The following is a 111,018-nucleotide window of genomic DNA, read 5'->3' on the forward strand; positions in this document are numbered from 1 at the left end:
GCATGACAAGGGCCGCATCACCCAGCGTGCGCTGGACCTGGGCAGCGGCGACCACTTCTCCACCGTAATCCGCCAGGGCGTGCCCGGCACCGAGCAGGACCCGCAGCAATGACCCGATTCCTCCCACGCCGCTGGCAGCGCCTGCTGCCGGTGTTGTTCGCTGCCTTCCTGCTGCTGGGTAGCAGCGGTTGCGCGATGGTTACCGTCAAGCAGGTCAAGTCCAGCGATTCGCTGGTCAACAAGCGTGCCGACGTGCTCAACACGGGCAAGCTCAGCCCGGCCGCGCGCGAGACGCTCAGCGCGGCAGGCCTGGACGAGTCGCAGTGCGAAAAGGACTTCCTGGTCTGCCGCAGCACGCTGCTGATGACCGACGACCTCAATGTCGAGCAGCGGTTGTCGGCGCTGTCCGAACTGTGGGTGAAGGCCGCGCTGGCGATGACGCCGAAGAAGACGGCTGCCGGCGATCCGCCGATGAGCGATGCGGCGTTGGATGCCTGGCTGGAAGCGGCGCGCTATGCCTATGCCTACCTGTTCTACAGCGGCCGCTCACCGTCCGACCGTGCCTTCGAGGACCGCCAGACGCAGGTGCGCGACTATTACAACTACGCGGCCGAGAAGGCGGCAGTGGTGCTGTTCGTGCGCGCACGCGCCGCTGCGCTGGCCGGCGAGGACTACACGAAGCCGCTCACGGTCGGCAGCTGGTCGCTGGCCTCCAACTACCAGCAGCTGAACCTGAAGAGCATTCCCGCGCAGCTGGTGCCGGCCGGCACGGTCAGCTTCGTCGGCCTGCGCAGTACCTATCGCCGCGATGGCTTCGGTGCCGAGCTGGTGATGGTGATGGACCCGCCGAAGCTGGTTGCACCGGTGATCGCACCCGAGGGCCCCAAGGCCGAGACACCGCAGGAGGATGAGGACGACGCACGCCGTGGCCGCCGTCATCGCCATGACGATTCGGTGCCCGAGTTCAGCGAGATGTCTTCGATCAACGTCACCGCACTGCTGCGCTTCGAGGGCAGCAACCTGGACGATGTGATGCGCACGCGCCGGGTCGAGCTGGACGCTTATTCGCCCGAAGCCACCGAGCGCATCACCCTGCATGGCGAGCAGGTGCCGCTGGCCGGCAACTTCACCGCCGCCTATGGCCTGTGGCTGGCGCAGAGCGGTTTCGCCCGGCAATCGCTGCGCACCCTGTTCGGCATGAGCGAGGGCATCGGCGAACCGCACATCTACCTGATGCAGCCGTGGGACCCGAATCGTCGCATCATCTTCATGCTGCACGGCCTGGCCAGCAGCCCGGAAGCCTGGGTGAACCTGGCCAACGAGATCATGGGCGACCCCGAGCTGCGCCAGCAGTTCCAGGTGTGGCAGGTCTACTACCCGACCAATGCGCCGATCGCGTTGAACCGCTACGAGATCGCCAATGCATTCAACGACACGCTGAAGCACTTCGATCCCAACGGCAGCACGCGTGCATCGAAGGACATGGTCTACATCGGCCACAGCATGGGCGGCGTGTTGGCGCGCCTGCTGGTCAGTGACTCGGGCGACGTACTGTGGAATGACCTGCTGGCCAACTACGACCTGAAGGGCGAGCGCCTGAAGCGGGTGCAGAACAAGCTGGGGCCGTTGCTGCATTTCAAGGCGCAGCCGAACGTGGAACGCGCGATCTTCATCGCCGCGCCGCACCAGGGCACCGACATTGCCGGCAACAAGGTCGGGCGCCTGATCGGTCGCCTGGTACGCCTGCCGCTGACCATCCTCGGCAAATTCGAGGATGTGTTCCTGGCACTGGCGCAGGCCGAACAGCAGGTCGATGGCACGGCCAAGCCGAAGATTCCGAACAGCATCGACAACCTCAAGGCCAGCGATCCGTTCGTGAAGGCCGCCGCACAGCTGCCGATCGAAGCGGGCCTGAAGTACCACTCGATCATCGCCCAGCGCAAACCGGAACTGCCGGTGGACAAATCCGATGACGGGCTGGTGCCGTACTGGAGTGCGCACCTGCCGGGTGCATTGTCCGAGAAGGTGATCATCTCCGGCCACAGCGTGCAGGAGACCCCGCAGGCGGTGCTGGAAGTGCGGCGCATCCTGCATCGGGACATCGATGATGTGGGGGCCGGTACGCGGTAATGCCGGCCCCTGGCCGTCATCATCTGGACATTCCAGCGTTCGTGAGGTTGCCGGCCAGCGGCCGGCACTACCGCGATGCGCGGCGGCGCTACACCCGTCGCGCGATCACCGTGGCCAACAGCGCAAGGCCGAAGGTGATGGCCAGGCACAGCAGGTAGCCGGTGTGCGGGGTGCTTTCCACGAACAACGCGAACAATGCGCCGGAGACCGCCAGCGCGGTGGTCACCGACAGGGCCTCGCTCAGCTGCAGTGCCGAGGTGTTGGCACCTTGCTCCCGCGGCGCCGACAACGACAGCCTCAACACCGACAGGCTGGCGTAGATCATGCCCATACCGAAGCCGGTCACGGCCCAGCCGAGCAGCGACACCGGCAGTGGCACTACGTTGAACAGCACGGCCAGCGTGGCGGCGATGCCGACCGTCATCATCATCGTGCCGGCGCGCAGCAGCTGCTGGCGTGACCAGCCACGCTGCTGGTGGCCCTGCAGCCACGAGCCGGCGAACCAGCCCAGCGCACCGAGGCTGAGCACTGCGCCGGCCCAGCTGGGCGAGAGCCCGCGTTCGCGCTGTAGCAGCAGGGGCAGATAGGCCTCGCAGGCGAAGAACGCCGCCGCAGCGATGCCGCGCAGTGCGATCACGCTGGGCAGGCCACGGCGCAGGATCAGGGTTCCGGCCGGCAGCAGCCGATGCACACAGAGCAACAGCGCCAGCATCGCCACACCGATGCAGAGCAGGGCAGGCAGGCCCTGTTGCTGACCGCCGAAGTACAGCAGCAACGCGGCCAGCGAGGCACCACTGGCCCAGCGCACCACGTTGCCACGCCCATCGTCGGCGGTGCTGGCGGGACTGGGCTGCATGCGTGCCAGCGCGGGGCGCAGCAGCAGTGCCGCCGGTATCGCCAGCAGTGGTACCGCCAGGAACACCCAGCGCCAGCCGAGATGCTGCACGATCAGCCCGCTCAACGCCGGGCCGACCATCGAAGGCACCACCCAACCGGCCGAGAACGCGGCGAACACCTTCGGTCGCAGGTGTTCGGGGTAGCTGCGGCCAACCATCACGTACAGCGAGACCGAAATCGCGCCCGCGCCCAGGCCCTGCATCAGGCGCCCGGCCACCAGCATGCCCATGCGCGTCGCAAAGCCGGCCAGCAGCAGGCCCAGCACGAAGCAGCCGAGGCCGTGCCAGAGTGGCCGCGCAGGGCCGTGGCGATCGGCCCAGCGACCGGCCAGGGTCATGCCGATCACACTGGTGGCCAGGGTGCCGCCAAAAGCCAGCGCGTACAGGCGCAGGCCATCGAGTGCTTCGGCCACGGTGGGCATCGCGGCCGCGACGGCCAGTGCTTCGAAGGCGTGCAGCGCGACCAGCGCGACCATGCCGATGGTCGTGGCGCGGTAACGCGCGGACAGGATCGACGTTTCAGCCGGCAGGCCGGTGTCAGTGGGAGAGAGGGTCGGGGTCATACAGGTCAGATACGGGCCGCGCTTGTCAACTGGCGGCGAAGATAGCAGCATGCCACCTCAACTGTAGTTGAGGTCAAGCAATGGCATCCCAGGAACTCAGCGTTGGCGAGGTCTCCCAGCGCAGTGGCGTGGCCGTTTCCGCGCTGCATTTCTACGAGCGCAAGGGGCTGATCAGCAGTCTGCGCACCTCGGGCAACCAACGCCGTTACAGCCGCGACGTGCTGCGCCGGCTGGCGGTGATCCGCGTGGCGCAGCGGGTGGGCATGCCACTGGAAGCGGTCGGCCGCGCCTTCGAGAGCCTGCCTGAAGGCCGCGCGCCGACCAAGGCCGACTGGGCCAAGCTGTCCGCGCGCTGGCGCACCGAGCTGGAAGAGCGCATCCACATGCTGCAGCTGCTGCGCGATGAACTGACCGGCTGCATCGGCTGTGGCTGCCTGTCGCTGCAGCATTGCCGCCTGGCCAACCCCGGCGATGTGCTTGGCGAACGCGGCGACGGCCCGATGCGCTGGGAATGACCCGCGAAAAGGGGACGGAGGGGATTATGTCGTTTGTGCATTGACGACTTGATCCCCTCCGTCCCTTTTTTCTTACCAGACCGTGATCGTCTCGCCGCTCTGGATGCCTTCCACTGCACGCTTGAAGGCCAGCGCCGCGCGCTGCGCGCTCACCGCTTCAAAGCCCGGGAAGTAGGGTCCGTAGGCCGCCATCGATTCGATCAGCACGTTCGGGCTGACCACGTTGATGCGCAGGCCACGCGGCAGCAGTTCCAACGCGGCGGCACGCACGAAGCCTTCCAGCGCGGCATTCACCGAGGTGGCGTTGACGCCATCCCGGATCGGCTGTGCACTGACGATGCCGCTGGTCAGGGTGATCGAGCCGCCGGCGTTGAGATGGTGCTGCGCCGCCAGTGCCAGCCGCACCTGGCCCAGCAGCTTGTCCTGCAGGCCGAGGTTGAACTGCGCCGGCGTCATGTCCTGCAGCGGACCGAAGTGCAGCTTGCCGGCGGTGGAAATCACCGCATCAACCGGGCCGGTACGCGAGAACAGTTCGGCGACGCTGGCGTCGTCGGTCAGGTCCACGCGCAGTTCGCCACTGTTGCGGCCGGCGGCGAGAATCTGATGCTGTTGGCCGAGCTGGCGGGCGACTGCCTGGCCGAGGGTGCCGCTGGCACCAACGAGGAGGATCTTCATGGCCGTTCCTTGCGTGAGGGAGTGAACGCAGTCTGCGCCGTCACAGCGGGGTTAGGTAAGCGGCGTATGCTTTGCAGATTCCTAACTCCGGATTAGCAATGGATACCCTTCGCTGCATGCAGGCTTTCGTCGCGGTAGCCGAGTGCGGCAGCTTTGCAGGGGCCGCTGAACAGCTGCAGGTCTCGGCGGTGATGGTCGGCAAGTACATCCAGCAGCTGGAGGCGCACCTGGGCACCGGGTTGCTGCAACGGAACACCCGCCGCCAGCGCCTGACCGAAGCCGGCAGCGCCTACCTGGCCGGGTGCCGGCAGGTGCTGGAGCAGGTGCAGCAGGCCGAGGCCGACGTGGCTGGACTGCAGGTGCAACCGCGCGGGCTGCTGCGGGTCAGCGCACCCACCACCTGGGGCAGCTGCGTGCTGGCGCCACAACTGGCCGGCCTGCTGCGCGCGCAGCCGCAGCTGAACGTTGAACTGGATCTGAGCAACCGCCGTGTGGATCTGATCGAGGACGGCTTCGACGTGGCGATCCGGGTCGGGCCACTGCCGTCGCAGGAGGTGGTGGCGCGGCCGCTGCCACCGTATGCGATGAGCCTGTGCGCGGCGCCGTCCTATCTGCGCCGGCGTGGCACGCCGCGTACGCCCGCCGATCTGGAAGGGCATGACTGCCTGAGCCATCTGGCCTGGCGCGGTGGCCACGGCTGGCAGCTGGCCAACGGTGAACAGGTGGACTGGGAAGCGCGCCTGACCTGCAATGATGGTGTTGCACTGCGCGAAGCCGCCGTGGCCGGAGCAGGGCTGGTGCTGCAGCCGACCGCACTGCTGGCCGGGGAGATTGCAGCCGGGCGGTTGAAGCCGCTGCTGCGCGACTACCTGCCCGAACCGCGGCCGATGCACCTGATCTACCTGCCCGACCGCAGGCCGCGCCCGCGGTTGCAGTGCTTCGTCGATTTCGTCATGACCACGTTGGCGCAATGAGCATCCACGCCATGCGTGGATGATGGTGGGTGCCGACCATTGGTCGGCACACATCGGGATCAATCATTCGCCGCAGACAGCAGCGCACCGTGTATTCCAGCGGCGACAGGTATCAGTAGATCCACGCCATGCGTGGATGATGGTAGGTGCCGACCGTTGGTCGGCACACATCGGGATCAATCATTCGCCGCAGACAGTTCCTGCCCACGCACCTGCGCAGCGCGCAGTGCCGTATCCACCAGAGCCTCGAAGCCACCGGCCTGGAAGCTCTCGATCGCGGCCTGGGTGGTGCCGTTGGGCGAGGTCACGCGGCGGCGAAGCTCGGCCGGGCTCTCACCGGCTTCATCCAGCATGCGCGAGGCGCCCAGCAGGGTCTGCACCACCAGCGTGCGCGCGGCGTCGGCCGGCAGGCCCTGGGCAATACCCGCCGCTTCCATCGCTTCGGCCAGCAGGAACACATAGGCCGGGCCGCTGCCGGAAACGGCAGTCACTGAATCCATCAGCCCCTCGCTGTCGATCCACACCGTGCGCCCGGCACTGGCCAGCACCTGCTCGGCCCGCGCGTGCTGCTGCGTGTCCACCGACGGTGTGGCGAACAGGCCGGTCACACCTGCGCCGAGCAGGGCAGGGGTGTTCGGCATCGCGCGCACCACTGCCAGGTCGCCCCCCAGCCAACGCTGCAGCTGCGCACTGGTGATGCCGGCGGCAATCGACACCACCAGCGGTCGGCTCGCCTGTGCCAGCGCCTGCAGAGACTGGCAGACCTCGCGCAGCACCTGCGGCTTCACCGCCAGCAGCCAGGTGCCACCCTGCGCGGCGGCATCGCTCGCGTTGTCATGCACCTGCACGCCGAAGTCGGCGGCCAGCGCCTGGCGCAGTTCGGCCACCGGTTCGGCGACGTGGATGTGCGCGGCCGGCACGCCCTGGCGGATCAGGCCGGCGATCAGGCTGCGCGCCATGTTGCCGCCGCCGATGAAGGTGATGGAATCAGCTGCCATGGAAATCTCCTTGAAAAATCAGGCCGGGCGCGGGCGCGCGCCGAACAGGGCGGTGCCGATGCGCACCAGGGTGGCGCCCTCGGCGATGGCTTCGGCGTAGTCGCTGCTCATGCCCATCGACAGCGTGTCGATCTGCGCGTGCTGGGCAGCCAGCGACTGGAAAAGTGTGCGCATGCGCACGAATGCATCCCGACGCCGCTCGGCTTCGGGCCATGGCGCGGGAATCGCCATCAGTCCGCGCAGGCGCAGGGTGGGTTCGGCGGCAATCGCTGCGGCCAGTGCATCCACTTCCTCCGGTGCACAGCCATGCTTGCTGGATTCGTCGTCGATGTTGACCTGGATCAGCACGTTCAGCGGGCCTCGCGCGGCCGGGCGATGGCGTGCCAGCGCGGTCACCAGCTTGGGGCGGTCCACGCTCTGCACCCAGTCGAAATGGCTGGCCACGGCCTCGGCCTTGTTCGACTGCAGGTGGCCGATCAGGTGCCATTCCAGCGCCAGGTGCTGCAGCGCCTGCATCTTGGCCAGTGCTTCCTGCACGTAGTTCTCGCCGAAGGCGTGCTGGCCCTGCGCGGCCAGCGCGGCCACGGCCTCGGCCGGCTGGGTCTTGGACACCGCCAGCAGGCGTGGGTCGGGCCTGCCAGCGGCCTCGGCGGCGGCATGCAGGTTGCTCAGGATCTGGGGCAGGGGAGTGGCCACGTAACGCGTTCCGTTGAATCAGGAGGCTATACTGCCGCCCGGGGAAAGATCCTTCCAGTCGAAGCCGTTATTGGGGAGTAGCCGCTCATGGATATCGCCGAACTGCTGGCGTTTTCCGTTAAGAACAAAGCGTCCGACCTGCACCTGTCCGCAGGCCTGCCGCCGATGATCCGCGTCGACGGCGACGTTCGCCGGATCAACATCCCAGCCCTGGACCACAAGCAGGTCCATGCGCTGGTGTACGACATCATGTCCGACAAGCAGCGCCGCGATTACGAGGAATTCCTCGAAGTGGACTTCTCCTTCGAGATTCCATCGCTGGCGCGCTTTCGAGTGAACGCTTTCAACCAGAACCGCGGTGCCGGTGCGGTGTTCCGTACCATTCCGTCCGAGGTGCTCACCCTAGAGGACCTGGCCTGCCCGCCGCTGTTCCGCGAAGTGATCCAGCAGCCGCAGGGCCTGATCCTGGTGACCGGTCCGACCGGCTCGGGCAAGTCGACCACGCTGGCGGCGATGATCGACTACATCAACAAGAACGAATACGGCCACATCCTCACCGTCGAGGATCCGATCGAATTCGTGCATACCTCGCAGAAGTGCCTGATCAACCAGCGCGAAGTGCACCGCGACACGCATGGCTTCAATGAAGCACTGCGCTCGGCGCTGCGTGAGGACCCGGACATCATCCTGGTGGGCGAACTTCGTGACCTGGAAACCATCCGCCTGGCACTGACCGCAGCGGAAACCGGCCACCTGGTGTTCGGCACCCTGCATACCAGTTCGGCGGCCAAGACCATCGACCGCATCATCGACGTGTTCCCGGCCGGCGAAAAGCCGATGGTGCGCTCGATGCTGTCCGAGTCGCTGCGTGCGGTCATTTCGCAGGCGCTGCTGAAGAAGGTTGGCGGCGGTCGTACCGCAGCGTGGGAAATCATGGTCGGCACCCCGGCCATCCGCAACCTGATCCGCGAGGACAAGGTGGCGCAGATGTATTCGGCCATCCAGACTGGCCAGCAGTACGGCATGATGACCCTGGACCAGCACCTGCAGGACCTGGTCAAGCGCAGCCTGATCACCCGAAACCAGGCCCGTGAGTACGCCAAGGACAAGCGCCTGTTCGAGTAAGGCGGGGCAGTAACGGGGCAGCGTGCACCAGTGCGCCGCTGTTCCCGTGTTGTTTCCTCCACCGACCGTTACCTGGTAAACCGCTTTCCGGGAGCCTGCCGTGAACACCACCGCGACCACCATCGATTTCACTTCGTTCCTCAAGCTGATGGCGCACCAGCGCGCCTCGGACCTGTTCATCACTGCGGGCATGCCGCCGGCGATGAAGGTCAACGGCAAGATCTCGCCGATCACGCAGACCCCGCTCACGCCGCAGCAGAGCCGCGACCTGGTCCTCAACGTGATGACCCCGGCGCAGCGCGAGGAATTCGAGAAGACCCACGAATGCAACTTCGCCATAGGCCTGTCCGGTGTCGGCCGCTTCCGCGTCAGCTGCTTCTACCAGCGCAACCAGGTCGGCATGGTGCTGCGTCGCATCGAGACGCGCATTCCGACGGTGGAAGAACTGAGCCTGCCGCCGATCATCAAGACGCTGGCGATGACCAAGCGCGGCATCATCCTGTTCGTCGGCGCCACCGGCACCGGTAAATCGACGTCGCTGGCAGCGATGATCGGTTACCGCAACCAGAACTCGACCGGCCACATCATCACCATCGAAGATCCGATCGAGTTCGTGCACAAGCACGAGGGCTGCATCATCACCCAGCGCGAAGTCGGCATCGATACCGACAGCTGGGAAGCCGCGCTGAAGAACACCCTGCGCCAGGCGCCGGACGTGATCATGATCGGTGAGGTGCGTACCCGCGAAGGCATGGACCACGCCATCGCGTTCGCCGAAACCGGCCACCTGGTGCTGTGCACCCTGCATGCCAACAACGCCAACCAGGCGATGGACCGCATCGTCAATTTCTTCCCGGAAGACCGCCGCAACCAGCTGCTGATGGACCTGTCGCTGAATCTCAAGGGCGTGGTCGCGCAGCAGCTGGTGCCGTCGCCCGATGGCCGCTCGCGCAAGGTGGCGATGGAGATCCTGCTGGGCACGCCGCTGGTGCAGGACTACATCCGCGACGGCGAGATCCACAAGCTGAAGGAAGTGATGAAGGACTCGGTCCAGCTGGGCATGAAGACCTTCGACCAGAGCCTGTTCGAGCTGTACCAGGCCGGCGAGATCAGCTACGAGGACGCGCTGCGTTACGCCGATTCGCAGAACGAAGTGCGCCTGCGCATCAAGCTCAGCCAGGGCGGCGACGCACGCACGCTGTCACAGGGCCTGGATGGCGTGGAGATCTCCGAGATCCGGTGACCTGCAGATCTGTAGAGTCGACTGTCAGTCGACTCTCGCGCGCAGCGCGGGATTTTCCCGGCCGGTGAAAGAGCAGTCGACTAACAGTCGACTCTACCGGGCGCGTTGGCGATTGATGAATTCCAGTCATGACCAACTGCAACGCTGCCCATTCAATCGGCAGCCCCTGCAGGCGTATCGTCAGCGTTCCCCCTCTGGAGCACGACGATGCAGACACGTGAACTCGGCCGCAGCGGCCTGAAGGTTTCCGCCCTGGGCCTGGGTTGCATGGGCCTGACCCATGCCTATGGCCAGCCGGTCGAGCGCAGCCAGGGCATCGCCCTGCTGCACGCTGCCGTCGAGCGCGGCGTGACCTTCTTCGACACCGCCGAAGTGTACGGCCCGTACACCAATGAAGACCTGCTCGGCGAGGCCCTGGCGCCTTACCGCGACAAGCTGGTGATCGCCACCAAGTTCGGCTTCAAGGATGCGCGCACCGATACCGGCCTGGACAGCCGCCCCGAGAACATCCGCGCCGTGGCCGAAGCCAGTCTCAAGCGCCTGCGCACCGACCATATCGACCTGTTCTACCAGCACCGTGTCGACCCGAACGTGCCGATCGAGGACGTGGCCGGCACAGTGCGCGACCTGATCGCCGAGGGTAAGGTCGGCCACTTCGGCCTGTCCGAGGCCAGCGCCGCCACCGTGCGCCGTGCGCACGCGGTGCAGCCGGTGGCTGCCGTGCAGAGCGAGTATTCGCTGTGGTGGCGTGAACCGGAGCGCGAACTGCTGCCGGCCCTGCAGGAACTGGGCATCGGCTTCGTGCCGTTCAGTCCGCTCGGCCGTGGCTTCCTGACCGGCGCGATCAACGCCGACACCACCTTCGACGCCAACGATTTCCGCAACAGCGTGCCGCGCTTTGAAGTGGACGCCCGCCGCGCCAACCAGGCGCTGGTGGATCGCATCAGTACGATTGCTGCAGCACGCGGCGCGACCCCGGCGCAGGTGGCGCTGGCCTGGCTGCTGGCGCAGGCACCGTGGATCGTGCCGATTCCGGGCACCACCAAGATCCACCGCCTGGAAGAGAACCTGGGCGCGGCTGACCTGCAGCTGGCGCCGGAGGAGCTGCAGCGCATCGCGCAGGCGCTTGATGAAGTGTCGATCGTCGGTGAGCGCTACAACGCACAGCGTGCGGCGCAAGCCAAGGGCTGATCACCGGGTGCGGACCGAGGTGGGTGCGGACCGTTGGTCCGCACACCTCATCCAGCCATCGGCCCGCGCAGCGCATCCAGCACCGTGCGCATCGCCACCGTGACGTGGCGGCGCGACGGGTAGTACGCGTAGTAGCCATCGAAGTGCGGGCACCAGTCGTCCAGCACCGACTGCAGGCGGCCATCGTCCAGCATCGGCTGCACCTGGTCTTCCGGCAGCCAGGCCAGCCCGCTGCCGGCCAGCGCAGCGGCGCGGGTCATGCCCATGGTGTTGAAGGTCCACTGGCCGCTCACGCGCACGCTCAGTTCGTTGCCGTCCTGGCCGAAATCCCACGGCATCAGCCCGCCATGCGTGGGCAGGCGCAGGGTCACGCAGTTGTGGTCTGACAGCTCGTCCGGATGGCGTGGGACCACGTGCTGGCGGAAGTAGCTGGGTGCACCGACCACGCGCATGCGCAGCGGCGGGCTGATCGGCACGGCGACCATGTCGCGGGCCAGGCGTTCGCCGAGGCGGATGCCGATGTCGTAGCGCTCAGCCACGATGTCGGCCAGCCCGTAGTCGGCGGCCAGTTCCACCTTGAGGTCTGGATACTGCTGCAGCAGCGGCGCCAGCCGTGGCCACGCGATGTATTCGGCGGCATGGCCGGTGGCATTGATGCGGATGGTGCCGGCCGGGCGTTCACGGTATTCGGCCAGCGCGGCCAGTCCGTCCTCGATCTCGGCCAGGCGCGGGCCCAGGGTGTCGAGCAGGCGGGCACCGGCTTCGGTGGTGGACACGCTGCGGGTGGTGCGGGTCAGCAGGCGCACGCCCAGGCGCTGTTCCAGGCCGCGCATGGCATGGCTGAGCGCGGACTGGGACACGCCCAGCTGGGCGGCGGCCTTGGTGAAGCTGCCCTCGCGGGCAACGTGGACGAAGGCCTGCAGGTCGTTGAGGTTTTCGCGGGGCATGCTGGGATGATACGGCCGGGCTGCGCCCGGCACCTGCTTCAAGCCAAGGCAACGTCAACGTCAGATGCGTGCATTCCGTGGGATGGCGGGGTGGGTCCGGTTGAGGGGGACGCCGTAAATACCTCCATGTAGGCTCGGTCGCCGCATCCATGCGGCTCACGCCCCCTCAACCGGACCCACCCCACCTTCGACAGTTTCCCGTGAGCTGTTGGAACGGCATTCTGCTTTGGTGGGTGCCGACCGTTGGTCGGCACTGGGTCGGACGTGTGGGTATGTCGATTTCTGCGTCTGTGGTTCGTCGAATGAATGACTTCAACGGGAGCTGCACATGAGCACTGACACCAAGCCGAAAGGCCCGGCCTCGTATTTCCCCTCCATCGAGAAGACCTACGGGCAGCCGGTGGCGCACTGGTTCGGGCTGCTGGCCGCGAAGAAGGGCCTGAAACACATGGAACTGGTCAGCTTCCTGAAAAGTGAGCATGGGCTGGGCCATGGCCATGCCAACGCGCTGGTGGCGCACCATCTGGCCGGCAAGGGTTGAGCAGCGGCGGGCCGGAGATCGGGCGGGGCGCATTCAGCTGAACGATTTCATCTGCAACTGTCATGCAGATCGTGTCTAATACCGCTCCCCACCTGCTGTTCCCCACCCGTATGTCCCTTCCCTCCCATGGCCCCGCGCCGTGCGACGACGCTGACGGCCACCTGGTCACCGCCGGTCCGCTGACCCCGCCGCCCGACAGCGCCGGCACCACCGCCGACGAAAAAGCGCTGCGCCACTCGATCGCCGAGGACGTGCAAGGCATGGTGCTGGCCACGATGGTGGCCTCGCTGGGCTTGGCCATCTTCGCCAAGGGCGGGCTGATGATCGGCGGCATGGCCGGCATGGCGTTCCTGCTGCACTACGCGATGGGCTGGAACTTCGGCCTGGTGTTCGTGCTGGTCAACCTGCCGTTCTACTGGGTGGCGCTGCGGCGCATGGGTTGGGAATTCACCCTGAAGACCTTCGCTGCGGTCACCGCCTGTGGCGTGTTGACCGACCTGCTGCCGCGCTGGATCGACTTCTCGCACATCAACCCGCTGTATTCGGCGATCGTCGGCGGTGCGTTGTCCGGCCTGGGCATCCTGTTCTTCATCCGCCATCGTGCCAGTCTCGGCGGCATCGGCATCCTGGCGGTGTACCTGCAGCGCACCCGCGGCTGGAGCGCGGGCAAGGTGCAGATGTCCTACGACGCCTGCCTGATGGTGGCCGCGTTCTTCGTGTTGTCGCCGTCGAAGGTGCTGTACTCGGCCATCGGCGCGGTGGTGCTCAGCCTGGTGCTGATGTTCAACCACCGCCCCGGCCGCTACATGGGCGTTTGACCGTTCAACGGGGTTGCCGGCAAGCGGCCGGCACTACCGGAACCCACGCGTGGCAAGGCCGGGCCATGCCCGGCGGATATCCATCAGCGGGCGGCGGCCTTCAGCCACGGCGGCGACAGCGTCAGCAGTCGCGCATGCACCGGGCAGTCCTCGGCATGCGCACCGGGCAGGTAGCCCAGGCTCATCAGGAACTCGCCGGTGATCTCGCCGCCGGTGAAGCGGAAGGTCTTCTTGAACAGCTTCACCCAGTCGGCCTTGCTGCGCGGGTGGTGCGCGTCCAGCCACGCCGCGAAGCTGCCATGGCTGGCCCGCAGCTGCTGGATCACCTGCGCGTTGTGGATGGCCGCCAGCACCTTCAGCCGGTTGCGGATGATGCCCGCGTCCGACAGCAGGCGCTCGATGTCCTGCTCGGCGTACGCCGCCACGCGGTCCACATCGAAGCCGTCATAGGCCGTGCGGAAGCCCTCGCGCTTCTTCAGGATCGTTTCCCAGCTCAGGCCGGCCTGGTTGATTTCCAGCACCAGCCGCTCGAACAGTTCGCGCTCGTCACGCTGCGGGAAGCCGTACTCGTTGGCGTGGTAGTAGTCATGCACCGGATGGCCCGGGGCGATGAGGCAGTAGCCGCTCATGGGGAAGACTCGGTGGATTCGGGTTCGGGATCGATGGCCACTGCGGGGCGCCCATCGATGGACAGCATCGGCCAGCGTGGCGGTTCGAGCGTGAGTTTGCCATCACGCAGCGCCTGGTTGATCGCCTCGGCCTGGCCGCTGGCGGTGCCGAACAGCGAACCGGCCCGGCGCCAGTGGGCATCCCTGCCACGTGCGTACAGCACGCAGTCCGGCCCACGGTGGGTGTACAGCTCGCACAGCAGCACTTCGCCAGTGCCATCGCCGTCCAGGTCGCGATGCACGATCAGGCAGTCGCGCTCGCTCTGGGCGCAGGATTCGCCATCGATCGCGCGCGTGGCCAGTGCCTGCCACCAATCGTCCGGTGGCGAGCTGGATCCCTTGGCCAGCTTCAACGCGCGCTGCAGGGCGACGACGTCCTGCGGCCCCTTGTCGAGGCGCTGTCCGTCGTCCCAGCGTGAGGTACGTGCCAGCGCAGCCGCAATCACCTGCGGCGCGTTGGCATCGGCGGTGATGGCCGGATCATGCTGCAGGTCGCGCAGCGCCTGCACGCCACGGCGCCCGAGATCGAAGCGCAGCACGTTGACGTCACTGCTGGTGATTGCAGGCGGGTCCGCACGCAGGCGCGCCAGCTGGCTGGACAGGGCAAGCCGCACCGGGTCCAGCAGCGGCGAGTTGCCCAGCAATGCCAGTGCCAGCACCGCCCAGCACATCCAGCGGTTGACCGGCTCCAGCATCTGCAACCAGCGGCGCTGCCGGCGCAGCACCGCCAGCGCGTAGCCCACGGCATAGCCGGCCACGGCCACTGCGACGAGTACCGCCCAGAACCGGTCCACGGTCCAGCCGTACTGCACCACGCGCAGGCCCAGTGCATACAGGGCCAACGCCGCGTAGACCGGCAGTGCCAGCAGGCTGGCTTCAACCAGCCGGCGCAGCAGCAGCGGGTAGGGGGCGCTGTCTTCCCCCTGCTGGTAGACCGCATTGGTGAACGTCACCAGCAGCAGCGACAGCACCAGCAGCAGGCCGGCGGCCGAGCGGGTCTTCCACAACGGTTCCAGCCCGGTAAGCGGCAGGCTCAGCACGAACAATACGGCGATGAACGAGAGCAGCGGCAACAGCCCACGGCAGATCGCGAACAGCACCTGGCGGGTGATCTGGATGGCGCGGTGCTGGGTGCGCCCGATCAGTACGCCGAACCCGGCCAGGCTGCCGGTGGCCAGTGCGATGAACGCGTCCTGCCGGAACAGGTTGCGGAAGACGGTCACGTCGAGCAGCTGGAACAGCGCCGACCACAGCCACAACAGCAGCCAGGTCAGCCCGGTGAACAGTGCCGCCAGGGCCAGGGTCAAACCATTCTGCCAGGCGCGCTCGAACAGCTCGGGATAACTGGCACGCCAGTGCCCGTGCTGCAGCTGGAACTGCCACCAGGGCAGGACCACGAACACCGCAACGGCAATGCCCAGGGTCAACGGAAGCTGCAACGCGCCCGATTCCAGTGCGGTCTCGCCATTGAGGTTCCAGCCGATCCAGGCGGCCAGCGCCAGCACCACCGTCGAGCCGAGCACGGCCTGCAGCCACAGGCGGCGCTGGCCCAGCTCCACCAGGCTCAGCGCCACCGCGCTGGGAATGGCCAGCACCCAGGCGTACCAGCAGTAGCGCCAGCCGATATCGCGGAACGGCCACGCGTCGGACAGTTCCTGCGCGGCATACAGCATCAGGCCCTGCAGCAGGGCAAGCAGGACGATGGCGCTGCGTGCCGGCAGGGTCAGGGGCGTTGAAGACTGCATCGATGACCTTCCATGGCAAAGCACCATCCTAGCCCATCGCTGTTCGATGCCATCGCGCGACCATCCCGCCCCCAGCAGGTAGAATAGGACCATGCCTGTAACGCCGACCTCCCTTGCCGATCACCTGCTCGTCGCGCTGCCGTCGCTGCTCGACGCGACCTTCGCCCGCAGCGTCGCGCTGATCTGCCAGCACGACGAGAACGGGGCGATGGGCGTGCTGGTCAACCAGCCTTCCGAGTACACGCTGGGTGAAGTGCTTGCACAGATGGACATCACCACCGGTGATGGCGACCTGCAGGCGCGCATGGTGCTCAACGGCGGCCCGGTGCATCCGGAGCGCGGCTTCGTCATCCATGACGACGCGCGGGCGTGGGATTCCAGCCTGACCGTGGGTGACGGCCTGTACCTGACCACCTCGCGCGACATCCTCGAAGCGATGGCGCGCGGCGAAGGCCCGGCCAATGCCGTGGTCACCCTCGGCTGTGCCGGTTGGGGCGCAGGGCAGCTGGAAAGCGAGCTGTCCGAGAACAGCTGGCTGACCGTGCCCGCCGATGCCGAGCTGGTGTTCCAGCTGCCGCTGGAGCAGCGCTGGCAGGGTGCGGCCTCGCGCATCGGCGTGGACCTGTTCCGGCTGACCGACTACAGCGGCCATGTCTGAGCCCATCACGCCCGCGCCGGATTCTGCTGCCCCGGCGATCCGCCGTGATGGCACCGTTCTGGGTTTCGATGTCGGCTCGCGACGGATCGGCGTGGCCATCGGCAGTGCCTTCGCCGCGCATGCGCGCGCGGTGGCCGTGGTCGATGTGCACGGCAACGGCCCGGACTGGACCGCGATCGAACGCCTGCTCAAGGAATGGAAGCCCGACGGCCTGGTGGTCGGCGACCCGCTGACCCTGGACGGCCAGGACCAGCCCAACCGCAAGCGCGCGCAGGGCTTTGCCCGCCAGCTGCGGGAACGCTTCAAGCTGCCAGTGGTGATGATCGACGAGCGTTCCAGCTCGGTCGAGGCTGCCCGCCGCTTCGCTGTCGAGCGCGCCGAAGGGCGCAAGCGCCGCCGTGATGCGGCCGCCCTCGACGCCGTGGCCGCGGCGGTGATCATCGACCGCTGGCTGTCGTCGCCGGACGACGCCACCCCCATTCCCTGACTGCCCGACTCCCGCCATGACTGCCCAGCAAATCGATGCCTCCGGACGCCTGCGCCACCTGCTGACCCTGGAGGGCCTGCCGCGCGAGACGCTGCTGCAGCTGCTCGACCGCGCAGGGCAGATCCGCGATGCCGCAGTCGGCCGCGTCGGCAACAAGCGCCACGTGCTGGCCGGTTCGGCGGTGTGCACGCTGTTCTTCGAACCGTCCACGCGCACCCGCAGTTCGTTCCAGCTGGCCGCGCAGCGGCTGGGGGCGGACGTGCTGAATTTCGACGCCTCGACCTCCTCTACCCGCAAGGGTGAGACCGCCTGCGACACGCTTCGCAACCTGGAAGCGATGGGCGTGCGCGGCTTCGTGGTGCGCCACCCCGATGACGGCGCCGTGGCCGCACTGGCCGATGCGGCAGGCGAGGGCACCGCGCTGATCAATGCCGGTGACGGCCGCAGTTCGCACCCGACCCAGGGCCTGCTGGACATGCTGACCCTGCGCCAGGCCAAGGGCCCGGATTTCTCGAAGCTGAAAGTCGTGATCGTCGGCGACGTAAAGCACTCGCGCGTGGCCCGCACCGACCTGCATGCGCTGCGCACGCTGGGCGTGGGCGAGATCCGCGTGTGTGGCCCGCAGTCGCTGCTGCCGGACGACGAGACCCTGAAGGGCTGCGTGGTCGGCGATGATTTCGACGCGATGCTGGAAGGCGTCGACGCGCTGATGATGCTGCGCCTGCAGCGCGAGCGCATGGAAGAAGGCCTGGTGCCGTCGCTGGAGCAGTACCACGCGCAGTACGGCCTGACCAACGAACGCCTGGCGCGCGCGGGCAAGGATGCCGCGGTGCTGCACCCGGGCCCGATCAACCGCGGCGTGGAAGTGACCGACGAGGTGGCCGACGGCCCGCAGTCGTGGGTGCTGCGCCAGGTCGCCAACGGCGTCGCCGTGCGCATGGCCGTGCTGGAAACCCTGCTGGGCTGACCTGCCCGGGTGGGTGCCGACCGTTGGTCGGCACGGTTGATCTGTCCTTATCCGATCCGGTGGGTGCCGACCGTTGGTCGGCACGGTTGATCTGTCCTTATCCGATCCGGTGGGTGCCGACCGTTGGTCAGCACGGTTGATCTGTCCTTATCCGATCCGGTGGGTGCCGACCGTTGGTCGGCACTGAACCGTCAGTGCGGTGAAGTGCGGGCCTAGCCATTGAATGGTTCCGGGCCTACCTGTACTGACGTGATTGCCCGATAGAACCGGAGTAGCGGCAGGCGCACGCTTGGGCCCATGAGCCGCGCACGCCTACGCCTTGGCCGCCATTCCCTTATCGGACAATCCTACATCCTGACCACCGTCATCCAGGAGCGTCGACGCTACTTCGATGATGCCACTGCGGCACAGGAGGTGATGGATGTGTTCCGTCGCATTGATGCTGAGGGTCTGACGCACTCACTTGCCTATGTGGTCATGCCGGACCACATCCATTGGCTTGTGGAGATCCGTGCGTTCTCGCTGGACTACATCATGCAACGCTTCAAATCGAGCAGTGCATTGCGGATCAACCGCATGCTGGGTAGGACAGGACCATTCTGGCAATCGAGTTATCACGATCACGCCATTCGTTCTGAAGAATCACTGTTTCGCCATGCGATGTACATCGTCGCCAACCCGGTCAGGGCGAACTTGGCGAGCTGCGTGGGAGAGTATCCGTATGCCTGGTGCCGATGGGAGATCGATGAGAGGTACCAGGCAATGGATTACCCCGAAGCGGAGAGGTAGTGCCGACCAACGGTCGGCACCCACCCATACCCAAGCCGGCCAACGGTCGGCACCCACCAATGCCCAAGCCGACCAACGGTAGGCATCCACCAACAGGTGTTTCCCAGCAGAAGCTGCGCTTCAGCGCTTCTGCGCGAACAGCCATTCCCACATTGCCGGGTCGGCGTAGGTGGCGTCCCAGGCATTGTGGTTGCCTTCCGGGTATTCGGTGTAGCGCACGTCGCGTGCGGCGGCGCGCTGGAATGCGGCATGCAGTCTGCGGTCGTCGTCCGGCGGCACCACGTCATCCAGTGCGCCGTGGAAGATCCAGATCGGCGTGTGCTGCAGGCGCTGGGCAATCACCGCGTACGGGTCCGCTTCGTGCGCGACCTGCTCGACGAACAGGGTCGGGCGTACCGCACGCGGGGCGAGCACCGCGCCGCACACGGGGACGATCGCGGCAAAGCGGCGTGGGTCATCCAATGCGATGTTCCAGCTGCCATAGCCGCCCATCGACATGCCGGTCAGGTATTGCCGCGCCGGGTCGGCGCCGAATTCGGCGATCGTCGCGTCCAGCGCGGCCACTGCCGTACGGTTGTTGCGGCCGCTCCATTCCTCGTGGCCCGGCACCTGTGGGAACACCACCAGGGCGGGGAAATCGGGATGTGCACGCAGGTAAGGCCCCAGTCCGGCGTGGGTCTGCTTGACGCCATCGGCGCCGCGCTCGCCCGAGCCGTGCAGGAACAGGACGACCGGAAGGTGGGTGGGAGCGGCGGCCTGCACGCCGGCCGGAATGAACACCTGGTAGTAAGCCGTTTGCCCGTCTACCTTCACCGCACGTGCTTCGAAGCGGCCACGCGCGTTGTCCGGCAGCGAAGTGCAACCGCTCATCATCAGAAGGGCCAGCAGTGGCAGCCAGCGCGACAGCAAACGGACCATGGGATTTTCCGAAGCGGCGAGATCGCCTGCATCGTAGTCCGCCGACGTCGGCCCGGCATCGTGCGCCGCGTCACTGCGGGCGCGGGAAGCTGGCGATGATCTCCAACTGCTCCTGTGCCTCGGCATTGCCCTCGGCGGCGGCGGCCTGCACCTGCGCAATGTCCGGGTGCAGGACCACCAGCAGTGGGTTCTCGCAGACCGGGCAGTCGTACTCGGTGGCGTCCTCGTCCAGCTCCATCTCCATGGCACGCGAGCTGCCCTTCCATTCGCAGGCCGGGCAGGTGTGCTGGTGGTCGCGCCAGCCGGGCTGGAAGTAGTTTTCGATTGTCGTTGCCATGGGGGGATCCAGTTGGGATCGGGTCAGAGCGCCGCGCAGCGGGGATCCGACCCTCGAGACGGTCAGTGCAGCAGCACCAGGGTGGCCAGGCCGAGGAAGGTGAAGAAGCCCATCGAATCGGTCACGGCGGTCAGGAAGATGCCGCTGGCCAGCGCCGGGTCGAAGCCGAAGCGTTTCAGCGTCAACGGCACCAGCACGCCGGCCAACGCAGCAAACAACAGGTTGCAGGTCAACGCGATGGCGATCACTGCCGACAACCCGGGCGAGTGGAACCAGGCGAGCACGATCAGGCCCAGCACCGAACCCAGCATCACGCCGTTCAACAGCGCGACCCGTACTTCCTTCCACAGCAGGGTGCGGGCGTTGGAGGCGCCCACCTGGCCCAGCGCCAGGCCGCGCACCATCAGTGCCAGCACCTGGGTACCGGCGTTGCCGCCGAGGCCGGCGACGATCGGCATCAGCACCGCCAGCGCCACCAGTTTGTCGATGGTGCCTTCGAAGTGGCCGACCACGCTGGAGGCCAGAAAGGCCGTGCACAGGTTCACCGACAGCCACATCAGGCGGCGGCGCATCGCGCGCCAGACCGGGCTGAACAGATCTTCGTCCTCGTCCAGACCGGCGGCGCCCAGCGCCTGGTGCTCGGCCTGGCCGCGGATGATGTCGACCACGTCATCGATGGTGATGCGACCAATCAGGATGTTGTTGTCATCCACCACTGGCGCGGAGATCCAGTCATGGTCGGAGAACTGGCGGGCGACTTCCTGGTCGCTCTCGCCGACGTCGATGGCTGGCTGCTCGTCGTCGATCAGGCGATTGATCGGGGTGGTGTCCTCGTGGGTCACCAGTGCCGCCAGCGACACGCGGCCGAGGTACTGATGGCGGCGGCTGACCACGAACAGGTGGTCGGTGTGGTCGGGCAGTTCACCGCGCAGGCGCAGGTAGCGCAGCACGACGTCGACATTGACGTCGGCGCGCACGGTCACCACGTCCGGATTCATCAGGCGACCGGCGCTGTCCTCGGGATAGGACAGGACCTGTTCCAGGCGCTCGCGGTTCTCGCGGTCCATCGACTTGAGGACTTCGTCGATGACCGTGTCCGGCAGGTCTTCGACCAGGTCGGCCAGATCGTCGATGTCCAGGTCTTCGACCGCGGCGATGATCTCGTCCGGGTCCATGTCCGCGAGCAGGCTTTCGCGCACGTCGTCGCCGACGTGGACCAGCACCTCGCCGTCGTCTTCCGGATCAACCAGTCCCCACACCACCTCGCGCTTGCCCGGCGGCAACGATTCGAGCAGGTTGCCGATCTCGGCCGGGGCCAGGGTGTTGACCAGGCGACGCACCGGGCCCAGCCGGCCGCTGTCCAGTGCATCGGACAGCATCCGCAGTTGGCGCGCAGTCTTGTCGTGGCGTACAGCTTCAGCCATCGCAGCTCCCGCGGGGATAAGAAAAGCCGCGATCCCGGCAAGGATGCGGCAACAGGGGTGTTCAGCGCGTCATTATCGCAAGGCGATGTTTCAACGCATAGCCGCCGGGTGGCGGTAGTGCCGGCCGCTGGCCGGCAACCTCTTGGCCTTCAACGAGACGGGGTCAGATCCCTTTTCCCGCGAAAAAGGGATCTGACCCCAGGCGTGCATGCCCGGCGAGCCGGGGTATCAGGCCGTTTCGGCCACCAGTGCCAGCCAGCGTTCGATCGCGCGGCGGTCGCGCGCGGCCAGCAGCTTCGGTGCGCGCGCGCGCAGCATGGCCAGGTCGGCCTCGCGGACCGCGCGGCGTACTTCCAGCAGCGTGCCCGGGTGCAGGCTGAACTCGGTCAGGCCCAGTGCCAGCAGCAGTGGGGTCATCCGCGCATCGCCGGCCATCTCGCCACAGACCGCCACCGGGATGCGGTGGCGCGCGCCGGTCTCGATCACCATCTGCAGCAGCCGCAGCACCGCCGGGTGCAACGGCGAATACAGCTCGCCCAGTGCTTCATTGTTGCGGTCGGCCGCCAGCAGGTACTGCACCAGGTCGTTGGTGCCGATCGACAGGAAATCGACCAGGTCGATGAAGCTTTCCAGCGCCAGCGCCGCAGCAGGGACTTCGATCATCGCGCCCAGTGGCACGTGGTCGGACACCATGTGGCCTTCGCCGCGCAGCTGTTCGGTCAGCTTGAGCATGCGGCGGCGCACTGCCAGCAGTTCCTCCCGGGTGCTGACCATCGGCACCAGCACCCGCAGCTTGCCGTAGGCCGAGGCGCGCAGGATCGCGCGCAGCTGGGTGTCGGCTACCTTCGGCCGTGCCAGCGACAGGCGTACGCCGCGAAGGCCGAGCGCCGGATTTTCTTCGTTGCTCAGGGTCAGGCCGGTGCGGTCGGCCTTGTCCGCGCCCAGATCGAGGGTGCGGATGGTCACCGGTCGCCCGCTCATGCCCAGTGCCGCATCGCGGTAGGTGTGGAACTGTTCTTCTTCATCCGGCAGCTCGTTGCGCTGCAGGAACAGGAATTCGGTGCGGTACAGGCCCAGGCCGTGGGCGCCCAGCGCATGCGCCTGGGTCACGTCCTCCAGCGACTCGGCATTGGCCAGCAGGGCAATGTCGACCTGGTCGCGGGTGCGGCTGGGCTTGCTGCGCAGGCGGCCGAGCTCGCGCTGTTCGCGCGCGTGTTCCTTCAGTCGTGCGCGGTAGTCGCGCAGATTGTCGGCCTGTGGATTGGCGGTGATGCTGCCGTCGGCGCCGTCGATGATCAGCACGTCGCCATCGGCGATGCGGCTGAGCAGCTGCGGCACGTTGACGATCAAGGGCAGGTGCAGGCTGCGCGCAAGGATCGCGCTGTGCGAGAGCGCGCTGCCGGCGGCGGTGACGATGCCGACCACGCCTTGCGCCTGCAGCTGTGCCAGTTCGGAGGGCGCGATGTTGTCGCAGACCAGGATCTCGCCGGCCAGGCCTTTCACCGCTGGCGGGCGTTCGGGCTGCAGGAAGGCATGGATGCGGCCGATCACATGGTCGAGGTCGTCCATGCGGCTCTTCAGGTAAGCATCGTCCATGCCGTCGAAGACCTTGGCCAGGCGGTCGCGCTGCAGGCGCAACGCATAGCCGGCGCTGTACGGTCCGCTGCGGATCAGTTCGTCCAGCCCATACAGCAGCTCGGGATCGTCCAGCAGCAGCGCATGCAGGTCGAGGAACTCACCCACTTCCTGGTTCAGCGCTCCATGCAGGCGCTGGCGCAGCTCGTGCATCTCCGAGCGCGCGGCGTCCACCGCGCGATGCAGGCACGCCAGCTCGGCCTCGACCTGGTGGGCGGCAACGCGCTGCTCGGCCACTTCCAGTGCATGCGGCAGGCGCACGCGGGCGCGGCCCATTGCCGTGCCGCGGGCGGCACCATGCCCGGCCAGCAGCAGTACCGGCCGCTGGCCGGAAGGGGGTTGGCCGGCGCGTGCGCGTGGCACGCTCAGCTGTCCTCGTCGAAACGGCGTTCGAACAGGCCGACCACCGCCTCCATCGCGGCGGCTTCGTCCTCGCCGTTGATCCGCACGGTGACCGGGGTGCCCTGGCCGGCGGCCAGCAGCATCACGCCCATGATGCTCTTGGCGTTGATCTCACGGCCTTTGGCGGCCATGGTCACGTTGCAGCGGAACGGCGCCAGGGTCTGCACCAGCTTGGCGGTGGCCCGGGCATGCAGGCCCAGGCGGTTGCTCACGGTGAGTTCTCGTTCAAGCATCGTCGACTATCGCTCCATTACGGGTACCCGCCGCGGCTGTGGCGGGCAGTTGATCCAGTCCCTGTTCCGGATAATTCATCACCCGCAGCAACATCGGCAGGCTCAGCGCCGACACCCGGCGAACCGGGGTCCCCAGCCGGGCCAGCTGCCCGGCAAGGTTGGCGGGGCTGGCGCCGTACAGGTCGGTCAGGATCAGCACACCATCACCCCCGTCAACCCGCCGCAGGGCGGCCGAGGCGAGCGGGAGCAGGGCGTCCAGGTCTGCGTCGAACGGTACTTCGAAAGCTTCGGTTTTCAGCGGCAACTGCCGCAGGAGCCGGGTCGCCACGTCAAGCAGGGCGGTCCCGACCCCGGGATGTGTTACGAGGAGAATGCCACAGGTCATTACTGCACGTTAACAGGTCAAGGTGAATTGGCGATAGCAGCAGGAGAGGGGCACTGTGTCCCGTATTCAGCGTTGCTCCCAGGGGAGGCCTTTTCCGTTGAGAGAGAGATCCGACCCCATCCGTTTTTTCGATGCCTGACAGCGATTCATCCACGCAGGCGTGGATCCATCGTGTCGACCAGGGTCGACTCCCACCCGCAGCAGAAATCTGTCAGAGGTGGGGCGGTGTGGGTCTGCAGGACCGTTGGCGCCATGGATGGCGCCATCGAGCCCCCAGGGGTGAGGGCGCTTTGCTTGCGAAGCACTGCTTCGCAAGCGCCCGAACGCCCAGCCGCCAGCGGCTGGGCCGGACCGCGGAGCGGGGTTCACGGCGTGTCCTGCAGACCCACACCGCCCCGCCATCCCACGGAATGCCGCTTCTGCTGTTGCTGTTGCTGTTGCCGGCCAGCGGCCGGCACTACCGGCGGGTGCCGGGCGCAGCCCGGCCGACCCCCCTCAATCCTGTTCGCGGTGGTACGTCGCCACGTCTTCCCAGCCCATCTCGCGGGCATGCCGGGCCAGACGCTCGGCCAGGAACACCGACCGGTGCTTGCCGCCGGTGCAGCCGAACGCCACGGTCACATAGCTGCGGGTGCCATCGCTCAGCTTCGGCAGCCAGGTATCGAGGAAGTCCATCAGCTGGGCCAGGTAGCGCTGCACGTCCGGCTGCGCTTCCAGGTAGTCGCGTACACCCGGTTCGCGACCGCTGAGCGCGCGCAGGTCCGGGTCCCAGTGCGGATTGGGCAGCACCCGCGCATCGAACACGAAGTCCGCCTCGGCCGGCACGCCGCGCTTGTAGGCGAACGATTCGAACAGCAGCGACAGGCCGGTGGCATGGTCCATCGTGAACTCGGTGATGATCCGCCGCCGCAGCTGATGCACGTTGAGGCTGCTGGTGTCGATCACCGCATCGGCCTCGCGGCGCAGCGGTGCGGTCAACTCGCGTTCGCGGGCGATGGCTTCAGGCAGCGACAGGCCCAGCTGGCTCAGCGGATGGCGGCGGCGGGTGTCGGCGTAGCGCTTGAGCAGCGTCTCGTCGCTGGCTTCGAAGAACAGCACCTTCACGTCCACGCCGGCGTCGGCCGCCAGCTGCCGCCAGTCGCCCAGCTGGCTCAGGTCGGCCTGGCCGCGAACGTCGATGCCTACGGCCAGACGCCGTGGTGCGCTGCCGTCGTGGTTGGCCAGCAGGCTGCGCACGAAGTCGGGCAGCAGATTGATCGGCAGGTTGTCCGAGCAGTAGTAATCCTGGTCCTCGAAGGTCTTCAGGGCGACGGATTTACCCGAGCCGGACAGGCCACTGACGATGATCAGGGTCGGGGCGGAGGGGGTGACGGTGCTCATGGACAGGCTCTTCGAAGGGCAGGGAAATCAGGGTGTTCGCCGTTCCAGCAGGTTGCTGTGACGGGCAATGAACATGGCTGCCGGGTCGATGCCCTTGGTGCGCAGGATGTGCAGGCGGGTGGCCGCCTCGGTCAGCACGGCCAGGTTGCGGCCGGGCATCACCGGCAGGGTGATCAGCGGTACGTCCAGGTCCAGCACATGGCGGGTGCCCGAATCGCCGGTCAGGCGCTCGTAGCCATGCGGGGTGGGTTCGGTCATCGGCTTGGTCAAGTGGACGATCAGCCGAAGGTACTTGTTCTTCTTTACAGCCGTGTCGCCGAACATCTCGCGCACGTTCAACACGCCCAGGCCGCGCACCTCCAGCAGGTCCTGCAGCAGCTCCGGGCAGGTGCCATCGAGTACATCGGGCGCGATCTGGGTGAATTCGGGGGCATCGTCGGCCACCAGGCGATGGCCACGGCTGAGCAGTTCCAGCGCCAGTTCGCTCTTGCCGGATCCCGCTTCGCCGGTGATCAGCACGCCGATGGAATAGATCTCCATGAACACGCCATGCAGGATCACCCGCGGCGCCAGCGTCCGCGCGAGGTGGTAGGACAGGTGGTTGAGCAGTTCGTGGCCGCGCTTGGGCGACAGCCACAATGGCGTGCCGGATTCGTCCGCGGCAGCGCGCAGGTCTTCCGGGCAGGCCTGGTTGCGGGTCAGCACCAGCGCCAGCGGGTGCGACTGCATGATCTTTTCGATGGTCTCCCAACGCTGGCGCGGTTCCAGCGCATCCAGCCAGGACAGTTCCTCGGTGCCCAGGATCTGCACCTTGTTGGGATAGATGGCATTGAGGTAGCCGGCCAGCGAGGGGCGCCGCGAGACCGTGTTGCCGGCCTCCAGCTCGCGCTGCTCGCCGGACTTGCCGGCAGCCCAGCGCAGTCCCAGCCGCTCGCGCTGCTGTTCGAACAGTTCACGGGCGGTGATGCTGGTATTCATGCGGCACTCGCAGGTGGGGTCATGTCCAGCGCCTCGCGCAGCGCCCGGGCATCGCCCGCTTCGCGCAGGGCCTGGCGGATGTCCGGCGCCGAGAACAGCTCGGCCAGCTCGGACAGCAGCATCAGGTGCTGGTGGGTGTAGTGGGCGGGGACGGCCATCGCGAACACCAGGTCCACCGGCTCCTCGCCACCGAAATCGACCGGGGTGGCCAACCGCAGCAGGGCGCCGCGGGGGCGGTCCAGGGTTGGCGCGCGGCCGTGGGGAATGGCGATGCCGTGGCCGATGGCCGTGCTGCCCAGCGCTTCGCGCTGGCACAGGTTCAGATAGATCTGTTCGGCGTTGGCCTGGCGGCAGGCCAGCAACCCGGCGGCGGCCTGCAGGACGCTGTCACGGTCGGTGGCCGTGCAGAGCTGGGTCTGCACGGCCGCCAGGAGGTCAGTCAGGGGCATGTCTGCGGGGAACGGTGGCGATCAGCCACCATTGTCGCCCACCGGCAGCGGTGCGTGCTGCTGTTTTTTCTCCTTGTGCTTGATCACCAGACGGTCAAGCTTGTCCGCAAGCAGGTCGATCGCGGCATACATCGTCTGGGCATTGGCCTCAGCGTGCAGGGTCTGGCCGGGAATGTTGAGGCTGGCGTCGACGTGGTGTTCGGTCTTCTGCAGCTTGAGGGTCACCCGCGCTTCGCAGTGCTGGTCGAAGTGCTTTCCGATCCGGGCCAGCTTCTCCTCAACATAGGACTGCAGGGCCGGGGTGACTTCGACATCTTTGCCAAACGTTTCGATGCGCATCGGGTTTCTCCTGTGTTCGGATGTGCCAATGAACCTCTCCGCCGGGCGCGGCGGCGCGTCAAGCGATTCTGACCCTTTCGTGCGAGGCGGAAATGTTCATGGCTTCACGATACTTCGCCACGGTGCGTCGCGCTACTGGAATTCCCGACGATTTGAGCAGGTCAGCCAGCTTGGCGTCAGAAAGCGGCTTGCGCGGGTTCTCGTCGTCGATCAGGCGCCGGATCATCGCCTGGATGGCGGTGCTGGACGCCTCGCCACCGCTCTCGGTATCGATGCCCGAAGCGAAGAAGGCGCGCAGCGGCAGGGTGCCTCGCGGGGTACGCACGTGCTTGCGGGCGATCGCGCGCGAGACCGTGGATTCGTGCAGGCCGAGTTCGGCGGCGATCTCGCGCAGGGTCAGTGGACGCAGCGCCTGCTCGCCGAATTCGAGGAAGCCGGCCTGCTGCAGGATCAGGCTGCGCACGACGCGCAGCAGGGTGTCACCACGCTGCTGCAGCCCTTTCAGCAGCCAGCGCGCTTCCTGCAGCTGGGCACGCAGGTAGCCGGCATCGGCGTCGCCACAACGTCGGATCAGCTGTTCGTAGCCACGGTGGATCACCACCTTCGGCCCGGCATGCGCGGCCAGCGCTGCGCGCCATACGCCGTTCTGCCGCCACACCACCACGTCCGGCACCACGTAGGTGTCCTGCGACAGCGGCGCGATCTGCGTGCCCGGGCGCGGGTCCAGCGAGCGCAGCAGCGCCACGGCAGTCTCGACCTCGTCCAGCGGCAGCTTCAACTCATGGGCGAGCCCGGCGACGCCGCTGCGCGGCAAACGTTCCAAGGGTCCTGCGGCAATCTGTCGCGCCAGGAGCAGGCCGGGCGTGTCGCCGGCCAGCACATCCAGCTGCAGCAGCAGGCATTCGCCCAGCGTGCGTGCAGCCACACCCACCGGATCGAAGCGCTGGATGCTATGCAGCACGGCGAGGATCTCGTCCTCGTCGGCGTGGATCGCCGGCAACAGGGTTTCAGCGATGGTGGCCAGCGGCTCGCGCAGGTAACCATCGTCGTCCAGTGCATCGATCAGCGCGGCACCGATGCTGCGATCACGCGAGGACAGATGCGACAGATGCAACTGCCACAGCAGATGGTCGGCCAGTGTTTCGGTTTCGGCTACGCGCTCGGCAGCGCTGCCGTTGTCGTCGTCATCATCGAAGCTGCCACCGCTGCCGGTCGTCGTCCAGTCCAGTTCGGTCGGCGCCCAGTCGTCGCCCTCATCGCTGCGCTCTGCAGGCGCTTCGTTGTCGTTGCCATCGCTGCCTTCGTTGGCGGCGCTGCTGTCGTTGCTGTCGGCCCAGTCCAGCAGTGGGTTGCTTTCCACTGCCTGCGCGATCTCCAGCTCCAGTTCGGTGGCCGACATCTGCAGCAGCTTGATCGCCTGCTGCAACTGGGGCGTGAGCACCAGTTGCTGTCCCAACGATGTCTGCAGCCGAGTCTTCATGCCTGTGCCGAAAGGAAGGAAAGGGACCCGGCGACTGCTTCACAGCTTGAAGGAATCCCCGAGGTAGACGCGACGTACATCGGCGTTGTCCAGGATCGCCTCCGGCGAACCCTGGGCCAGCACGCTGCCCTCGGCGAGGATATACGCGCGGTCGCAGATACCCAAGGTCTCGCGCACGTTGTGGTCGGTGATCAGCACGCCGATGCCACGCTGCTTGAGGTGGGTGACGATGCGCTGGATCTCGCCGACCGAAATCGGGTCGACACCGGCGAACGGTTCGTCGAGCAGGATCAGGCGCGGTTGTGCGGCCAGTGCGCGGGCGATCTCGCAGCGGCGGCGTTCGCCACCGGACAGGCTGGCGCCGAGCTGGTCGGCGACATGGCCCAGCTGCAGTTCGTCTAGCAGGCCGTTCAATTCGCGCTCGCGGCCGGCCGAGTCCAGGTCCTCGCGCAGTTCCAGCACCAGGCGGATGTTGTCGGCCACGGTAAGCTTGCGGAACACCGACGGTTCCTGCGGCAGGTAGCCCACCCCCTGCTTGGCGCGGGTGTACATCGGGTCGCCGGTGATGTCCTTGCCGTCGAGCACGATGCTGCCGGCATCGGCGGCCACCAGACCGACGATCATGTAGAAACAGGTGGTCTTGCCGGCACCGTTGGGGCCGAGCAGGCCGACCACTTCACCCGCATCGAGGGTCAGGCCGAAGTCCTTGACCACTTCGCGCTGCTTGTACTTTTTGCGCAGGCCCTTGGCGACGAGCATTACTTCCTGCTCCCGGCCGGCTGTGCCGGCGTGGTGGCCTTGGGCTGTGCCGCAGGCGCGGCCGGGGTCTTGTTCTTCGGCGGGATGACGGTACGCACGCGGCTGCCGTCACCACCGGAGTTCATCTCGCCGGTGCGGGTGTTGTAGACCATGCGCTGGCCGGCATTGGTGCCGCGCGCGCTGGTGACCTTGTAGTTGCCGGTCAGGGTGATGATCTCGGTCTTGATGTCGTAGTCGATGCGATCAGCCAGCGCATCCATCCAGGTGCCGTCATCAAGCTGCTGCTTCATCTTGGCCTGCTTGCCGGTGAACACCACGCGCACGGCCTCGCCGTCCTTGAGGTAGATCTCGGCCTCGGACGAACGCAGGTCCAGCGTGCCCTGGGTGATGATCACGCCCTGCGACAGCACGGTCTTGCCGTCGCCGGTGAGCATGCCGGACTGGGCGCCGGAATCGATGTGCATGTCTTCGTTGCGGTCGGTGGACTTGGCGAAGGCGGCGCTGGGGACAAGAAGACCGAGCGCGAGTACGGCGGCAAAGGGAATCTTCATCGGGGTCCGTTCTACCGGTGGGGGCCTGCCGGGCGGGCCGGGGGCGGAGGGTGGGGCTGTCGGCCCTGCGCCTGTCCGGAGACGTCGCGGGCTGGCGGCGGAATCAGCGTCTGGGCGTGTAACGGCCCTTGGACTGGCTGAGGAAATGATACGTGTTGTTCTTCGAATCCACTTCGAAGCCGACGCCGGACTGTTCCATGCCCGGGCGGGTCATGGTCACCAGGGCGTCGGTACGGGCGCGGTTCTCCTTCGGGAACACGTCCAGGTGGTCGGTGCGGAAGGTGGTCGGCACCACGCCCGGGCCCGCCGGGCTGTCGCCGGCAACCTTGCCGCGCAGCTTCATCTCGTCGCCCTTGGCGCTGAGCCAGCCGGTCTCGGCACGCAGCGTCCAGTGCTTGCCATCCTTGTCCGGCATCTCGAACAGCGGGGTGGCGATGTTGATGGTCTGGTCGCCGCGCTGGCGCTCCAGCCGCGGTGCGCGCAGGGTGGTCGATTCCTTGCCGTGCTCATCCAGGGCAACGATCTGGAAGTCATGGAGGATGTAATCCACGCCGATTTCCTGGCCCCCCGTGGCTGGACCCTTGTCGCGGTTGCGCAGCGCCGCCCAGCTGCTCAGCAGGGCGGCCAGCAGCAGGCTGATGCCGAGCACGGTGCGCCAGTTCAAGGTGGGCAGGTTCATGCGCCAAACCTCGCCAGCACCGCATCCGCGCGGCCCTGGGCGGCCAGCAGGATGTCGCACAGCTCGCGCGCGGCGCCACGGCCACCCTTGGCGCGGGTCTGCCAATGCACGCGTTCGGCGATCCACGGATGGGCATTGGCCGGGGCCACCGCAAGGCCGACCGCACCCAGCGGCGCCAGATCGGGCAGGTCATCGCCCATGAACGCCACCTGTTCCAGGCCGATCCCGTGCTGCGCACACAGCGCCTGCACGCTGGCCAGCTTGTCGCCCACGGCGATCTGGGTGTCGATGCCGAGGTCGGCGCCGCGCTTGAGCGCGGACTGGCTGTTGCGCGCGGTGATCAGCACGGGGTGGATACCGTGCTGCTGCAGCAGTTTCAGGCCCAGGCCATCCTGCACGAAGTACGCCTTGCTCTCGTTGCCGTCCTTGTCGTAGTACAGCCGACCGTCGGTGAGGGTGCCGTCCACGTCGAAGCAGGCTAGGCGGATCTGGGCCGCAGCGGCATGCAGGTGGGCGGGGAAGGCGGGCAGGGGGGACCAGGGCATCAGGGCGGCAGGCTCGTTATGGGCGGGTGCAGCGTTACAGACTGAATGGGGTCTACGGACTGTCGGTTAAACCACCCGGGCCCGCAACAGGTCATGAATGTTCAGCGCGCCAACCGCGCGGCCCTGGCCATCAACCACGATCAGGCCGGTGATCTTGTGGGTCTCCATCAGGCGGGCGGCCTCGACCGCCAGCTGGTCGGCGCCGATGGTGCGCGGGTTGCGGGTCATCACGTCGGCGATCTTCGCCGTGCGCACATCCAGCGCGCTGTCCAGCGCACGGCGCAGGTCGCCGTCGGTGAACAGCCCGATCAGCACGCCGTCGGCGTCGACCACGGCGGTCATGCCCAGCCGCTTGCGGCTCATTTCCACCAGCGCCTCACTGAGGCTGGCGTCGGCGCCCACGCTGGGCAGGTCGTCGCCGGTGTGCATGACGTCGGTGATGTGCAGCAGCAGGCGACGGCCGAGGCTGCCGGCCGGGTGCGAGCGGGCGAAGTCATCGGCGGTGAAGCCACGTGCATCGAGCAGGGCCACGGCCAGTGCATCGCCCATCGCCAGCGAGGCGGTGGTGCTGGAAGTGGGTGCCAGCGCCAGCGGGCAGGCCTCGGCCGGCACGCTCACATCCAGATGGATGTCGGCGGCGGCGGCCAGGCTGGACTGCGGGCGGCCGGTCATGGAGATCAGCAGGTTGCCTTGGCGCTTGAGCACCGGCAGCAGCATCAGCACCTCGTCCGATTCGCCCGAGTAGGACAGGGCCAGCACGACGTCATCCTCGGTGATCATGCCCAGGTCGCCGTGGCCGGCTTCACCGGGGTGCACGTAGAACGCCGGCGTACCGGTAGAGGCCAGGGTGGCGGCGATCTTGCGCGCGATATGCCCGGACTTGCCCATGCCGGTGGCAACCACCCGCCCGCGGCTGGCCAGGATCGCCTGGCAGGCCTGCTGGAAGGCCTCGCCGAGGCGGTCGGCCACGGCATCCAGGGCCTGCCGCTCGATCTCGAACACGCGGCGGCCACTGGCAACCAGGCCGGCAGGGTCGACGGAACGGGGGGGCAACAGGGATTCGGCCATGCGGACGCCACGCAGCGGAAGTAGAATGGACCCACATTTTATTAGGAAAGCCCGTTGGACGCCGACACCATCCGCAATCTGATCGAAACCGGCCTGCCCGGCGCCCGCGCCGACGTGCAGGGCGACGATGGCGTGCATTTCGAAGCGACCGTGGTCTGCGAGGCCTTCGCCGGCAAGATGCCGCTGGCCCGCCACCGCATGGTGTATGCCACCCTGGGCGACCTGATGGGCGGCGCGATCCACGCGCTGGCGCTGAAAACCGTGACCCCGGCCGAAGCCGGCTGAACCGCAGAAGATCCCGAATACATGGCCAAGATCGTTGTGACCGGCGGCGCTGCGCTGCACGGTGAAGTGAGTATCTCCGGCGCCAAGAACGCCGTCCTCCCCATTCTCTGCGCGACCCTGCTGGCCGATGCGCCGGTGGAGATCACCAACGTGCCGCACCTGCACGACGTGGTCACCACGGTGAAGCTGCTGGGCGAGCTGGGCGCCAAGGTCACCATCGACCAGGGCACGCTGTCGCGCGGCAGCGCGATCGTGGTCGACCCGCGTCCGGTCAACCAGCACGTCGCACCGTATGAGCTGGTCAAGACCATGCGCGCCTCGATCCTGGTGCTGGGCCCGCTGCTGGCCCGCTTCGGCGCCGCCGAGGTGTCGCTGCCGGGCGGCTGCGCGATCGGCTCGCGACCGGTCGACCAGCACATCAAGGGCCTGCAGGCGCTGGGCGCCGAGATCGTGGTCGAGAACGGCTTCATCAAGGCCAGCGCCAAGCGCCTGAAGGGTGGCCACTTCACCTTCGACATGGTCAGCGTCACCGGCACCGAGAACGTGCTGATGGGCGCGGTGCTGGCTGAAGGGACCACTGTCCTCGACAACTGCGCGATGGAACCGGAAGTGACCGACCTGGCGCACTGCCTGATCGCGCTGGGCGCGAAGATCGAAGGCCTGGGCACCGCCCGCCTGGTGATCGAGGGCGTCGAGCGCCTGTCCGGTGGCCGCCACGAAGTGCTGCCCGACCGCATCGAGACCGGCACCTTCCTGGTGGCCGCAGCGATGACCGGTGGCAAGGTCACGGTCAACCGTGCGCGCCCGAACACCATGGACGCGGTGCTGTCCAAGCTGGTCGAGGCCGGTGCGAAGATCGAGACCACCGACGACACCATCACCCTGGACATGCAGGGCAGGCGGCCGAAGGCGGTCAACCTGACCACCGCGCCGTACCCTGCATTCCCGACCGACATGCAGGCGCAGTTCATGGCGCTCAACTGCGTGGCCGATGGCGTGGGCGTGATCAACGAAACGATCTTCGAGAACCGTTTCATGCACGTCAACGAACTGCTGCGCCTGGGCGCGGACATCCAGGTTGAAGGCCACACCGCCATCGTGCGTGGCAGCGAGCACCTGAGCGGCGCACCGGTGATGGCGACCGACCTGCGTGCGTCGGCCTCGCTGATCCTGGCCGGCCTGATGGCCAGCGGCGATACCACCATCGACCGCATCTACCACCTTGATCGTGGCTACGAGAACATCGAAGAGAAGCTGTCTTCACTCGGCGCCACCATCCGGCGCGTGCCATGATCCTGCGCGGCAAGTTCAGCCCGCGTCGCAAGGCGCTGCTGGCCCTGGTGCTGATCGTGCTGGCGTGGCTGGGCTATGCCTGGTACGCCAACATCGCCATCACCCAGGGCATCGAGCAGAAGGACATGGACTGGAACGGCGACGGCACGGTCACGCGTGATGAAATCATCGAGTCGTTCTATGCGGTCGCAGTGAACGACAGCCAGGACGGCAACCGTCATTGCCGCACCTTCGTCTGGCGCAGCACCGGTGAGCAGATCCGCGTGGACTGCCGCACCGAGTTCAAGCCGGCGGCGGCCGAGGAAAAGAAGTAAGAAAAACGCCCGCGAAAGCGGGCGTTTTCTTTTCGCGGGGTCCGGGGTCGGAGCCCTTTCCATCGGAAAGGGCTCCGACCCCAGCCACACAACCGGGGTCAGAGCCCATCCCCGAGGGGATGGGATCCGACCCCGGCACTCAGTTCATCGCCTTGATGGTCAGGTCCAGCGCATCGCGGCCGCTCTCACGCTGCAGCATGCGCGCCGGCACCGGGAAGTCCGGCACGATCCAGGCGATCAGCTCCTTGTTGCCATCGGCGCGCGAGACCTTGGTCGCCTCGTAACTCTTGCCGGCCACGGTGATCGATTCCTTGCCGATCACGCGGTAGGTCATGTTCTTGATCCGGCCTTCGTCCACCATGCGATAGGTCAGCGGCTTGCCGGCGGCCAGGTCACGGGCGATCGCCAGGTTGATCAGCAGCGCGTCCATGTCGCCTGCTTTCAGCGCGATGGGGCCCGCACGGTCCGGCTTGATGTCGCCGGTCCAGGTGGCCTGGTTGCTGGTCCAGTTGTAGTTGGCCTGCACGTTGCGCTTCTTCACCAGCAGTGCCGAACGGTCCTGGCTGCTGAGCGGGCGCAGCTGGCCACGCACTTCCTCGAACACCGTGCTCTGGCTGAGGTCGGCCAGCTGGTTCTTCACCTGCAGGCTGTAGCGCCATTTGTTGCTGCCTTCGCTGGCCAGGGTCATGGTGCCGTTGGCCTGCATGCCCATGTAGCTGGCCAGGTAATCCGCCTTGAACGGTTCCAGCGCCATGGCCGGCAGGCTGGCCACGGTCAGGGCAGCGGCTGCGATCCAGGTGAGGGGGCGGGTCAGGGTATTCATGCTCAGACTCCTTGGTATTCGATCAGGCGCAGGTCGACGCGGTCTTCGCCGTCTTCGCGTTGCAGGATGCGCACCGGGGTGGGGACACCGTTGGCGATCCAGAGAATGGTTTCGTTTCTGCCACCGTTGGTCCGGTAGACCCGCAGCGCGTTGTAGGACAGGTCGCCGACCTCGACGTTCTCGGTCTGCGGCGCGGCCTGGTAGTCGTGTTCGCGGACCTTGCCCATGTCCACGTAGCGGTAATGCATGGTGGCGCCCGGACGCGCATCGCGCATGATGGCCAGGTTGATCAGCAGCGCGCTCTGGTCGCCGGCCCGCAGCGGGATCGGCTGCGCGCGCTCCTTCTTGACGTCGCCGGTCCATTGCGCGGTGCCGGCCTGCCAGTTGTAAGTGCCCACGGCCTTCTTGCCCAGGAACAGGCCCTTGCGCACCGTGCTCTGGCTGAGCGGTGCGTAGACGCCACTGCGCTCCTCGAACACCGTGCTCTGCTCGATGTTCAGGCCGAGCACGCTGGCAAAGCCGCGGCGGCCGACCACCTGCATGTCCACGCGCCACTGGCTGCCGCCGGTGTGGGTGACCTGCATGCTGGCATCACCCGCTTCCTTGCCCTTGTAGAAGGCCTGGTAGGTGGCGGTGAACGGCTGCAGCGGCGGCGGCTCCCAGGCCAGTGCCGGCAACAGCGGCACACTGGGCTCGTTCGGTGGCAGCGCAGCGGGTGTGGGCGGCGGGGAAGCCGCAGGCGGCTGCGCCTGGCCCCAGCCCACAGCGGGAAGCACGGCAAGCGACAACAGCAGTGAAGTGGACAGCAGCGTCGTGGTCTTCATGGAGGACAGGAACCGCGGGAGGGGGCAGGATGCCAGCCCCGCAGTCAGCGGGGCGTGTGCAAGAGCGTTACCGGTTCAGGTTTCCGGCGGAATCTAGGGCCAAGGGGCTAAACAGGGGGTGACCGTCCAGCCAGGGCTGACCCTCCCGTTCAGCCAGGCGGCCCTCGCACAGCAGCTGCAGTGTGGCGATCAGCAGCGGATGCTCCACCGCAAGCACGCGTGCGGCCAGCGCCTGCGCGTCGTCGCCGGGCCGCACCGGCACGCGGGCCTGCGCCAGCACCGCGCCGGCATCCAGTTCGGGGACCACCAGGTGCACGCTGGCGCCATGCTCGGCGTCACCGGCCTGCAGCGCCCGCGCGTGGGTGTCCAGGCCCTTGTGCAGCGGCAGCAGCGACGGGTGGATGTTGACCAGGCGGCCATCGAAACGCTGCACGAAGGCCGGACCAAGGATGCGCATGTAGCCGGCACAGACGATCCAGTCCGGCTGTACCGCGGCAAGCGCATCGCCGAGCGCCTGCTCGTAGCTGGCGCGGTCGCTGAATTCCTTCGGTGCATGCGCCCAGCGCAGGCCGGCATCGACACGCAGCAGGGCCTCTGCGGCGGGGCGGTCGGAGAACACGCCGACCACCTCGGCCGACAGGCGGCCGCTGCCGATCGCGTCGAGGATGGCCTGCAGGTTGCTGCCGCGGCCCGAGGCGAGCACGGCGATGCGGGTTGGGGCGGTCATTGCAGGGAACTCCGGCGGATCAGAGGCCAGGTCAGCAGGCTGCCGACGGTCGCCATCAGCATGTCGGCATGCGCATCCCACATGTCACCCTGCTGGCCGTTGTAGGCTTCGGCGGCATCCGGCGACAGCGCCAGCGCGATGGCCCATTCGAACCATTCGTAGACCAGGCTGGCACACATCACCGTCATCACCGCCAGGGTGAAGGCCTGGCCCAGGCGCAGCGCCGGCCACGCATGACGGGCCAGCTGCAGCAGTGCGGGGGTGAAGCAGACGCCGAACAGGAAGTGGATGAGGCGGTCGAAATGGTTGCGCTGCCAGCCGAAGGCCGCATTCGGCGACCAGCCGGTCAGCATCTGCGCCCAGGCGTCGTAGGGCACGTTGGAATACAGCCAGCGCGCCGCCACGCAGTGCAGGGCGATGAAGCCGCAGATGGCGATGAAGGCGCCGTTGCCCAGCCAGCCGCTGCGGCGGTCGACCCACAGCAGCGCGGCCAGACCGACCACGGTCAGCGTGCTGTGCAGGGCCTGCTCGATGGGCCACAGCGGGTGGATCCAGCTGATCGCGAAGACCGCCAGTACGGCAGCGAAAGCCCACTTCTTCGGGACCGGGAAGCGGCGGGTGGTGGGCGAATCAGACGTCGGGAGGGCAGGCGCGGACATGGGAAATCGATCAGATGAGGACGGGGCGTCTGCCGGCAGGTTCAGGCACTGAGGTGATCACCGCGGTCGAACAGCGCAGCCATCTCCGGCTTGGACAGGAACACCCAGGCATAGGCGGCCAACGCCATGCCCAGTGGTCCAGCCAGCACGCCCAGCCACGCCGCGCGCTGGCACCAGGCCAGCCCGGTGCGATGTGACAGCTGGCGCGCGGTGTGCAGCTGCACGAACCCCAGCACGGCGGCCAGCACGGCGATGGACGCATAGACCGTGGTCAGCATCCAGGCATCCTCCAACCCGCGCGACTGGGCCACCCAGCCGCTGAGGCCGAGGAACGCCACTGCGGCGACCCAGTGAAAACCGGCCAGGGCGTAGAACAGCACTCTCAGTGTCTGCAGATGGCTGGTCAGCTGCAGCTGCGCCAGGGTCTGATGCGGCAGCGGCGGTGGATTGCCGGAGGCGGTCATGCGGTCGCGGCGGGAAGGTCGAAGGCGGCCTTGACCTGCGGGCGCAGCAGGGTGATCAGGCTGAACACCCCCAGCACCGTGCCGACCGGCGTGAACAGGCAAGCCAGGCCAGCCGCGATCAGGCACAGCAGATGGCGACGGCGGCGGGACAGGCAGCGGCCGGCATAGGCCACGAACGCGCCCAGCGTGATGCCACCGAACACGACGACGCAGCCGAGAACGGTGAACACCCAGCCCATCAGGCGCTGTTCCTCCAGCGAGGAGGGCTCGCCGCCGGACTTCATCGGCAGGCTGCCGGTCAACGCGGCGATGCCGATCACGATGTGCAGGATGAAGATCAGCGAGAACAGCACGATCAGGCCACCGACCACGTAGTGTGCGATGGCCAGCATGCGCAGGTGGTCGGCATCCTGCGCGCTGAACGGCGGTACCGTCGCCAGCGGCGGCGGCACGGGGGCGGGCGACAAAGGGGGCGTTGCGTCCATGCGGGGCTCCTGGGTTGCCGGCGTCAGCCGATGTGGACGCGTTCGGCGCCTTCGGCGGTGACCACCTGGCCGATGGTCCAGTGCTCCAGGCCCTGCGCCTTGACTGCATCGGAAACGGCAGCCACCTGGTCCGCTGCGACGATCAGCACGAAGCCGATGCCGCAGTTGAAGGTGCGCCACATCTCGCTGTCGGCCACCGCGCCTTCCTTCTGCAGCCACTGGAACACCGGCGGCAGGGCCCATGACGACGCCTGGATGTCCAGGCCGAGGCCGTCGGGCACTACGCGGATGATGTTCTCGGTCAGGCCGCCGCCGGTGATGTGGGCCATGCCATGGATGGCCTCGCCGTGCGACTTCAGCAGCGACAGGATCGGCTTCACATAGAGGCGGGTCGGTGCCATCAGCGCATCGACCAGCTTCACGCCGCCTTCCAGCTCCAGATCGGCCGGGCGACCGGCGCGGTCGTAGATGCGGCGCACCAGCGAGTAGCCGTTGGAGTGCGGGCCGGAGGAGGCGATGCCGATCAGCACGTCGCCGGCGGCCACGCTGGCGCCGTCCTTCAGCTCGCTCTTCTCCACCGCGGCGACCGTGAAGCCGGCCAGGTCGTATTCGCCGGGGGCGTACATGTCGGGCATTTCAGCGGTTTCGCCGCCGATCAGCGCACAGCCGGCCTCGGTGCAGCCGTTGGCGATGCCGCCCACGACCGCTGCGGCGGTGTCGATGTCCAGCTTGCCGGTGGCGAAGTAGTCCAGGAAGAACAGCGGTTCGGCGCCCTGCACCAGCACGTCGTTCACGCACATGGCGACCAGGTCGATGCCGATCGTATCGTGGCGGTTCAGCTGGTGGGCCAGCTTCAGCTTGGTGCCCACGCCGTCGGTACCCGACACCAGCACCGGCTCGCGGTACTTGTTGGACAGGTCGAACAGGGCACCGAAGCCACCCAGGCCGCCCATCACTTCCGGGCGGAAGCTGCGCTTGACCAGGGGCTTGATCCGCTCGACCAGCGCATTGCCGGCGTCGATGTCGACCCCCGCGTCACGATAGGTGAGGGGGGAGGGGGCGGAAGACGGGGTGTTGGTCACGGGCGTCGGCGCTGGCAGGGGTTGAACGGGCGATTTTAACAGGCCGCATTGGCGCAAAGGCCGTATTCGGGCAACAATTCCCCCGGATACGTCGAGCCAATGGATGTCCTGATGCGCCGCAGCCTGATTCTGACCCTGCTCCTTGCGCTGAGCCTGCCGGTGGCCACGATGGCCCAGAGCGGCCTTCGCACCGAGGGTGATGTCGCCACCGCCAGTGGCGCGTACGAGGCCGAAGTGCCCGTCAACAGCCAAGCCGAGGCCGATCGCAACGGCGCCCTGGCCCGCGCCCTGAGCGTGGTACTGGGCAAGCTGTCCGGCGACCGCAGCGTGATGTCCCGCCCCGGCGTGGTGCAGGCGCTGCGCAACGCCAAGGACTACGTGGCCAGCTACGACTACAAGCAGGACCAGAGCGTGGGCGCCAGTGGCGCCCCCAGCTTCCGTACCCTGCTGGTGGCCCGCTTCCGCGAGGATGATGTCGACTCGCTGGTGTCGGCGCTGGGCCTGCCGCTGTGGCCGCAGCCGCGACCGAAGCCGGTGCTGTGGCTGGCCGTCGACGATGGCAGTGGCCCGCGCCTGGTCAGCGTGCAGCAGGCCAACGCCGCCCGGCCGTTGCTGAACCGCGCCATCGAGCGCGGCTACAAGCTGGGCCTGCCCAGTGGTGGCGCCGCTGAACAGGCGCTGGCGGGTGCGATCTGGCGCCAGGACAGTGCCGCCGTGGCCCGTGCCTCCTCGCGCTACTCGCCGCCGATGCAGCTGATCGGCAAGTTGTACCGCGCCAATGGCGGCTGGCAGGCGGACTGGGTGTTCGTCGACAACGGCCGTGAACTGAACAAGTGGACCAGCAAGGACGCCAACGCCATGCGCGCGATGGCGGCCGGTGCCGACGGCGCCGCCGATGCGCTGGTCAAACGCTATGCCAAGGCCGGCGCCGCCGTCGGTCAGGCCGGGACCTACCGTGTGGTGGTCACCGGCATCAACAGCGCCGACGACTACCTGCGTCTGGCCGCTGGCCTGCGCGAGGTGCCGGTGGTGCGCAATGTCACCCCCCTGCATGCCTCGGCTGGCCAGCTGGAGCTGAACCTGGAGATGACCACCGGCCTGGCCGGCTTCAACCGCATGCTGGGCGACAACGGCGTGCTGGCGCCGAGCGCTCCGCTGCCGGCCCTGCCCGCTCCGATCGACGACACCACCGGTACTCCGGTGGCCGCCCCGGTCAGCAACGAGTACCGCCTGCGATGACTCTGACCCCGGAAGCGGAAATCGCGCAGTTCCTGCGCCGCCTGAAATACATCCTGTTCGCCGGCCTGATCGGCTGGGTGGTGTGGCTGCTGGCGCCGATCCTGACCCCGTTCGTGCTGGCGCTGGCGCTGGCCTGGCTGGGCGACCCGCTGGTGGACCGCATCGAGGCCACCGGCCGCTCGCGCATGACCGGCGTAGTGCTGGTGTTTGCGGCGATGGTGCTGGTGATCGTGGCGCTGCTGCTGGTGCTGGTACCGATGATCGAGCGCCAGATCACCACCCTGATCGCAGTTGCCCCGCAGGCACAGGCGTGGCTGATGGAGAAGGGGATTCCCTGGTTCGAGCAGAAGACCGGCCTGGAAGTGATGCAGTGGCTGGACCCGGACCGCCTGATCGAATGGGTGCGCAGCCACTGGCAGCAGGCCGGCGGCTTCGCCACCACGTTCATGGGCTACGTCTCGCGCTCCGGCTTCGCGATGGTGACCTGGGTGGTCAACATCCTGTTGCTGCCGATCCTGGCGTTCTACTTCCTGCGTGATTGGGACAAGCTGGTCGAGCGCGTGGCGTCGGTGATTCCGCGCAACCACATTGGCACCATCAGCGCGTTGGCGCGTGAGTCCAACGAGGTGCTGGGTGCGTTCATCCGCGGCCAGTTCCTGGTGATGCTGGCACTGGGCGTGATCTATGCCGGCGGCCTGTCGCTGGTCGGCCTCAAGCTGGGCCTGCTGATCGGCCTGATTGCCGGTCTGATCAGTTTCATCCCGTACCTGGGCGCGACCACCGGCGTGCTGATGGCGGTGATCGCCGCGCTGGTGCAGGCACAGGGCTTCGACCTGAAGCTGCTGATCCTGGTCGGCGTGGTGTTCACCGTGGGCCAGCTGCTGGAGAGCTACGTACTGACCCCGCGCATCGTCGGCGACAAGATCGGCCTGCACCCGGTGGCGGTGATCTTCGCGGTGATGGCCGGCGGCCAGCTGTTCGGCTTCCTCGGCATGCTGCTGGCGCTGCCGGTGGCGGCGGTGACCAACGTGCTGCTGCGCTACGCGCACCAGCGTTACCGCCAGAGCGAGCTGTACGTGGGCGAGAAGCCGGCAATCGTGCTTGACGGCGTGGTCGATGCGCCCCATATCATCGTTCCGAACGAAAAAGGCCCCGACCTGAAGTGATGGGTGTGCCGCAACTGCCGCTGGCCCTGCATTACCCGCGGGACCAGCGCCTGGAGACCTTCATCGGCGCGCCGGATGGCGCGCTGGCGCAGCTGCGCGCGATCGCGGTGGGTGCCAGCCACGATTGGGTCTACCTGGAAGGTGCGGCGGGCACGGGCAAGACCCACCAGGCGCTGGCGATGTGTTCCAGCGCCGAGCAGGCAGGGCGCCTGCCGACCTATGTGCCGCTGGCCAGTGCGGCCGGCCGCGTGCGTGCGGCGCTGGATGGGCTGGAGGCGCGTGAGCTGGTGGCGCTGGACGGCCTGGACGAGGTTGCCGGCAACCGCGACGACGAGATCGCACTGTTCGATTTCCACAACCGCGCGCGCGCTGCAGGCGTGACCGTGCTGTACACGGCGCAGAAGGCCCCGGAAGCGCTGGGCCTGGTGCTGCCGGACCTGCGTTCACGGCTGGGCCAGTGCGTGCGCGTGCTGCTGCAGCCGCTGGATGAGGAGGGGCGGGCAGCGGTGCTGCGCGAGCGCGCGCTGCGGCGTGGGCTGGCGATCGACGAGGCATCCATCGAGTGGCTGCTGTCGCACACCGGGCGCGAGCTGGGTGGGTTGATCACGCTGCTGGACTGGCTGGACCGCGAGTCGCTGGCGGCGAAGCGGCGGATCACCGTGCCGTTCCTGCGCCAGGTGCTGGAAGAAGGCCGGCCCCGCTACTGAGGGTGGGGTTTGCTTTGCAGGGCTGCGCCCTGCACCCGCCGAAGCCGAAGCAACGTCAACGTCAAAGGCTGGCTTCCTGAGGGGAGGCGGGGTGGCTCAGGTTGCGGGGGACGGCGCAAGTACGTCCATGTAGCCTCGATCGCGCCATCCATGGCGCTCACGCCCCCGCAACCTGAGCCACCCCGCCTTCGACAGGTTCCCGCGATCTGCCGGGACTGCGTACTGCACTGCTGACTGCTGACTGCTGTTGGTGGGTGTCGACCTTGGTCGTCACCAGAGCAAGCGCAGCGAAGCGACCCGCTTTTGCTTTTCTTTTTTCTTTTCCGTGGCTGGACGCCCACGGAAACTGTCAGAGGCCGGGCGGGGTGGGTTCGCGGGGGTGTCCGCGGCATGGATGCCGCGGCCAAGCCCCCAGGGACGGGTCCACGGCGTCCCCCGCGAACCCACACCGCCCGGCCAAGCACGGCTGTTGATTTGAGCGACCAGCCACGAGGGGCTCAGCCGTTCGCCGCCAACTCAGCATCCAGCGCACGCAGGCGATCCACGGTGCCGACATCGGTCCAGCGCCCGCGATGGTGCTGCCCGGTCATCAACCCCTGCGCCATGAAATGCTTCTGCAGCGGCACCACCGAGAACTTCGGCGGCAGCCGCTCGCTGCCCGGCGCCTCGCCGATCACCGTGCGCCAGTCGGCCACGATCGAAGGACGGTACACGCCGATGCCGGCATAGGTCAGGCACGGTCCTTCGCGATCGTGGTGCAGCACCCCCTGCGTATCGAGGCGGTAGTCACCGTCCGCGTGCTGAACCGGATTGTCGACCAGCACCAGGTGCGCCTGGCCCTGCGGCTCGCGCGGCAGCGTGGCGAAATCGAAATCGGTCCAGATGTCGCCGTTCACCACCAGGAACGGGGCATCGCCCAGCACCGGCAGGGCGTTGAGGATGCCACCGCCGGTCTCCAGCGGGGTCGCTCCTTCGTACAGGAAATGCAGGTGCAGGCCCCATTGGCTGCCATCGCCCAGCGTCGCCGGGAACTGTTCGGCCAGCCATGCGGTGTTGACCACCACCTCGCGCACGCCGAGTGCGGCCAGGCGTTCCAGGTGCCAGACGATCAACGGCTTGCCAGCCACTTCCAGCAGCGGCTTGGGCGTGTGCAGGGTCAGCGGGCGCATGCGCTCGCCGAGGCCGGCGGCAAAGACCAGCGCCTTCATCGGGCCACGCGCATCGGTGCACCCAGCTCGGCCAGCGCCGGCTTGATGCGCTCGTCCAGCAGCTGCTGCAGCGGTGCCAGTTCCCGATAGCGCGGCAGTACTTCATCCAGATAGGTGATGAAGCGCGGTGCGTCGTCGAGGTAATGGCCCTTGTTGTCGCGGTAACGCAGCCGGCAGAACAGGCCCAGGATCTTCACGTGGCGCTGGATGCCCATCCAGTCGGCATCGCGCAGGAAGGTGGCGCGGTCGGGCACCGGCAGGCCGGCGTCGCGGGCGCGCTCGTGATACTGCGCCAGCCACTCGTCCACGCGTTGCAGTGGCCAGCTCAGGAAGGCGTCCTTGAACAGGCTCACCGCATCGTAGGCGATCGGGCCGCGCACCAGGTCCTGGAAATCCAGCACTGCGGGGCCATTGTCGACCGGCATCAGGTTGCGCGGCATGTAGTCGCGATGGGTCATCAGCTGGGCCTGGCCCAGCGCGTTGTCCATCAGGCGGCGATGCACCAGCTGCAGGCCTTCGATCTCGCCGCAGTCCAGCTCCAGTTTCAGGTGGCGCTGCAGGAACCATTCGTCGAACAGGCCGGCATCGCGCTGCAGCAGTGCTTCGCCGAACTGGCCGAAGTCGGTCGGCACCGGGATCGCCTGCAGGCGCAGCAGCTGTTCGATCGAGCGGCCGAACCACTCATCGGCATTGCGCTCGTCGAGGATCCTGGCCAGGGTCGGGCCGCCGAGATCTTCCAGCAGCAGGAAGCCGGCATCCAGATCCTGCGCCAGCAGCATGGGCACGCGCAGGCCGTTGTCGTGCAGCAGGCCGCGCATGCGCAGCCACGGCCGCGGATCTTCCAGCCCCGGCGGGGCATCCATCACGATGTGGCTGCCGCGCGTGCTGGTGGTGCGCCAGTAGCTGCGCATGCCGGCATCGACCGAGGCGCGTTCGACCACCGCGTTGGCATCATCGAGCTGGGTACGGGCCCACTGCAGGCGCTGCGCGCTGCGCTGGGGATCGGATGCGGGTTCGGTCATGCAGGCATATCCGGGCGCGCCGGGCGCGCCAACGTCGGGAACAGGAAGGGAAGGAGGGACGGGGTCAGCGACGGCCGCTGAACAGGCGCAGCACGGCCAGCACGGCCACCGCACCCACTACCGCACCGAGGAAACCGGCCGGCTCACCGGGGGCGTACCAGCCCATGTACTGGCCGAACCAGCCGGCCACCAGGGCGCCAAGGATGCCCAGCACGATGGTCAGCAGGCAGCCCATGCGGTTGTTGCCGGGCATGAAGAAACGCCCGAGCAGGCCGACGAAGAAGCCGACCAGGATGATGTAGAGCCAGCTGCTGCTGCCGAACAGACCATTCATGCGAGCGATTTCCGCCAAGGGTGGACGCAGCCTAGCAAGGCCAGGCTGCGTCCGTCACGGGTGCCGGATCAGCAGCAGCCGTGGTCGCCGTGGCGGGTGCCGCTGTCGGCAGCCACCGGCGAACCGCTGGTCTCGCCGCGCAGGCTGGCCGCGTAGTGCTCGCTGATCACCTTGGACACGCAGGCGGTGACCTTCTTGCCCATCGGGATGTGCAGGAACTCGTTCGGGCCGTGCGCATTGGAGTGCGGCCCGAGCACGCCGGTGATCATGAACTGCGCGCCCGGGAACTTCTCGCCCAGCATGCCCATGAACGGGATCGAGCCGCCTTCGCCCATGTACATCGCCGGCTTGCCGAAGAAGGCCTGGCTGGCGTCGTCGATGGCCTGGGTCAGCCACGGCGCCATGGCCGGGGCGTTCCAGCCGGTGGAGGCCTTTTCCAGGTCCAGGGTGACCTGCGCGCCGTTCGGCGGGTCGCGCAGCAGCGCTTCCTTCAGCAGCTCGCCGCAGGTCTTGCCATCGGCCGTCGGCGGCAGGCGCAACGACAGCTTCACCGAGGTCTGCGGGCGCAGCACGTTGCCGGCCGATTCCAGCGGCGGCATGCCACCGACGCCGGTGACCGACAGCGCCGGGCGCCAGGTGCGGTTGAGCACCAGCTCGGTCAGGTCCTCGTTCATCGGGCGCAGGCCGTCGACCATCGGGAACTTCTCGAAGATCTCGGTATCCACCACTTCGGCGGCGCGCTTGGCCTGTTCCAGGCGTTCGGCCGGGATCTCGACGTTCATGCCGTCGATCAGGATGCGGCCGGTCTCCTGGTCCTCGATGCGCGAAAGGATCTGGCGCAGCAGACGGAAGCTGGACGGGATCACGCCGGAGGCATCGCCGGAATGCACGCCTTCGTTGAGCACCTTCACGGTGAAATTGCCGCCGGTCAGGCCGCGCAGCGAGGTGGTGCACCACAACTGGTCGTAGTTGGCGCAGCCCGAATCCAGGCAGACCACCAGCGACGGCTTACCGATGCGGTCGGCGAGGTGGTCGACGTAGGCTGGCAGGTCGTAGCTGCCCGACTCTTCACAGGCTTCGATCAGCACCACGCAGCGCGCGTGCGGCAGGCCCTGGGCCTGCAACGCCAGCACGGCGGCCAGCGAGCCGAAGATGGCGTAGCCGTCATCGGCGCCGCCGCGGCCATACAGCTTGTCGCCGCGCAGGACCGGGGTCCACGGGCCGAGGTCGTCGTCCCATCCGGTCATTTCCGGCTGCTTGTCCAGGTGGCCGTAGAGCAGGATGGTGTCGTCGCCGGTCTCGGCGCCGGTGGCCGGAATTTCCAGGAAGATCAGCGGGGTACGGCCTTCCAGGCGCACCACTTCAACCTTCAGGCCGGGCAGCTGCTGGGCCCTGGCCCAGTTCTCCATCAGGGTGACCGCCTGTTCCATGTAGCCGTTCTGCACCCAATTGGCGTCGAACATCGGCGACTTGTTGGGAATGCGGATGTAGTCGACCAACTGCGGGACGATCTCGCTGTCCCACTTGTCATTGACGAATTGGCCGAGCTTGGCGCTGTCCATCTGAAACTCCGGTTGCATGGGCTGATCCGGCCATTCTACGCCTGTGCCACGGGTAGGGTTTTTCCTACATCACGTCGGGTATTTGGCTGGCTTACGGAAATCCGGGAAACCGATAGGCTGTGTGCATGTGGTGACGGACACTGTTCCTACCGACGGGATTGCCGGTCGGGGCGGCCAGAATCACAAGGAGATACACGTTGTGCCTTGGTTTGTCGTGTTGAGGGCACTGGTGCTGGTCATGGGGATCGCTGGGGCGCATGCCGCCGAACCGATCGACATCAACCGCGCCGATGCCCAGGCGCTGCAGCAGGGATTGACGATGGTCGGAGCCGCCAAGGCCGAGGCGATCGTCGAGCACCGGCGCAGACACGGCCCGTTTCATCGCGTCGAGGACCTGACGCAGGTGAAGGGGATAGGGAAAGCAATCGTCAAACGGAATCGACAGCGGATCACCGTAGGCAACAGGTTGTTGCCGGCGGATCCGGTACCCGGATCGGTACCGGTGCGGACCGTACCGAGGCGCTGACAGCAGGAATCGTCGGAACCGGCAGGAAGCTGGTTCAGCGGTCACGGACAGGACGGCCGTGACCACCGACCGCCGCAGGACGCGGCACCAATCACCAGGATGGTGGCATCACAGACCTGTGGAAGGGGCTGAGATACAAGCAGGACAGACGCGGCCGCGTGCAGGATGCAACGCTACCCCCACAGCGCAGGATGCGAGGGGGCGGCAGCAGGCCGACAAGGACGTAACGATTGCCCGGTACGACACATGGCTGTGTCGCCGGGCAGTTTCATTTCCGGCGCCTGGTTTTGCCGCGGCCACCACGGGCCGATGGTGTACGGTGGCCGCACCGCATGGAAAGGACCCCCGCTGGATGCTCCCGCTCCGCCCCACCACCCTGATGCTCGCCCTTGCACTGGCCCTGCCGCTGCTGGCCCATGCCGCTGCGCCGACAGCGGCTGCCAAGCCCACGGCTGCCGCAGCCAGCAGCGCTGAAGTGCGCGGGCCGACCGACCTCAAGCCGGGCGAATACCTCTGGCATCCGGAAATCTCGCCGACCGGCCCGATCGTGCTGGTGGTCAGCCTCGATGAGCAGCGCGCCTACGTCTACCGCAACGGCATTGCCATCGGCCTGACCACGATCAGCTCGGGCAAGGCCGGACACGAGACGCCAACCGGCGTGTTCACCATCCTGCAGAAGGACAAGGACCACAGGTCCAACCTCTACAACAGCGCGCCGATGCCGTACATGCAGCGGCTGACCTGGGACGGCATCGCCCTGCATGGCGGCAGCCTGCCCGGGCATCCCGCCTCGCACGGCTGCGTGCGCCTGCCGCAGGCCTTCGCGCAGAAGCTGTTCAGCGAAACCCAGCGCGGCGATACCGTGGTCGTGGCCGATGCCAAGAGCTCACCGATGACCCTGGCCTATCCGTCGGTGCTGGCGCCGGTGAACGCGCGCGGTCAGGCGCTGCCGGAGGCCGAGGGCGGAGCCCCGGCACAGGCCTGGTGGGACGACAGCGCGGCGCCGGCCGGGCAGGTCGGCATCCTGGTCAGCCTGCACGACCAGCGCCTGTACGTGCTGCGCGATGGCGTGATGATCGGCGAGTCGCCGCTGAAGGCTGACGCCCTGCCGGCGTTCCAGGGCACCACGCTGTTCGTGATGGGGCAGGGTTACAGCGACACCCCCAGCCCGCTGGACGTGAACCAGCGCCTGCACCAGTGGACGGCCTACCCGTTGCTGGGCCAGGACCGTGCCCAGGCCACGCCGGACCTGCTGGCCACGCCCTCGCTGCCGATGGCGCTGCCGCCCGATTTCGCCCGCCAGCTGTACCAGGTGCTGGTGCCGGGCACGACCCTGCTGGTGACCTCGCTGCCGGCGGTCCGCCCAAGCCCGGCTGAATCCGGAATGCAGCCGGTCTTGGAATCCGAGCCGCCAGGGTCCACCCTCAAGGGCAACTGAGTCCCCTCGTTGTGCCCATGACTGCATCCCGCCTGTGCCGGCTGGCCGCGTTCGGCCTGCTGGCGACCTCGGCCAGCGCCCCGGCGCTGGCACAGACGCCCGACCTTGCCACCAGCGCCGATGATCTGGCTGCCCTGCTGTCGCGCAGTGCGCCCAAGGCCGACCGCCACGTGTTGCAGCTGGCGGCGCATGCCATGCGCTGTGCGCTGCAGCGGCCGGAACTGGGCATCAATGGTGATCGCCTCAGCGTGATCGACTATTCGCGCCCGTCCACCGAGCCGCGCCTGTGGGTGTTCGACCTGGCCCACCAGCGCCTGCTGTTCGAGGAGTGGGTGGCGCATGGCCGCAACAGTGGCGAGAACCGCACCGAGCACTTCTCCAACCGCGATGGCAGCTTCATGTCCAGCCTCGGCGCGTTCACTGCGCAGGAGACCTACATGGGCGGCAATGGGTATTCGCTGCGCCTGGCGGGGTTGGAACCGGGCTTCAACGACAAGGCGCGGGAACGGGCCATCGTCATCCACGGCGCGCCGTACGTGAATCCGGCCACCGCACAGCTGCAGGGGCGGCTGGGCCGCAGCCTGGGTTGCCCGGCGGTGCGCCTGTCGGTGGCCAGGCCGCTGATCGATGCGTTGCGTGGCGGCACGATGGTGTTTGCTTACTACCCCGACCAGGATTGGCTGAAGCACTCGCAGCTGCTGGCCGGCGGGTGCGGTGGCCAGGGCACGCTCGCCACGCGGTGATGCACGACGGCGCGCGGCATGATGCAATGCGCCGATGAACATCGACTCCCTGCTGCACACTCCGAGCCAGGTGATCTCCAGCCTGGACTACCGCCGCGAACGTTGGCGCAACGGCCTGGGCTGGACCCGCGAGATCCTGCGCCTGCCCGCGCAGGGGGATGACTGGGCGCTGCGCCTGTCGGTGGCCGAAATCGAACAGGATGCCGCGTTCTCTGCCTTCCCCGGCGTGGAGCGTGAACTGGTGTTGCTGCAGGGCAATGGCGTGCGTCTGCGCTTCGACGATGGACGCGTGGCGGAAGTGCTGCCGCCACACGGACGAGTGCGGTTTGCTGGTGAGGAGACACTGCACGGGGAACTGATCGATGGCACCACCCACGACTTCAACCTGATGTGGAAGCGCGAGCTGCTGCAGGCCGAACTGCTGCACCGGCCGCTGGTGGGCGCGATGTTCTTCTTCTGCGAACCGGGCGTGGCCTGGGCGCTGCATCTGCTGGCCGGTCAGGCGGAGTTTGGTGCCGACAGCGGCCTGCCGGCGCTGCAGGCGGGCGATACCGCATGGTTGGCGGCCGGCGAACGTCAGCGGCACGCGTTGCAGGGTGGTGGCGAGTTGCTGGCGATACGGGTCAGTGCAGCAGCGGGATGATTGCTGGGCGCCGGTGGGCTCCATCCACGCATGGCGTGGATCTACAGCTGTGAGGTTGTCACCATGCCTGGGCACGCCGTCATGGTGCGGCTGTGGTTGGGGTCAGAGCCCTTTCCTGCGGAAAGGGATCCGACCCCGATGGTTCGTTCAATACACATCGCGCCGGTAACGACCGGCCAGCAACAGCGCTTCCTTGCCCGCAGTACCCAACACCTGCTCGATCACCGCATCCACCGCCGGGGCCATGCCCTGCAGGCTGCCGCAGACCAGGATCGTCGTGCCTTCATCCACCCACTGCCGCAGCGTTGCCGCTTCGGCCAGCAGCCGGTCCTGCACATAGCGATGCGCGCCGCCATCTCGGCTGAACACCGCATCCAGCCGCGCCAGCGTGCCGTCGGCCAGCATCGCCTGCAGTTCTTCACCGAAGTGGAAGTCGTGCGCGGCGGTACGCTCACCGAACAGCAGCCAGGTGCGGCGCGCGCCACTCCGGGCACGTTCGTGCAGGTGCGCGCGCAGGCCGGCGATGCCGGTGCCGTTGCCGATCAGCAGCAGCGGCACATCGGTGGGCACGCCATGGAAATTGTCGTTGCGGCGCAGACGCAGCTGCACCGGTTCGTCGATGGCCGCGTGGTCGCACAGCCAGCCACTGCCGATGCCCGGTGTTCCATCGGCGCGCAGTTGGCGGCGCAGCAGCAGCTCCACCGCACCGTCGGCCATCACCGAGGCGATCGAGTACTCGCGATGCGGCAGCGGCTGCAGGGTCGCCAGCAATGCAGGCAGATCACCCGGGGGAACCAATGAGGGCAGGTGCGAGCGCGCGACGCGTGCCAGCAACGTCTGTCCGTCATCCAGCACGATGTCCGCGTCAAAGCGTTGTGTGTCCAGCCAGGCACGCACGGTGTGCGATGCGTGCTGTGGGCCGATCTCGGCGATGTCACCGGCCTGCCATTGCGCATCTGCATCGGCTGGGGGCTGCAGGCGCAACCAATACACGGGGCCGCCGGGGCTACCGGGGTTCAGATGCTCGCGCTGCAGCAGCGTCCACGGCTGGTACTCGGCCGGACTCCAGTCGGGCAGTTCGCTGGCGTTACCGCCGAGTTGTCCCAGCAACTGCTGCCAATGGCGCAGCGCCGCCGGATCGGCGTTGTCGACTTCGATTGCATCGAACAGTGGATGCGCGCCGTGCTGGCGCAGCCATTGGTCGAGCTGGTGACCGAATCCGCAGAAGTGGCCATAGCTGCGGTCGCCCAGTGCGAGCACGCCGTAGTGCAGATGCTGCAGCGAGGGCGGCGTGGCCATCACCCCGCGCAGGAACGGCAGGGCGTGGTCGGGCGGATCACCTTCGCCGGTGGTGCTGGCGATGAACAGCGCCCGCTGGCTGCCGGCCAGCAACACGGCGTCGACTTCATGCAGTCCGCGCACGCGCGCTGGCACGCCGGCACCGCGCAGGGCCTCGGCGCTGCGTTCGGCCAGTTCGCGGGCGAAGCCGGTCTGGCTGGACCAGGCCAGCAGGATGGGCGCGGAGTCTCCGCTTGCGGCATCGTCGCGCGGGCGCCCACGCCACCACAGCGCAACGCAGGCCAGCGCATACAGCGCCGTGGCGAGTACCGCGATCTGAGACTGCCGCGCCGGTGGCGCGCCATGCCACCAGGCTTCACCGAGGTGCAGGCGCAGCAGCGCCCAGCCGATCAGCGCCAGCAGAAGCAGGACCAGCGCGTTGCCGAGCCACGCGCGCGACGGCCGGGTATTCATGGGCTCTGCTCGTCGAGCAGGCGCTGGAAGGCGCTGCTGAGGAATTCCTGCGGGCCGTCCGCTGCGCGTTGCAGGTAGCGCGCAGCCAGCCCTTCGCGTTCGGCCAGCGCCATGCCCTGTTCGCGGCCCAGCACGGTCAGTGCGGTGGCCCAGGCATCGGCGTGCATGGCGTCGTCGGCCACCACGGTGACTGCCGCGGCAACCTGGCGCACCGGTCTGCCCGAACGCGGGTCCAGGCTGTGACTGTAGGCCTCGCCATCGACCTGGTACTGGTGCCAGCGATCGCCGGAGGTGGCCACCGCCTTGCCCTCCAGCGCCAGCACCCGCGGCGGGGTATTGGTGTGCGCATCTTCTTCCGGCGCGGACTCCACCAGCACGCGCCACGGCTGGCCGTCCGGTTTGCGGCCGTAGCCGGCCAGTTCGCCGCCGACTTCGACCAGCGCGGCAGTGATGCCCTGTGTGCGCAGCCACGCAGCGACATGGTCGACGCCAAAGCCCTTGGCGATCGCGGAGAGATCCAGTTCCAGCCCACCCGGTTGCAGCAGCGCATCGTCCTGCCACTGCAGGCGCTGCCAACCGCAGCGATCGCGCGTGGCCTGCAGGGTAGCGTCGTCGGGCTGGCGGCGTTCACCGGCATGTGCACCGAAGCCCCACAGGGCAACCAGCGGACCGACGGTGGGATCGAAGGCGCCGCCACTGGTGGACGCGATCGCCTGTGCGCAGGCCACAACGTGGCGGGTCTCGGCCGGCAGCACGCACCATTGGCCCGCGTCGGCGCGGTTGTAGCGGCTCAGGTCCGAACCGGGCTCCCAGGTACTCATCTGCGCGACCACTTCGTCCAGCCGCGCCTGGATGCCGGCGTGCAGCGGGTGCAGGTCGCGCTGGCGCGGCGCGACCAGCGACACGCTCCAGGTGGTGCCCATGGTGGTGCCGCCGAGGCGGGCGATGTCGAGCAGGGAATCGGTCATGGTGATGCGTTGCGGGTGCGATGCCGGGCTGCCCGGCATCGCGGTCCACGTCATTACTGCGGCAGCACTTCCAGCGTGGCGACGTAGCTCAGGCGGCGCTTGGCGGCCTGCTTCACCGACGTCTTGTTGTCCTCGGTGCCGGTTTCCAGCCAGTACATGCCGGCTTCCGGCCAGGTCACCTTGATCTCGCCCTTGGCATCGCTGGTGACCTTCAGCTCGTCCTGTGCGTTGCGGTAGCGGGTGGCACCACGCACGATCTCGAATTCCAGGCCGGCGGCCGGCTTGCCATCGACGAGCACGCGGAAGGTGGCCTCCTCGCCGGCGAACAGATCGTTCGGGTGGCCGACGGCGACCAGCTCGATGCCACGGTTGGTCGGCTTCAGCGCAGTATGGTTCGGCGCGCCGTTGGTGACGAAGGTCTCCACGCGGCCGACCGACTGGCTCACTTCCAGCTTCTTCGCGTCCTTCGGCAGTTCGCCGAAGGTGGCAACGCTGCCGCGCCAGCGCTTGCGCTCGCCGTTCTGCTCGTAAGTGGCGAACAGGCCGTCATTGACCGACGCGATGCGGTAGGTGCCCGGCTGCTTCAGTTCGATGTCGAACACGCTGCGGTACTTGCCGGTCGACGCGTTCTGCGGCTGCACGGTGCTGCCGTCCGGTGCGGTGATCACCAGCGATTCCAGGCGCAGCGGCACGTGGTTGAAGTAGAACAGATCGTTGGAGACCGCACCGTCGACGGTGATCCACGGCGCGTTGCCGGCGATCACGGTCTGCGAGGGCAGCAGCCAGGCCTTGTGGGCCAGGGCGGAGAAGGGAAGGGCAGCGGCCAGGGCGGCGGCGAGGACGAGCGTGCGCTTCATGCGGAAGACTCCAGTGGATGCGGGGTAATGCGACAAGGGCGAGGGGATTACGACTTAATCCCCTCCGTCCCCTTTTCAGGGTTTGACGGCGAGGGTGACCTGGCCCAGTTCGGTGGCGCCCTGCGCCTTGCCGTTCTGCGCGGCGGTGGCCGGCCAGGTGAAGGGGATCTTCAGCAGTTCGCGGCCGCCGACTTCGCGCACCGCTTCCACTACCAGGGTGTAGTTGCCCGGGGCCAGCTGCTTCAGTGCCGGCTGCCTGTCATTGAACGACAGTGCGTGCTTGCCGGCCGGGCGGGTCGGACCGGTCACGCCGTCCACCGGCACCTGCAGGGTGCGGCCGCTCTTGCGCCACCACTGGCGCAGGTCGGGCAGCCACTTGGTGCCGTGGCCTTCGCTGTTGCTGGTCTGCTGGTACCAGACCGAGAGGTTGGCCGCGACCTTCTGGTCGGCGCCTTCCAGCCACACGGCCACATACGGGCGGTGGTATTCGGCCACGTTGAGCTTGGGCACTTCGACGTTGATGTCGAGGGTGGTGGCATAGGCCGGCGAGGTGGCCAGCAGGCCGCTGAGGGCGATGGTCAGGGTGACGCGCATGGGGCGGCTCCGGAAACGGGGAAAAGTCAGTGGATCAGCAACAGGGCGATCAGCAGCGGGATCATCAGGCCGAGGCCGACCAGCGGCCAGGTCATGCGCCGCTGCCGCGCATGCAGGTGCAGCAGGAACAGGCCGGTGATGCAGAACACCAGGCAGGCCACGGCGAACAGGTCCAGGAACCAGCCCCACGCCGGGCCCGCGTTGCGGCCCTTGTGCAGGTCGTTGAGGTAGGACACCGCGCCGCGCGAGGTCGATTCGTATTCCACCGCGCCGGTCTCGCGATCGATGCTCAGCCAGGCGTCGCCGCCGGGGCGGGGCAGCGACAGGTAGATCTCTTCGGGCGACCACTCGGCCGGTCGCCCGCCGATGGCGATGCCAAGCTGCGTGTCCAGCCACTGCCGGGCAGGGCACGGAATCGGTGCGTTGCCGTCTTCGCGCGTGCCGAGCTGTCCAAGCAGCGCGGCCGGCAGTTCCAGATGCTGGTTCTGCACCTCGGGCTTGGCCTCGATCTTCGCGGCATGGTTGAGGGTCAGGCCGGTCACCGCGAACAGCAGCATGCCGATCAGGCACACCGCCGAGCTGATCCAGTGCCACTGGTGCAGCGTCCGCAGCCAGAAGCCACGGTTCTGTTGCTGCTGCACGGTGGAAGAGGCAGGACGGCTCACGGCACGGTTCGAGGCGGACGAGGACTGCCCATTACATCATTGATGAGAATAGCTCGCAATTGCGTATCGTTCTGTATCCCGGGAGCAGGCATTGCGGGTTGCCGGCCAGCGGCCGGCACTACCGATCGGTAGATCCAGGCCATGCGTGGATGAAGCGGTGCCGACCAAGGTCGGCACCCACCAGGGCAGGGCAATGCCGGCCAGTGGCCGGCACTGCCGGTGCGCGGCGATCAGAACTTCGCGTTCAACGAAATCCAGTAGCTGCGGCGCTGGTCCTTGGTCGCGTAGTCATCCACGCAGCTGAACTCGCTGGGATTGAGCAGCAGGCACGACTGTGAAACGAAGTCCTTGTCGAACAGGTTGTTCACCCGTGCGTTGACCGTCAGCCACGGCGTGGCCTTCCAGCTGCCCCCCAGGTGGAAGATCGTGTAGTCCTCGTAATAGCGCACGTGGCGGGTGCCGGCACTGTCGATGAGGGTGTCGCGATAGCGGTCGTAGCGGCCTTCGCCGATCAGCGACAGGCTGATCGCTTCGTTGATCTGCCAGTTGAGGCTGGCGTTGGCCATGTGCTTTGCCGGCGTGGTACCTGAGATCGGGCGTCCCTTGTCGGGGCCGCTGGTCTGCTCGCTCCTGGTCCAGGTGTAGTTGCCGCGCAGCTGCAGGTTGTCGAGCAGGTCGACATGACCGGCCAGTTCTGCACCGCGGGTCTCGGCCTTGTCGATGTTCACGCTCTGGGTGAAGGTGCTGTAGCCCAGTGCTGCCCAGCCTGGGCCGATGTCCACGCAGTAGCCGCTGCCGGCGCGGGCCACTTCGCAGTTCGGGAACGTGCCGCCGCTGGCGATCTTGTCTTCGAACGTGTTGAAGAAGCCGGTGACGTTGAAGCCCCAGCGCTGGCCTTCGTAGTAGGCGGCCAGCTCGTAGTTGGTGCTGGTTTCAGGCTTGAAGTTCGGGGAACCGACCAGAGGCAGCACGCCCTGGCCACCAAAGCCGGTGATGCCCGGGAACAACTGGTCCGGTCGCGGGGTCTTGTAGCCGGTGCTGACGCCACCCTTGAAGGTCCACGCATCGCTGGCGTTCCACACCAGGTAGCCACGCGGACTGACGTGGCTGCCGAACACGTTGTGGTCGTCGTAGCGCAGGCCGAAGGTAGCGGTGAGGGTATCGTTCAGCGCCCAGTTGTCCTCGGCGAACAGCGCCCACATGCGGTGCTTCTGCCTGGTGTTGCTGCGATAACCGGCGCCATCCATGCCGAACACGCCGTCGATCATGTCGGTGTCGTTGTACTGGCCGCCGACGGTCAGCTTGTGCGCGCCGAAGTCGAGGTCGAGCATCGTGTCGAGCACGTAGCCTTCCAGTTCCATGGTGCGCAGCGGACGCGGCAGGAACGCCTGCAGGCGCGCCATCTCGCTCGGGTTGAGCGCGGCCAGGGCATTGCCACGGCCGGCCGCACAGTTGTTGGCGGCGCCGGTGCGGCGGCAGACGTCATTCCACAGCGTCTGCAGGTTGGCGCGCTCGTCCAGGGTCAGTGGCAGCGAACGACCCAGGTTGCTGCTCTTGCTGTGGGTCAGTGAGGTCTGCCAGGTGCCGAAGCTGTAGCGGCCCTGGTGGGTCAGCGACAGCTGATCGCGCTCGTAGCGCTGGTAGGCGGTGTAGCCGACGCGCGGCTGCACCACGCGGCGGGTGACGGTGCCGCTGCCGTTCGGGTTGGGGATGACCGCATTGCCGACGCGCCACAGGCTGGCCAGGCTGTCCAGCGTGCCGGTCTGGCCTTCGCTGTTGTCGTACTTCTGCCGCGATACGTCGTAGTCCAGCCACAGTTCGTGGTCATCGTTGACCCGGAAGTCCAGGCGCACGCCGGTATTCCAGTTGGTGTTGGCCACCGACTTGCCACCGCCGCCGAAGCCGATGCTGCGCTCCCACAGGCTGCCGTCGGGCAGGGTCAGTGCGTCCCACTCCGGATTGGAGGCCTTGGCGTCGTAGTAGCTGCCGCGCACCGCCAGGCTGAGGCGGTCCTTCAGCAGCGGGCCGCTGAGGTACAGGTCGGTGGTGCGCGCATCACCGAACTGGTCATCCTGCTGCACGGTGAAGCCCTGGGTCACGGCGCCGTGCCAGCTGTCCTGGTTGCGTCGGGTGATGATGTTGATGACGCCACCCATCGCGTCTGAGCCATACAGCGTGGACATCGGGCCGCGCACGACCTCGATGCGCTCGATCGCGTCCAGCGGCGGCAGGTAGGCGAACTGGCCGCCACCGAAATTGTTCGGGTACAGCTGGCCGACATTGCTCTGGCGGCGGCCGTCGATCAGCACCAGGGTGTACTCGGACGGCAGGCCGCGCATGGAGATGGTGGCGCGGCCGTTCTTGTCGGTGGCCTCCAGGCCGACATCGATGCCTTCGACGTCGCGCAGCGCATCGACCAGGTTGGTGTAGGGGCGCTTGCTGAGTTCTTCGCGGCTGACCACGCTGATGCTGGCCGGTGCATCGATCACCTTCTGCTCGAAGCCGGAGGCGGTGACCACCACCTTGTCCAGCGTCTGTGGCGCGCCGGTAGCGTCACCGTGGGCGAAGGCAGGGGCGGTCATGGCTGCCAGCACGGCGCTGGTCAGCAGGGTACGGGACAGGGACGAACGGACACGATGGCGCTGGGCCATGGCAGTAACCTCGAAGGTTGCAGGGTGGTGCGATGCCAGGCGCGAACGGCGCGGCATGCACGGGGAGGCCCGGTCAGGGGCGGCAGGGATGCAGCAGGCAGCGGCGCGCGGGCGCGACCGCGCAGGCGGTCACGCGGGGCCGTGAATCAGGCGAGCGGCGGCGCCTGGCCGCGTTGCTGGCGGCGCCCGGGCGCATCGGCCCAGGGCGTGTCCGGAGCAGCCAGCGGCCAGTCCGGGCGCACGCCGGGCATGGCCGGCGTGGCGGGTACGAGTTCAAGCTCGGTGCGCAGCCATTGGCTGGCCAGCAGCAACGGCGGGCGTGCCTTCTCGGCTGATTTCACCGGAGCGGCAGCACAGCGGCGCAGCTTGGCCGGTGCCTCTTCCTGCAAGGCGCCTTCGCCGCCGCGCTCTTCCAGCGGCATCTGCACGGCCATTCCGGCCTGGCCGAGTGGCAGCAGCGGCAGGGTGCCCAGCGGCAGGGCCAGCATCGCCACCCACGCCAGCAGGCTGGCCAGCGCAGGACGCTGGCCGCGCATGGCGGTGCCCATCTTGCGATGGATGAGTGGACGAGGGCGAAGCGGGCGCAGCAAGCAGGGGTCCCCAGGGGTTTGCCGGCAGCGGCCGGCATCAACGGGGCGTGATTGTAATGAGAGCTGTTAGCTGTTGCAAATGAGAATGATTGCCAAAATTTCGCAGGCCAGCCCGACCGGGCTCAGACCTCGCTCCAGCGCCGCAGCAGGTTGTGGTACACGCCGGTCAGCTGCAGCACCGCCCCGGCGTCGCCGCCGGTCTGCCGCAGGCGCTCGATCGAGCCGTCCATTTCCCATAGCAGGCGGCGCTGCACATCGTCGCGGACCATGCTCTGCACCCAGAAGAACGAGGCCACGCGCGCGCCGGCAGTGACGGGGCGCACCTGGTGCAGGCTGCTGGACGGGTACACGATCAGGTCGCCGGCCGGCAGCTTCACTTCGTGCTCGCCGTAGGTGTCGCTGATGATCAGTTCGCCGCCCTCGTACTCGTCCGGCGCCGACAGGAACAGGGTGCAGGAAATGTCCGAACGCAGCTGTTCGCCGTTGGCCAGGTTCATCACCGCGCCATCAACATGGAAGCCATAGGTGCCGCCACCGCTGTAGCGGTTGAAGCGCGGCGGCAGGTATTTCAGCGGCAGCGCGGCGCTGAAGAACAGCGGGTGCCGGGCCAGTGCGACGAGGATGATCTCGCCCAGTTCGCGGCGCAGCGGTGAGGCCTCGGGCAGCTGCTGGTTGTGCTTGGCCTGCGCGCCCAGATGCCCCACGGTTTCGCGGCCATCGGTCCAGTCGGCGGCGTCGAGGCGGCGCCGGAAGTCGGCCACCTGGTCGGCGCTGAGAATGTCGGGGATGTGCAGCAGCATGCGGGACTCCTCAGAGGGACGGCGGTGCGACCAGGGCGCGCACCTGCGGATGCGGCGACGCGGCCAGTTCCGGCACGATGTGCGCCATGAACGCTGGGCTGCCGTGCGCCAGTGCGAGCCGCAGCCAGTGCACGGCCTGCTCGACCTGGCCGGCCTGCAGCAGGATCGAGGCGTAGTTCGCCTGGCCGCGGAAATCACCGGCTTCGGCCGCGCGCTGGTACCAGGCCAGCGCTGCCTGCGGATCGGGTGCGGTATCCAGCCCGTCTTCGAGGTGGCGGGCCAGCAGGTTCATCGATTTGGCATGGCCCAGGTGTGCGGCACGGGTGTACAGGGCCAGTGCCTGCGCGCGGTCCTGGGGCACGCCGCGGCCGGTGGCCAGCAGGTTGGCCAGGTTGTACAGGCCCCAGTCCAAGCCGGTGTCGGCCGCGCGCCGGTACCACACCGCGGCCAGCACCGGGTCGGGTGCGGTGCCCTGGCCCAGTTCGTGGCAGCGGCCCAGCATGTTCATCGCCATCGGCGCGCCGTGGTTGGCGGCGGTTTCGTACCAGAGCCGTGCCGCCGAGGCGTCCTGTGCGGTGCCTTTGCCTTCCATGTGCATCTGCGCGAGCAGCAGTTGTGCCTCGACCTGTCCGGCCTGCGCGGCGTCGCGCACGCGTGCGAAGGCAGCCTGCGGATCGTGCTGCAGCAGCTCGGCCAGAGCATCGCTGTCGATGGGGGTACGGGTTGCCATGGGGTGAGTATCGCCGGAAACAAAAACGGCGGCAGGAGAGCCTGCCGCCGTGGTGGAGCGCAGTTACATCAGAACTTCACGTTCAGTGCCAGGGTGGCCGAGCGACCCGGGGCGATGCTCGCGTAGTGCGAGGCATAGGCCTTGGTGAAGTAGGTCTTGTCGGTCAGGTTCTGCACGTTGAGCTGCAGGCTGATGTTGTCCTGGATCGCGTAGCTGGCCATCGCGTCGAAGCGGGTGTAGCTGGCAATCCACTTGGTGTTGGCGACGTCACCGTACTGCTTGTCCGAGTAGAACGCACCGGCGCCGATGGTCAGGCCGATCGGGAAGCGGTAGGTGGTCCACAGGTTCGCGCTGTGCTTGGCGGTGTTCGGGAACACGTTGCCGTTGTTCGGCGACGGCACGTAGACGTTGGACGGGCAGGTGCGGCCCACCGGTGCGCCACAGACGAAACCGTTGTCCTTCAGTTCCGAGTCCAGGTAGGTGTAGCCGCCGTACAGGCTCCAGGCATCGGTCAGCTGGCCGGTGAAGCCCAGCTCGAAGCCGTTGATTTCCTTCTTGCCGGCGTTCTGGCTGGTGCCGTTGTCGATGGTCACGCGTGCGTTGTTCATCACGGTGTGGAAGATCGCGGCAGTCAGGTTCAGGCGCTTGTCGAACAGGTCCCACTTGGTGCCCAGTTCGAGGTTCCTGGTGTCCTGCGGCTTGAGGTCGGCCACGGCGGCGCTCAGGCCGTCCGAACCGTCGCCACCGTCCATGCCCGGCGGGGTCGAGGAGGTGCCCCAGGACAGGTAGATGCTGCCGTTGGCGGCCGGCTTGAACACCACGCCGGCCTGGTAGTTCAGGAAGTCGTTGCTGTTGCGCACGCGGGTCGGTGCCTTGCCGGCCACCGGAGTGGTCAGGGTGGTACGGAAGTCGTCATAGCGCAGGCCGAGGTTGATCATCCACTGCTCATTGAGCTCGATGGTGTCGAACACGTAGGCCGAGGTGGTCTTGGTGCGCTGCTCGACGTCCAGCGCCTTGTCGCTGCGATAGACGATCTGACCGGCCGCCCACGGATCGTTCGGGTTCGGATTGTTGAAGTCGGTGCAGTTGTAGCCGGTGGCCGCGCCGGACACCTGGCAGCGAGTGCTGTTGGCGCTGTTTTCAAGGGGATTGGCGGTGCCCGGCGACATCAGGTAGCTGCCACGGGTCATCTTCTCGTCGCTGTACTCCACGCCCGCACTGTAGCTGTGCTTGAGCGCGCCGGTCTGGAACGCACCGGTCAGGCCCAGCTGGTCGGCGAAGCTCTTGACGTCGACCGCACGGGTGTTGGTGCGACGCCACAAGGTGCCGTACAGGTTGGGGTTGCCCTTGCTGTCGTCCGGCTGGGTCCACAGGTAGTCGTTGCTGGTGTTGCCCAGGCGCGCGATGTTGCGCAGCTTGTGTCCGCTGAAGTCGTAGCTGGCGTCCAGGGTGCTGATGTCGGCGCGGGTGCGCTGGAAATCACGGTCGACCAGGCCGTAGTAATTGTTGCGGTCCGGCACCATCGGGCGGCCATCACCGTTCTTGGCCACGTTAGGGCCGCTGGAGAACGGATTGCTGTAGGGGAAGCCACCCGCGTCCGGCAGGTCATCGCTCTGCATGTGGTAGTGGCTGGCGATCAGCTGCGCCGGGCCGTTCAGGCCGAACGCGATCGACGGCGCGATGCCCCAGCGGCTGACGTTGGCGGCGTCGCGGCCGGCGATGTCCGACTCGTGCTTCATCAGGTTCAGGCGGGCGGCGATGCCGTCGCCCAGCACGTAGTTGGCGTCCACGGTGCCGCGCGCGTAGCTGTCGGTGCCGATGCCCATGCTGGCGCTGGTCTCGTTCTTCAGCTTCGGCGTCTTGCTCACCAGGTTCAGGCTGCCACCACCGGAGTCACGGCCGCCGTAGGCCGAGCTCGGGCCCTTGACCACTTCCACCTGCTCCAGGTCGAAGATCTCGCGGGTCTGCGAGCCGACGTCGCGCAGGCCGTCGACGAACACGTTGCTCTGCGAATCGAAGCCACGGATGAAGGGGCGGTCGCCGGTCGGGTTGCCGCCTTCGCCGGCACCGAAGGTGATGCCCGGCACCATGCGCAGCGCATCCTGCAGGTTGGTCGCACCGGTTTCGGCGATCAGCTTCTCCGACACGATCGACACCGACTTCGGGGTGTCCAGCAGCTCGGCGGTGAACTTCGGCGAGGACGGGTTGAACCAGCTGCCGCGCACCTGCACCTTGTCCAGCTCGGTGGCGTTGCGGGAACCGGCGTCGGCGCCGTCGGCAGCCTGCGCAGCCAGCGGAGCAAAGCCCGCGGCCAGGGTGGCGGTGGCGAGCAGGGAAACGCGCGGGGCGTGCTTGCGGGACGTGATGTGGGTCATGGCGGTGGGTAGTGGCTTGGATCGGGAAAGGGCGAGCGCGAGCCGGCGCAGATGGGCATGCGGCGACAGGCGGGAAGTGGGTGCTGTAGAGCCGAGCCAGGCTCGGCTGGCGGGAAACGCAATCAGGCGCACGGCAACGGCCGCAGGGCGCCTCAGCTGGCGTGCGGTGCGGGCGGTGCGTGGCCGGGGTTCAACCGCAGCGCGGGATCATGCAACTGCCAGCGCAGGGCATCGGAGCGCCACAGCGGGATACGCGCGACCAGAGCGGCGCGTGCAGGGACCAGACCGGTGCAGGGCGAGGTGCCCTCGCCATCGAACGGAGGCTCCGGTGCTGGTGCGGCGTGCTGCGGGCATTCGTCGGCTGGCGGTTGCGGCAGCGGCATCGCCTGCAGCAGATCTTCAGCGTGTGCCTGCCAGCCGTGCGCGGCCGGATCGCCGCCACGCCCCTCGTGCAAGGCCGACCAGCCCAGCAGCAACGTCAGCAGCACGGCCACGAGCAGTGGCCACCCTTGGCGGGCGAGCTGGCACAGCGTGGCGGTGGGCGCGGGCGAAGCCATGGCGCAGGGTCGATGTCGTTACGAAGATGTTACGTAGAATAACATCAACGATAATGATTCGCATATGCGCAATCGGGTTGCCGATCTGGATGGCCTGGAAGGGCCTTGGAGGGCCCCTCAGCGTACTCCAGTGGATCCGCCCCATGGGTGGATGCTCTCCCGCGAGGCGCCCTCTGGGGGCTCTCCGGGCCGAGCGCCGCCTCAATCCCGGTCGTCGCGGGTCCAGACCGCGTCGTGCTCGCGCTTCACCGGGAACTTGGGCACCGGGGTATAGGCCGGGGCACACAGGGCGCGGCCATCGCGCACGTCGAAGCGCGCGCCGTGCAGCACGCACTCCACGCTGCCTTCGGTCGTGTTGAACTCGCCCGAGGACAGTTCGAACTCTTCATGCGTGCACTGGTCTTCCAGTGCGTACAGCTCGCCGTCGAGGTTGAATACCACGATCGGCGTGCCGGTCACTTCGTCGAACACGCTCTTCATTTCACCCGGCAGCAGCTCGTTGCCGGCACAGACAAAGGTCCAGGCCTCGCTCACGCGGCGGCTCCGTTCAGCGGCTTTTCCAGGATCTCGAAGCGCAGGTCGTCGCGCTTGGGGATGCCGAAGCGTTCGTCGCCATACGGGAACGGCTTCTTGATGCCGGTACGGCTGTAGCCGCGGCGCTCGTAGAAGGCGATCAGCTCGTCGCGCACGTCGATGACGGTCATCTGCATCACCGGTACGTTCCATTCGCGCGCGGCGTGTGCTTCGGCGGCGTCCATCAGCTGCTTGCCGACGCCGCCGCCCTGCTGGGCCGGATCGACCGAGAACATGCCGAAGTAGCCCTTGCCGTCGACATCGGCGACGTGGGCGCAGGCCACCAGCTGGTCCCCGCGCTCGGCCAGCAGGATGGTGGAGCGCGGGCGGTCGAGGTCGGCCTGGATGCCTTCGGCGTCGATGCGGGCGCCATCCAGCAGGTCGGCTTCGGTGGTCCAGCCAACGCGGCTGGCGTCGCCACGGTAGGCCGAGGTGACGAGGGCGATCAGGGCGGGGATGTCGGCCGGCGTGGCGGCGCGGAAGGTCAGGGTGCTCATGGCCCCATTCTAGGTGGGGCGTGGGCGGGCGCAAATGGGGGAGCGGCGTGGGGTCAGAGCCCTTTCGCTGGGCGAAAGGGCTCTGACCCCGTCTGCCGGGCTCAGCCCAGTAGCTTGCGTACCTTGGTCAGCGCGGTCATGAACCGCTCGATCTCGGCGTGCGTGTTGTAGAACGCCAGCGAGGCACGGCAGGTTGCCGCCACGCCGAAGTACTGCAGCAGCGGGTGCGCGCAGTGCTGGCCTGACCGCACGGCCACGCCTTCCAGGTCGAGCAGGGTTGCCAGGTCGTGGGCATGCGCGCCGTCGATCAGGAACGAGACCACGGCGGCCTTCTCCGGTGCTTCGCCGATGATGCGCAGACCGTCGACGCGGCGCAGCTCTTCGGTGAAATGCGCCAGCAGTTCAGCCTCGCGTGCTTCCACGTTCTCCTGGCCAAGCTGCTGCAGGTAGTCGGCGGCCACGCCCAGGCCGATGAAGCCGGCGATGTTCGGGGTGCCGGCTTCGAACTTGTGCGGGGCATCGTTGAACACGGTGCCGCCGAAGCTGACTTCCTTGATCATCTCTCCGCCGCCAAGGAACGGCGGCATCGCGTCCAGGTGCTCGCGGCGGGCCCACAGCGCACCGGTGCCGGTCGGACCACACATTTTGTGGCCGGTGATGGCGTAGAAGTCACAGCCGATCGCGGCCACGTCGACCTTGCGGTGCGGCACGGCCTGCGAGCCATCAACCACGGTGATGATGCCGCGCTTGCGCGCTTCACGGCAGATCTCGCGCACCGGGTTGACCGTGCCCAGCACGTTGGACACGTGGGTGACCGCCAGCAGCTTGACCTCCGGGGTCATTGCCGCGCGCAGCGCATCCAGATCGAGTGCGCCGTCAGGCGTGATCTCGGCCACGCGGATGGTGGCGCCGGTACGCTGTGCGACCAGCTGCCACGGCACGATGTTGGCGTGGTGTTCCATGCGCGTGATCAGGATCACGTCGCCGGCCTTCAACCGCGGCAGGGCCCACGAATACGCCACCAGGTTGATGGCGAAGGTAGTGCCGCTGCACAGCACCAGGTCGCTGGGGCGCACGTTGAGGAAGCGCGCCAGCGTGTTGCGCGCGCCTTCGTAGGCGTCGGTGGCTTCGCTGCCCAGTGCATGCACCGCGCGGCTGACGTTGGCGTTGTAACGGCGGTAGAACTCGTCCACCGCGCCGATCACCTGCACCGGCTTCTGGCCGGTGTTGGCATTGTCGAAATAGACCAGCGGCTTGCCGTGCACTTCACGCATCAGCAGCGGGAAGTCGAGGCGGACGCGCTCCCAATCGGGCGCGCCGGTGCGTTCTTCGATCGGGCGCGGGGTGGACAGGTTCATGCCACACCCGCCTCGGCCAGGGCCTTGTCCAAACGGCGTGCCAGCTGCTCGCGCAGGGCTTCCGGCAGGATCTTCAGCGGCTCGTGGCAGAACGCGGCGCTCAGCAGTGCCTGCGCCTGTGCCTGCGGCAGGCCGCGCGAGCGCAGGTAGAACAGCGCGTTGGCATCGAGCTGGCCGACGGTGGCGCCATGCGCGGCCTTCACTTCATCGGCGTCGATGACCAGCGTCGGCTGGGTATCGATCTCGGCGTCGGTCGACAGCAGCAGGTTCTTGTTGGACAGGTTCGCATCGGTGCCGTCGGCGCCTTCGCGGATCTGGATGCCACCATGGAACACCACGCGGCTGCGGTTGGCGGCAACGCCACGCCACAGCAGCTCGCAACTCGTATCGCGCGCGATGTGGTCGATGCCCAGGCGGGTCTCGACGTGGCGGCGGCCATTGCCGAGCAGCACGCCGTTGGCGGTCAGCTGGGCATTGTCGCCTTCCAGGCGCACGTTCAGTTCGTGGCGGCTGAGTGCTGCGCCCAGTTCCAGGTCGACGCGGTGGTACTGCGCGTCGCGGGCCAGCACCGCGTCGGTACGCAGGAAGCTGGTCTGGCGCGCGCTGCCGGCCTGCACGCGGGCGTGCTTGAGCACGGCATCGCGGGCTACATGGGCGTGCAGCACGGTGTTGTCCAGGTGCGCCGAATCGCCGACGCTGAGGCGGTGCTCGACCACGCCCAGGCTGGCGCCGGCACGCAGGTCGATCAGGTGGCGGTGGTGCCAGGCCAGGTCGGTATCGCCGGCGACGCTGGCGAACACCAGCTGTAGCGGCGCTTCCACCTGCACGCCTTCTTCCACGCGCATCACCACGCCTTCATCGGCCAGCGCGGCATTCAGGCGGGCGAAGATCTCTTCGCTGCGCTCGTAGCGGCGGCCAAGGAAACGCACGGCGTCTTCGCCGGAGGCCAGTGCGGCCGACAGCGGCTGCAGCTGCACGCCGGCCGGCAGGCTCTGCACATCGCTCAGCACGGCATCCAGGCGGCCGTTGACGAACACCAGGCGCGGTGCCGGGATGTCCTCCAGCAGCGCGGCGTCCAGCGCCGGGCCCTGCAGCGGTGCAGCCGCGAACGCACGGCGTTCCAGCTGGCGCAGCGAGGTGTACTTCCAGGCTTCGTTGCGCGCGGCCGGCAGGCCGTCACGCAGGGCCGCGTCCAGCACTTCGCGGCGCGCGTCGCTGCCGCAGAAGGCCTGGGCCATGGAGTCGAGCAGGGCGCTCATCAGACCGCCGCCTCGCGCACCACGCGATCCTTGAGGAAATCGTAGCCGTGCGCTTCCAGTTCCAGCGCCAGTTCCGGGCCACCGGTCTTGACGATGCGGCCATCGGCCAGCACGTGCACCACGTCCGGCTTGATGTAGTCCAGCAGGCGCTGGTAGTGGGTGATGACCAGGAACGAACGGTCGGCGCCGCGCAGCGCGTTGACGCCGTCGGCCACGCTCTTCAGCGCGTCGATGTCCAGGCCCGAATCGGTTTCGTCCAGGATCGCCAGCTTCGGCTCGAGCACGGCCAGCTGGAAGATCTCGTTGCGCTTCTTTTCGCCACCGGAGAAGCCTTCGTTGACGCCACGGTGCAGCAGCTCGTCCTTCAGGTGCAGCACGGCCAGCTTCTGGCGCACCAGCTTGAGGAACTGCATGGAGTCCAGTTCGTCCTCGCCACGCGCCTTGCGCTGCGCGTTCAGCGCGGCGCGCAGGAAGTAGGTGTTGTTCACACCCGGGATTTCCACCGGGTACTGGAACGCCAGGAACAGGCCGGCGGCGGCGCGCGCTTCCGGGTCCTGGTCGAGCAGGTCGCTGCCGTCGAACTGCACGCTGCCTTCGGTCACTTCATAGCCGTCACGGCCGGCCAGGACATTGCCCAGGGTGGACTTGCCGGCGCCGTTGGGGTCCATGATGGCGTGCACCTGGCCGGGCTTAACATCCAGCGACAGGCCCTTGAGGATTTCCTTGTCGCCGATGCGGGCGTGGAGGTTTTCGATCTTCAGCATGGTCATGGCTTGGTAGGTTTCGGGGCTGCGGGGGCGATGCGGACGATCTGCACCGTGCCGTTGCCGGGCTGCCCAGGTTGAGCGGGGAGGGCGGAGAAAACCACGATGATCTCTTCACCGGGTTCTTGCAGGCAGGAGACTGCGAGGGAGGCCTGTCGGATGGATTCGGCAGCGGCGCGATCCAGCTCACGGTTGCCCGAGCTCAGGCGAGCCCGGATCGCGCCGAAGCTGCCGTCCTGCCCCGTTGTCAGCACTATCGAAAATTCTTTCGGCGCGGAGATGACCGTGCTGGCGGGCAATCTGACCGGGGTGGCACCCACCAGGTCTTCGGGGGTGCAGGACGCGTTGGCCAGGGCCCAGGGCGAAAGGCCCAGCAGCAACAGTGCGGGCAAAGACGTACGCATCATCCGACGCTTCCTTCCAGCGAGACTTCCAGCAGCTTCTTGGCCTCCACCGCGAACTCCATCGGCAGTTCGCGGAACACCTGCTTGCAGAAGCCGTCGACGATCATCGACACCGCGTCTTCCTGGCTGATGCCACGGGCGCGGCAGTAGAACAGCTGGTCGTCGGAAATCTTCGAGGTGGTGGCCTCGTGTTCGACGGTGGCGCCCGGGTTCTTCACCTCGATGTAGGGGAAGGTGTGCGCGCCGCACTGCTTGCCGATCAGCAGCGAATCGCACTGGGTGTAGTTGCGCGCGCCATCGGCGTTGCGGTCCACCCGCACCAGGCCGCGGTAGGTGTTCTGGCCACGGCCGGCACTGATGCCCTTGCTGACGATCTTGCTCTTGGTGCGCTTGCCGACGTGGATCATCTTGGTGCCGGTGTCGGCCTGCTGGCGGTGATGGGTCAGCGCCACGGAGTGGAACTCACCGACCGAGTCGTCGCCGAGCAGCACGCAGGACGGGTACTTCCAGGTGATCGCCGAACCGGTTTCGACCTGGGTCCAGGTGACCTTGCTGCGCGCGCCACGGCATTCGGCACGCTTGGTGACGAAGTTGTAGATGCCGCCGACGCCGTTTTCGTCGCCCGGGTACCAGTTCTGCACGGTGGAGTACTTGATCTCCGCGTCTTCCAGCGCGACCAGCTCGACCACCGCTGCGTGCAGCTGGTTCTCGTCGCGCATCGGTGCGGTGCAGCCTTCCAGGTAGGACACGTAGGCCTTGTCCTCGCACACGATCAGGGTGCGCTCGAACTGGCCGGTGTGGCCGGCATTGATGCGGAAGTAGGTGCTCAGTTCCATAGGGCAACGCACGCCCTTGGGAATGAACACGAAGCTGCCATCGGAGAACACCGCCGAATTGAGCGCGGCGAAGTAGTTGTCGCCTACCGGCACCACGGTGCCCAGGTACTGGCGGACCAGTTCCGGATGTTCCTTGATGGCCTCGGACATCGAGCAGAAGATGATGCCCTTCTCGGCCAGTTCCTTGCGGAACGTGGTACCGACGGACACCGAGTCGAACACCGCGTCCACCGCCACGCCTGCCAGCTTGGCACGCTCGTGCAGCGGCACGCCGAGCTTGTCGTAGGTGTCGAGCAGTTCCTTTGGCACGTCATCCAGCGAGGCGTACTTCGGGCCCTTGGGCGCGGAGTAGTAGCTGAGCGCCTGCAGGTCGATCGGCGCGATCTCCAGCTTGGCCCAGTCCGGCATCGGCATGGTCAGGAAGTGGCGGTAGGCGTCCAGGCGCCACTGCGTCATCCACTCCGGCTCGTCCTTCTTGGCCGACAGGGCACGGATGGTGTCCTCGTCCAGGCCCGGCGGCAGGGAGTCCGATTCGATCTCGGTGATGAAGCCGGCCGAATACTTGCGGCCGAGCTGCTCGTGGATCTCGCGGTTGGGGGTGTCGTCGTGGGCGACGTTTTCGATGCTTTCGGTGGCCATGGGGGGCTGCCTGTGGATCAGGAGACGACGTCGACAGCGATGGTGCGGCGCTGTTCGTCATCGGCAAGGGGAAGAGGGGGCAGGATCTGGGCGAGGGTGACATCGCGCAGGGCCTCGGAGACCACGTCGTTGATCAGCCGCCAGCTGCTGCGCGCGCCGCACTTGGGCGCCATGCCGCACTGGTGGTGGTCGTGGCTGCATTCGGTCAGGGCCAATGGCCCTTCCATCGCTTCGACCACTTCGAACAGCGAGATCTCGATGGCCGGGCGGGTCAGGCGGTAGCCGCCACGGACACCGCGCAGGCCTTCGACCAGGCCGGCCTGCGCCAGCGGCTTGAGCACCTTGCTGACGGTGGGCGGCTCTAGGCCGGTGAATTCGGCCAGCTCAGTGGCACTGAGCACCTCGCCCGGACGGGCGGCAAGCACGGTCAGCACCACGGTGGCGTAATCGGTGAGCTTGGTGACACGCAACATGGGAATGCGAGCGGTTCTTAAAGCGGACTGAAATTGTACGCTTTTATTCGCCGGCATCCAACCCGGGCATTCAGCCGGCGCTGGGACGGACCGGGACGACGCACCGGGGCCACCGCCGGGGCGCCATGCTGCGCCAACGGGGTGATTTTCGCAATCACCCGGAATGGGCGAGAATCCCGGTTCCATCCGCTGCAAACAGCCCGTGCCGATGCCGAAGAAGATCCAAGCCCGCAAGTCCGCCATCCATGGCAACGGCGTGTTCGCCGTGGCCCCGATCAAGCAGGGCGAGCGCGTGATCCAGTACAAGGGCCTGCTGCGCAGCCACGGCGACGTTGATGCCGATGACAGCGGCGACGTTGAAAGCGGCCATACCTTCCTGTTCACCCTCAACGATGACTGGGTGATCGATGCCAACTACAAGGGCAACGATGCGCGCTGGATCAACCACAGCTGCGATCCGAACTGCGAGGCGGTGATCGAGGAAGACGAGGACGGTGACAGCCGTGGCGACAAGGTGTTCATCGAGGCGCTGCGTGACATCAAGGCCGGCGAAGAGCTGACCTACAACTACGGCATCACCCTGGCCGAGCGTCACACCGCCAAGCTGAAGAAGATCTGGGAGTGCCGCTGCGGCTCGCCCAAGTGCACCGGCACCATGCTGCAGCCCAAGCGCTGACCGGTACCGCGTAGTGCCGGCCGCTGGCCGGCAAGGCGCAATCCAGGTGCCGGCCAGCGGCCGGCACCACCCGGAGGCTCTCCACCTGCCGTGCACGGCAGGGTCACCGCCGTGCAAGGGCCGTTCTTCCATTCTGTCGGCACCCCCAACCGGAGTGCACCCATGGCAGAACGATTGAAGGGCAAGCAGATTGCCATCCTTGCCACCCACGGCTTTGAACAGTCCGAACTGACCGAACCCAAGCGTCTGCTGGAAGCCGAAGGCGCGCGCGTCAGCGTCGTGTCGCCTGCAAAGGAGGCGACGATCAAGGGCTGGAAAGAGAAGAACTGGGGCGACGCCGTTGCAGTGGATATTCCGCTGGATGAGGCCGATCCGGCCAGCTTCGATGCCCTGGTGCTGCCGGGAGGGGTCATCAATCCGGACACGCTGCGTACCGACGAGGCTGTACTCGGCTTCGTCCGCGCAGTAGACGAAGCCGGCAAGCCTGTGGCGGCGATCTGCCATGGCCCGTGGCTGCTGATCAACAGTGGCCTCGCCGATGGCCGCGAGCTGACGTCCTGGCCGTCCCTCCAGCAGGATCTGACCAATGCGGGGGCGAACTGGCGCGATGCCGAGGTCGTGGTCGACGGCAACGTGATCACCAGCCGCAAGCCGGACGACATCCCAGCCTTCAGTGAGGCGGTGGTCAAGGCACTCGCCGCCTGATGCGCTGCCGGTAGTGCCGGCCGCTGGCCGGCACCACCTTACTTGCCCAGCACGCCTGCCGGCACCAGGTTGCCCAGGTTCTGGTTGAAGGTGACCACCAGCTTGCCGTTCTTCACCTGTGCCGATTGCACCTGCAGCGCGCCAAGCACGCCGGCCACGGCCGGGTCCAGCTTGTAGATCGGCTCCCGCTGGGCGTAGTCGCTCAGCCAGGCGTTTAGCAGGCCACGGGTACGGGAGTCGAGACGACCGCCCTGGTTGGCCGGTGTGAAGTCATCCACGCTCGGCTGCTGCAGGTGGAATCCCTGGGTCTGCGCGTCGTAGCGCAGGCCGCTGCTGAGCTTCACCGTACCCAGTTTGGCCGGATTGCCACCGGCAGTGGCCAGTGCCACGTCCATGCCAAGGTTCAAGCGCTCGCCGGCCGGGAGGCTCAGCTGGGGGTGGCTCATGGTGAGGGCGATCAGTCCACCCAACGCGTCCTGGGTGCGCGGGAAGCTGCCATCGAGATACTGCTGCACATCGCTGGCGCCGACCGACAGTTCGCGGCCGGAAATGGATGGGGCGGCCTGCGCGCCAATCGCGGCGGCGATCAGCACGGTGGAGGCGGCGACGCGGGTCATCAGGGAACGCAGGCGCATGGCGGTGACCGCTGGACTGGGAAAGGATGGAGGAAAGAGTAGCCGGGACGGCTGAATCGCGCGTGCATGCCGCTGCAACGGTTCAGTCCAGCGTTGGCCGCAGTTGCGCCGATTGGATCTGCCAGCCGCGGCCATCAGCACTGGGCTGCACGCGGTACCAACCGCCGAAGCGGAAGGTGCCTTGCGTGGTGACCGCGCGGATCCGCACCGGCACCTCCAGCAGCTTGGGAGGATGCTGGCCGTCGCGTGCCACCGGGGGCTCGCTGTCCAGCCGCAGCGTACGCGCGCCCTGCAGCTGGCGTATGGCAGCGTCATCTGCGCGGTGCGGGTCGGCCGGTGGAATCGCCCATGCCGCGTCGCTGGCGCTGCGGTTGCGGTTGAGCAGCGCGATCACGTAGCGGTTGAGCATCACCGATGGTGGTTGGGCGTCGGCAGCGACCGCAGCGAACAGCGGATCGATCGCCGGTGTCTGCAGGGACGCCGCTTCGGTGCTGGTAATGCCCTGCGTTCCGGCGCTGGCGACAGCCGGCGCTGGCGCAACATCAGGCGCTGCCGCAGGCCTGGAGCAGCCGAGCAGCGCCAGGGGCACGATCAGGAAAAGCGTCCTGCGCATGCCTCCTCCCCGAGGCGATGTGGGGGAGACAGTGTATCGGCTGCGCGGGAATCAGCGGGAGGAGGGCAACTGCTCCAGCGCATCCAGTGCCGGCAGCACCTGCCCGGCGATGGCGGCCAACGCATGTCCATCGGTCTCTGCGTGGCGCTGCACGATGTCGCGCAGCAGCTGGGTGGCGATCACCAGGGTCGCGCGTTCATCACCGCTGATGCCAGCGGTGCGTGGCGCCGCTTCCAGCAGGCGCATCAGGTCGCGGCTGGCGCGATGCTCCAGTTCGATGGTGCAGCGCCCGGTGCACTGCAACCCGTCCTTTTCGATGGGGGTCACCGAGATCCGGTAGCGGGTGGAGGGGCTGGCCATGAGGGGATGCTCGCCGTAGCTGTGGAGGATGTGCCCACCTTAGGCAAGGCCGTGCCCGGCGGCGATGGCCGGGGCTGCACGCAGTGTTCCACCCGGTACGTTCCAGGGCCTGCCCAGGCCGCGCCTGGCTAATGGCGACGGGCTTGAACGGGGATTTTCCAGTATGCGGCAACGCTGTGTTGCGGATGCCCCGGGGCGGCGCATCCACGCGTGGCGTGGACCTGCTGCCGGGAACGTGCAAAAGAAAACGGGACGGCCAGAGCCGTCCCGTCGGAATCCGCGTTGGGGCGCGCCCTTACAGCGCGGCGTCCTTCAGCTTCTTCAGCGGACGCACCTTCAGCTTGGTGGTGGCCGGCTTGGCAGCGAACCACTGCTCTTCCTTGGTGAACGGGTTGATGCCCTTGCGCTTCGGCTTGGCCGGCACATTGACGGTGGTGATCTTCAGCAGGCCCGGCAGGGTGAAGGAGCCAGCGCCCTTCTTGTGCACCGAGGAGGCAACGGCGCTTTCCAGCGAGGCCAGCACAGCGCGGACGTCCTTGGCGACGACGCCGGAGGCTTCAGCGATGTGTGCAACCAGGCCGGACTTGGTCAGCACTTCCTTGATCGGCTTCGGAGCGGCCGGCTTGGCGGCTGCCTTCGTCGCGACTTTCTTCACTGCCTTCTTCGGGGCAGCCTTCTTAGCGGTCTTTGCCATGGTTTCCTGTTCCGTGAACGGTTGGTTGTTTGGTCGGCGCCGAACCCCGTCGGCAAGCGCAATGTAGGGCAACTCTTGGGCGCCGCCAATAGCCCGAAGCGCGGAAAGTGCATGTTTTTTCATATCCAGGCCGATTCAGTACATGGCGCGCCGTGGGGGACGGGGGTGTGGCAACGCACGCTACGGCCCACGCCCGCCCATCAGCGGAATGCGCGAAACCACTGAAAACAAGAGAAAAATGCGTTTCCGGCTGGTGAGAAAGTGTCCACGCGCCGGGTTCGGAAGGCGACCTGCGGCGTGCGGCGGAGCGACGCAGGGCTAACGCCTCCCGTGCGAGGGTGACCGTTCATCACCGTCACGCAGGAGCAGCACATGGGAATCTCGCGACACGCCACCGCGCACTGGGAAGGCGATCTGAAGTCGGGCAAGGGGCAGCTGAGCACGCCGCAGAGCGGGCTGCTGGACAAGACACGCTACGGCTTCAACAGCCGTTTCGGCGACGAAAAGGGCACCAACCCGGAAGAGCTCATCGCTGCTGCGCACGCCGGTTGCTTCACCATGGCGCTGTCGGCCAAGCTCGGCGAAGCCGGCTTTACCCCGACCTCGCTGGATACCGAAGCCAAGGTCGATCTGTCATTGGAGGGCGGCCCGCAGCTGTCGCAGATCCGGCTGAAGGTGAAGGCAGTGGTGCCGGGTATCGATGCGACGCAGTTCCGTGCGATTGCCGATGACGCCAAGCAGAACTGCCCGGTGTCCAAGGCGCTGAGCGCGGTGCCGATCAGCCTGGAAGCCGAGCTGGGCTGAGGGTAGTGCCGGCCGCTGGCCGACAACCGCATGATGTCGAGGTCCAGGTGACAGCCGGCCAGCGTTATGGCGGCCTTCCTGGCCGCCACCCTCCGGGCCGTCGCGTCCGACGTTGGCAGTGGCTCCTGCCGCTGCCTTCGGCTCCACCTCGATGGTGTTTACCAATCGATGGTGCCGCTGATCACCGTCTGCACCTGGCCGCCCGACCAGACCTCGCCGTCCTGGTCGACCAGCAGGGTCAGGCGCGCGTCGTGGCCGACTTCGCGGCCCTGGCTGACTTCAAACGGCGTCCGTCCACGCGGCAGCGCGTCACGCAGGTCCAGCCACGCGGCCAGCACCGCATTGGCCGCACCCGAGGCGGCGTCCTCGAAGCGGCGTCCATTGCCGACGAAGGCACGTACGGCCAGGTCGAAACCCTCGCTGCCATCGCTGAAGGCATAGGCGAACACGCCCATGCTGTCGGTGGATTCAGCCAGTGCGGCCACTGCATCCCAGTCTGGCTGCAGCGCGCGCAATGCGGCCTCGTCGGCCACCTGCACCACCCACCAGCTGCGGCCGCCCTGCATGCGTGCCGGCGGCAGTGTGCCCAGCGGCCAGTCCTTCAGCGCGGCCTGCAGGCGCGGATCGGTGGCCTCAGCGGTTTCGGCCAGCTGCGCGCGCGGGGTGCGGATGGCGATGCGCTGCTGCGTACCCTCACCGCTGACGCGCAGCGGCAGGGCACCGGCAATGCCGTCCTGCACCAGCACACCGTCGACCACTGCGGCCAGGCCCGCCTGCAGCACCGCATGCGCGGTGCCGACGCTGGGGTGGCCCGCGAACGGAACTTCCTTCTGCGGGCTGAACATGCGCAATCGATAGCTGGCGCCCGGCACCTGCGGCGGGAACACGAAGGTGGTTTCGGGCAGGCGCGTCCAGCGCGCGATGGCCTGCATGCTGGCGTCGTCCAGGCCCTCGGCATCGAGTACCACGGCCAGCGGATTGCCAGCGCCGGCGCGCGGGGAGAACACGTCCAGCTGCAGGAAACGGCGGGTGGTCATCAGGCGGCACTCCAGTAAACAGGCCGCATAGCGTAGCGCGGGGCACCAAAAAGGGGACGGAGGGAATTAAGTCGCTTTTGCCTCATGTGCCATAAGCGACTTAATTCCCTCCGTCCCCTTTTCTCCGTGGGCTACCAGCGGATGCTGCCGTCGATCACGCACTGCACCTGGCCGCCGATCCACACCGTGCCCTGCGCATCAACCTCGACCTGTACGCGACCATCGCGGCCGACTTCGCGGCCCTGGCTGGCGACGTAGCGGCCCTCGCGGCCGGGCAGGGCATTGCGCTGGCGCAGCCAGGCACCGATCAGCGCATTGGCGCTGCCGGTCACTGGATCCTCGGGCACGGCGGCCGCATCAGCGGGGCAGAAGGCGCGCACCACCCGGGTATGGTCGTCGCCGGCCTCGTCGGCGAACACGGCCACACCGGTCGCGTCGGTGGCGAGGCTCCAGTCGGCCAGCGTGGCCATGTCCGGCACAAGGTTGCGTACGGCGGCGGCATCGCGCAGCGGCAACAGCCACCAGCGTGCGCCGTTGTCCCACAGTTCGGGCACGTGCCCGCTGTCGGCCAGCGCCAGCAGCGCTTCGGGCGCTCCGTCGGCCGCTGTGTCCAGCCGCCGCGCCGGTGGGCTGGCCAGCTGGATCTGCAGTGCCTCGGCCGGGCCGCTCACCCGTACCGGCAGCAACCCCGCCGCGCATTGCTGCAGCAGGGCACGGTCGTGCGGGTGCGCCAGGCCGCAGGTCACCGCCGCCCAGGCGGCGCCGACGCTGGGGTGGCCGGCGAAGGCCAGCTCGCGGGACGGGGTGAAGATGCGGATGTGGTAGTCGGCGCCCGGCGTGCTGGGGCGCAGGAAGAACACCGTCTCGGACAGGTTCAGCCAGGCGGCCAGGGCCTGCATCTGGCTGCTGGAGAGCCCGTCGGCGTCCAGGATGACGCCCAGCGGGTTGCCGGTGCCGGGGCGGGGGGCGAAGACATCGAGCTGCAGGTAACGGAGGACGGCCATCTACGGGGATATTGCGCTTAGAATCAAAGGTTCCGCCCCCGAGGGCGGCTTCCCCACATTCTACATAGCCAATCCATGTCAGCTTCCCCCCTTGTCGATCGTTGGATCGTACTGAAGTTCGGCGGCACCTCGGTGTCGCGTCGTCACCGCTGGGACACGATCGGGAAGCTGGCGAAAAAACGCGCGGAAGAGACCGGCTCGCGCGTGCTGGTGGTGGTGTCGGCGCTGTCCGGGGTCACCAACGAACTGACCGCGATCGCCGATGGCGCGCCCGACAGCCGGGACCGCGTGGCGGCGCTGGTCGAACGCCACGAGGCCTTCCTGGTTGAACTCGGCCTGGGCCGCGAGGTGCTGGCCGATCGCCTCGCCGCGCTGCAGGGCCTGCTCGACGACGCGCGTGCAGCCACCCGTCCGCTCGACTGGCAGGCCGAAGTGCTGGGCCAGGGCGAGCTGCTGTCCTCCACCCTGGGTGCGGCCTACCTGCGCGCTTCGGGCCTGGACATGGGCTGGATGGATGCCCGCCAGTGGCTGGACGCGATGCCGCCGCAGCCGAACCAGAGCGACTGGTCGCAGCGCCTGTCGGTGAACTGCCAGTGGCGTGCCGACGCGGAATGGATGCAGCGCTTCCGTGCGCAGCCGACCCGCCTGCTGATCACCCAGGGCTTCATCTCGCGGCATGCCGATGGCGGTACCGCCATCCTCGGCCGCGGCGGCTCGGATACCTCGGCGGCGTACTTCGGCGCGTTGCTGGGTGCCAGCCGCGTGGAGATCTGGACCGATGTGCCGGGCATGTTCAGTGCCAACCCGAAGGATGTGCCGGACGCGCGCCTGCTGACCCGCCTGGACTATTACGAGGCGCAGGAAATCGCCACCACCGGCGCCAAGGTGCTGCACCCGCGCTCGATCAAGCCGTGCCGCGATGCCGGCGTACCGATGGCCATCCTCGATACCGAGCGCCCGGAACTGCCCGGCACCAGCATCGACGGCAGCGCCGCGCCGGTACCAGGGGTGAAGGCGATCAGCCGCCGCAACGGCATCGTGCTGGTGTCGATGGAAGGCATCGGCATGTGGCAGCAGGTCGGCTTCCTGGCCGATGTGTTCAATCTGTTCAAGAAGCACGGCCTGTCGGTGGACCTGATCGGTTCGGCCGAAACCAACGTCACCGTGTCGCTGGATCCGTCCGAGAACCTGGTCAATACCGATGTGCTGGCCGCGCTGTCGGCCGACCTGTCGCAGATCTGCAAGGTGAAGGTGATCGTGCCGTGCGCGGCGATCACCCTGGTTGGCCGTGGCATGCGTTCGCTGCTGCACAAGCTGTCGGACGTGTGGGCCACCTTCGGCCGCGAGCGCGTGCACATGATCTCGCAGTCGTCCAACGACCTGAACCTGACCTTCGTCATCGACGAGGCCGATGCCGATGGCCTGCTGCCGGTGCTGCACGCCGAGCTGATCGACAGCGGCGCGATGCCGGTGGAAGAGACCGAAGTGTTCGGCCCGCGCTGGCGCGAGATCGCCGGCACCGTGCGCCCGCGTGGCACGCCGTGGTGGCGGGGCCAGCGTGCGCACCTGCTGCAGCTGGCCGATGCCGGTACGCCGCGCTACGTCTACCATCTGCCGACGGTGCGCGCCCGCGCCCGCGCGCTGGCCGCGATCAAGCCGATCGACCAGCGCTACTACGCGATCAAGGCCAACAGCCACCCCGCCATCCTGCAGCTGCTGGAAGCCGAAGGCTTCGGCCTGGAGTGCGTGTCGCATGGCGAACTGAAGCATGTGTTCCAGCACCTGCCGGAACTGTCGCCCAAGCGCGTGCTGTTCACTCCCAGCTTCTGCCCGCGCAGCGAGTACGAAGCCGCATTCGCGCTGGGCGTGACGGTGACGGTCGACAACGTCGAGGCACTGCAGCGCTGGCCGGACCTGTTCCGCAACCGCGAGCTGTGGCTGCGCGTCGACCTGGGCCGTGGCGAAGGCCACCACGCCAAGGTCCGTACCGGTGGCAAGGACTCCAAGTTCGGCCTGCCGATCGCCCGTGTCGATGAGTTCGTGCGCGCAGCCACCGATCTGGGCAGCCGCGTGGTCGGCCTGCACGCGCACCTCGGCAGCGGCGTGGAGACCGCGCAGCACTGGCGCCTGATGTGCGATGAGCTGGCAGGTTTCGCCCGCCGCATCGGCAGCGTGCAGACCATCGACATCGGCGGCGGCCTGCCGATTCCGTATTCCGCCGAGGACGAGCCGTTCGACCTGGATGCCTGGGCCGAGGGCCTGGCCGAGGTCAAGGCGCTGCATCCGGCATTCCGCCTGGCGATCGAGCCGGGCCGCTACCTGGTGGCCGAATCCGGCGTGCTGCTGACCCACGCCACCCAGGTGGTGGAAAAGGACGGCGTGCGCCGCGTCGGCCTGGATGCCGGCATGAACGCACTGATGCGCCCGGCCCTGTACGACGCCTGGCACGACATCGAGAACCTCAGCCGCCAGGGTGGGTATGCCGAGGCGGCGTTCGATGTGGTCGGCCCGATCTGCGAATCCAGCGATGTGTTCGGCAAGCGCCGCAAGCTGCCGGTGTCGACTGCGCCGGACGACGTGATGCTGATCGCCGATGCCGGCGCCTACGGCTATTCGATGGCCAACACCTACAACCAGCGGATGCTGCCGCGCGAAGACGTGATCGAATGATCGCCGCGCGCGCCCTGCACCCGCCCACCGACACGCCGCGCGCCATCGCGCGGGCCCGTGCCTGACCGGATACACCATGACTGCTTTCGACAAACACCAGGTTTCCCGCTTCCGCTTCGTCCGCTGCGAATTCGCCGCAGAGACCGGCGTGGCCAAGCTGGTCTATGCCTTTGATGACGGCCCGGAGATGGTGGAAACCATCACCGTGCCGGGCGCCCCTTTCGTGCTGGACGAGGCGCGTGCCGCCGCCGTGCAGCGTGCGCTGCAGCTGCTGCACCTGATCGCCGGTGTCAGCTACTACAAGGCGGGCGTGCCGGAGACGGTCAGCATCGACAGCTACAGCATCGATGCCGATACCGCCGCACTGGTGGAGACCATTTACCTCAACGGCCTGGGCGAATTCGCCTACCGCAATGGCCTGAACCTGCGCGGCCGCTTCCGGTTGCCGGTGCAGGGCGAGGCCGTGCAGGCGCCGTCGCTGGGCCTGCAGCCGCACGCGCTGGTGGCCATCGGCGGCGGCAAGGATTCGCTGGTCAGCATCGAAGCGCTGCGCCTTGCCGGCGTGGACGAGACCGTGACCTGGATCGGTGGCTCGCAGCTGATCCGTGCGTGCGCCGAGCGCACCGGCCTGCCGACATTGAACCTGGGCCGCACGCTGGCACCTGAACTGTTCGAGTTGAATCGCCAGGGCGCATGGAACGGCCATATCCCGGTGACGGTGGTGAACTCGGCGATCATGGTGCTGGCCGCGTTGCTGCACGGCGTGGACCAGGTGGTGTTCTCCAACGAGCGCTCGGCCAGCTACGGCAGCCAGATTCCAGGCACCGGCGAAGTGAATCATCAGTGGTCCAAGGGCTGGGCCTGCGAGCAGGCGTTCGGCAGCCATGTGCAGAAGCACGTGGCGGCGGACCTGCAGTACTACTCGCTGCTGCGCCCGATGTCCGAGCTGGCGGTGGCCCGCCAGTTCGCCAAGAGTGACTTCTACGACGCGCATTTCTCCAGCTGCAACCGCAACTTCCACATCCTCGGCGAGCGCCCGGTGAACCGCTGGTGCGGCGTCTGCCCGAAGTGCCATTTCGTGTTCCTGGCACTGGCCCCGTTCATGCCCAAGACGCGCCTGGTGCGCATCTTCGGCCGCAACCTGCTGGATGATGCCGAGCAGGCCGGTGGCTTCGATGCGCTGCTGGAATTCCAGGACCACAAGCCGTTCGAGTGCGTGGGCGAAGGCCGCGAATCGCGTGCGGCGATGGCGACCCTGGCGCAACGCCCGGAGTGGAAGGAAGACGTGCTGGTGAAGCGCTTCTGCAACGAGATCCAGCCGCAGCTGGATGCCGCCGAACTGGAACTGGCACCGCTGCTGCAGCTGCAGGGCGAGCACCGCGTTCCGGCTGCGCTGTGGGAACGGGTGCGTGAAGATTTCGAAGCTTGAAGGAAAGCGCGTTGCGCTGTGGGGCTGGGGCCGTGAGGGCCGCGCCGCGTTTGCGGTGCTGCGTGAGCGCCTGCCCTCGCTGCCGCTGAGCCTGTTCTGCCCGGCGGCCGAAGTCGAGGCCGCGCGTGCGGAAACGCAGGGCGTGCTGGACGTGCGTGGTGAGCCTTCCGCTGAAGCGCTGGCCGCGTTTGACGTGGTGATCAAGTCTCCCGGCATCAGCCCCTACCAGCCAATCGCGTTGGCGGCGGAAGGGCAGGGCACCCGCTTCATTGGTGGCACCGCGCTGTGGTTCGCCGAACACGCGGCCGACGATGGCATCGTGCACGACACCGTGTGCGTGACCGGTACCAAGGGCAAGAGCACCACCACCGCGCTGGTCGCGCACCTGCTGCGTGCCGCCGGCCACCGTACCGGCCTGGTCGGCAACATCGGCCTGCCGCTGCTGGAAGTGCTGGACCCGCAGCCCGCGCCTGAGTACTGGGCGGTGGAACTGTCCAGCTACCAGACCGGCGAAGTGGCACGCAGTGGCGCCCGCCCGCAGGTGGCGGTGGTGCTGAACCTGTTCCCGGAACACCTGGACTGGCACGGCAGCGAACAGCGTTACATCGACGACAAACTGCGGCTGGTGACTGAAGCCGCACCGCGCATCGCCGTGCTCAATGCCGCCGATCCGCACCTGGCCGCGCTGTCGCTGCCCGACAGCGAAGTGGTCTGGTTCAACCAGCTGCAGGGCTGGCACATGCGCGGCGACATCGTGCATCGCGGTGAGCAGGCCGTGTTTGATACCCGCAACACGCCGCTGCCGGGCCGCCACAACCGTGGCAACCTGTGTGCGGTGCTGGCCGCGCTGGAAGCGCTGGGGCTGGATGCCGCGGCGCTTGCGCCGGCGGTGCAGGACTTCCGTCCGCTGCCCAACCGCCTGCAGCGCATCGGCGTGGCCGATGGCCTGACCTACGTCAACGATTCGATCAGCACCACGCCGCATGCCAGCCTGGCTGCGCTGGAGTGCTTCGCCGGCCAGCGCATCGCGCTGCTGGTGGGCGGGCACGACCGTGGCCTGGACTGGACCGATTTCATGCAGCACATGGCGCACGACGTGCCGCCGGTGGAGATCGTGACCATGGGCAGCAACGGCCCGCGCATCCACGCCATGCTGCAGCCGCTGGCCGATGCCGGTCGCTTCGGTCTGCATGCGGCCTGTGACCTGCCCGAAGCGATGGCGTTGGCACGCGCCGCGCTGGGTGCGCAGGGCGGGGTGGTGCTGCTGTCTCCGGGTGCGCCGAGCTTTGGTGCGTACCGCGATTACGTGGCGCGTGGCCGTCATTTCGCCGAGCTGGCCGGATTCGACCCGGACAGCATCAGCGCGATTCCGGGGTTGGGCATCGCCTGAGGGGGCGGATCCCTTTCCGCAGGAAAGGGCTCTGACCCCAACGGGATTCTGGCCGGCAACCCTCCGGAGAAATCCATCCACGCATGGCGTGGATCTACTGCTCCTCGTCGATGAACGCGTAGCCGCCGTCGATCAATTGCTGCAGATACGCATCGAAGCTGGGGGCGATCACCGCATAGCTGTCCGGATCGTGCAGGTAGCGCACCACCTGGCCGACGGTGCCGCCCGGTGCGGGATTGAAATCCAGGTACAGCATCGACGTGCCGCCGTTGTTCATGCAGTGCGAGAAGCACAGGCGGCGGTTCATCGGCAGATCCGCGTCGATGCCTTCACCCAGAATCTCCGGCTCGTCATCCAGCCACTCTTCGTAGATGGAACGGATGCTGTCGTCCCATTGCTGCTGGTCCTCGAAGATCTGCGCGACCGAACGCAGGTAGTACGGGTAGCCGCCGTCTTCCACGTCCGACCCGAGCATCAGCACGCAGACCCCGCCGCCGGGGTACTCGCGGAAATGGGTGCCATCCACGCGGGACAACAGTTCCACCAGGCTGTCAGGCACCTGCGGCCATTGCATGCGCAGGCGCTGCAGGTCTTGTGCGCTGGCGCCCTGGACGTGAGCCCATTGCGGGGCATCGTCGGCAGGCAGGCGTGGGATCAGGCCAGACAGAAAGCGGTCAACAAGGTTCATGCGAAAAAGGGGACGGAGGGGATTAAGTCGTATCCAACCACACCTGCGTCACGTCGCCAATGCAGAATGCGACGCGGGAGGGGCGAATACGGCTTAATCCCCTCCGTCCCCTTTTTCTCGCGGAGCAGGCGCATGATTCGTTGGCGATGCGGTGTGGCGGTGATGCTGGGGCTGGCGGCGATGCCGGCGTGGGCGGCGATGAAGACCCAGCCGGTGGAGTGGAAACACCAGGGCACGACCTTCAGTGGCGTGCTGGTCTATGACGATGGCGAGCACGAGAAGCGTCCGGGCCTGGTGATGGTGCCGAACTGGAAGGGTGTGAACGAGTCGGCCATCGAGAAGGCCAAGCAGCTGGCGGGCGATGATTACGTGGTGCTGGTGGCCGATGTGTACGGCAAGGGCGTGCGGCCGAAGACCGATGCCGAGGCCGGGCCGGTGGCGACCAAGCTGCGCAACGACCGGCCGTTGCTGCGGGCACGTGCGCTGGAAGCGGTGAACGTGCTCAAGGCGCAGGCCGGCAGGGTGCCGCTCGATGCCAGCCGGATCGGTGCGGTGGGCTTCTGCTTTGGCGGCACCACGGTGCTGGAACTGGCCCGTGCCGGTGCGCCGTTGGCCGGTGTGGTCAGCCTGCACGGTGGGTTGGGTTCACCGCTGCCGGCGCAGGCCGGTGGCAGTCACCCTTCGGTGCTGGTGCTCAATGGTGCCGACGACAGGAGCGTGACCGCCGAGGATATCGCCGGTTTCCAGAGGGAAATGAACGCGGCCAAGGTCGACTGGGAGTTCACCAACTACAGCGGGGCGGTGCACTGCTTCGCCGAGCGCGATGCCAACAGCCCGCCGGGGTGCCAGTACAACGAGCGGGCGGCCAAGCGCGCGTGGAAGGCGCTGGATGAGTTCTTCGAGGAGCGCTTCGAGAAACGTTGATCCGCGCAGCGGTAGTGCCGGCCGCTGGCGGGCAACCTCATGATGCTGCGGATGTCATCGGGAATGCCGGCCAGCGGCCGGCACTACCGGATGCGCTCAATGCGGGCGTTCCCGTGCCGACCAACGGTCGGCACCCACCGGAATGCCGGTGGGTGGGTGCCGACCGTTGGTCGGCATACCTCAACCCATCAATGCGAACGCTGCACCGCGTAGCGGGCCAGGCCGCGCAGGGCCGCCACGGCGTCGTTGTCGCCCAGACCATCGAGCGCACGCTCGGCGGCTTCGGCATATTCCTCGGCACGCGCGCGGCTGTACTCCAGGCCGCCGGTAGCACGGATCGCGGCCAGCACTTCCGGCATCGCCGAAGCGTCGCCGTCCTGCACGATGGTGCGCAGGCGTTCGCGGGTGGCGTCGTCGGAGTGGGCCATCGCGTGGATCAGCGGCAGCGTGGCCTTGCCCTCGGCGAGGTCGTCGCCCAGGTTCTTGCCCAGTTCCTCGGCATTGGCCGAGTAGTCCAGCACGTCGTCGGCGATCTGGAACGCGTAGCCCAGATGCATGCCGTAGTCGAACAGGGCCTGCTGGGTGGCTTCGTCCACGCCGCTGGCCAGCGCACCCAGGCGGGTGCCGGCGGCGAACAGAACCGCGGTCTTGCGCTCGATCACACGCAGGTAGGCGGCTTCGTCGGTGTCCGGGTTGTGCACGTGCAGCAGCTGCAGCACTTCACCCTCGGCGATGCGGTTGGTGGCGTCGGCCAGGATCTGCATCACCGGCATGCGCTCCAGCTCGACCATCAGCTGGAAGCTGCGCGAGTACAGGAAGTCGCCGACCAGCACGCTGGGCGCGTTGCCCCACAGCGCGTTGGCGGTGCTGCGGCCACGGCGCAGGCTGGATTCGTCCACCACGTCATCGTGCAGCAGGGTGGAGGTATGGATGAACTCGATGATCGCCGCCAGCTGGTGGTGTTCCGGGCCGGCTTGGCCGACCGCGTGGCCGGCCAGCATCACCAGCATGGGGCGCAGGCGTTTGCCGCCGGCGGAAATGATGTGGTCGGCGATCTGGTTGATCAGCACGACGTCCGAGGACAGCCGGCGCCGGATCAGGGCGTCGACGGCGGCCATGTCGGCCGCGGCAAGCGACTGGATCTGGGGCAGGCCCAGGGCGGGACGGGTGTCTTCGGTGATGGTCATGCGATCAGGCTTTCAGGCTCACCACTGATTATAGGCGCTGGCCGTGAATTCGGGCGCAAACCGGCCCGCGCGGCAATTCCAGCCCGGCCTGCGCGGCTCTCCGCGTGAATACGTATGCAGGTTGCGCCATGCCCGCGAGGCCGCCGCTAAGCTTGCCGGAACAGGATTTCGGCCCGCTACTGGCGGGTCCCGCATGCCCGGAGGGGGGCTGTCGATGTCGCACTATCCATGGTGGCGCGGAGCCGTCATCTACCAGATCTACCCGCGCAGCTACCTCGATGCCAACGGCGATGGCGTGGGCGACCTGCCGGGCATCATCCAGCGCCTGGACCATATTGCCGCGCTGGGCGTGGACGCGATCTGGATCTCGCCGTTCTTCAAGTCGCCGATGGCCGACTTCGGCTACGACATCGCCGACTATCGCGACGTCGACCCGCTGTTCGGCAGCCTGGCCGACTTCGACCGTCTACTGGCCAAGGCGCACGACCTGGGCCTGAAGGTGATGATCGACCAGGTGTTGAGCCATACCTCGATCGAGCACGCCTGGTTCCGCGAGAGCCGCCAGGACCGCAGCAATCCGAAGGCCGACTGGTACGTCTGGGCCGACCCGCGCGAGGACGGCACCCCGCCCAACAACTGGCTGTCGCTGTTCGGCGGCGGCGCCTGGCAGTGGGAACCGCGCCGTGAGCAGTACTACCTGCACAACTTCCTGGTCGACCAGCCGGACCTGAACTTCCACAACCCGGACGTGCAGCAGGCCACCCTGGACAATGTGCGGTTCTGGCTGGACCGCGGCGTGGACGGCTTCCGCCTGGATGCGATCAACTTCTGCTTCCACGACGCGCAGCTGCGCGATAACCCGCCCAAGCCGGCGGACAAGCGCGTGGGCCGCGGCTTCAGTCCGGACAACCCGTACGCCTACCAGTACCACTTCTACAACAACACCCAACCGGAGAACCTGCCATTCCTGGAGCAGCTGCGCGCGCTGCTGGATGAGTATCCGGGCGCGGTGAGCCTGGGCGAGATCTCGTCGGAAGACTCGCTGGCCACCACCGCCGAGTACACCCAGGACGGCCGCCTGCACATGGGCTACAGCTTCGAGCTGCTGGTGGACGACTACAGCGCGGCCTACATCCGCGACACGGTCTCGCGGCTGGAAGCGGCGATGACCGAAGGCTGGCCGTGCTGGGCGGTTTCGAATCACGATGTGGAACGCGCGGTCAGCCGCTGGGGCGGCTATCCGGCCGATCCGCGCCTGGCGCGGATGCTGGTGGCGATGCTGTGCTCGCTGCGCGGCTCGGTGTGCCTGTACCAGGGCGAGGAGCTGGGCCTGGCCGAGGCCGAGGTGCCGTTCGAGGCGCTGCAGGACCCGTATGGCATCACCTTCTGGCCGAATTTCAAGGGCCGCGACGGTTGCCGTACCCCGCTGCCGTGGACCGACGCTCCGCTGGCTGGCTTTACCTCCGGCACGCCCTGGCTGCCGATCCCGGCCGAGCACCGGGCGGCGGCGGTGGCCGTGCAGGAGCGCGACCCGCACTCGGTCCTGGCGGCGTTCCGCGCCTTCCTGGCCTGGCGGCGTAGCCAGCCGGCGCTCCTGCATGGCAGCATCCGGTTCATCGAAAGCGCCGAGCCAGTGCTGCTGTTCGAGCGTATGCTTGCAGATGAAACCCTCCTGCTGGCCTTCAACCTGTCGGCCGAAGCGGTGAGCCATCCGCTGCCGCCGGGCAACTGGCAGCAGGTGGCGGTGCCGGGCCCGGATGCGGGCACGGTGCAGGGCAATGAACTCCAGCTGCCGCCGCGCGCGGTGTATTGCGCCCGACGCAGCTGACCGTTTTCTCCGGTGGCGGTACTTGCGGGGACGGGGCCGAAGCGCCCCGTCCCTTTTTTGTGGGTGGGATTGCGGTGAAGGGCATCCACGCATGGCGTGGATCTACCGGGATGGCGCTTATCCACGCATGGCGTGGATGGACTTTGCCGCCCCCTGGCCGGCATTCGCGCAAAAGAAAACCCGCTGCCTGCGCAGCGGGTTTCCGGTCCTGCTCCCTGTTTTCTGTTGCCGGCCAGCGGCCGGCACTACCGAGTCCGGGGCGCCGGGCAGGGCCCGGCGCGACCTCAGAACTTGTAGTTCACGCCCAGCATGTAGGTGCGGCCCCACTCGATGTACTCCAGCGGGCGGTCCTTGCTGCCGGCGTAGGTGCGGTACGGCTCGTTGGTCAGGTTACTGCCCTGCAGCAGCAGGGTCAGCCCCCGCAGGGCGCTGCTGTCGCTGAAGGTGTAGCTGACCTGCGCATCGGTCACGTTTTCGCCCACCACGTAGCGCAGGCTGCGATTGCCGTTGAAATTGCCGATCTCACCGATGAAGTCCGAACGTCGGCGCTGGCTCACGCGTGCCTCAAAGCCGCTGCGCTCGTAATAGGCGGTGAAGTTGTACACGCGCTTGGACAGACCCGGCAGGCTGATCGGGTCACTGCCCACGCTGGACGCGCTTTCCGGATCCAGGATGGTGATGTCGCTCTTGTTGAAGGTCGCGCTGGCCTGCACGCCGAAGCCACGCAGGCTGTCGGTCAGCATGTCCAGCGGGAACGATGCGGTCAGCTCCAGGCCCTTCAGCGTGCCGCCCTTGCCGTTCTGCGGCGCGGAGAAGGTGCCGGTGGTCAGCACCGGTGCGGTCATGCCCGGCGGCGGTACGTAGCTGCCCAGCAGCGCGGTGAAGTCGTAGTTGTCCACCGACTGGGTGTAGACGTAGCTTTTCAGGTCCTTGTAGAAGATCGCGGCGGCCACGTAGGCCTTCTCGCCGAAGTACTTCTCATAGGACAGGTCCAGTGCGGTGGCGCGCCACGGGTCCAGCAAAGGGTTGCCGCCACTGCCACCGGGGCGGCCGGTGCCGGTATCCACGCCGAACTCCAGGCCGGCACGCATCTGGTCCACGCGCGGCCGCGCAACCTGCTTGGCGGCGGCAAAGCGCAGCGTCTGCTGGTGCGGGAACATGAAGGCCAGGTTCAAGCTCGGCAGCCAGTCGTTGTACTTGCGGCCTGCGGAGTAGGGCTGGATGTTGCTGCCAGCCGGCTGCGAGCTGTCCCAGTAGCGCGAATCCGAGCTCTGGTCGGTGCGCTGCATCTGCACGCCGATGTTGCCGCGCACGCCGACCACGCCGATGTCGGTGTTGATGTTCAGGCGCGCCCACGCGGTGGTGATCTTTTCCTGCACCGTCCACGACTTGGGAATCAGGTAGTCCAGGTTGTCGACCGGGTTGAAGGTCATGTAGCGACCGACCGCGGCCGGCACGTTCCAGGCCGGGATGGTGCCGAGGCCGGCGAAGCTCAGGTCGACCGGGCGGTACTGCAGGTCCGAGGCGATGTTGGCATCACCCTGTGCACCGAGCAGGATGTTGCCTTCGGACTGGGTCTTCACCTTGCGGCGGTCGGCATAGTTCACGCCGATGTCGAGGTCTGGCGCCCACGAGGCAATGGCCTCGGGCAGCGCAATCGTCGCGGCCAGCTTGCCGCCCTTCAGGCGGTCTTCCACCTGCGGCACCTTGCCGTAGCCGGAACCGTAGATGGTGTTGGTCAGGAACAGCGTGTCGGGATTGGAGTAGTTCAGGCCCGGGTTGATCTGCGAGAAGCCGTTCTGGCGGATCGACACGCCGACCGTGTCCAGCTGCGGCATCGGGGTCAGCTGCAGGTTGTTTTCCAGGTTCAGCTCAGCGCGCGTGGCCTTGGAGTAGTTCAGGTCGGCGACCAGCTTGACGCCGCCGAAGTTGAACTCGTTGTTCCAGCCGAACGCATCGATCTTGTCCTTGCGCTTGTTGTACATGCCGCGCACCAGCGGATACACGCCGCTGGCGGTGCCGCCGGTGAACGAGCCGTTGGCGTTGATCTGCGGGTTGCTGACCAGCAGGCCCGGGGTGTAGTTGCCGTTGTAGTTGCTGAGGTTCAGCTCGAACTGGTTGGCGGTGTCGATCTGCTCGGCTTCGGTGTGGAACGCATCGAAGGTGCTGGTCCAGCTGTTGTTCGGCCGGAACTGGATCGTGGCCATCACGCCGTCGCGCTTGTTGTTGCCGGTGCGGCGCAGCGCCTTGATGCCATCGGAGAAGTAGGTGCCGGCGCCCACGCCCGGGCGCTCGCCCTTGTCGGTGTGTTCGGTGGTCCACGGTTCGTACAGGCCGACCTGGTTCTCCTGGATCGGCATGTCGCTGTGCGCGTAGCCGATGGCAATGCCCAGGGTCTTGTCCAGGAACTGGTCGATGTAGCTGGCGCTGAAGCGGTTGCCGTACGGATCGACGTTGGCGGCGCGGCCCAGCGAACTCTTCTGGTAGCGGCCGCTGACCGCGATCACGCGCTCGCCGAAGCTGAGCGGGCGCGCGGTCTGCATGTCGATGGTGCCCGACAGGCCCTGGCCGACCAGCGCCGCGTCCGGGGTCTTGTACACCGTCACGCCGTTGACCAGCTCGGACGGGTACTGGTCGAACTCGACACCGCGGTTGTCGCCGGTGCTGACCACTTCACGGCCATTGAGCAGGGTGGTGGCGAAGTCCGGCGACAGGCCGCGCACGCTGATCACCTGCGCACGGCCGGCCACGCGCTGGGCGGCCAGGCCGGGCAGGCGCGAGATGGATTCGGCGATGCTGACGTCGGGCAGCTTGCCGATGTCTTCGGCGGAAATCGCCTCGACCACCGAGGTGGCGTCCTGCTTGACCGCGATCGCGTTCTCGATGCCGCGGCGGATGCCGGTGACCTGCACCGTATCCAGGTTGGTGGCGGCGGTGGTGGCCGGCGTGGTGGTGCTCTGCGTGGACTGTGCCGACGCCAGCGTCGGCGCCAGCACAACGGCCAGCGCGAGACTCAGCGCACTGCGCTTGTGGTTCAACATTTTCCCCTCCCAGGCAATGTTGCAGATCGATTTGTGAGCGTTCCGGCGGTGCCGTGAACGTGCGACGCGGTGGCCGCTGTCGTCGCCGCTATGGTAGGCAGCGCGTTCTTCGCGGGAATCACCCTGCATACGTATTCAATGGCGTTTGCAGGGGTGTAATCGCTTTCAGATCCTGCTTGCGGTGGTGCCGGCCAGCGGCCGGCACTACCGGGGCATTCACAGCGGCGTGAAGCGAATGGCCTGGCCACCGCCTGGTGCCAGCACCAGCGTCAGTGCATCGGCGCTGGTCACCTCGCGGGTTTCGCGTGCGAACGCGAACGGGTTGCTGCGGAAATCGGCGCCTTCACCATCACGGTAGATCTCGGCGCGATAGCGCACGCTTGGCTCCAGGAAGCCCAGCGGTACCGGCAGCACGCGGCCGTGTTCGTCGGTGATGCTGCCGAGGAACCAGTCGCGGCTGTTGCGGTCACGGCGCACGATCGTCACGTAGTCGCCCACTTCGCCATCGAGCACGCGGCTCTGCTCCCAGTCCACCGCCACGTCCTCGATGAAGCGGAATGCCTCGCGGTGCTGCAGGTAGTGCTCGGGCAGGTCGGCGGCCATCTGGATCGGGCTGTACAGCACCACGTACAGCGCCAGCTGGCGGGCCAGCGTGCTGGGGATGGCCTGGCCGTGGCGGCCCTTCAGGCTGAGGATGCCGGGGGTGTAATCCATCGGCCCGGCCAGCATGCGGGTGAACACCAGGTTGACCTCGTGCTCCGGCGGGTTCGGCGGCTGGCCCCAGGCGTTGTACTCCATGCCGCGCGCGCCTTCGCGCGAGATCCAGTTGGGGTAGGTGCGGCGCAGGCCGGTGTCCTTGATCGGCTCATGCGGGTTCACCGACAGGTGCCGGCGCGCAGCCTCCTGCACCACCTTCAGATGGTGGCGGGCCATGAACTGCCCGTCGTGCCACTCGCGCCACAGCGGGCCCCCCGTGGGATTGCGGCGGTCGACCTGGCCGTCGTCACAGACGTAGCCGGTCTTGAACTGGTCCACGCCCAGCCGTGCGTACAGGTCCAGCGCGGCGCCCAGCTGATCCTCGTAGTGCTCGATGGCGCAGCCGGTTTCATGGTGGCCGATCAGGTGCACACCCTTTTTCAGGCCATATGCCGACAGCGCTTCAATGTCGAAATCGGGCGTGGCCCGGGTGAAATCGAAGTCGTAGCCGTTGCCCACCCACATGCCGTCCCAGCCCGGATTCCAGCCCTCCACCAGCACGCCGCGGAAGCCATGCGCGGCGGCGAAGTCGATCACCTTCTTCGTCTTGGCGGTGGTGGCCGCGTGCTTCGGCCCCGTGGCCCAGCTCTCGTTGTCCAGGTGCATCGACCACCACACGCCCACGTACTTGGCCGGCTTCACCCAGCTCACATCGCCCAGCGCATTGGGCTCGTTGAGGTTGAGGATCAGGTCCGATTCGACCAGGCCACCGGCACGGTCTGCGATCTGCAGCGTGCGCCAGGGCGTGGCGAAGGGCAGGGCACGACGCACCTTCCAGCCTTCGGCCGAGGGTGACAGCTGCGCGCGCAGGCGTTGTCCCTCGGTGCGCCGCAGCCACATGCCGGCGTAGTCCACCAGAGCGGCCTCGTGAATGGCCACATGCAGGCCATCGCGGCTGCGCACGGTCATCGGCGTATGCACCAGCGGCACCTCGCGCAGCGGCGTGCGCTGGTACAGATATTCGTAGTGGATCGGCTCGCCGGCGGGGATCCACCAGGCGGTGGATTCAGGCGCGATGGCGAACTCGGTCAGTTCGTCATCGATGATCGCCTCGTGCAGGTTCGGCTGTTCGGGGAACACATAGCGGAAGCCCAGGCCATCGTCGTAGGCGCGGAACACCACATCCAGCCGACGCTTGCTGCCGGTGGTTTCGGCCAGCTGCACGGTCAGCTCGTTGAAGTGGTTGCGGGTGAGCCGGCGCTCGCCCCACGGCTGCTCCCAGCTGTCGTCGACGCTGCGCCGCTGCTGGCCAAGCAGGGCGAAATCGCGGTCCAGGCGGCCGTCGCGCAGGGCGAAGCCGAGCCTCGAATCCTCCACCACGGGTTCGCCGAAACGCTCGACGCGGTAGCGGGCGGTGCCGCCGTCCAGCACCAGGCTGACCTTGAGCACCTTGCCGGGTGATTCGACGCTGACGACCTGTGGCGCGGCCTGTGCCAGCGTGGCCAATCCCAGCAGGGCCACGCCGAGCATGTGCGCGAACAGTGCGCGTACAACCGTGTGTGGCATCGGCATTTCCCCTCCCAAGGCGCCGTTGGCAGACCCGGACCATAAGCCAGCGCAGCAGGCGCGCTACCGCGTGGCGCCATGAATACGTATGCAGCTGGACGCAGCCGACAGCCCCGCGTCTACCATGGGGCCAAGGCACCTTGAGGGAGGGGCCGCGCCCGCCCGCCGGCAACGACGGTGCGGACCTACAACGCGTGCAGAGAGGGAGGGAGGCCGACGGGCGCAAGCCGGTCCGCCGCTTCGATGCTGAAGATCATTTGCCTGACCGCTGCCCTGGGGGCAGCGCTGGGATCGACCGCGCAGGCGGCCGACCTGCAATTCGACGGCCGCCATGCGCGCGCCGAAGCCGCTGCCAACGGCAGCTTCGTGCTGCATGCGCCGAAGGGCGCAGTGCAGATCGCAGCCGCACCGATGCGCAGCCAGACCGGCAGCGTGATGTTCGACGCGTTGTTCGCGCTGGCCCAGCAGGAGATGGACCAGGACCGCGTGGACGCGATTCGCGATCCCGCGTTCGACGAAGGCCGACCGGTGCCGTGCGAGTGTTTCCAGACCGGCGCGCGCTGGCCCTATGTGTGGACCCGCGATGTCAGCTTCGCCGCCGATCTGGCGCTGGCGCGGCTGGACCCGCAGCGCACCCGGCAGTCGCTGCAGTTCAAGCTGTCGGCGGCGCGCGACGGGCACACGCCCGGCCTGTTCGTGGCGCAGGACACCGGTTCCGGTGGCAGCTGGCCGATCAGCAGCGATCGCGTGGTGTGGTTCCTGGCGGCACGTCATCTGCTGGAGGATCGCGCGTTTGCCGACCAGATCTGGCAGGCGCTGCAGGGCACGCTGGCGCAGGACCGCGCAATGGTGTTCGACGCGCAGGTGGGCCTGTACCGTGGCGAGACCTCCTTCCTGGACTGGCGCGAGCAGACCTATCCGGACTGGACCCGCGAGGACGTGCGCTTCATCGGTGATTCCTACGCACTGTCCACCAACGTGCTGCACTACCAGGCACTGCGCCTGGCCGAACGCCTGGCCGGCCAGCACGGCGACGCCCGCGCGGCCGACTACAAGGCGTGGGCCGATGCGTTGGCGCAGCAGATCGATGCGCGCTTCTGGCGCGAGGATATCGGCCAGTACATGAGCTACATCGGCGAAGCCGCGCACCCGGTGCCGTACGCCAAGGTCGATCTGCTGGGCCTGTCGCTGGGCATCCTCGCCGGGGTGCTGCCGCCCGAGCGCGCGCGCCGTGCACTGGCTGCTTACCCGATGGGGCCAGCCGGCAGCCCCGTGGTCTGGCCGCAGGAAGCGCAGCAGCCGATCTACCACAACCGTGCGATCTGGCCGTTTGTCAGCGCGTACTCGCTGCGTGCGGCGCGGCAGCTGGACGATGCGCCGCGCATCGCCGCCGAGATCCGTTCGCTGATGCGGGGCGCCGCGCTGGCCGGTTCCAACATGGAGAACTACGAGCTGGTGAGCCAGGCCGTGCATGTCGAGGAAGGCGCGCTGAGCGGCCCGGTGGTCAACTCCGAACGCCAGCTGTGGTCGGTGGCCGGGTATCTGTCGATGGTGGTCGAAGGCGTGTTCGGCGTGCAGGTCGATGGCCGTGTGCAGCCCAAGCTGCCGGCCGCGCTGGTGCCGGAACTGTTCGGCACGCAGCGCAGCATCAGCCTGGAAGTCACTGGCAAGCGCTATGTGCTGGAGCGTCCGCAGAGCGTGGGCGATGGCTTGCTGGTGGCGGGCAGGACCACCACACGCGGCACGACCACCACGGTGCAGCTGGTGACTGCCCCGGCAGCAACAGGCTTCGCTGCCACGACTGCGGATGCCAACGCGCGTGCGCCCGCAACACCGGCGGCACCGCAGGCCCTGCGCAGGGGCACGGGTTGGAACGTTCCGGTGCAAGCCGGGCAGGTTCTGTGGAAGGACGGCAGGGCCGTCGTCGCCAGCAATGGCCAGGTGCAGATCAGCGACGATGGGCTGCAGCATTGCCTCAGCCTGACCCGACGCGAAGGCGCGTTGGAATCGCTGCACAGCCCAATGGTCTGCGTCGGTCCGCAGCAGGTGCTGAAGGGTGCGCAGCGCTGGCCGTTCACCTCGGCCAAGGCCGGGCAGGTTCGCCTGCGCCTGCAATATCGAAACCCGAACGGGCCGATCAACACTGGCGTCACGGCTGCGGTCAAGCAGCTGGTGCTGCAGTGCCCGGGCCAGCCGTTGCAGCGGCATACGGTCACGCTGCCGCACAGCGTGGCCGTGCAGGACTCGACCTCGACAACATTCACGGTGCCAAAGGGGCAGTGCACGGTCGCGCTTGAAGAGGGCTTCAACATGAGCGCGCTTGAACATTTCGCGCACTACACCGGGGGCAAGGGCGGCCGCGAAGGCGTGCTCAACCAGGCCCAGGTGCAGGCGCTGACGGTGGCGCCGGTGGCGATGGAAGAGGGTGCACGATGAATCGTCCCGCCAAACCGCAGCTGTCGTTCTGGCAGATCTGGAACATGTGTTTCGGCTTCCTCGGCATCCAGTTCGGGTTCGCCCTGCAGAACGCCAACGCCAGCCGCATCTTCGAGACGCTGGGTGCGGACATCGACGCGGTACCCGGGCTGTGGATTGCCGCGCCGCTGACCGGCCTGCTGGTGCAGCCCGTGATCGGTTACCTGTCCGACCGCACCTGGACCCGCTGGGGTCGCCGTCGTCCGTACTTCATGATCGGTGCGGTATTGACCACGCTGGCGCTGCTGGTGATGCCGAACTCGCCGACGCTGTGGATCGCGGCCGGCACGCTGTGGGTGCTGGATGCCTCGATCAACGTATCGATGGAGCCGTTCCGTGCCTTTGTCGGCGACCAGCTGGCGCCACGCCAGCGTCCGGCCGGCTACGCGATGCAGAGCTTCTTCATCGGCGTGGGCGCCATCGTCGCCAGCTTCCTGCCATTCATCCTGGCCCACTTCGGCGTCGCCAACACCGCGGCCGCCGGGGAAGTGCCCGACACTGTGCGCTATGCGTTCTACTTCGGCGCGGTGGTACTGCTCGCGGCGATCACCTGGACGGTGGTCAGCACCCGCGAATATTCACCGGCGGAGCTGGCCGGGTTCGATGATGCCGAGCCGCCGGAACATCACGCGGCGGCCGCGATCAACGGCCCGGCTTCATGGACGCGGGTGACCCTGTGGCTTGGGTTGGGTGTGTTGTTGGCGCTGCTGATCACCTGGCGGCAAGGCGACAGGATGCTGTACGTGCTGGCAGGCCTGTGCGCCGGCTACGGCCTGCTGCTGGCGGCCGCGCGCGCGCTGCCGGCCACGCATATGCTGGCCGCCATCGTCGGCGACCTGCGCGCGATGCCGGTCACCATGCGCCGCCTGGCGTGGGTGCAGTTCTTCTCGTGGTTCGCGCTGTTCGCCATGTGGATCTACACCACCGCTGCGGTGGCCGGTACCCACTTCGGTTCGACCGATCCACAGTCGGCCGCCTACAACGAAGGTGCCAACTGGGTGGGCGTGCTGTTTGGCGCCTACAACGGCTTTGCTGCGCTGGCGGCGGTGCTGATTCCGCCGATGGTGCGTGCGATCGGCCTGCGCTGGAGCCACCTGGTCAACCTGTGGCTGGGCGGCGCCGGCCTGGTCTCGCTGATGTTCATCCGCGACCCGCACTGGCTGCTGCTGTCGATGGTGGGTGTGGGCTTTGCCTGGGCCTCGATCCTGTCGTTGCCGTATGCACTGCTGTCCGACAGCGTGCCGGCGTCGAAGATGGGTGTGTACATGGGCATCTTCAATTTCTTCATCGTGATTCCGCAGCTGGTAGCGGCCAGTGCGCTTGGCTTTGCCCTGCGCGCATGGCTGGGTGGCCAGCCGATGCATGTGCTGGTGCTGGGCGGCTGCAGCCTGTTCCTGGCCGGCCTGTGCGTGCTGCGGGTTCCGTCCCGTCCGGAGGTGGTGTGATGCGTGGTGTCCTGGCTGTTGCTGTTTCCCTTGCCCTGTTCGCCGGCCAGGCCGCGGCCGCGCCGCGCCCGGACTACGTCGGCACCACCGAGCCGTTCGCCAGCGATGCGGTGTACTTCGTGGTCACCGACCGCTTTGTCAACGGTGATCCGTCCAACGACCATCGTGACCAGGGTGGCGCGCACCGCACCTTCGATATCCCGGTGCCGTGCCCGGACAAGGTGGACGGCAACATCGGCTATCTCGGCGGCGACTTCCGTGGCGTGCTCGACAATGCGCAGTACATCCGCAACCTGGGCTTCGGTGCGGTGTGGATCACGCCCATCGTCGACAACCCGGACGAGGCCTTTACCGGCAGCAAGCCGATCAGCTGCACCAGCACGCTGACCGACCGCGGCAAGACCGGTTACCACGGCTACTGGGGCATCAATTTCTACAAGCTCGACGAGCACCTGCCGAGCAGGGACCTGGACTTCGCCGGGCTGACCAAGGGCCTGCACGGTGCTGGCTTGAAGGTGGTGCTGGATATCGTAGGCAACCACGGTTCGCCGGCCTGGACCATGCCGACACGGCAGCCGCAGTTCGGGCAGATCTTCGACAAGGACGGAAAACTGATTGCCGACCACCAGAACCTGCCACCGCAGAAACTGGATCCGAAGCACAACCCGTTGCACGCGTTCTACAACAACATCGGTCCGGTCGACAGCAAGGACGGCTCGATCTTCGACGGCAATCTGGCCGAGCTGTCGGACTTCAACCAGGACAATCCGGCGGTGATGGACTACCTGGTCGGCGCCTACCTGCAGTGGACCGCGCAGGGCGTGGACGCGTTGCGCATCGACACCATCGGCTGGCTGCCGCACCCGTGGTGGCATGAATTCGTCAAGCGCATCCGCGCCGAGCATCCGGGCATGTTCATGTTCGGCGAAGCGTTCGACTACGATGCCGCGCGCATCGCCGAGCACACCTGGCCCGCCAACGCGAACGTGAGCGTGCTCGATTTCCCATTGCGCGGCGCGCTGGAGCAGACCTTCGGCACCGCCAACAAGGGCTTCGAGACCCTGGCCGAGCCGCTGCACCTGAGCGGCGGACCGTACGCCAACCCGTACGAGCTGATGAGCTTCTACGACAACCACGACATGCCGCGCCTGCAGGCCAGCGACGATGGCTTCATCGATGCGCACAACTGGCTGTTCAGCGCGCGCGGCATTCCGGTGGTCTATTACGGTTCGGAGACGGGCTTCATGCGTGGCCGTGCCGAGCATGCCGGCAATCGTGCGTACTTCGGCCAGCCGCGTGTGGATGCGGCGCCGAAGAGCCCGATCTTCGCGCCGCTGCAGCGTATCGCCAGGCTGCGCGAAGCCACCCCGGCGCTGCAGCGCGGCCTGCAGGTGAACGAGCGCCTGCAGGGCGATGAGGCAGTGTTCTTGCGCGTGCTGCAGCATGGCGAGGTGGCGCAGACCGCGCTGGTGCTGCTGAACAAGGGCGACCACGCCAGGACCCTCACCGTGGCGCGTTTCGTCCAGTCCGGCCGCTGGCGCGATGCGCTGGACGGCGGTTCGTTGCAGGTGAACGGTCCGCTGAAGGCCGACGTGCCCGCGCACGGCGTGAAGGTCTATGTGCTGGACGCTGCCGTGCAGCAGCCGGCGCTGCAGGCCGAGCTGGACAAGGCGATGGCCGACCAGAAGGCGCGGGACCAGCATCTGGGGCGGTAGTGCCGGCCGCTGGCCGGCAGCCCCGGATTCCGGGTACCTGCAGCTGCCGGCCAGTGGCCGGCACTACCGGGTTTGGCCGCATCCGGCACAATAGGCACCCCTCACGCCCCGCCGTATCGCCATGACCGACCTCGCCCCGCAGACCCCGATCGAAACCCTGCTGAAGGCGGCGATGGACGGGGCGGTGCCGATCCGCACCTTCATGGAAGCCTTCGTCGCTTCCGAGGTAGTGCTGCTGACCGGCAGCCTGGTCACCCCGGACGGCAGCGGCTTCGACCCGCTGCTGTTCGACAAACAGGGCACCCTGCATGTGGCGGTGTTCACCGATCCGTCGCGGGTGGGCGTCTACAGCCAGCAGGCCGAACACCAGATCCGCTGGCTGATGCTGGACGTGCTGCGCCGCGTGCCGGGTGGCTACGGCGTGGTGATCAACCCGGGTACTTCGCTGGGCTTTGAGATCTCGCCCAGCGGCGTTGGCGAGATCCTGAAGGACTTCGCCCAGGGTTGATTGTCATGTAGAGCCGAGCCCATGCTCGGCTGCCGTTCGCGCAATGCCGGATCAGTCGAGCACGGCTCGATACTACAGAGAGCTTCTCTTCGGGCACCGTACGTGATCCCCTTTGGACAACATCGGCATCGAGGCTCTCTCCATGGAATTCAGCGAATCACCCGCCGATGCACCGGCACGATCACGCCATTCCCGCTCGGCCCTGATCTTCCTGATCGCGGCGATCGCTGCCGCGCTGGTGTCCATGCCCCTGCTGCGCGCGGTGGGCATGGTGCTATGGCCGGTGTTCGTCATTGCCTGGCTGATCAACCTGGGCGCGGCCTGGCATCTGGCCCAGTGGGCGCGCCAGCAGCGCCGTTCGGCGTGGGCATTCGGGTTGCCGGCGGCGCTCGGTACCGTCGCCTCGATCGTGGTCTATGTGCTGCTGGCGTTGCTGGGGCCGAAGGCCAGGCCTCAGCCGGAAATCACCGGCTGAGTGCTTCGTTCCACTCGTTCCACAGGACACCGTCCACGGCGGTGAGCAGTGTCTGCTGGACCTCGATCAGCGTGTTCATCTCATCCAAAACCGCCTCCAGGTCGGTGATTGAGATCTCGAATCTGGCCGTGCACTGGCTCATGGCATGTACGTGTCCAGTGCCATGCGCTAGCTCGATGGCTTCCTGGAGGACATGGGGCGCGTCGTTGAGAGAGAGCCGCAGGCGAACGTCTTCATCGCCCGTAATGAGAACACTGTTCCCATCCAGCTCCAATTCGAGCTCAAGACCACAGTCGGCCAATACCTCGGCTGCCCAGTTCACTGATGCGGAGATTCCGTGTGCGGCGAAGTAGATATGGCTGGATGTCATCGCGGCCTCTCGAAGGTTCACGGAGAGTATCGCTTGCCTTGAAATGGAATCTGGTGGTGTCCCTGCATCTCTGGCCAATCAGGAATTTAAATGACGCAATTGGGCGTGGCATGTCGTTTCTGTCTGCAGCAGTGATGCCAGCCATTTGACTGGCACCACCGCATACCTCACATCGTTACCTTGCGCCGGTTGTCATCGCTCACCCGGTCGATCAGCTTGTTGTACGGGTCGAAGCCCGCTTCATCCGGCTTTTCGTCCACCGTTACCGTGATCTTCGGATCGGCGCTGGTGATGTGGTGGCGCTGCAGGTACAGCACCTTCTGGTCGCGCTCCTTGCCCGACGGCCCATTGGCGAACACGCCGACCTCGACCCAGTCATCCATCTTTCCGTCGCTCTCCTTGCCCTTGCCGTCGGCGTACTGCTTGGCGGCGTGCAGGTCCAGGGTCACGTCGTAGCGGCCGTCATCGCGCTTGCGGGCGCTGGCGGCCATCACGCGGTTGTCGTAGAAGCTGATCTTCTCGAACAGGTCGGTGACCAGCTGCTGGCGGTCGGCCGGGGTCTCGGCGCGGATGTAGTCCAGCAGCTCGCGTGAGGTGGTGTACGGCGGTTGCTGGTACCCCTTGTCCTGCAGGAAGCGCTTCAATGCGCGGTTAAGCGCCTGCTCGCCGATCTCCTCGCGCAGCCGGTAGAACACCAGCGAACCCTTCTGGTAGTGGATGTACTGCTGGTTCTCCACACGTTCCAGCGGCTGTTCCTCGATGGCCTCGCCGCCGCGGCCGGACAGGTAGCCGTCCAGTTCGCGCTTGAGGAACTGGCGCATGTGCTGGCGGCCGTACTCCTGCTCCATCACCATCAGTGCCGAATACTGCGACAGCGATTCGGACAGCACCGTCGCGCCCTGCACGTTGGCACCGATCACCTGGTGCGCCCACCACTGGTGTGCGATCTCGTGCGCGGTTACGTAGAACACGTAGTCCACCTTGTCCGGGTCACGCAGGTCGGCGATGAAACCGATGGCCTCGGAGTAGGGGATGGTGTTGGCGAACGACTGCGCGAAGCGGGCATAGCCCGGGAACTCGATGATGCGTACCTGGCGGTGCTGGTACGGGGTGAAGTTCGCTTCGTAGTAGGCCAGCGACTTCTGCACCGCTTCGATCATACGGTCCACGTTGTAGCCGTGCGCCGGGTCGAAGTAGACCTCCACCGGGATGTTCTTGTACTTCGCCCTGCGCACCTCCCAGCGTGCCGACAGGTAGGCGTAGAAGTTCAGCATTGGCCGGTCCATGGCGTAGCTGAAGCAGCGCCGGCCATTTACCGTGGTCTCCTTCAGAAGGTAGCCCGGCGCCAACGCCACCTGGTCCGGTGCCGTGCAGACCGTGGTGCGGAAGTCGAGCCAGTCGGCATCGTGGGCTATGTACGTGTTGGCACGCGCGGCTTCGTCTTCCAGCTTGGGCATGCGCCGCGGCTCACCCAGGTTGCGCTTGCGCCGCTCGTTGCGGTCGCTGATCTCGGCGCCTTCGTTGTAGCCGAACGACGGCAGTACACGGCTGTTGAAGAAGGTGCCGTTGTCGACGATGTTGCTTGGTGCCTGGCCCGCGGTGATGCCGTTGGGCTTCTGCACCACCCGGAAATGCACGCTGCGGGTTTCACCCGGTTGCAGCGGTTTCTGCAGGCGGTAGATGCGGTAGCCGAGATCGGCGTCATGCATCGAAAGTGTCTGCCCACCCAGGTCGACCGCGACCAGCTGCTTGTCATCGCCCATCGAGACGTGCACGTCCTGGATCGGCGTGGCGTGGGTATTGCGCACCGTCCAGTTCGCATCGATCACCATCGACTGCGATTCGGGGAACAGGTCCACGCGGTTGTCCACCGCCACGATGCGGGGCTGCGGCAGGTTGCGGTACTTCGACAGCTCGCGCTCGTAGCGGGCCTGCAGGTCCAGCTGTTGATCCGGGGAAAGGAACTCGTTGCGGATGTTGGTGCTCCAGTACAGCCAGCCGCCCACGGCGACAAAGGCCAGGGCGGCCACTGCGGCGAAGGCACCGGTCGGGCCGCGCAGGCGACGGCCGGCCAGGGCCAGGCGCTGGCGCAGGCTCTGGCTGACACCTCGTACCCAGAAGGCCGACGCCAGGCACATCAAGGTCAGCAGGAACAGCGCCCAGTAGCCCTGGAACGCCAGTTGCCCGGTCAGGAAGTGGCCGTAGCCGTTCATGTCCGAATAGGGCGCGTTGGGCCAGCTGCCGAAGTTGTACAGGTTCTGCGTGTAGTCGAGCAGGCCGAGCACGCCCTGGCCGATCATCACCACGATCAGCAGCGCATAACCGATGAACTTGTTGTTGGTGAGCACCTGCAGCACCAGCGCCAGGCCCCCCATCAGGATGTAGACCACCGAATCCAGCGCCAGGCTGCGCAGGTACAGCAGCGGCTCCAGATGCGTGTAGCCCTTGGCCAGCTGCACGCCCATCGCCGCCAGCGCGCCGGCGGCCTGGAAGCAGATGATCACGGCCAGCAGTGCGGTGAACTTGGCCAGCAGCGGCACCCAGTTCGGCACCGGCATGGCATCGGTCACTTCATTGATGCGCGCACTGCGTTCCTTCCAGACCAGCTCACCGGCGAAGAACAGCACGATGATCACCAGCAGCCAGCTGAAGGCCCCCTGCAGGCCCATGATCATCTGCGAGGTGACCGGCCAGATCGAGGTGCCGTACAGAGTCTGTCGGAACAGCGCGCTGGGCAGGAAGTTGGCCAGGCCCAATACCAGCAGCACGATGAACGGCACGCTGCGCAGGACGCCGCGTGTATCGAAGCGGACCTGGCGCAGGAACTGCTGCCACGCCGTGCTGGCAGTGAACGCCGGTATCACGCGCGGCAGTGTCGCGCGGGTGGGGCGGACCACGCTGGCATCGGCAGCCGGTTGCGCCTGCCTGCGGCCCCAGCGCGGACGGCCACTGCCGCTGCGTTCGGTGCGGAACAGCGCGAAGGTGGCGGCGAACAGCGCGGCAGCCACGCCCAACCACAGGGCGCGGTTGGCCAGCAGGTAACCGGCCAGCTCGGGAATCCCGTCGTTGCGTTCGGCAGTGGACCAGTAGCGGATGGTACGGCCGAGTGCGCGCATGCCCAGCGGTTCGCTCAGCACCGCGATCCACGTATTGTCGATGTCGCGCAGCAGGGCCGCGCTGGCGCCGTACAGGACCAGGTAGGCCACCAGGCCGATGTAGACCCACAGGATCGAGCGGGTCAGCGCTGCCAGCAGCGACAGCAGTGCGGTGGTGAACAACAGGTTCGGAATGACGATGACCGCGAACGTCCAGGCATAGCCCTGCCAGCTGATCGGGCCCATGCGCACGGGATCGACCCAGGGCATGAACGGCGCCAGCCACAGGCCGAACGCGATCAGGATGTAGACCAGCAGCCCGGCCGCCAGGGCGGCAGCGATGCGCCCGGCCAGGTAATCGCGGCGCTTCACCGGGCTGGCGAAGATCAGTTCGGCAGTGCCGAGTTCGAAGTCACGCAACAGCGCGTTGCTGACGAACAGCGCGGTGACCAGCATGCCGAGCAGGGTGAAGATGCCCAGCATCTGCGCGATCACGGTGGGCGCGTTGCTGTGCACGTTGCCGGCGCCGCCACCGATCTGCACGGCGTCGCTGGAGGCGGCGGCGAAGGCAAGCAGGGCGAACAGCCCGGCCAGCAGCCACAGCAGCGGGGAACGCAGCTGCTCGCGCAGTTCGAAGCGGAAGAAATTGAAGATCATGGCGTGCTCCGCTCAGGCTGCCGCGCGGGCACGGGCCTGCAGGCGCAGGCGCTGGAAGTACACGTCCTCGAGGTCGGGAGCCACGGCCGCGAAGCCGTCGCCAGGGTCGTTGGTGCTGTGCACGTGGATCACCGGGCGGCCACCGACCAGGCGGGTCGACAGCACCACATAGCGCGCTTCGTGGTCGGCCAGTTCCGAAGGATCGACCTGCTTGCGCCAGACCTGGTGCTGCAGGGCGTCGATGGCATCGGCCGGGCGCCCGGTCAGCAGCACCTGGCCTTTGTTCATGATCGCCATCGTCGGGCACAGATCGGTCACGTCCTCGACGATGTGGGTGGAGAGGATCACCGCCACGTTCTCGCCGATCGCCGCCAACAGGTTGAGGAAGCGGTTGCGTTCTTCCGGGTCGAGGCCGGCGGTGGGTTCATCGACGATCACCAGCCGCGGGTCACCCAGCAGCGCCTGGGCAATGCCGAAGCGCTGGCGCATGCCACCGGAGTAGGTGCCCAGCTTGCGCTTGCGCGCGTCCCACAGGTTCACCTGCTGCAGCAGCCCATCGACCACCTCGCGGCGCTGCGCGCGCTGGGTCAGGCCCTTGAGCACTGCGAAATGCTCCAGCAGGTCCAGCGCGCTGACTTTCGGGTACACGCCGAAATCCTGCGGCAGGTAGCCCAGCCGGCGGCGCACCGCGTCCTTGTCGCGCAGTACATCGATCGGTGCCTCGCCTGGAATGGTGAGTGTCGCCGCGCCACTGTCGGCCTCCTGCAAGGTGGACAGCGTGCGCATCAGCGACGACTTGCCGGCGCCGTTCGGGCCGAGCAGGCCGAACATGCCGCGCGGGATGTCCAGGCTGACGTTGTTGAGGGCGTGCACGCCATTAGCGTACGTCTTCGACAGCGAATCGATCTTCAGCATGTGACGTACACCTTTCCATGGGCGATGTCTGCGCGTTATCCGCGCATCAGCGTCCGTGCGCATCCGCCGTTGGTCATGGGGGGGAGAATCCGGCCGTCGTGCGTTGGTAGGGGCGCCGGCCCTGCGGTGCCTACCCGCGCAGCGACGATTCCCGCGCCACCAGCTTCACCGGGATGCTCTGGCTGTCCACCGGCTGCCGCCCGATCAGGGCCAACAGGCGTTCCACCAGCAGCTGCCCGGCCTGCTTGGTGTCCTGCTGCACGGTGGTCAGCGCCGGGGACACCGAAGCCGCCAGCGGGATGTCGTCAAAGCCGGTCACCGCCACGTCCTGTGGCACCCGCAGCCCGGCCTCGCGCAGGGCCCGCATCGCGCCGATGGCGATCAGGTCGCTGGCGGCGCAGATCGCATCGATCGGTTCACCGCGTGCCAGCAGCGCCTGGCAGGCTTCCTGGCCCGACGCCTCGGTGGTGATCGCATCGTGCTGCAGTGCCGGTTCGGCGGCCAGGCCGTGGTCCTGCAGGGCCGCGACATGGCCGCGGTAGCGCTCCTGGAACTCGGGGTAATGGCTGGAGGCATGGCCGAGGAAGGCGATGCGGCGGCAGCCCTGCTGTAACAGGTGGGTGGTGATGTCATGCCCGCCCTGGAAGTTGTCGCTGCCGATCGACACGCCGGGCTGGCCGGGCAGCGCGGCGCCCCAGCGCACGAAGTGCGTGCCCTGTTCAACCAGCCGCTGCAGGCGATCGCGCGATTCGTGGTAGTCGCCGTAGCCGAGCAGGATGATGCCGTCGGCTTTGTTGCTGTCCTCGTAATCGGCCTGCCAGTCGGTGGACAGCTGCTGGAACGAGACCAGCAGGTCCTGCCCGTGCAGGGCGCAGGCGCGGGTGATCGAGCCGAGCATCGAATGGAAGAACGGGTTGATCAGCGAGTCGTCGTTGGTCGGGTCCTCGAAGAACAGCAGGGCCAGGGTGCCGGCATTGCGCAGGCGCAGGCTGGAGGCGTTCTTGTCGACCTTGTAGTTCAGCTCGCGGGCGATGCGCAGGATGCGCTCGCGGGTCTCGGCGTTGACCATCGGGCTGCCACGCAGGGCCCGCGACACGGTCGGCTGGGAGACCCCGGCCAGGTGGGCGATGTCCAGGGAGGTGGCTTTGCCTTTGATCGTCATGGGAACGCGGGAGGGGGCAGGGGGAGGAGCTTGGGCATGATGCCATGGGCAGACGCCAATGCCCCTCCGGATGTCCACCGAAGCGAGGGTAAGTCATTGCCGGACAAGGAAATCAGTTCAATCCTCCTGCGCGGCCGGGGTCTTCTGACCGGGCGGATGGCGGCGGCAATGCTAAGATGCATCGTTCTCGCATTCCCCCAAATTTCAACAGGGGCGGCCTCGCCTACTGCACCCCCGCCCGGGGCTGTGCTATCACTGGCGGTCTGCCCCTGGACAACGGACGAAGGTACCTATGGCGCGCGGCATCAACAAAGTCATCCTGGTCGGCAATCTCGGCAACGACCCGGACGTGAAGTACACCCAGGGCGGCATGGCGATCACCCGCATCAGCCTGGCCACCACCAGCGTCCGCAAGGACAAGGATGGCAACCAGCAGGAGCGCACCGAGTGGCACCGCGTGGTGTTCTTCGGCAAGCTCGGCGAGATCGCCGGCGAGTACCTGCGCAAGGGTAGCTCGGTCTACGTCGAAGGCAGCCTGCGCTACGACAAGTACACCGGCCAGGACGGCGTGGAGAAGTACTCCACCGACATCATTGCCGATGAAATGCAGATGCTGGGCGGCCGCGGTGAAGGCGGCGGCGGCGGTGGTGGCAACTACGGCGGCGATCGTCCGCAGCGCCAGCAGGCGCCGCGCCAGGAGTACGGCGGCGGTGGCGGCGGTCAGCGTGGTGGCCAGGGTGGCGGCTATGGCAACCAGGGCGGCAACCAGGGCGGCGGTTACGGCAACCAGGGTGGCAACCAGCGTCCGCAGCCGCAGCAGGCGCCGCCGATGGATGACTTCGCTGACGACGATATTCCGTTCTAGCGAATACTAGATCAATAGTGGTGATATAGCTTCGAGGAAGGCCCTGTTTTTACAGGGCTTTTCTTTTTTCTACGCTGACTTGCGTAGTCGAAAATTTCATATACAGTTGTACATATGTAAAAACAGTAGAAGAACAGTGATGGCCATGCTGTCAGTTCATGTGCTTGGCGAAGGAGAACGAGTTCCAATGCTCCACGACGAGCAGGGCGTGCCTTTGTTCTACCCGACCCTGTTTGCTACTTCCCAGCTTCGGAATGCCGGGGCAGCCGTCAACACGATCCGAAACAAGCTTGCCGACATCGTTGTACTTCTGCGCTGGGAGCAGGCCAATGGCCGAGACCTGATCACCGAGTTCCGCAGCGGGCGCCTTCTCACAGTTTCAGACATAGTCTCGCTTCGAGATTTCGCCAAGCTCGACATGCGGGAGTTGAGTTCAGTGGGAGAAGGTGACAAGAAACGAAGCGTCGTCATCGATTTTCTCGAGGCGCGAGTTGCCTCAAATCAGGTGCTGGCCACCATTGGTGGGCAACAGCATTTCAACCGTATCAGCACGTTTGCCGACTATCTGGAATTTACGGCTTCGGTCGTTACACAGCACCAGAACTCGTCTCGAACCGCTCAAGAAATTGCGCGGATGGCTAGAACCATTCGCAAGCACCGACCGCGCGGGTTGGCAAAACAGAGGGATGACGATTTGGATCTGCGCTCGCCACCCTCCGAGTTGGTCGAGCGATTCATGGCGATAGGCACTGAGGGTGATCCGCGCAATCCGTTCCGGCATCCGGAAGTCCAGCTCCGCAATGCCATCATCTTCGGGCTGCTAAGACACACCGGAATGCGACGAGGAGAGCTATTGAGCTTGCGACTCGACCAGTTCGACTTGGGCCATGAGCCGCACGTCTGGGTTCGGCGCAATCAGGATGATAAGCATGACCCGCGACCCTATCAGCCGGTAACGAAGACCAAGGAGCGGCCATTACCGATACCTGAGGCGCTCGCCAATCAGATCGACCGTTACATGCTGAATGTCCGTTCCAGGATCGGCCCCGCCAGAAGGCATCCGTATCTACTTGTCTCGCACAGGAAGGGCGATACATGGGGCAAGCCACTCTCCACCTCAGCTCTGAGTAGCCAGATCTTTTCGCGGATGCGCGCGGTGGACCCCGCCTTTGAGGCGATCCATCCCCACGCCTTTCGACACCATTTCAATTACGAGCTTTCCGTCAACATTGACAAGCACAACGCCAAGATCCGGTCGGGTGAAGATGCTGAGGCATTGCCGTTCAGCGAGGCTAGGGAGCTGGATGTTCGTGCTTTCCTGAATGGTCATCGCAGCAAGGCATCGGGAGCGACGTACAACCGGCGCCACATTCGTGAAGCCAGCGACAAGGCTGCTCGTCAGGTGCAGGCCGCTCATCCCAAGCGTAGCGATAACTCCAAGGGGGGCGGTGGTGATCCGCGCTAATCCAAAGCAGGTCGATGTCGAGGGAAAGTCGACCGCTCAGACAGTGTCTAAGGATGGTTATCCCTTCAAGCCTTCGGATAAACATTGGCAATTAAACAAGGACGTGCAGATTTCACTAGCGCTGCCGGGGGTGGTTGAAGCTAGAACCGAGGCTGGCTTTCGCGCCACGCTGTTGCGCTATGCGGAAGAGGCATCCGCTCGTCATGCGCGAAATATGGAGACGCGTTTCAAGCGATACCTGCGGGATACAGGAGCGTCGCGGGTGACCGTGGTTGACCTCATCAACTGGCGCGCCAGCCTTGCGGCAGACGAGCAATATCAGTTAGGCGGCCTGAAGGGCTTCCTGCTTGCCTGGCACGACTACGGATTTGACGGCGTCACCAGCGAAGTCGTTGATCTCCTCCAAAGCTGGCGAATAAAGGGGAACGAAAAGGGGGCGGCCGTTGCTAGTGGTTGCCCCGAGAATGGGCCCTACACCGACCTCGAGATGGCTGCGCTCCTGGATTGGGCGAACCTCGCGGTAGCACGAAAGGATATTGCATTCGAGGACTACGCATATCTGCTCACCTTGGCGATGACCGCGCGCCGTCCCGTCCAGATCGCTGCTCTCAGGGGGCGGGATCTCGTTCGTGAAACAGGTGAAGGCGCGCCCATGTTTAGGCTCAACATTCCGCGAGCCAAGCAACGTGGCATCGCTTTTCGAGGTGCCTACCGGTCTCTTGCCATCCTTGAAGACCTATATTTGGTGCTTCGGCAGCAGCATCGACAGTCCGTCGCCGCAGTTTTCGAGGCGATTGGGGGGACGGTTGATCCTGCCTTGGTAGGTGAGGTGCCGATCTTTCTCAATCGCAAGAAGCTTGAGGATGTTGGAAATTTAGACGAGCTCACCGACTATCTGATGGGTGGCGCGCCAGATCAACTGCATGCAAAAATTGACTCGCTCGATTCCGCTCTACAGCGTTGCGCGAAGGCGTCGACTGCGCACTCGGAGCGTACTGGTGAGTTTATTCGTTTTTCCGCACTGCGATTCCGACACACGCGAGGCACGAAGCTTCGCCGAGAGGGATTCGGTGCATTCATCATCGCCGAGTTGCTGGATCATTCCGACACCCAGAACGTCCACGTGTACACGGAGAACACCGCTCAAGAGGCGGTAGTCATCAATGAGCTAGTGGGTGCTCGACTCGCTCCCTTCGCGCAAGCCTGCCTCGGCAAGCTTGTCCACTCTGAACGTAAGGCAGTTCGCGGTGACGATCCGCGGAGCCGTGTGCCGAATGATCGTCAACACGCGGTGGGGACCTGCGGTAACTATGGATTCTGCGCTAGCGGCTACCGAGCCTGCTACACATGCTTTCACTTCCAGCCGTGGGTCGACGGGCCGCATGAAGAGGTGCTGGTGGACCTATATGCCGAGAAGGAGCGCACCCGGGAGGCAGGCTGTTCCAACGTCATTGTTAATGCTAATGACCAACTGATCCTTGCTGTCGAGCACTGTGTTTCGATGTGCAAGGATGCGAGGGCTCAGATGCTCGACGCGAATCTGTTGGAGGCGGGCACCCATGGGTGATGTCGTCCAGTTCGTTCCCCGCGCTGAGCGCGAAGCCAGCGGAAACCTTGCCGACTTCATACGCTTGGCAAAAGAGGGTCTGACTGCCTTCGCGAATGGTGGCGCTTGGGATCGCGACAAGTGGCAGCAAAACGAGACCATAGTCGTCTTCGCGACGAAAACAGCACCTCTGAACTCATACGCTTTCACGCCCTTCGTCGAACCATTCATGCAGTTCGCAAAGGCATACATTCGATACAGATATAGCCACAGGCCAGTCAAGAGCTTGGCAATGATGCTCCAAGCACTTCGCTGCGTGGAGGCAGGATTGCTGGCGGCTTGCGGCCGAGGAGATGTCGGACTCCTGAGTGGTGCGGTAATGGACGTTTGCGCCAACAAGTGCAAGGAGTTCTACTCCAGCGAGGACGTGCACCACAAAACCGGGCTCCAACTTCAAGCTGTATTCGACTTCTTACGTGAGAAGAGCCTTGTCCCGTCGTTGCCGGCTTGGAAGTCTCCTTTCAAGAAGCCGGTGATCCTGACCGAGGATCTCGGCGAAGCGGGACAGGCCCATCGCATGGAAAAGCTTCCCACCAATGAGGCAATGCTCGCAGTTGCTGACGTGTTTGCCCAGGCCGACGATCGGGAGAGTCAGTTTTACTCATCAATCTTCATCCTGCTTATGGCCGCGCCAGGCCGCGTCTCCGAAGTGCTGAAGCTTCCTATTGACTGCATCCAGTGGGAGGAAGATGACGACGGTAATCTTCAGATGTTCCTGCGTTGGAATGCGGCCAAGGGCAAAGGAGCGACGAGGAAGTGGGTCGTGCCTGTCATGCATGACGTCGTGAAAGAGGCCGTCCGGCGCCTGATCGAAATCGGTGCTCCTGCACGTGAGTTAGTCAGGGCGGCGTTCGAAGGCTCCACGTCTTCGTCTGAAGATGTCGGCACGTCCAATCTCATCAAAGAATTTGGCGGCTTCTACTGGCCCTTCCTTGATGAGAAGAGGGTGCTGACGACCTGGAGTGCTCTGTGCCTGCATCGAGAGAATGAATTCAGTCGCGAGAAGGAAATTAGGCCTGACTCATGGCGGATTCCAAGCGCTAACGAGGTGAATAAGCGCTTGGGCGCTGGCAGCGGCCACGGCGAATCTCTCTTTGACCGTATGGGCCTGCGGAATTTGGATGGCACGCGCATCACGTTGACATCGCACCAGCTCCGTCATTGGCTCAGCACGATGTCAGAACGGGCGGGCATGGACGACTACAGCCTGGCGCGCTGGGCCGGTCGCGCAAAGGTTTCCGACAACCGTCATTACGACCATCGCTCGCCGGAGGAACGCCTAGAGGCTGCCCGTGGGCTGCTTCCGATGCAGCCTGCCCCATTGCTCGAGCGCATCAAGCAGCGTCAGCCGGTGACGTATCAGGAACTTGGGACTGATCGGCTGGGAACGGCCAAAGCCACGCTCTATGGCATGTGCGTGCACGACTACGCCATGGCACCGTGCCAGAAACAGCGCGAATGCATGACCTGCAAGGAGCATGTTTGCATCAAGGGTGATCACGTTGCGCTAGACCGGATTCGCCTCTTGGAGGCGCAGACGGAAAAACTGCTCCAGCAGGCCACGAAAGCTCATGAGGATGGCGACTTTGGTGCCGACCGCTGGGTGGACAATCACAAGTGGAAGCTCGCGCACGTCAAGGCAATGAGGATCGCATTGGAGCATCCCAATGTTCTGGAGGGAGTGGTCCTCAGGATTCCGGATGGGCACGATCCTTCTCCGGTTCGCCGTGCTCTCATGGATCTTGGCGTTGTCGAAGTGCCCTCCATGGATGCGCTTGGTCCGAAAATGATTGCCTTGGCTCTTACCTGACCCGCCATGCCAAAGAAGATCATCACCAAGGCAACGCTGCCAAAGATAATGCGTGAGCTGGATCGCTGGGACGGCAAGCTCACTTGGCCGCTATTCTGCGAGCGCGCCGCAAAGGTGCTGGACGTGCCTTCGATCTCGAAGCACACGATGTACCTTTATCCTGCCGTCAAGGAGCGGTTTCAGCAGCGTCAAAAGGATTTGCGTGAGGCGAGAGATGCGCTCCCGAGAGATTTCACGTTGGACGCCGCTATCCGCCGCATCACTGACTTGGAAGCGCAGGTTAAACGGTTAGAGGACACCAACAATCTGCTTCTTGATCAGTTTCGTCGATGGCAATACAACGCCTACGCGAACAACGTTCGTATGGACTTGCTTGCATTGGACAAGCCGTTGCCTGAGGTGAACCGTTCTGGTCGCCGGAAAGGTGAAAAGAAGAAGAGAGAGAATAGCGAGCAGTGACCTGGAAGTGGTCTCTTTTGAGAGGTCACGGCAGCTCCGCCGGTCGCAATGCACGCTACTGAGTAGTAGAGCCTCGGTTCGGACCGATCAGAATCGGCTGCCGGCTCTTATCGGCGCCTTGCAGGAAGGGATCCGGACACTGAAAGAGCGGTGCGCGCAAGAAGACCAAGCTACGCACGGTCGATCTGTTCGAGGTGTGGTGCGCATTGCTGTACGTAGTGCTCTTAAGTCGAACCTAACATTCGCTTGGATGAGACGGGGATCCTGTAGTGCTGTTCCTGCGCGCTATAGCCTGCAGCGGAGTGCGCCCCTCCGACCATGTGCGGCTGCTGTAGCCGATTCACCGCAACCGCGTGATGCAGATAGGCGCTAAAGATCTGAAGTGCGCTTCCCTCGCCGTCCCGTGGAGATTCAATGGCGTAGGAGGAGTTAGGGTCGGTGGTCACATCGCCGTGGACGTTCGGATCCGTTCCGGCAACGCATGAGAAGGACCAGGCGGGGCCGTCTAGAACACAGATGCAGTCGGGCAACTGTTCAATTTCCTCAATCCCAAGCTGCTTGAACAGTTCGCCGGAGTTCATCGCTTCAGGCAGCTTTCGGAGGGCGCGCGCAGAATATGCGATTACCCCCGCAAAGTACGTATTGCGGCGGATGGATGCAGCTTCCATCACGTCGACCGCAGATTTGATGTTCTCAAGGGCCTCGACCAGGCTGCCCGCCCAGCGGTAGTGTCGCCCCTTGGGGGTGAGAAACGATGGGCTGGTACTCATCCGGACGGTTTCTCTCACTATTTCTAGAGAGCTCTTGACCTCAATGATCGCAGCAACGGATTCAGGCCTAACGATCGAAAATTCATCGGCGCGTAACAGCGGGGTAAAGTCCTGCTTGTCATGCGCGAGGCAGTCGATCTGACGCGAGGATCGATCAACCTGATTGTCTTGCTCTCGATCATGATCGGTCACGAATCCGCTGGTA

General features: G+C 66.7%; 108 protein-coding genes and 1 pseudogene (2 of these 109 only partly in view). 41 read left to right on the forward strand and 68 right to left on the reverse strand.

Annotated elements, in window-relative coordinates; all coding sequences use genetic code 11:
• Positions 1 to 112, forward strand: the 3' end of a protein-coding gene (locus AC5P9N_RS00310) for an Lnb N-terminal periplasmic domain-containing protein (protein ID WP_044569600.1). 866 nt of this gene lie to the left of the window's left edge; the window shows 112 of its 978 coding nt (coding positions 867–978); its start codon lies off the left edge, out of view; its stop codon occupies positions 110 to 112.
• Complete coding sequence (locus tag AC5P9N_RS00315; protein WP_012479329.1) at positions 109 to 2,130, forward strand: esterase/lipase family protein; 2,022 nt, start codon at positions 109 to 111, stop codon at positions 2,128 to 2,130. Before AC5P9N_RS00310 ends, AC5P9N_RS00315 begins: the two co-directional genes overlap by 4 nt.
• Positions 2,131 to 2,218: 88 nt before the next feature.
• Here the strand turns inward: AC5P9N_RS00315 and AC5P9N_RS00320 are convergent, their stop codons facing one another.
• The gene (locus tag AC5P9N_RS00320) at positions 2,219 to 3,640 is read right to left on the reverse strand and encodes an MFS transporter (RefSeq protein ID WP_164212654.1); all 1,422 of its coding nucleotides are present in this window, start codon (positions 3,638 to 3,640) and stop codon (positions 2,219 to 2,221) included.
• Between the two features lie 29 nt (positions 3,641 to 3,669).
• Here AC5P9N_RS00320 and soxR point away from each other — a divergent pair, with 29 nt between their 5' ends.
• Positions 3,670 to 4,104: a redox-sensitive transcriptional activator SoxR gene (soxR, locus tag AC5P9N_RS00325; RefSeq protein WP_005415534.1), complete on the forward strand. Its 435-nt coding sequence runs from the start codon at positions 3,670 to 3,672 to the stop codon at positions 4,102 to 4,104.
• 72 nt (positions 4,105 to 4,176) lie between these two features.
• Here the strand turns inward: soxR and AC5P9N_RS00330 are convergent.
• Positions 4,177 to 4,806, reverse strand: a pseudogene (locus tag AC5P9N_RS00330) (short chain dehydrogenase); the annotation flags it as partial.
• A gap of 71 nt (positions 4,807 to 4,877) precedes the next feature.
• Between AC5P9N_RS00330 and AC5P9N_RS00335 the strand changes: the two are divergent.
• Positions 4,878 to 5,753 carry a LysR family transcriptional regulator gene (locus AC5P9N_RS00335; protein WP_049397189.1) on the forward strand — a complete coding sequence of 292 codons (876 nt, stop codon included), beginning with the start codon at positions 4,878 to 4,880 and terminating at the stop codon, positions 5,751 to 5,753.
• 176 nt (positions 5,754 to 5,929) lie between these two features.
• Here the strand turns inward: AC5P9N_RS00335 and proC are convergent, their stop codons facing one another.
• Together proC and AC5P9N_RS00345 are read right to left on the reverse strand one after the other, a co-directional pair.
• Positions 5,930 to 6,751 carry a pyrroline-5-carboxylate reductase gene (gene proC, locus AC5P9N_RS00340; protein WP_005408367.1) on the reverse strand — a complete coding sequence of 274 codons (822 nt, stop codon included), beginning with the start codon at positions 6,749 to 6,751 and terminating at the stop codon, positions 5,930 to 5,932.
• Positions 6,752 to 6,769: 18 nt separating this feature from the next.
• Positions 6,770 to 7,447, reverse strand: coding sequence for a YggS family pyridoxal phosphate-dependent enzyme (locus AC5P9N_RS00345; RefSeq protein ID WP_005412486.1), 678 nt, complete (start codon positions 7,445 to 7,447; stop codon positions 6,770 to 6,772).
• Positions 7,448 to 7,534: 87 nt separating this feature from the next.
• Between AC5P9N_RS00345 and AC5P9N_RS00350 the strand changes: the two genes are divergently transcribed.
• The 3 genes from AC5P9N_RS00350 (at position 7,535) to AC5P9N_RS00360 (ending at position 11,006) form a co-directional block, all read left to right on the forward strand.
• Entirely contained in the window at positions 7,535 to 8,572 is a 1,038-nt protein-coding gene (locus AC5P9N_RS00350) for a type IV pilus twitching motility protein PilT (RefSeq protein ID WP_004147099.1), read from the forward strand.
• Between the two features lie 100 nt (positions 8,573 to 8,672).
• Positions 8,673 to 9,815, forward strand: a complete 1,143-nt coding sequence (locus tag AC5P9N_RS00355; protein WP_005408369.1) for a PilT/PilU family type 4a pilus ATPase — start codon at positions 8,673 to 8,675, stop codon at positions 9,813 to 9,815.
• 207 nt (positions 9,816 to 10,022) lie between these two features.
• Positions 10,023 to 11,006 (forward strand): aldo/keto reductase, encoded by a 984-nt coding sequence (locus AC5P9N_RS00360; RefSeq protein ID WP_099484773.1) that lies wholly within the window; start codon positions 10,023 to 10,025, stop codon positions 11,004 to 11,006.
• A gap of 47 nt (positions 11,007 to 11,053) precedes the next feature.
• Here the strand turns inward: AC5P9N_RS00360 and AC5P9N_RS00365 are convergent, their stop codons facing one another.
• Positions 11,054 to 11,953 carry a LysR family transcriptional regulator gene (locus AC5P9N_RS00365; protein ID WP_099484780.1) on the reverse strand — a complete coding sequence of 300 codons (900 nt, stop codon included), beginning with the start codon at positions 11,951 to 11,953 and terminating at the stop codon, positions 11,054 to 11,056.
• 328 nt (positions 11,954 to 12,281) lie between these two features.
• On the opposite strand from AC5P9N_RS00365, the gene AC5P9N_RS00370 reads away from it, so the two are divergent.
• Positions 12,282 to 12,494 (forward strand): DUF4287 domain-containing protein, encoded by a 213-nt coding sequence (locus AC5P9N_RS00370; RefSeq protein WP_043034209.1) that lies wholly within the window; start codon positions 12,282 to 12,284, stop codon positions 12,492 to 12,494.
• A gap of 110 nt (positions 12,495 to 12,604) precedes the next feature.
• Positions 12,605 to 13,312 (forward strand): YitT family protein, encoded by a 708-nt coding sequence (locus AC5P9N_RS00375; RefSeq protein WP_014036228.1) that lies wholly within the window; start codon positions 12,605 to 12,607, stop codon positions 13,310 to 13,312.
• A gap of 83 nt (positions 13,313 to 13,395) precedes the next feature.
• On the opposite strand, the gene AC5P9N_RS00380 is transcribed toward AC5P9N_RS00375, so the two are convergent.
• Both AC5P9N_RS00380 and AC5P9N_RS00385 read right to left on the reverse strand, forming a co-directional pair.
• Entirely contained in the window at positions 13,396 to 13,941 is a 546-nt protein-coding gene (locus tag AC5P9N_RS00380; RefSeq protein WP_049451061.1) for a DNA-3-methyladenine glycosylase I, read from the reverse strand.
• Positions 13,938 to 15,725 (reverse strand): DUF4153 domain-containing protein, encoded by a 1,788-nt coding sequence (locus tag AC5P9N_RS00385; protein ID WP_099484774.1) that lies wholly within the window; start codon positions 15,723 to 15,725, stop codon positions 13,938 to 13,940. Before AC5P9N_RS00385 ends, AC5P9N_RS00380 begins: the two co-directional genes overlap by 4 nt.
• A 91-nt stretch (positions 15,726 to 15,816) precedes the next feature.
• Between AC5P9N_RS00385 and AC5P9N_RS00390 the strand changes: the two genes are divergently transcribed.
• From AC5P9N_RS00390 to AC5P9N_RS00405, 4 genes are all read left to right on the forward strand, one after another.
• Positions 15,817 to 16,383 carry a YqgE/AlgH family protein gene (locus AC5P9N_RS00390; RefSeq protein WP_005408377.1) on the forward strand — a complete coding sequence of 189 codons (567 nt, stop codon included), beginning with the start codon at positions 15,817 to 15,819 and terminating at the stop codon, positions 16,381 to 16,383.
• A complete protein-coding gene (gene ruvX, locus AC5P9N_RS00395) occupies positions 16,376 to 16,870 on the forward strand; it encodes a Holliday junction resolvase RuvX (RefSeq protein ID WP_005408378.1) in 495 nt (164 codons plus the stop codon). Before AC5P9N_RS00390 ends, ruvX begins: the two co-directional genes overlap by 8 nt.
• Before the next feature lie 16 nt (positions 16,871 to 16,886).
• Positions 16,887 to 17,837, forward strand: a complete 951-nt coding sequence (locus tag AC5P9N_RS00400) for an aspartate carbamoyltransferase catalytic subunit (RefSeq protein ID WP_043398325.1) — start codon at positions 16,887 to 16,889, stop codon at positions 17,835 to 17,837.
• Positions 17,838 to 18,134: 297 nt separating this feature from the next.
• Positions 18,135 to 18,626 (forward strand): REP-associated tyrosine transposase, encoded by a 492-nt coding sequence (locus AC5P9N_RS00405; protein WP_099484775.1) that lies wholly within the window; start codon positions 18,135 to 18,137, stop codon positions 18,624 to 18,626.
• 120 nt (positions 18,627 to 18,746) lie between these two features.
• Here the strand turns inward: AC5P9N_RS00405 and AC5P9N_RS00410 are convergent, their stop codons facing one another.
• From AC5P9N_RS00410 to AC5P9N_RS00485, 16 genes are all read right to left on the reverse strand, one after another.
• Entirely contained in the window at positions 18,747 to 19,544 is a 798-nt protein-coding gene (locus AC5P9N_RS00410; protein WP_099484776.1) for a carboxylesterase family protein, read from the reverse strand.
• Positions 19,545 to 19,614: 70 nt separating this feature from the next.
• The gene (locus AC5P9N_RS00415) at positions 19,615 to 19,881 is read right to left on the reverse strand and encodes a hypothetical protein (protein WP_005408382.1); all 267 of its coding nucleotides are present in this window, start codon (positions 19,879 to 19,881) and stop codon (positions 19,615 to 19,617) included.
• Between the two features lie 62 nt (positions 19,882 to 19,943).
• Entirely contained in the window at positions 19,944 to 21,305 is a 1,362-nt protein-coding gene (gene mgtE, locus AC5P9N_RS00420) for a magnesium transporter (RefSeq protein WP_005408383.1), read from the reverse strand.
• A gap of 228 nt (positions 21,306 to 21,533) precedes the next feature.
• Positions 21,534 to 23,303 carry a phosphoenolpyruvate--protein phosphotransferase gene (ptsP, locus tag AC5P9N_RS00425; protein ID WP_099484777.1) on the reverse strand — a complete coding sequence of 590 codons (1,770 nt, stop codon included), beginning with the start codon at positions 23,301 to 23,303 and terminating at the stop codon, positions 21,534 to 21,536.
• 2 nt (positions 23,304 to 23,305) lie between these two features.
• Entirely contained in the window at positions 23,306 to 23,575 is a 270-nt protein-coding gene (locus AC5P9N_RS00430) for an HPr family phosphocarrier protein (protein WP_005408385.1), read from the reverse strand.
• Positions 23,568 to 23,960: a PTS sugar transporter subunit IIA gene (locus AC5P9N_RS00435; RefSeq protein ID WP_005408386.1), complete on the reverse strand. Its 393-nt coding sequence runs from the start codon at positions 23,958 to 23,960 to the stop codon at positions 23,568 to 23,570. Before AC5P9N_RS00435 ends, AC5P9N_RS00430 begins: the two co-directional genes overlap by 8 nt.
• Positions 23,961 to 24,455: 495 nt before the next feature.
• Positions 24,456 to 25,340 carry an RNase adapter RapZ gene (rapZ, locus tag AC5P9N_RS00440; RefSeq protein WP_005412498.1) on the reverse strand — a complete coding sequence of 295 codons (885 nt, stop codon included), beginning with the start codon at positions 25,338 to 25,340 and terminating at the stop codon, positions 24,456 to 24,458.
• Positions 25,341 to 25,367: 27 nt separating this feature from the next.
• On the reverse strand, positions 25,368 to 26,318 hold the full coding sequence (gene hprK / locus AC5P9N_RS00445) for an HPr(Ser) kinase/phosphatase (protein WP_099484778.1): 951 nt from the start codon (positions 26,316 to 26,318) through the stop codon (positions 25,368 to 25,370).
• Entirely contained in the window at positions 26,315 to 26,767 is a 453-nt protein-coding gene (locus AC5P9N_RS00450) for a PTS sugar transporter subunit IIA (protein ID WP_005408389.1), read from the reverse strand. The genes hprK and AC5P9N_RS00450 overlap by 4 nt, the downstream gene beginning before the upstream one ends.
• A gap of 21 nt (positions 26,768 to 26,788) precedes the next feature.
• Positions 26,789 to 27,106 (reverse strand): ribosome hibernation-promoting factor, HPF/YfiA family, encoded by a 318-nt coding sequence (gene hpf / locus AC5P9N_RS00455; RefSeq protein ID WP_004147311.1) that lies wholly within the window; start codon positions 27,104 to 27,106, stop codon positions 26,789 to 26,791.
• Positions 27,107 to 27,164: 58 nt separating this feature from the next.
• A complete protein-coding gene (locus AC5P9N_RS00460; protein ID WP_099484779.1) occupies positions 27,165 to 28,586 on the reverse strand; it encodes an RNA polymerase factor sigma-54 in 1,422 nt (473 codons plus the stop codon).
• Positions 28,587 to 28,625: 39 nt separating this feature from the next.
• On the reverse strand, positions 28,626 to 29,345 hold the full coding sequence (lptB, locus tag AC5P9N_RS00465; RefSeq protein WP_005408391.1) for an LPS export ABC transporter ATP-binding protein: 720 nt from the start codon (positions 29,343 to 29,345) through the stop codon (positions 28,626 to 28,628).
• Positions 29,345 to 29,896, reverse strand: coding sequence for a lipopolysaccharide transport periplasmic protein LptA (gene lptA / locus AC5P9N_RS00470; RefSeq protein ID WP_005408392.1), 552 nt, complete (start codon positions 29,894 to 29,896; stop codon positions 29,345 to 29,347). Before lptA ends, lptB begins: the two co-directional genes overlap by 1 nt.
• 103 nt (positions 29,897 to 29,999) lie before the next feature.
• A complete protein-coding gene (lptC, locus tag AC5P9N_RS00475; protein ID WP_012479345.1) occupies positions 30,000 to 30,575 on the reverse strand; it encodes an LPS export ABC transporter periplasmic protein LptC in 576 nt (191 codons plus the stop codon).
• Positions 30,572 to 31,120 (reverse strand): KdsC family phosphatase, encoded by a 549-nt coding sequence (locus AC5P9N_RS00480; RefSeq protein WP_099484942.1) that lies wholly within the window; start codon positions 31,118 to 31,120, stop codon positions 30,572 to 30,574. Before AC5P9N_RS00480 ends, lptC begins: the two co-directional genes overlap by 4 nt.
• Positions 31,121 to 31,186: 66 nt before the next feature.
• Positions 31,187 to 32,188 (reverse strand): KpsF/GutQ family sugar-phosphate isomerase, encoded by a 1,002-nt coding sequence (locus tag AC5P9N_RS00485; protein WP_012479347.1) that lies wholly within the window; start codon positions 32,186 to 32,188, stop codon positions 31,187 to 31,189.
• Between the two features lie 54 nt (positions 32,189 to 32,242).
• Between AC5P9N_RS00485 and AC5P9N_RS00490 the strand changes: the two genes are divergently transcribed.
• From AC5P9N_RS00490 to AC5P9N_RS00500, 3 genes are read left to right on the forward strand one after another with little or no spacing between them, the layout of a single operon-like run.
• Entirely contained in the window at positions 32,243 to 32,473 is a 231-nt protein-coding gene (locus AC5P9N_RS00490; RefSeq protein ID WP_005408396.1) for a BolA family protein, read from the forward strand.
• A 21-nt stretch (positions 32,474 to 32,494) separates the two neighbouring features.
• Entirely contained in the window at positions 32,495 to 33,766 is a 1,272-nt protein-coding gene (murA, locus tag AC5P9N_RS00495) for a UDP-N-acetylglucosamine 1-carboxyvinyltransferase (protein WP_099484943.1), read from the forward strand.
• On the forward strand, positions 33,763 to 34,080 hold the full coding sequence (locus AC5P9N_RS00500; protein WP_005408398.1) for a hypothetical protein: 318 nt from the start codon (positions 33,763 to 33,765) through the stop codon (positions 34,078 to 34,080). The genes murA and AC5P9N_RS00500 overlap by 4 nt, the downstream gene beginning before the upstream one ends.
• A 139-nt stretch (positions 34,081 to 34,219) precedes the next feature.
• Here AC5P9N_RS00500 and AC5P9N_RS00505 read toward each other — a convergent pair whose 3' ends face one another.
• From AC5P9N_RS00505 to purM, 7 genes are all read right to left on the reverse strand, one after another.
• The gene (locus AC5P9N_RS00505; RefSeq protein WP_005408399.1) at positions 34,220 to 34,903 is read right to left on the reverse strand and encodes a DUF3108 domain-containing protein; all 684 of its coding nucleotides are present in this window, start codon (positions 34,901 to 34,903) and stop codon (positions 34,220 to 34,222) included.
• 2 nt (positions 34,904 to 34,905) lie between these two features.
• Positions 34,906 to 35,727 carry a DUF3108 domain-containing protein gene (locus AC5P9N_RS00510; RefSeq protein WP_005412504.1) on the reverse strand — a complete coding sequence of 274 codons (822 nt, stop codon included), beginning with the start codon at positions 35,725 to 35,727 and terminating at the stop codon, positions 34,906 to 34,908.
• 67 nt (positions 35,728 to 35,794) lie between these two features.
• Positions 35,795 to 36,454: a phosphoribosylglycinamide formyltransferase gene (gene purN, locus AC5P9N_RS00515; RefSeq protein WP_033835545.1), complete on the reverse strand. Its 660-nt coding sequence runs from the start codon at positions 36,452 to 36,454 to the stop codon at positions 35,795 to 35,797.
• Entirely contained in the window at positions 36,451 to 37,113 is a 663-nt protein-coding gene (locus AC5P9N_RS00520; RefSeq protein ID WP_099484944.1) for a DUF2238 domain-containing protein, read from the reverse strand. The genes purN and AC5P9N_RS00520 overlap by 4 nt, the downstream gene beginning before the upstream one ends.
• Positions 37,114 to 37,154: 41 nt before the next feature.
• On the reverse strand, positions 37,155 to 37,577 hold the full coding sequence (locus AC5P9N_RS00525) for a hypothetical protein (RefSeq protein ID WP_005412507.1): 423 nt from the start codon (positions 37,575 to 37,577) through the stop codon (positions 37,155 to 37,157).
• Positions 37,574 to 38,062, reverse strand: a complete 489-nt coding sequence (locus AC5P9N_RS00530; RefSeq protein ID WP_005408404.1) for a hypothetical protein — start codon at positions 38,060 to 38,062, stop codon at positions 37,574 to 37,576. Before AC5P9N_RS00530 ends, AC5P9N_RS00525 begins: the two co-directional genes overlap by 4 nt.
• Before the next feature lie 23 nt (positions 38,063 to 38,085).
• The gene (gene purM, locus AC5P9N_RS00535; RefSeq protein ID WP_043034199.1) at positions 38,086 to 39,144 is read right to left on the reverse strand and encodes a phosphoribosylformylglycinamidine cyclo-ligase; all 1,059 of its coding nucleotides are present in this window, start codon (positions 39,142 to 39,144) and stop codon (positions 38,086 to 38,088) included.
• A gap of 99 nt (positions 39,145 to 39,243) precedes the next feature.
• On the opposite strand from purM, the gene AC5P9N_RS00540 reads away from it, so the two are divergent.
• From AC5P9N_RS00540 to hda, 3 genes are read left to right on the forward strand one after another with little or no spacing between them, the layout of a single operon-like run.
• Complete coding sequence (locus AC5P9N_RS00540; RefSeq protein ID WP_005412509.1) at positions 39,244 to 40,383, forward strand: DUF2066 domain-containing protein; 1,140 nt, start codon at positions 39,244 to 39,246, stop codon at positions 40,381 to 40,383.
• Complete coding sequence (locus AC5P9N_RS00545) at positions 40,380 to 41,549, forward strand: AI-2E family transporter (protein ID WP_005408407.1); 1,170 nt, start codon at positions 40,380 to 40,382, stop codon at positions 41,547 to 41,549. Before AC5P9N_RS00540 ends, AC5P9N_RS00545 begins: the two co-directional genes overlap by 4 nt.
• On the forward strand, positions 41,549 to 42,256 hold the full coding sequence (hda, locus tag AC5P9N_RS00550; protein ID WP_005408408.1) for a DnaA regulatory inactivator Hda: 708 nt from the start codon (positions 41,549 to 41,551) through the stop codon (positions 42,254 to 42,256). Before AC5P9N_RS00545 ends, hda begins: the two co-directional genes overlap by 1 nt.
• Before the next feature lie 497 nt (positions 42,257 to 42,753).
• Here the strand turns inward: hda and murU are convergent, their stop codons facing one another.
• The 4 genes from murU to AC5P9N_RS00570 form a co-directional block, all read right to left on the reverse strand.
• Positions 42,754 to 43,464, reverse strand: coding sequence for an N-acetylmuramate alpha-1-phosphate uridylyltransferase MurU (gene murU / locus AC5P9N_RS00555; protein ID WP_005412511.1), 711 nt, complete (start codon positions 43,462 to 43,464; stop codon positions 42,754 to 42,756).
• The gene (locus AC5P9N_RS00560; RefSeq protein ID WP_059033418.1) at positions 43,461 to 44,486 is read right to left on the reverse strand and encodes an aminoglycoside phosphotransferase family protein; all 1,026 of its coding nucleotides are present in this window, start codon (positions 44,484 to 44,486) and stop codon (positions 43,461 to 43,463) included. Before AC5P9N_RS00560 ends, murU begins: the two co-directional genes overlap by 4 nt.
• A gap of 64 nt (positions 44,487 to 44,550) precedes the next feature.
• Entirely contained in the window at positions 44,551 to 44,820 is a 270-nt protein-coding gene (locus AC5P9N_RS00565; RefSeq protein ID WP_005408411.1) for a GlsB/YeaQ/YmgE family stress response membrane protein, read from the reverse strand.
• Positions 44,821 to 44,888: 68 nt separating this feature from the next.
• Positions 44,889 to 46,382, reverse strand: coding sequence for a M20 family metallopeptidase (locus AC5P9N_RS00570; protein ID WP_005408412.1), 1,494 nt, complete (start codon positions 46,380 to 46,382; stop codon positions 44,889 to 44,891).
• Between the two features lie 199 nt (positions 46,383 to 46,581).
• Here AC5P9N_RS00570 and AC5P9N_RS00575 point away from each other — a divergent pair, with 199 nt between their 5' ends.
• From AC5P9N_RS00575 to AC5P9N_RS00590, 4 genes are all read left to right on the forward strand, one after another.
• Positions 46,582 to 46,908 (forward strand): ComEA family DNA-binding protein, encoded by a 327-nt coding sequence (locus AC5P9N_RS00575; protein ID WP_239498878.1) that lies wholly within the window; start codon positions 46,582 to 46,584, stop codon positions 46,906 to 46,908.
• 352 nt (positions 46,909 to 47,260) lie between these two features.
• Positions 47,261 to 48,346 (forward strand): L,D-transpeptidase, encoded by a 1,086-nt coding sequence (locus AC5P9N_RS00580; RefSeq protein WP_049459154.1) that lies wholly within the window; start codon positions 47,261 to 47,263, stop codon positions 48,344 to 48,346.
• A gap of 17 nt (positions 48,347 to 48,363) precedes the next feature.
• A complete protein-coding gene (locus tag AC5P9N_RS00585; RefSeq protein WP_099484946.1) occupies positions 48,364 to 49,089 on the forward strand; it encodes a murein L,D-transpeptidase catalytic domain family protein in 726 nt (241 codons plus the stop codon).
• Between the two features lie 34 nt (positions 49,090 to 49,123).
• A complete protein-coding gene (locus tag AC5P9N_RS00590; RefSeq protein WP_043034193.1) occupies positions 49,124 to 49,732 on the forward strand; it encodes a HutD/Ves family protein in 609 nt (202 codons plus the stop codon).
• Positions 49,733 to 49,879: 147 nt separating this feature from the next.
• Here the strand turns inward: AC5P9N_RS00590 and AC5P9N_RS00595 are convergent, their stop codons facing one another.
• The 19 genes from AC5P9N_RS00595 to AC5P9N_RS00685 form a co-directional block, all read right to left on the reverse strand.
• The gene (locus AC5P9N_RS00595; RefSeq protein WP_099484947.1) at positions 49,880 to 51,484 is read right to left on the reverse strand and encodes a sulfite reductase subunit alpha; all 1,605 of its coding nucleotides are present in this window, start codon (positions 51,482 to 51,484) and stop codon (positions 49,880 to 49,882) included.
• Positions 51,481 to 52,452, reverse strand: coding sequence for an FAD:protein FMN transferase (locus AC5P9N_RS00600; RefSeq protein WP_099485005.1), 972 nt, complete (start codon positions 52,450 to 52,452; stop codon positions 51,481 to 51,483). The genes AC5P9N_RS00595 and AC5P9N_RS00600 overlap by 4 nt, the downstream gene beginning before the upstream one ends.
• Positions 52,453 to 52,505: 53 nt before the next feature.
• A complete protein-coding gene (locus tag AC5P9N_RS00605; protein ID WP_099484948.1) occupies positions 52,506 to 53,309 on the reverse strand; it encodes a DUF4198 domain-containing protein in 804 nt (267 codons plus the stop codon).
• Between the two features lie 75 nt (positions 53,310 to 53,384).
• Complete coding sequence (locus AC5P9N_RS00610; protein WP_005408420.1) at positions 53,385 to 53,903, reverse strand: DUF2271 domain-containing protein; 519 nt, start codon at positions 53,901 to 53,903, stop codon at positions 53,385 to 53,387.
• 26 nt (positions 53,904 to 53,929) lie between these two features.
• The gene (locus tag AC5P9N_RS00615; protein ID WP_099484949.1) at positions 53,930 to 54,568 is read right to left on the reverse strand and encodes a PepSY-associated TM helix domain-containing protein; all 639 of its coding nucleotides are present in this window, start codon (positions 54,566 to 54,568) and stop codon (positions 53,930 to 53,932) included.
• 230 nt (positions 54,569 to 54,798) lie between these two features.
• Positions 54,799 to 57,219 (reverse strand): TonB-dependent receptor domain-containing protein, encoded by a 2,421-nt coding sequence (locus AC5P9N_RS00620; RefSeq protein WP_164212558.1) that lies wholly within the window; start codon positions 57,217 to 57,219, stop codon positions 54,799 to 54,801.
• 146 nt (positions 57,220 to 57,365) lie between these two features.
• Positions 57,366 to 57,767: a hypothetical protein gene (locus AC5P9N_RS00625; protein ID WP_164212557.1), complete on the reverse strand. Its 402-nt coding sequence runs from the start codon at positions 57,765 to 57,767 to the stop codon at positions 57,366 to 57,368.
• Between the two features lie 164 nt (positions 57,768 to 57,931).
• Positions 57,932 to 58,609 (reverse strand): Fe2+-dependent dioxygenase, encoded by a 678-nt coding sequence (locus AC5P9N_RS00630; protein ID WP_049430447.1) that lies wholly within the window; start codon positions 58,607 to 58,609, stop codon positions 57,932 to 57,934.
• Between the two features lie 10 nt (positions 58,610 to 58,619).
• Positions 58,620 to 59,339, reverse strand: a complete 720-nt coding sequence (locus AC5P9N_RS00635; RefSeq protein WP_099484950.1) for a tetratricopeptide repeat protein — start codon at positions 59,337 to 59,339, stop codon at positions 58,620 to 58,622.
• A 68-nt stretch (positions 59,340 to 59,407) separates the two neighbouring features.
• Positions 59,408 to 61,714: a TonB-dependent receptor gene (locus AC5P9N_RS00640; protein WP_099484951.1), complete on the reverse strand. Its 2,307-nt coding sequence runs from the start codon at positions 61,712 to 61,714 to the stop codon at positions 59,408 to 59,410.
• 152 nt (positions 61,715 to 61,866) lie between these two features.
• Positions 61,867 to 62,271 carry a hypothetical protein gene (locus AC5P9N_RS00645; protein ID WP_005408427.1) on the reverse strand — a complete coding sequence of 135 codons (405 nt, stop codon included), beginning with the start codon at positions 62,269 to 62,271 and terminating at the stop codon, positions 61,867 to 61,869.
• Between the two features lie 201 nt (positions 62,272 to 62,472).
• A complete protein-coding gene (locus AC5P9N_RS00650) occupies positions 62,473 to 62,805 on the reverse strand; it encodes a non-heme iron oxygenase ferredoxin subunit (protein ID WP_012479365.1) in 333 nt (110 codons plus the stop codon).
• Positions 62,802 to 63,341: a GNAT family N-acetyltransferase gene (locus AC5P9N_RS00655; protein ID WP_005408429.1), complete on the reverse strand. Its 540-nt coding sequence runs from the start codon at positions 63,339 to 63,341 to the stop codon at positions 62,802 to 62,804. Before AC5P9N_RS00655 ends, AC5P9N_RS00650 begins: the two co-directional genes overlap by 4 nt.
• Before the next feature lie 101 nt (positions 63,342 to 63,442).
• On the reverse strand, positions 63,443 to 64,699 hold the full coding sequence (locus tag AC5P9N_RS00660) for a cysteine desulfurase (protein WP_099484952.1): 1,257 nt from the start codon (positions 64,697 to 64,699) through the stop codon (positions 63,443 to 63,445).
• Positions 64,696 to 65,958 (reverse strand): Fe-S cluster assembly protein SufD, encoded by a 1,263-nt coding sequence (gene sufD, locus AC5P9N_RS00665; RefSeq protein WP_099484953.1) that lies wholly within the window; start codon positions 65,956 to 65,958, stop codon positions 64,696 to 64,698. The genes AC5P9N_RS00660 and sufD overlap by 4 nt, the downstream gene beginning before the upstream one ends.
• Positions 65,958 to 66,722: a Fe-S cluster assembly ATPase SufC gene (sufC, locus tag AC5P9N_RS00670; protein WP_495223800.1), complete on the reverse strand. Its 765-nt coding sequence runs from the start codon at positions 66,720 to 66,722 to the stop codon at positions 65,958 to 65,960. The genes sufD and sufC overlap by 1 nt, the downstream gene beginning before the upstream one ends.
• Before the next feature lie 2 nt (positions 66,723 to 66,724).
• Positions 66,725 to 67,129: a hypothetical protein gene (locus AC5P9N_RS00675; protein WP_005408434.1), complete on the reverse strand. Its 405-nt coding sequence runs from the start codon at positions 67,127 to 67,129 to the stop codon at positions 66,725 to 66,727.
• Positions 67,126 to 68,601, reverse strand: coding sequence for a Fe-S cluster assembly protein SufB (sufB, locus tag AC5P9N_RS00680; protein ID WP_099484955.1), 1,476 nt, complete (start codon positions 68,599 to 68,601; stop codon positions 67,126 to 67,128). The genes AC5P9N_RS00675 and sufB overlap by 4 nt, the downstream gene beginning before the upstream one ends.
• A gap of 17 nt (positions 68,602 to 68,618) precedes the next feature.
• Complete coding sequence (locus AC5P9N_RS00685; protein WP_005408436.1) at positions 68,619 to 69,074, reverse strand: SUF system Fe-S cluster assembly regulator; 456 nt, start codon at positions 69,072 to 69,074, stop codon at positions 68,619 to 68,621.
• 208 nt (positions 69,075 to 69,282) lie between these two features.
• Here AC5P9N_RS00685 and AC5P9N_RS00690 point away from each other — a divergent pair, with 208 nt between their 5' ends.
• Entirely contained in the window at positions 69,283 to 69,750 is a 468-nt protein-coding gene (locus tag AC5P9N_RS00690) for an SET domain-containing protein (RefSeq protein WP_012479369.1), read from the forward strand.
• Positions 69,751 to 69,912: 162 nt separating this feature from the next.
• On the forward strand, positions 69,913 to 70,455 hold the full coding sequence (locus AC5P9N_RS00695) for a type 1 glutamine amidotransferase domain-containing protein (RefSeq protein ID WP_024956948.1): 543 nt from the start codon (positions 69,913 to 69,915) through the stop codon (positions 70,453 to 70,455).
• A 38-nt stretch (positions 70,456 to 70,493) separates the two neighbouring features.
• Here the strand turns inward: AC5P9N_RS00695 and AC5P9N_RS00700 are convergent, their stop codons facing one another.
• From AC5P9N_RS00700 to AC5P9N_RS00715, 4 genes are all read right to left on the reverse strand, one after another.
• Positions 70,494 to 71,090 carry a YceB family lipoprotein gene (locus AC5P9N_RS00700; RefSeq protein ID WP_049430438.1) on the reverse strand — a complete coding sequence of 199 codons (597 nt, stop codon included), beginning with the start codon at positions 71,088 to 71,090 and terminating at the stop codon, positions 70,494 to 70,496.
• A gap of 82 nt (positions 71,091 to 71,172) precedes the next feature.
• Positions 71,173 to 71,703 (reverse strand): hypothetical protein, encoded by a 531-nt coding sequence (locus AC5P9N_RS00705; protein WP_099484956.1) that lies wholly within the window; start codon positions 71,701 to 71,703, stop codon positions 71,173 to 71,175.
• 51 nt (positions 71,704 to 71,754) lie between these two features.
• Positions 71,755 to 72,063: a DUF3861 family protein gene (locus AC5P9N_RS00710; protein ID WP_005408441.1), complete on the reverse strand. Its 309-nt coding sequence runs from the start codon at positions 72,061 to 72,063 to the stop codon at positions 71,755 to 71,757.
• A gap of 295 nt (positions 72,064 to 72,358) precedes the next feature.
• Positions 72,359 to 72,757, reverse strand: coding sequence for an HU family DNA-binding protein (locus AC5P9N_RS00715; RefSeq protein WP_005408442.1), 399 nt, complete (start codon positions 72,755 to 72,757; stop codon positions 72,359 to 72,361).
• Positions 72,758 to 73,129: 372 nt separating this feature from the next.
• On the opposite strand from AC5P9N_RS00715, the gene AC5P9N_RS00720 reads away from it, so the two are divergent.
• Positions 73,130 to 73,561 carry an OsmC family protein gene (locus AC5P9N_RS00720; protein ID WP_005408443.1) on the forward strand — a complete coding sequence of 144 codons (432 nt, stop codon included), beginning with the start codon at positions 73,130 to 73,132 and terminating at the stop codon, positions 73,559 to 73,561.
• A 158-nt stretch (positions 73,562 to 73,719) separates the two neighbouring features.
• On the opposite strand, the gene AC5P9N_RS00725 is transcribed toward AC5P9N_RS00720, so the two are convergent.
• Positions 73,720 to 74,598, reverse strand: coding sequence for a PhzF family phenazine biosynthesis protein (locus AC5P9N_RS00725; protein ID WP_005412535.1), 879 nt, complete (start codon positions 74,596 to 74,598; stop codon positions 73,720 to 73,722).
• Between the two features lie 131 nt (positions 74,599 to 74,729).
• Positions 74,730 to 75,602: a PhzF family phenazine biosynthesis protein gene (locus AC5P9N_RS00730; RefSeq protein WP_099484957.1), complete on the reverse strand. Its 873-nt coding sequence runs from the start codon at positions 75,600 to 75,602 to the stop codon at positions 74,730 to 74,732.
• A 75-nt stretch (positions 75,603 to 75,677) separates the two neighbouring features.
• Here AC5P9N_RS00730 and AC5P9N_RS00735 point away from each other — a divergent pair, with 75 nt between their 5' ends.
• The 3 genes from AC5P9N_RS00735 (at position 75,678) to murD (ending at position 81,091) form a co-directional block, all read left to right on the forward strand.
• Complete coding sequence (locus AC5P9N_RS00735; RefSeq protein ID WP_099484958.1) at positions 75,678 to 78,272, forward strand: bifunctional aspartate kinase/diaminopimelate decarboxylase; 2,595 nt, start codon at positions 75,678 to 75,680, stop codon at positions 78,270 to 78,272.
• A 76-nt stretch (positions 78,273 to 78,348) separates the two neighbouring features.
• A complete protein-coding gene (murL, locus tag AC5P9N_RS00740) occupies positions 78,349 to 79,701 on the forward strand; it encodes a UDP-N-acetyl-alpha-D-muramoyl-L-alanyl-L-glutamate epimerase (RefSeq protein WP_087802997.1) in 1,353 nt (450 codons plus the stop codon).
• Positions 79,682 to 81,091, forward strand: coding sequence for a UDP-N-acetylmuramoyl-L-alanine--D-glutamate ligase (gene murD / locus AC5P9N_RS00745; protein ID WP_099484959.1), 1,410 nt, complete (start codon positions 79,682 to 79,684; stop codon positions 81,089 to 81,091). The genes murL and murD overlap by 20 nt, the downstream gene beginning before the upstream one ends.
• Before the next feature lie 94 nt (positions 81,092 to 81,185).
• On the opposite strand, the gene AC5P9N_RS00750 is transcribed toward murD, so the two are convergent.
• Positions 81,186 to 81,779, reverse strand: coding sequence for an SMI1/KNR4 family protein (locus AC5P9N_RS00750; protein ID WP_043034176.1), 594 nt, complete (start codon positions 81,777 to 81,779; stop codon positions 81,186 to 81,188).
• Positions 81,780 to 81,911: 132 nt separating this feature from the next.
• On the opposite strand from AC5P9N_RS00750, the gene AC5P9N_RS00755 reads away from it, so the two are divergent.
• A complete protein-coding gene (locus AC5P9N_RS00755) occupies positions 81,912 to 82,703 on the forward strand; it encodes a dienelactone hydrolase family protein (RefSeq protein WP_099484960.1) in 792 nt (263 codons plus the stop codon).
• 188 nt (positions 82,704 to 82,891) lie between these two features.
• On the opposite strand, the gene AC5P9N_RS00760 is transcribed toward AC5P9N_RS00755, so the two are convergent.
• On the reverse strand, positions 82,892 to 83,890 hold the full coding sequence (locus AC5P9N_RS00760; RefSeq protein ID WP_005408451.1) for a polyprenyl synthetase family protein: 999 nt from the start codon (positions 83,888 to 83,890) through the stop codon (positions 82,892 to 82,894).
• A 214-nt stretch (positions 83,891 to 84,104) separates the two neighbouring features.
• Between AC5P9N_RS00760 and AC5P9N_RS00765 the strand changes: the two genes are divergently transcribed.
• A complete protein-coding gene (locus AC5P9N_RS00765; protein WP_099484961.1) occupies positions 84,105 to 85,718 on the forward strand; it encodes an alpha-glucosidase in 1,614 nt (537 codons plus the stop codon).
• 284 nt (positions 85,719 to 86,002) lie between these two features.
• Here the strand turns inward: AC5P9N_RS00765 and AC5P9N_RS00770 are convergent, their stop codons facing one another.
• Together AC5P9N_RS00770 and AC5P9N_RS00775 are read right to left on the reverse strand one after the other, a co-directional pair.
• Entirely contained in the window at positions 86,003 to 88,759 is a 2,757-nt protein-coding gene (locus AC5P9N_RS00770) for a TonB-dependent receptor (RefSeq protein WP_164094157.1), read from the reverse strand.
• Between the two features lie 216 nt (positions 88,760 to 88,975).
• Positions 88,976 to 91,027: a glycoside hydrolase family 97 protein gene (locus AC5P9N_RS00775; protein ID WP_099484962.1), complete on the reverse strand. Its 2,052-nt coding sequence runs from the start codon at positions 91,025 to 91,027 to the stop codon at positions 88,976 to 88,978.
• A 237-nt stretch (positions 91,028 to 91,264) separates the two neighbouring features.
• On the opposite strand from AC5P9N_RS00775, the gene AC5P9N_RS00780 reads away from it, so the two are divergent.
• The 5 genes from AC5P9N_RS00780 to AC5P9N_RS00800 all read left to right on the forward strand — a co-directional run bounded on the left by AC5P9N_RS00780 (position 91,265) and on the right by AC5P9N_RS00800 (position 97,639).
• A complete protein-coding gene (locus AC5P9N_RS00780; protein ID WP_099484963.1) occupies positions 91,265 to 93,457 on the forward strand; it encodes a glucosidase family protein in 2,193 nt (730 codons plus the stop codon).
• Positions 93,454 to 94,941, forward strand: coding sequence for an MFS transporter (locus AC5P9N_RS00785; protein ID WP_012479383.1), 1,488 nt, complete (start codon positions 93,454 to 93,456; stop codon positions 94,939 to 94,941). The genes AC5P9N_RS00780 and AC5P9N_RS00785 overlap by 4 nt, the downstream gene beginning before the upstream one ends.
• Positions 94,941 to 96,656 carry an alpha-amylase family glycosyl hydrolase gene (locus AC5P9N_RS00790; RefSeq protein WP_099484964.1) on the forward strand — a complete coding sequence of 572 codons (1,716 nt, stop codon included), beginning with the start codon at positions 94,941 to 94,943 and terminating at the stop codon, positions 96,654 to 96,656. The genes AC5P9N_RS00785 and AC5P9N_RS00790 overlap by 1 nt, the downstream gene beginning before the upstream one ends.
• A gap of 121 nt (positions 96,657 to 96,777) precedes the next feature.
• Entirely contained in the window at positions 96,778 to 97,164 is a 387-nt protein-coding gene (locus AC5P9N_RS00795; RefSeq protein ID WP_043034169.1) for an SseB family protein, read from the forward strand.
• A gap of 142 nt (positions 97,165 to 97,306) precedes the next feature.
• The gene (locus AC5P9N_RS00800; protein WP_033833424.1) at positions 97,307 to 97,639 is read left to right on the forward strand and encodes a hypothetical protein; all 333 of its coding nucleotides are present in this window, start codon (positions 97,307 to 97,309) and stop codon (positions 97,637 to 97,639) included.
• Here the strand turns inward: AC5P9N_RS00800 and AC5P9N_RS00805 are convergent.
• The 4 genes from AC5P9N_RS00805 to AC5P9N_RS00820 form a co-directional block, all read right to left on the reverse strand.
• Positions 97,629 to 98,030, reverse strand: a complete 402-nt coding sequence (locus tag AC5P9N_RS00805; RefSeq protein WP_227860021.1) for a hypothetical protein — start codon at positions 98,028 to 98,030, stop codon at positions 97,629 to 97,631. The two genes, AC5P9N_RS00800 and AC5P9N_RS00805, sit on opposite strands and share 11 nt — an antisense overlap.
• Positions 98,031 to 98,176: 146 nt before the next feature.
• Complete coding sequence (locus AC5P9N_RS00810) at positions 98,177 to 101,761, reverse strand: ABC transporter permease/M1 family aminopeptidase (RefSeq protein WP_099484965.1); 3,585 nt, start codon at positions 101,759 to 101,761, stop codon at positions 98,177 to 98,179.
• Between the two features lie 12 nt (positions 101,762 to 101,773).
• Positions 101,774 to 102,676: an ABC transporter ATP-binding protein gene (locus tag AC5P9N_RS00815; protein ID WP_099480397.1), complete on the reverse strand. Its 903-nt coding sequence runs from the start codon at positions 102,674 to 102,676 to the stop codon at positions 101,774 to 101,776.
• A 130-nt stretch (positions 102,677 to 102,806) separates the two neighbouring features.
• The gene (locus AC5P9N_RS00820; RefSeq protein ID WP_059033478.1) at positions 102,807 to 103,838 is read right to left on the reverse strand and encodes a LacI family DNA-binding transcriptional regulator; all 1,032 of its coding nucleotides are present in this window, start codon (positions 103,836 to 103,838) and stop codon (positions 102,807 to 102,809) included.
• A 292-nt stretch (positions 103,839 to 104,130) separates the two neighbouring features.
• Here AC5P9N_RS00820 and AC5P9N_RS00825 point away from each other — a divergent pair, with 292 nt between their 5' ends.
• The 5 genes from AC5P9N_RS00825 to AC5P9N_RS00845 all read left to right on the forward strand — a co-directional run bounded on the left by AC5P9N_RS00825 (position 104,131) and on the right by AC5P9N_RS00845 (position 110,043).
• The gene (locus tag AC5P9N_RS00825; protein WP_043034165.1) at positions 104,131 to 104,703 is read left to right on the forward strand and encodes a single-stranded DNA-binding protein; all 573 of its coding nucleotides are present in this window, start codon (positions 104,131 to 104,133) and stop codon (positions 104,701 to 104,703) included.
• 139 nt (positions 104,704 to 104,842) lie between these two features.
• A complete protein-coding gene (locus AC5P9N_RS00830; RefSeq protein ID WP_231347519.1) occupies positions 104,843 to 106,168 on the forward strand; it encodes a site-specific integrase in 1,326 nt (441 codons plus the stop codon).
• Positions 106,155 to 107,735, forward strand: a complete 1,581-nt coding sequence (locus AC5P9N_RS00835) for a site-specific integrase (RefSeq protein WP_148239573.1) — start codon at positions 106,155 to 106,157, stop codon at positions 107,733 to 107,735. The genes AC5P9N_RS00830 and AC5P9N_RS00835 overlap by 14 nt, the downstream gene beginning before the upstream one ends.
• Entirely contained in the window at positions 107,728 to 109,584 is a 1,857-nt protein-coding gene (locus AC5P9N_RS00840; RefSeq protein ID WP_208180488.1) for a hypothetical protein, read from the forward strand. Before AC5P9N_RS00835 ends, AC5P9N_RS00840 begins: the two co-directional genes overlap by 8 nt.
• A gap of 6 nt (positions 109,585 to 109,590) precedes the next feature.
• The gene (locus AC5P9N_RS00845; RefSeq protein ID WP_049397654.1) at positions 109,591 to 110,043 is read left to right on the forward strand and encodes a hypothetical protein; all 453 of its coding nucleotides are present in this window, start codon (positions 109,591 to 109,593) and stop codon (positions 110,041 to 110,043) included.
• Positions 110,044 to 110,267: 224 nt separating this feature from the next.
• On the opposite strand, the gene AC5P9N_RS00850 is transcribed toward AC5P9N_RS00845, so the two are convergent.
• On the reverse strand, positions 110,268 to 111,018 hold the 3' portion of the coding sequence (locus AC5P9N_RS00850; protein WP_099484968.1) for a DUF6602 domain-containing protein. Its footprint extends 158 nt past the window's final position; the window shows 751 of its 909 coding nt (coding positions 159–909); the start codon falls outside the window, past its right edge; it ends in the stop codon at positions 110,268 to 110,270.

This window comes from Stenotrophomonas sp. YJH_SMC_6 (assembly GCF_059371335.1).

Coding starts and splice junctions, on each gene's coding strand:
- AC5P9N_RS00610 (WP_005408420.1), bottom strand. CDS start 53,903: ATGCGCGTCACCCTGACCATCGCCCTCAGCGGCCTGCTGGCCACCTCG.
- AC5P9N_RS00780 (WP_099484963.1), top strand. CDS start 91,265: ATGCTGAAGATCATTTGCCTGACCGCTGCCCTGGGGGCAGCGCTGGGA.
- AC5P9N_RS00335 (WP_049397189.1), top strand. CDS start 4,878: ATGGATACCCTTCGCTGCATGCAGGCTTTCGTCGCGGTAGCCGAGTGC.
- AC5P9N_RS00600 (WP_099485005.1), bottom strand. CDS start 52,452: ATGACCGATTCCCTGCTCGACATCGCCCGCCTCGGCGGCACCACCATG.
- AC5P9N_RS00415 (WP_005408382.1), bottom strand. CDS start 19,881: ATGGCAACGACAATCGAAAACTACTTCCAGCCCGGCTGGCGCGACCAC.
- AC5P9N_RS00580 (WP_049459154.1), top strand. CDS start 47,261: ATGCTCCCGCTCCGCCCCACCACCCTGATGCTCGCCCTTGCACTGGCC.
- purN (WP_033835545.1), bottom strand. CDS start 36,454: ATGACCGCCCCAACCCGCATCGCCGTGCTCGCCTCGGGCCGCGGCAGC.
- AC5P9N_RS00500 (WP_005408398.1), top strand. CDS start 33,763: ATGATCCTGCGCGGCAAGTTCAGCCCGCGTCGCAAGGCGCTGCTGGCC.
- AC5P9N_RS00705 (WP_099484956.1), bottom strand. CDS start 71,703: ATGCGCAGGACGCTTTTCCTGATCGTGCCCCTGGCGCTGCTCGGCTGC.
- AC5P9N_RS00540 (WP_005412509.1), top strand. CDS start 39,244: ATGGATGTCCTGATGCGCCGCAGCCTGATTCTGACCCTGCTCCTTGCG.
- hprK (WP_099484778.1), bottom strand. CDS start 26,318: ATGAATACCAGCATCACCGCCCGTGAACTGTTCGAACAGCAGCGCGAG.
- AC5P9N_RS00840 (WP_208180488.1), top strand. CDS start 107,728: ATGGGTGATGTCGTCCAGTTCGTTCCCCGCGCTGAGCGCGAAGCCAGC.
- lptC (WP_012479345.1), bottom strand. CDS start 30,575: ATGAACCTGCCCACCTTGAACTGGCGCACCGTGCTCGGCATCAGCCTG.
- AC5P9N_RS00690 (WP_012479369.1), top strand. CDS start 69,283: ATGCCGAAGAAGATCCAAGCCCGCAAGTCCGCCATCCATGGCAACGGC.
- AC5P9N_RS00710 (WP_005408441.1), bottom strand. CDS start 72,063: ATGGCCAGCCCCTCCACCCGCTACCGGATCTCGGTGACCCCCATCGAA.
- AC5P9N_RS00385 (WP_099484774.1), bottom strand. CDS start 15,725: ATGCAGTCTTCAACGCCCCTGACCCTGCCGGCACGCAGCGCCATCGTC.
- AC5P9N_RS00585 (WP_099484946.1), top strand. CDS start 48,364: ATGACTGCATCCCGCCTGTGCCGGCTGGCCGCGTTCGGCCTGCTGGCG.
- AC5P9N_RS00545 (WP_005408407.1), top strand. CDS start 40,380: ATGACTCTGACCCCGGAAGCGGAAATCGCGCAGTTCCTGCGCCGCCTG.
- AC5P9N_RS00370 (WP_043034209.1), top strand. CDS start 12,282: ATGAGCACTGACACCAAGCCGAAAGGCCCGGCCTCGTATTTCCCCTCC.
- murU (WP_005412511.1), bottom strand. CDS start 43,464: ATGAAGGCGCTGGTCTTTGCCGCCGGCCTCGGCGAGCGCATGCGCCCG.
- AC5P9N_RS00720 (WP_005408443.1), top strand. CDS start 73,130: ATGGGAATCTCGCGACACGCCACCGCGCACTGGGAAGGCGATCTGAAG.
- AC5P9N_RS00640 (WP_099484951.1), bottom strand. CDS start 61,714: ATGACCCACATCACGTCCCGCAAGCACGCCCCGCGCGTTTCCCTGCTC.
- AC5P9N_RS00410 (WP_099484776.1), bottom strand. CDS start 19,544: ATGGTCCGTTTGCTGTCGCGCTGGCTGCCACTGCTGGCCCTTCTGATG.
- AC5P9N_RS00845 (WP_049397654.1), top strand. CDS start 109,591: ATGCCAAAGAAGATCATCACCAAGGCAACGCTGCCAAAGATAATGCGT.
- AC5P9N_RS00405 (WP_099484775.1), top strand. CDS start 18,135: ATGAGCCGCGCACGCCTACGCCTTGGCCGCCATTCCCTTATCGGACAA.
- hda (WP_005408408.1), top strand. CDS start 41,549: ATGGGTGTGCCGCAACTGCCGCTGGCCCTGCATTACCCGCGGGACCAG.
- AC5P9N_RS00695 (WP_024956948.1), top strand. CDS start 69,913: ATGGCAGAACGATTGAAGGGCAAGCAGATTGCCATCCTTGCCACCCAC.
- AC5P9N_RS00765 (WP_099484961.1), top strand. CDS start 84,105: ATGTCGCACTATCCATGGTGGCGCGGAGCCGTCATCTACCAGATCTAC.
- AC5P9N_RS00790 (WP_099484964.1), top strand. CDS start 94,941: ATGCGTGGTGTCCTGGCTGTTGCTGTTTCCCTTGCCCTGTTCGCCGGC.
- AC5P9N_RS00530 (WP_005408404.1), bottom strand. CDS start 38,062: ATGGACGCAACGCCCCCTTTGTCGCCCGCCCCCGTGCCGCCGCCGCTG.
- AC5P9N_RS00735 (WP_099484958.1), top strand. CDS start 75,678: ATGTCAGCTTCCCCCCTTGTCGATCGTTGGATCGTACTGAAGTTCGGC.
- AC5P9N_RS00565 (WP_005408411.1), bottom strand. CDS start 44,820: ATGAATGGTCTGTTCGGCAGCAGCAGCTGGCTCTACATCATCCTGGTC.
- soxR (WP_005415534.1), top strand. CDS start 3,670: ATGGCATCCCAGGAACTCAGCGTTGGCGAGGTCTCCCAGCGCAGTGGC.
- AC5P9N_RS00785 (WP_012479383.1), top strand. CDS start 93,454: ATGAATCGTCCCGCCAAACCGCAGCTGTCGTTCTGGCAGATCTGGAAC.
- rapZ (WP_005412498.1), bottom strand. CDS start 25,340: ATGAGCACCGTCACCCCCTCCGCCCCGACCCTGATCATCGTCAGTGGC.
- murL (WP_087802997.1), top strand. CDS start 78,349: ATGACTGCTTTCGACAAACACCAGGTTTCCCGCTTCCGCTTCGTCCGC.
- sufD (WP_099484953.1), bottom strand. CDS start 65,958: ATGAGCGCCCTGCTCGACTCCATGGCCCAGGCCTTCTGCGGCAGCGAC.
- AC5P9N_RS00485 (WP_012479347.1), bottom strand. CDS start 32,188: ATGGCCGAATCCCTGTTGCCCCCCCGTTCCGTCGACCCTGCCGGCCTG.
- AC5P9N_RS00830 (WP_231347519.1), top strand. CDS start 104,843: ATGGCCATGCTGTCAGTTCATGTGCTTGGCGAAGGAGAACGAGTTCCA.
- AC5P9N_RS00815 (WP_099480397.1), bottom strand. CDS start 102,676: ATGCTGAAGATCGATTCGCTGTCGAAGACGTACGCTAATGGCGTGCAC.
- AC5P9N_RS00635 (WP_099484950.1), bottom strand. CDS start 59,339: ATGGCAACCCGTACCCCCATCGACAGCGATGCTCTGGCCGAGCTGCTG.
- proC (WP_005408367.1), bottom strand. CDS start 6,751: ATGGCAGCTGATTCCATCACCTTCATCGGCGGCGGCAACATGGCGCGC.
- lptB (WP_005408391.1), bottom strand. CDS start 29,345: ATGCTCGTCGCCAAGGGCCTGCGCAAAAAGTACAAGCAGCGCGAAGTG.
- AC5P9N_RS00525 (WP_005412507.1), bottom strand. CDS start 37,577: ATGACCGCCTCCGGCAATCCACCGCCGCTGCCGCATCAGACCCTGGCG.
- AC5P9N_RS00625 (WP_164212557.1), bottom strand. CDS start 57,767: ATGGGCACCGCCATGCGCGGCCAGCGTCCTGCGCTGGCCAGCCTGCTG.
- AC5P9N_RS00430 (WP_005408385.1), bottom strand. CDS start 23,575: ATGCTTGAACGAGAACTCACCGTGAGCAACCGCCTGGGCCTGCATGCC.
- AC5P9N_RS00725 (WP_005412535.1), bottom strand. CDS start 74,598: ATGACCACCCGCCGTTTCCTGCAGCTGGACGTGTTCTCCCCGCGCGCC.
- AC5P9N_RS00520 (WP_099484944.1), bottom strand. CDS start 37,113: ATGTCCGCGCCTGCCCTCCCGACGTCTGATTCGCCCACCACCCGCCGC.
- AC5P9N_RS00685 (WP_005408436.1), bottom strand. CDS start 69,074: ATGTTGCGTGTCACCAAGCTCACCGATTACGCCACCGTGGTGCTGACC.
- AC5P9N_RS00570 (WP_005408412.1), bottom strand. CDS start 46,382: ATGGACAGCGCCAAGCTCGGCCAATTCGTCAATGACAAGTGGGACAGC.
- AC5P9N_RS00375 (WP_014036228.1), top strand. CDS start 12,605: ATGTCCCTTCCCTCCCATGGCCCCGCGCCGTGCGACGACGCTGACGGC.
- AC5P9N_RS00630 (WP_049430447.1), bottom strand. CDS start 58,609: ATGCTGCTGCACATCCCCGACATTCTCAGCGCCGACCAGGTGGCCGAC.
- AC5P9N_RS00675 (WP_005408434.1), bottom strand. CDS start 67,129: ATGATGCGTACGTCTTTGCCCGCACTGTTGCTGCTGGGCCTTTCGCCC.
- AC5P9N_RS00770 (WP_164094157.1), bottom strand. CDS start 88,759: ATGTTGAACCACAAGCGCAGTGCGCTGAGTCTCGCGCTGGCCGTTGTG.
- AC5P9N_RS00825 (WP_043034165.1), top strand. CDS start 104,131: ATGGCGCGCGGCATCAACAAAGTCATCCTGGTCGGCAATCTCGGCAAC.
- AC5P9N_RS00350 (WP_004147099.1), top strand. CDS start 7,535: ATGGATATCGCCGAACTGCTGGCGTTTTCCGTTAAGAACAAAGCGTCC.
- sufC (WP_495223800.1), bottom strand. CDS start 66,722: ATGCTGAAGATCGAAAACCTCCACGCCCGCATCGGCGACAAGGAAATC.
- AC5P9N_RS00360 (WP_099484773.1), top strand. CDS start 10,023: ATGCAGACACGTGAACTCGGCCGCAGCGGCCTGAAGGTTTCCGCCCTG.
- AC5P9N_RS00700 (WP_049430438.1), bottom strand. CDS start 71,090: ATGCGCCTGCGTTCCCTGATGACCCGCGTCGCCGCCTCCACCGTGCTG.
- AC5P9N_RS00505 (WP_005408399.1), bottom strand. CDS start 34,903: ATGAATACCCTGACCCGCCCCCTCACCTGGATCGCAGCCGCTGCCCTG.
- AC5P9N_RS00435 (WP_005408386.1), bottom strand. CDS start 23,960: ATGACCTGTGGCATTCTCCTCGTAACACATCCCGGGGTCGGGACCGCC.
- AC5P9N_RS00380 (WP_049451061.1), bottom strand. CDS start 13,941: ATGAGCGGCTACTGCCTCATCGCCCCGGGCCATCCGGTGCATGACTAC.
- hpf (WP_004147311.1), bottom strand. CDS start 27,106: ATGCGCATCGAAACGTTTGGCAAAGATGTCGAAGTCACCCCGGCCCTG.
- murA (WP_099484943.1), top strand. CDS start 32,495: ATGGCCAAGATCGTTGTGACCGGCGGCGCTGCGCTGCACGGTGAAGTG.
- AC5P9N_RS00460 (WP_099484779.1), bottom strand. CDS start 28,586: ATGAAGACTCGGCTGCAGACATCGTTGGGACAGCAACTGGTGCTCACG.
- AC5P9N_RS00365 (WP_099484780.1), bottom strand. CDS start 11,953: ATGCCCCGCGAAAACCTCAACGACCTGCAGGCCTTCGTCCACGTTGCC.
- AC5P9N_RS00480 (WP_099484942.1), bottom strand. CDS start 31,120: ATGCCCTGGTCCCCCCTGCCCGCCTTCCCCGCCCACCTGCATGCCGCT.
- AC5P9N_RS00660 (WP_099484952.1), bottom strand. CDS start 64,699: ATGAACCTGTCCACCCCGCGCCCGATCGAAGAACGCACCGGCGCGCCC.
- AC5P9N_RS00510 (WP_005412504.1), bottom strand. CDS start 35,727: ATGAAGACCACGACGCTGCTGTCCACTTCACTGCTGTTGTCGCTTGCC.
- AC5P9N_RS00795 (WP_043034169.1), top strand. CDS start 96,778: ATGACCGACCTCGCCCCGCAGACCCCGATCGAAACCCTGCTGAAGGCG.
- AC5P9N_RS00590 (WP_043034193.1), top strand. CDS start 49,124: ATGAACATCGACTCCCTGCTGCACACTCCGAGCCAGGTGATCTCCAGC.
- AC5P9N_RS00820 (WP_059033478.1), bottom strand. CDS start 103,838: ATGACGATCAAAGGCAAAGCCACCTCCCTGGACATCGCCCACCTGGCC.
- ruvX (WP_005408378.1), top strand. CDS start 16,376: ATGTCTGAGCCCATCACGCCCGCGCCGGATTCTGCTGCCCCGGCGATC.
- sufB (WP_099484955.1), bottom strand. CDS start 68,601: ATGGCCACCGAAAGCATCGAAAACGTCGCCCACGACGACACCCCCAAC.
- AC5P9N_RS00450 (WP_005408389.1), bottom strand. CDS start 26,767: ATGCCCCTGACTGACCTCCTGGCGGCCGTGCAGACCCAGCTCTGCACG.
- AC5P9N_RS00715 (WP_005408442.1), bottom strand. CDS start 72,757: ATGGCAAAGACCGCTAAGAAGGCTGCCCCGAAGAAGGCAGTGAAGAAA.
- AC5P9N_RS00595 (WP_099484947.1), bottom strand. CDS start 51,484: ATGAATACCCGGCCGTCGCGCGCGTGGCTCGGCAACGCGCTGGTCCTG.
- AC5P9N_RS00810 (WP_099484965.1), bottom strand. CDS start 101,761: ATGATCTTCAATTTCTTCCGCTTCGAACTGCGCGAGCAGCTGCGTTCC.
- AC5P9N_RS00755 (WP_099484960.1), top strand. CDS start 81,912: ATGATTCGTTGGCGATGCGGTGTGGCGGTGATGCTGGGGCTGGCGGCG.
- AC5P9N_RS00400 (WP_043398325.1), top strand. CDS start 16,887: ATGACTGCCCAGCAAATCGATGCCTCCGGACGCCTGCGCCACCTGCTG.
- AC5P9N_RS00730 (WP_099484957.1), bottom strand. CDS start 75,602: ATGGCCGTCCTCCGTTACCTGCAGCTCGATGTCTTCGCCCCCCGCCCC.
- AC5P9N_RS00775 (WP_099484962.1), bottom strand. CDS start 91,027: ATGCCGATGCCACACACGGTTGTACGCGCACTGTTCGCGCACATGCTC.
- AC5P9N_RS00750 (WP_043034176.1), bottom strand. CDS start 81,779: ATGAACCTTGTTGACCGCTTTCTGTCTGGCCTGATCCCACGCCTGCCT.
- AC5P9N_RS00390 (WP_005408377.1), top strand. CDS start 15,817: ATGCCTGTAACGCCGACCTCCCTTGCCGATCACCTGCTCGTCGCGCTG.
- AC5P9N_RS00620 (WP_164212558.1), bottom strand. CDS start 57,219: ATGGCCCAGCGCCATCGTGTCCGTTCGTCCCTGTCCCGTACCCTGCTG.
- AC5P9N_RS00560 (WP_059033418.1), bottom strand. CDS start 44,486: ATGACCGAACCCGCATCCGATCCCCAGCGCAGCGCGCAGCGCCTGCAG.
- AC5P9N_RS00315 (WP_012479329.1), top strand. CDS start 109: ATGACCCGATTCCTCCCACGCCGCTGGCAGCGCCTGCTGCCGGTGTTG.
- AC5P9N_RS00645 (WP_005408427.1), bottom strand. CDS start 62,271: ATGGCTTCGCCCGCGCCCACCGCCACGCTGTGCCAGCTCGCCCGCCAA.
- AC5P9N_RS00760 (WP_005408451.1), bottom strand. CDS start 83,890: ATGACCATCACCGAAGACACCCGTCCCGCCCTGGGCCTGCCCCAGATC.
- lptA (WP_005408392.1), bottom strand. CDS start 29,896: ATGAAGATTCCCTTTGCCGCCGTACTCGCGCTCGGTCTTCTTGTCCCC.
- AC5P9N_RS00605 (WP_099484948.1), bottom strand. CDS start 53,309: ATGAAGCGCACGCTCGTCCTCGCCGCCGCCCTGGCCGCTGCCCTTCCC.
- mgtE (WP_005408383.1), bottom strand. CDS start 21,305: ATGGCTGAAGCTGTACGCCACGACAAGACTGCGCGCCAACTGCGGATG.
- AC5P9N_RS00320 (WP_164212654.1), bottom strand. CDS start 3,640: ATGCTGCTATCTTCGCCGCCAGTTGACAAGCGCGGCCCGTATCTGACC.
- AC5P9N_RS00800 (WP_033833424.1), top strand. CDS start 97,307: ATGGAATTCAGCGAATCACCCGCCGATGCACCGGCACGATCACGCCAT.
- AC5P9N_RS00655 (WP_005408429.1), bottom strand. CDS start 63,341: ATGAGCACCCTGACCTTCCGCGCCGCCACGCCGGCCGACATCCCCGCC.